Below are 115,343 nucleotides of genomic sequence, written 5' to 3' on the forward strand. Positions count from 1 at the left end.
CGGGTGCTGCGGGCGGCGACCGAAATCGACATTCCTGTTGATACCGGCGATTTCCGCCTTATTGACCGGAAAGTGCGCGATCAGTTAGTCTATATGAGAGAGCGGAGCCGCTTTGTCCGTGGGCTCGTAAGCTGGGTCGGATTCAAGCAGACAGCCGTGGAATATGAGCGGGAGGAGCGGTTTGCCGGGGAGACGAAGTATCCGCTCAAGAAAATGATTCGCTTTTCGCTCGACGGAATCACTTCGTTTTCGTATAAACCATTGAAGTTCGCCAGTTTGTTAGGCTTTTTCCTTTCTGCCTCAAGCGTGCTTGGCATCATCATCACTTTATATTTAAAGCTATTTACGCATTCGACGGTGGCGGGATGGGCGTCGCTTTTCATGGCGACCTTATTGTGCAACGGCGTTATGTTTATGATGCTTGGCGTGATGGGGGAATATATCGGCCGTATCTATGATGAAGTAAAGCAGCGCCCGCTATATATCGTCAAAGATACATGGGGAGTCGGAACAAAATATGAAAAAGTACCGTTTTATATGGAATGAACGAGAAAACATGCGAACGTTATGGCGCTTTTGCCTTGTCGGGGTCGGAAATACGTTCGTGGACTTTATTGTCTTTTTTCTTTTTACCTCGTTTGGTGTTTCCGCGCTATTGGCGCAAGTATGCTCTTATACCGCCGGCGTGGTCAACAGCTATGTATGGAACCGGATGTGGACGTTTCAAGTGAAACAAAAAGCAAACATCGGAGAGTTTTTGCGTTTTATGATCGTCAATGTGCTGTCGCTGGCGGTGACGCTTCTTCTGCTCTTTCTCTGCCGGGACGTTGGGCACTGGCCGCTGTTTGCCGGAAAACTGATCGCGACGTTGGGAGGCATTGCCGTCAATTTTGCCGGCAGCCGCTTTTGGGTGTTTGCCTCGAAACCGTCCCATTCCTAACATGGGTGTACAGAGTTTCTCGTACATCTATGTTCTATTAGTTAGGCGTTTGATATTCCGAATCGGATGAACAAAGAACAAAAAGGAAAAGCACCATGCAAATGTATTTTTTTTTTGGGAAAAATATATGTGGTTACTTGTCCGGATACCATTAGCGGTGCATTCGTGATCAAGAAAAACTGGCGGGAATGATGGGGAAATATAATATGATCGTTGGCATTGCCGCAGCGGCTGGAAGTATGATTGATCATCCTGATACGATGGTTATTTTCCCGCTTGCCGTCATTGGGCATGTGGCCTTGCGGCTTATGCGAACGTCAAAATGGCAGAGTCAAAGCCGAATCCATCGCGTTGGATTCGGCTTTTTCCGTGTTAAGAGCGGATTTGCCCCGTGCCGTAGACGAGCGATTTGGTCGTCGTGATCGCGCGCAATCCCATCGGGCCGCGGGCGTGGAGCTTCTGTGTGCTAATGCCGATTTCCGCTCCGTAGCCAAACTGTTCGCCGTCGGTGAAGCGGGTTGAGGCGTTATGGTAAAGCACGGCGGCGTCAATCGCTTGGAAAAAGAAGCGGACGTTGTCGTTTTGTTCGGAAATAATCGCTTCCGAATGCTTCGTGCCGTAACGGTTAATATGGTCGACCGCTTCTTTGACGTCTTGCACGAGTTTAACGGCTAAAATCGGCGCCAAATATTCGGTGCTCCAGTCGGCTTTGGTAGCCTGCTGGATAAAGGAATACGATGAAGCAAGTCGCGAATCGCCGCGCAGCTCGACGCCGCGCGCATGAAGCGTTTCGATGAGTTCGCTGATATACGGCCAGTTTTGATGGATTAACACCGTTTCCACCGCATTACAAACGGATGGACGCTGCAATTTCGCGTTCAATACAATATCGATTGCCATTTGTTTTTGCGCCGATTCATCGATAAAAATATGGCAGTTGCCGACACCGGTCTCCAGCACCGGAACGGTGGCGTTTTCGATGACGGAGCGAATCAGCCCTGCCCCGCCGCGCGGAATTAATACGTCTAAGTAGCCGTTTAAACGAAACATTTGCTGGGCCACCTCCCGGCTGGTGTCTTCGAGAAGCTGGATGGCATCGGCAGGGACGGCAGTATCGCGAAGCGCCTCTTTCATGACGTAAACGAGCGCTTTATTCGAATGAAGCGCGGAGGAGCTGCCGCGCAATAAGACGGCGTTTCCCGTTTTTAAGCAAAGGCTGGCGGCATCGACGGTGACGTTTGGCCGCGCTTCGTACACCATGCCGATGACGCCAAGCGGCACGCGCACCGTTTGAATGCGCAGTCCATTTGGCCGCGTCCATTCTTCGACGATTTCGCCGATTGGGTCAGGAAGCCCCGCAACTTGGCGGACGCCGTCGACGATTTGGTCGATTCGTTCGCTGGTTAGTTGCAACCGGTCGATTAAGGCAGGAGAAAGTCCTTGTTCTTTTCCGAGCGCAACGTCTTTTTCGTTTTCTTGCAAAATCCATTCTTTTTGTTTTATCAGCGCTTCGGCGATGCGTGCTAACGCTTCGTTTTTTTCTTCCGCTGACAAGAGGGCTAACGTTTTCGCTGCTTGTTGCAGCCGCTTGGCTTTGGTAAGCAATTCGTTCATTTGATAACACTCTCCTTTCGTAATGATACCCAATTATCGCGGTGGATCACTTCAGGGCGATGGTTAATCGAATATTTTCTTGCCTCATTGCTGGCAAGGCCTTTGACTTGTTCTAAATCGCCAGAGGAGTAATACACTTGGCCGCGGCCGATGACGGCTCCTTTTCGGTTGACGACTTCAACGACATCCATGGCGGAAAACGTGCCATACACGGCGGTAACACCGGCGGGCAGCAAGCTTTTTCCACGCTGCAATAGGGCGGTTTCCGCTCCTTCGTCAATTTCGATTTTCCCAGCCACAGGTGCGTGATAAGCAATCCATTGCTTGCGCATTTGCATATGTCCGTGGAACGGTGAGCCGATATACGTCCCGTCTCCTTTTCCTTCCAAAATGTCGAAAAGTTTTTCTTTCCCTGTACCCGTTCCGACAAACACGCTTACCCCAAACGATAACGCTTTTTGCGCGGCGAGAAGCTTTGATTTCATGCCGCCGGTTCCGACCGCAGAGCCGCTGCCGCCCGCCGCTTCAATCATTTCATCGGTAATATTCGGAAGAAACGCGTATTTTTTCGCCTTTGGATTTGTTCTCGGATTATCATCATACAACCCGTTAATATCGGTTAAGATAATGAGCGCATCCGCGTGCAAAAAGCCGCTGACAAGGGCGGAAAGCATATCGTTGTCGCCAAATGTCAATTCCTCGACGGACACGGAGTCGTTTTCGTTAATGATCGGCAAAACTCCGCATTCCAGCAATGTGGTGATGGTGGAAAATAAATTATGAAACCGTTCGCGGCTATAAAAGTCTTCTCTTGTTAATAAAATTTGTCCGGTCGTAATACCGAACTGTTTAAACGCGGAAATATAGCCTTGCATCAGCAGCCCTTGCCCGACCGCCGCCGCTGCTTGTTTTCCCGCGGTGGTCGTTGGCCGGGACGGATAGCCGAGCGGTCCAAATCCGGCAGCGACCGCACCCGATGTAATCAAAATGACTTCGTGGCCTAATTGTTTCATATAGGCGATCGCTTCGACATGGTCGAAAAGTTTTTCATGGCAAAGAACGCCTTTCGCGTCCGTTAATGAACTGCTTCCGATTTTCACGACGACTCGCTGCTTTTTCATACGTATCCTCCTTTCTGCCTGCTAATAAAAAACGCTTTTTCCTTCCTTGCAAAAGGACGGAAAAAGCGTTCCGCGGTACCACCTTTTTTGGCGCGACATGCGCCCACTCTTGGCCCGTAACGAGGGCGGACGGCTTATGTTTGCATAAGCGGCCTTTGTAGGGCAGGTTCAATCGACTTCCCGTGAGGAACCTTCCAGCCTACGAGTTCCACTCTCTTGCACGTTCCATCGATTTACTAGTCCCGTACCGTTTTCCGTATCAACGATTTGTTAGAAATTATCCATACAAATCAGCAGATTGTCAAGGGGTTTTTCTTCACTTTGTTATTTGCTAGAGTAATTGCTTTGTTTAGCGCGTGACGGCTTTGCCATCAGCTGGTCTAATAGACGAAACAATAACACTCCGATTGCTGTTCCGAACGTGTTTAAAAGAATATCATCGATATCAAACGAGCGAAACGGAACGAAAAACAATTGGACGATCTCAATACATAAGGAAAGAAGAAATCCAACGATAACGATGGTTTTCGGCCGAAGGGTAGAAGAATAGCAAGAAGCAAAAAAACCAAACGGTATAAACAACGCAATATTGCCGCCAATGTTTCGCACGGGAACGAGCCAATAAAAATGGTGAAGCGACTGCCGGATGCTCGCAAATGGAATGAGATTGATGCCGACATACGTTTCCCCTTGCAAGTGCGGATACGCATAAAACGGAAATGGGAAAATCGTTACACTATATATAAATGCGAGGGAAAAAGCGAATAATCCATGGATGATTTCGTGTTTGATAGAAAAAGTCCGTTTCCATATGTACACAATACCGCGAAATAACGCCCAAATGACCACAAACCCAATCAATGGCACAGCAAAATCGAACATAATAAACTCTCCTTCTATTTCCATTATACTGGAATTGTAATATATGATCTTGCAAGAATTCAAGCAGTTTCCAATTTTGATAAAATGATAGATGAAAGCGATGATTGCTTTTATCGAAATAAATGTAATTGTCATTTTATTTAAAAAAATGGTACAATACTAAAAACATCGAGCCTACAAAACTGCTAATGGAGGGATTCAGATTGAGAGAACTTCGCAGCAATATGATCAAAAAAGGATTTGACCGGGCGCCGCACCGCAGTTTGCTGCGCGCGGCAGGAGTAAAGGAAGAAGATTTTGACAAGCCGTTTATCGCCGTGGTGAACTCGTATATTGATATTATTCCGGGACACGTTCATTTACAGGAGTTCGGGAAACTTGTCAAAGAAGCGATTCGCGAAGCGGGCGGGGTTCCGTTTGAAATGAATACGATCGGCGTGGATGACGGAATCGCGATGGGGCATATCGGCATGCGCTATTCGCTGCCAAGCCGCGAACTTATCGCCGATTCGATCGAAACGGTCATTTCTGCCCATTGGTTTGATGGAATGGTATGCATCCCAAACTGTGACAAAATTACGCCGGGCATGATGATGGCAGCGATGCGGCTAAACATCCCGACGATTTTCGTCAGCGGCGGGCCGATGAAGGCGGGCGTGACGAGCGATGGGCGCAAAATTTCGCTTTCTTCCGTATTTGAAGGGGTCGGCGCCTATCAGGCAGGGAAAATTGATGAAAAAGGATTGCTGGAATTAGAAAAATACGGCTGTCCGACGTGCGGCTCCTGTTCGGGAATGTTTACGGCGAACTCGATGAACTGCTTGGCGGAAGCGTTAGGGCTTGCGTTGCCAGGAAACGGCACGATTTTAGCGGTAGATCCGGCCCGGAAAGAATTGGTCCGCCAATCGGCCAAACAATTGATGTATTTGATCGAGCATGACATTAAACCGCGTGATATTGTCACAGAAAAAGCGATTGACAACGCGTTTGCGCTTGATATGGCGCTTGGCGGCTCGACGAACACCGTATTACATACGCTGGCGATTGCGAACGAAGCAGGCATCAACTATTCGCTCGAACGAATTAACGAAATCGCCGCGCGCGTGCCGCATCTTGCCAAACTGGCGCCAGCTTCCGATGTGCATATTGAAGATTTGCACGAAGCAGGCGGCGTATCGGCCGTATTACATGAATTAGCGAAAAAAGAAGGAACACTGCATCTCGATACGTTGACCGTGACCGGAAAGACGCTTGGGGAAAACATCGCCGGCTGTGAAGTCAAAGACTATAACGTCATCCGCCCAATTGACAATCCGTATTCCGAAACAGGCGGACTTGCCGTATTGTTCGGCAATCTCGCTCCGGATGGCGCGATCATTAAAACAGGCGGCGTACAAGACGGCATTACGCGTCACGAAGGGCCGGCGATCGTATTTGATTCGCAAGAAGAGGCGCTCGAAGGGATCGCAAGCGGGAAAGTAAAACCAGGCCATGTCGTCGTCATCCGCTATGAAGGGCCAAAAGGCGGACCGGGAATGCCGGAAATGCTCGCGCCAACTTCGCAAATCGTCGGCATGGGGCTTGGCACGAAAGTCGCGCTCGTGACGGACGGACGGTTCTCGGGGGCCTCGCGCGGTTTATCCGTTGGCCACGTTTCTCCGGAAGCGGCGGAAGGCGGCCCGATTGCCTTTATCGAAGACGGGGACATCATTGAAATCGACATTACGAACAGAACGATTAACGTGAAGCTTTCGGACGAAGAATGGGAAAAACGGAAAGCGAACTGGAAAGGGTTTGAACCAAAAGTGAAAACCGGTTATCTCGCGCGCTACTCGAAGCTCGTTACTTCCGCAAGCACGGGCGGGATTATGAAAATTTAATAGTCTTGTCCAAAGACCTGTTCAACGGTTTTGCGACCGAGGTGAACAGGTCTTTTTATTGGAAAATAAAAAGACAGTGCCTAAAACTATACGTGATAGAAGTATAGCAGGGATATTAGATTAATAATCCCAATAAAAAAGATATTTGCATGTTCTTCAATATTAGAAAAAGATAATTATTTTTCTTTTTCACGTAAAGGCAAAAAATAATTGACGATTTTGAATATTAATGCTATTTTTAGTTTGTATATAATGATAAATACATATAACGTTTTATAAACGTAATAGATATTTATGATTTTTTGATTAAGGATTATGTGTTATAGAAACAAGAAGGAGGAAAAATGATTTTACATTACATTGATACATCTGCAAGAAATGAAGGTATTGAGCTGTAAATTAAATACTATTTGTTAATTTTATCAATTGCAATATGTTGTTGCTAATATGGTAGGATTCCATGTTGATATAAATATATATTTACATGGTATATCTTTTGAATTTTTAAATAAAAGGAGGCGAAATTTTTAGAATTATGTAATTTTAATACATTATGGATCTTAATGATGGAATACTATTTGCGAATAAAAGAACAAGAAACATTAAAGGAGGTTTTTATATGCAATTTCAATTTGGAATCCCAAGCCAAGCAATATTTGGGGAGGGAAGTATTCAAAAACTTCCAGAAGTTTTAGCGCAATTTGACGCGAAAAAGATCCTATTAGTGTATGATAGCGGTGTGAAAGCAGCAGGTATTATAGATCATGTTCATCATCTATTAAGTAATGTGGAAGCGGATGTTGTTGTTTTTGATAAAGTACTTCCAAATCCACCAGATACCATCGTGGAAGAAGGGGCGAAATTAGCGAAAAATGAACAGGTGGATGCTATCGTTGCAGTTGGTGGCGGGAGCACAATTGATTGCGCCAAAGCTATCAATATTTTGCTAACAAACCCAAGGCCTATTCATCAATATGATGGATTAAACCTTGTAAAAAATCCGACAAAACCTCTCATTGCAGTTCCAACTACAGCAGGCACGGGCAGTGAAGTGACAGCATTTACTGTGATTACCGATACGACAGGTCTAAAAAAGATGGTTATTGGCGGGCAACATTGTGGGGCAACTATTGCTTTGCTAGATCCTGAACTAACTATTGGGCTTCCGCCTGCGGTTACAGCTGCCACTGGGATGGATGCTTTGACTCATGCTATTGAAGCGTACGTTTCAAAAGCCGCCTCCATTCCAAGTGATATTAATGCGTTAAAAGCGGTTGAACTTATTTTCCATAACCTTGAAGAAGCTTATAAAAATGGAACAAATAAAGAAGCCCGAACAAATATGCTTCTCGGAAGCATGTTGGCTGGATACGCTTTTAATTCTGCGGTGCTCGGATTAGTTCATGCGATTGCCCACCCGCTTAGCGTTCATTGCGGGTTAGCTCACGGTGTGGCGAACGCTTGCTGTTTGCCTTATGTAATGGAGTTTAATGCGGAATGCGAAAATGTTGCGAAAAAATACAAAGACATTGCTATTGCTATGGGGCTTAATGTACAAGGTTTATCTATTAAAGAATCTGCTCAATGTGCAATTGATGCGGTTAAAGAATTGTCTAAAAGAATCGATATTCCTACTTTACGGGAATTAGGTGTTAGAAAAGAACAATTTGATAGACTCGTAGAAGATACGTTAAAAGAAATTGCGATTTTATTTAATCCGCGAGAGGCAACAAAGGAAGATGTTTTACGTATTCTTGAAATCGCTTACTAAATCTATGGGTAAAGGGGGAAGAGGATGAAAAAGTATCAGTTGTTTATTGACGGAAAATGGGTAGATTCTGTTTCTGGAAAAACGTTTACGTCCATTAATCCGGCAACGAAAGAAATTAACGGAATCATCGCAGAAGGGGATGCAGCGGATGTTGATTTGGCGGTAAAAGCGGCCCGCAAAGCATTTGAATCGGGTCCATGGGCTTCGATGTCTCCAAGCGAACGCGGCCGGTTATTATATCGAGCTGCCCAAAAACTATGGGAGAATGTTGATTATTTAGCAGAAGTGGAATCAAATGACAACGGACTCACGATTAATGAAACAAAGCGGATCGCCATTCCAGCTGCCATTGATGTACTTGAATTTTACGCGGGAATGGCAAACAAAATTCAGGGGGATACGCTTGCGTCTCCGGCAAATCGTTTTAATTATACGCTCCGTGAGCCAGTTGGAGTAGTCGGTGCCATTGTTCCGTGGAATTTCCCGATCATGCTGACAATGTGGAAATTGGCGCCGGCACTGGCAGCAGGGAATACGATTGTGATCAAACCGGCAGAACAAACACCGATTAGTGTACTAGAATTAGCAAGATTGTTGCAGGAAGCCGGTATTCCAGACGGTGTCATTAATGTGGTGAACGGTTACGGCCCTACGGCAGGGGCTGCACTTGCTTCTCATCCAGATGTGGACAAAATCGCATTTACCGGTTCAACGGCAACAGGAAGGCTTATTATGCAGGCAGCAAGTAAACATTTAAAGCCGATTTCTCTGGAATTAGGAGGAAAATCCCCAAATATCGTGTTTGATGATGCTGATATTGATGCGGCAATTAGCGGGTCATTATTTGGCATTTACTTCGCGCAAGGGCAAGTGTGTGCGGCAGGTTCAAGGCTGTTTGTACAAGAAACTATTTACGACCGTTTCGTCGAAGAGTTTGCCCGCAAAGCAGAGTCAATCCGCGTCGGCCATCCGCTTGACCCGAATACACAGATGGGTCCGCAAGTATCCGAAGAGCAGTTAAATATCATTGAAAGGTATGTTCAAATTGGCAAGCAAGAAGGTGCCACACTTGTAACAGGAGGTAAGCGAAATGAAGAGTGTGGCAATGGATTCTATTATACTCCGACCGTATTTGCGGACGTTGACAACAATATGACGATAGCAAGGGAAGAAATCTTTGGTCCTGTTGTATCCATTATTCGTTTTAAAGACGAAGAAGATGTATTAAAAAAGGCAAACGAAAGTATTTACGGATTAGCATCAGGTGTATGGACAACAAATTTAGTCCGCGCCCATCGAATGGCACGCGGATTGAAAGCGGGAACAGTGTATGTGAATACGTTTAGTATGCTAGACAGCGCCGCCCCATTTGGCGGAATGAAACAAAGCGGATTTGGACGTGAGCTTGGTATAGAAGCAATGAACATGTATACACAAACAAAACATGTGTGGGTGGATCTAAGTCAAGAGAAATTCAATTGGTATGGCCTATAAAATAGCCATTACTCGCTTAAGGTCTTTCCATGTTCTTCGATTTAGGAAAGACCATTATTTTTGAGATTCTTCTTTTTCACGTACAAGCAATAAAATAACAGTTGACAATTTGTAATATTCTAGATATTTTTGATCTAAATATAATAAATAATATCCTCTGCGCTATAGAAACGTTATATCATATAACTGAATGTAATGACACTATTGCGTGCTGTCCAGAAGCAGAAAAGCAGATGTCGAGGCAGTTATCCTTTCAGAAATAGGAGAAAGTGAAGCAGCACATTATCCCAAAGCTATTAATAAAAAAGTAATTAGGGGTGGGAAGATGGGCGGTTTGATGGAAAAAATGAAGGAAGATCCTTTTGCTAATTATTTAGGGATCACTATTGAAGATGTCGAAGAAGGATATGCCAAAGTATCAATGGAAGTAAAGGAACATTTGCTGAACTTTCACGGCAGTACCAATGGAGGAGCTATTTTTTCTTTGGCTGACGTGGCTTTTGCTTGTGCTAGCAACTCTCATAATCAAGCGGCGGTTGGCATCGCGATGACCATGTATTATATGCAAGCCAGCGAAATAGGTGATAGGTTGGTGGCGATCGCGCGCGAGGAAACAAAACCGAACCGTCTCGGGGTATATCGAATCGAGGTGTTGAATGACAAAGGAGAGTTAATTGCTTTGGCCGAAGGAATGGTATATCGGAAGAAAGACAAACTCGTTCCATAAACGCCAAGGAAGGGAAAATGAAACCCAGTTCCGCAAAATGTTTAAAAGAAGCCAAGGTTTTGCCTGGAGCAGACAAGATGTCCAAATGATGGCAGGAAATACTAGGAAAGCGAACAGAGGTCGCTTCTAATTTCGCATCTTGGATACGATAAGCAGACGTGCTCCAGCAGCCTGGTGCAGCACGGAATGTCACTCCATTTGGGGAGCAGGCAGAATCAGACGTTCCAATGAGATTGCTAAGTTGCGGTCTTTTCACGATATTTAATCGGGAAAAGGCCGTTTCGTTTTTCTTGAGAGCGACGGTGATTGTAAAAATGGATATGCTCTACCTCCTACAACAGGGTTCGCCATTTTTAGGATTGGCCATAAAAAATCTCCTCCCAAGCAGATTCCTAGTAACATCCTATCCAAGGGCCTCTTTTTTGCATAAAAGCAATAAAATAATAGTTGACAATTTAGAATATTAGCGATATTTTTAACTTAAGTATGATGATAAATATGTATTACGTTATATAAACGTGATATATATTTACTTTTTTAAAATATTAATGAAAGCGATTTAAAAAGGAGATGGGAGCATGATTTTGCATCGCATTGAAACGGCTTCGAGAGCGGAAATGGAAGCGTTGCAGCTTGAGAGGCTGCAACAAACGGTCAAGCGGGTATACGAGCATGTGCCATTTTATCGCCAAAAGCTGGACGAAAATGGCGTAAAACCGGAGCATATTCGCACGCTGGATGATGTGAAGAAGCTGCCGTTTACAACGAAAAAAGATTTGCGGGACCATTATCCGTTTGGGCTGCTTGCCGTCAGAATCCAAGATTGTGTCCGCGTTCACGCCTCGAGCGGAACGAGCGGAAAGCCGACGGTAGTGGCGTATACGAAAAACGACATTGACCATTGGGCAGATGTGGTGGCGCGCGCGGTTACCATTGCTGGCGGAGAGCCGGGGCATATTGTGCATAACGCCTACGGATACGGGCTGTTTACCGGCGGGCTTGGACTTCATTACGGAAGCGAACGGTTAGGCGCGGTAACCGTCCCGGTGTCGGGAGGAAATACGGACCGGCAAATCATGATCATTGAAGACTTCCAGCCGGATATTATTTGCGGTACTCCTTCCTATGTGCTAAACATCGCTGAACGGATGAAAGAGCTCGGCAAAGATCCACGCAAAACATCGCTAAAATACGGGATTTTCGGAGCGGAACCATGGTCGGAGGAAATGCGGAGAACGTTGGAGGAGGAGTTTGCGATTAAAGCGTGCGATATTTATGGATTGAGCGAAGTCATTGGACCTGGCGTCGCCATGGAGTGCCATGAAGCGCAAAACGGACTGCATGTGGCGGAAGATCATTTCTTCGTCGAGGTGATCAATCCGGAAACGCTGGAACCGGTCGAAGAAGGGAAAGAAGGAGAACTTGTCTTTACGAGTCTGACAAAAGAAGCGTTTCCAGTCATCCGCTATCGCACGGGTGACGTCGCTTCGATTACAAAAGAACGATGTATCTGTGGCCGGACGACAATCAGAATGTCAAGAATAAAAGGCCGTGTCGACGATATGCTCATCATCCGCGGCGTCAACGTCTTCCCGTCGGAAATTGAGCATCATCTATTGACGGTACCGGAACTTGCCCCTCATTATCAGTTGCATCTTTTCCGCAAAGGAACACTGGATGTCGTGGAGTTGCAAGTCGAAGTTTGTGACCGCTTCTACCAGGAAGTCGGCGGAAATCTTCACGATGAACGCGTTCATTCCTTAGTAAAGGAAATACAGTATCTGTTGAAAACGAATCTCCTTGTATCGATAGATGTTCATGTGCATCCGCCTAGATCGCTTCCTCGTTCGGAAGGAAAAGCGGTCCGTGTCGTAGACCGTCGCAAAGAAAAGGCATTATTATGAGAAAATTAATAATTTTATAGTTGCAATATTTATAACGTTATTTTATAATCACGTTAGAAAAACGTTATATAAAAATGGGAGGCAAAGAAAAATGCCTGTTGTCACATCGTTTAGGCGGTTATCGGAAGAGGAAAAGTATGAGCGGTTTATGCAAAGAATTGAAGCGGGGGAAAAAATTGAAGCAGACGATTGGATGCCGGAAGACTATCGCATGACGTTAATTAAGCTTATTGCGATGCATGCTATTAGCGAAATTATGGGAGCGCTTCCGGAGAAGGAATGGGTTCCGAAAGCTCCTTCGCTAAGAAGAAAGCTTGGCATTATGGCGAAAGTGCAGGATGAAATGGGGCACGGCCAGCTTCTGCTTCGCGTTGCCGAAGACTTAATGGCCCCGCTTGGAAAAACGCGCGAGGAAATTATGCAAGATTTGTTCAAAGGAGATTTAAAGTTTCATAACGTGTTCCATATGCCTGCGCCGACCTGGGCGGACGCCGGTTTAATTGGCTGGCTCGTCGACGGGGCAGCGATCATTACACAGACCAATATGCTTGATGCGTCTTACGGACCGTATGCGCGGGCGCTAAAGCGGATTTGTGCCGAAGAAGTGTTTCACGCCCAGCACGGCGAATCGATCATTTTGGCGCTTGCCGAAGGAACGAAGGAGCAGAAAGAGATGCTACAAGACGCATTAAATCGCTGGTGGGAAGCGCTGCTGATGTTCTTCGGTCCGGCAAGCTCGGAGACGACAGGTGCGTCCAAACAAGACATTACGATTAAATACCGCATTCGTACGAAAACAAATGAACAATTGCGCCAAGATTTCTTTACAAAATATGTGCCGCGCATTTTGGCGCTTGGGCTAAAGCTTCCAGATGAAACAATGCATTTTGATGAAAAGCAAGGAAAGTGGATTTACAAACAGCCGGATTGGAACAAATTTAAAGAAATCATCCGCAACAACGGGCCAAAATCAAAGGAGCGGCTTCGCCTTCGCGAATTATCTTACTACCATAATGCTTGGGTTCGTGAAGCGTTAAGCGGCCAATCAGCAGCAGTGTGAAAAGTGGAGGGATTTAGCAATGAGTGATGGCGCAAAAGGCTTTTATCAAGTGTTTGAGGTATTTAGCAGGAAAAATGACACGGCACCGCTCCAGCATCAATTTAGCCTGCTTGCCCCAAACCACGAAATCGCGCTGGTGATGGCGCAGGAAAATTTTATGCGGCGTGAGCCGGTGTCCGATATATGGGTCGTGAAACGCTCCGATATCCGCATGATGACGGAAGAAGAAAAAACATCGTTGCAGCGGCTCGATAATAAAGACTATCGTACTACAAAAGGGTACGGGTACTTGAAAAAGAAATGGCGTCAATACGAACAGCAAATGCTCGATGAAAAAGAGATTTTTTCATGGAAAGGCGAGATCAGGCGATGAAAATCACGAAACCAGAGGAACTTCATCAACATCCTGAATATAAAGAAGCGCTTGTCGAGCTGTTGTTCCAGCTTGCGGATGACGATTTTATCCTTTCTTACCGCGGTTCGGAATGGCTTGGACTTGCGCCGCATATTGAAGAAGATATCGCGTTTTCTTCCATCAATCAAGATACGATGGGACATGCGGCGATGTATTATCAACTGCTAGAAGACATTGGTATTGGAAAGGCGGATGATTTGGCGCACCAACGTCCATCGTCCGAACGCCGAAACGCAGTTTTGCTCGAGGAGGTAAACGGACCTGGTCATTATTTGCACGAGCCCCGCTATGATTGGGCGTTTGCGGTTGTTCGCCATTATTTTTACACGCAGGCGAAAAAAGTGCGCATCGACTCGTTGAAGCATAGTTCGTATGAACCACTCGCTCAAGTTGCTGTCAAAATCAACATGGAACTTTATTACCATCTCATGCATTGGAGAACATGGTTCATTCAGCTTACGAATGCTCAAGGAGAGGCCCGCGAACGTATGAAAAATGCGGTTGTGAAAGTATTTGAAGATTTTGGCGGCGTGCTGACGCTCGGAGAGAAAGGAGATAGAATGGTAGAATTTGGACTTATTGAAAGCGAAGAGACGCTAAAACAACGTTGGGCTCAAGCGATGAAACCGATTTTTGAAGAGGTAAACCTCGATTTGCCAAGCGAGTTTGGCATGAAACGAGGCAATGGACGAAATGGGGAACATACGGCAGATTTAGACGAAGCGATTATGACATTGTCGGAAGTATATCGCATCGACCCTCTGGCAGCGTGGTAATCTACAAGTTTCTCAGAAAGAAGGGGTAACATGACCTTCAATCTTGCGGTAGAAAGAATTATAGAAACATTAGATTCCGTCAAAGATCCTGAAATTGATTCGGTCAGTGTCATAGATTTGGGGATGGTCGAAGACGTTCAGGTGCATCACGGCAAAGTTACAGTCAAACTGCTTCCGACATTTATTGGCTGCCCGGCACTCGATATTATTCGACAACGTGTCGAACAGACTCTTTTGCGGTTAGAAGGAATCGAGCGCGTTAATGTAGAATTTATCCGCCATCCACCATGGACATCTGACCGAATTACAGAGAAGGGACGGGAAAAGTTAAAAGAATTTGGCATCGCGCCGCCGCCTCGGCAAATCGGCCCAAACGGCGAGTGGCATGTGGAGTGCCCATATTGCGGATCCGCCTTGACGGTGATGGAAAACTTATTCGGTCCGACCGCCTGCCGCAGCATTTTTTACTGCAAGCAATGCAAAAATCCATTCGAAACGATGAAACCGGTTTCGACATGGATGTGAAAAAATTTAAATAGAAAAGGAGAAGAGGACAATGGTAAAAATGATTGCCCTTTACAAACAACCGCAAGATAAAGAAAAATTTGACGAGCATTATTTTCAGACGCATGTGCCGATTACGGCGAAGATCCCAGGGCTTCGCAACATGAAAGTGACGAAAATTACCGGAACGCCGATGGGAGGGGAGAGCGAATATTACTTATTATGCGAAATGTACTATGACAGCTATGAGGCGTTTAAGGAAGCAATGAAGACGAGCGAAGCGAAAGCGTCCGCCAAAGACTTAATGTCCTTTGCCGGCGATATCGTCACATTGATGGTTGGCGAGGAAGTGGAAAATGACTGAGTTTGCCTATATCCGCACGCGTGTCGAAGACGAAATTGCCGTTGTCGAGCTCTATCGTCCCGATGTATTGAACGCATTAAACCGGCAGATGGTTACCGAAATTGTTTCCGCGCTCGAGGCGTATGACCGCAATGACGGGGTGCGCGTCATTGTCCTTACGGGAAGCGGGCGCGCGTTTGCGGCCGGAGCGGACATTGACGAGATGGCGGGCGATGAACCGATTAAACTCGAATTATTGAATCAATTTGCCGAATGGGACCGCCTCGCTCTCATTAAAAAGCCGATGATTGCCGCCGTCAACGGGTTTGCGTTAGGGGGAGGATTTGAGCTTGCCCTTAGCTGCGATTTGATTGTTGCTGCAGAGACGGCGGAATTTGGATTTCCGGAAGTCAATATCGGCGTGATGCCAGGCGCGGGAGGAACGCAGCGCCTGACAAAACTCATCGGCAAAACAAAAGCGCTCGAGTGGCTGTGGACCGGAGAGCGCATGTCGGCAAAGGAAGCGCATGCGCTAGGGATTGTCAATCGCGTCGTTGCCCCTGAGTTATTGCTTGAAGAAACGATGCGGTTGGCGCGAAAATTGGCCGCAAAACCTCCTTTATCGCTTCGCCTTATTAAGGAAGCCGTGAATAAGGCGGTCGATTACCCGCTCTATGAAGGCATGCAGTTTGAGCGGAAAAATTTCTATCTTCTTTTTGCCACCGAAGACCAAAAAGAGGGAATGGCGGCGTTTATCGAAAAGCGGAAGCCGCGTTTTCAAGGAAGATAAAGGAGGTGCTGTCGATTGTACGAAACGATTCATTATGAAGTGCGCGACCATATAGCATGGCTTACGCTAAACCGCCCTGATAAACTGAATGCGTTTACAGAACAAATGAACAAGGAAATTACGAAAGCACTGAAGCAAGCTGCTAATGATGAAAACGTTCGCTGCCTTGTGATTACTGGGGCAGGGCGAGCGTTTTGCTCGGGGGAAGATCTCGGCGGTGTGACAGAAGAGATGAACCACGGGGAAGTGTTAAGAACGCGTTATGCGCCGATGCTGAAAGCGCTCTACCATTTAGAAAAACCGGTTATTGCGGCGGTGAACGGCGTTGCCGCCGGCGCAGGAATGAGCTTGGCGCTCGCCTGCGATTTCCGGCTTGTCTCGGAAAAAGCGAGCTTTGTTGAAGCGTTTATTCACGTTGGCCTCATTCCAGATGCGGGGAATTTGTACTATCTGCCGCGCCTCATCGGCCACGCCAAAGCGCTTGAATTAGCCGTTTTGGGTGAAAAAATTTCCGCGCAAAAAGCGGCGGAGCTCGGGCTGGCGACCTCGGTCGTTTCGGAGGCAGCGTGGGAAGAAGAAGTGCAGCGCTTTGCTGAGCGGCTGGCCGCCATGCCGACGAAAGCGATCGGGTTGATCAAACGTTTGTTACGCGAGAGCTGGCATTGCACCTTTGAAGATTACTTGGAAAAAGAAGCATACGGCCAGCGTATTGCCGGACTGACCCAAGACCACCGAGAAGGCATTCGCGCTTTCTTCGAAAAACGCAAAGCCGTCTTTCAAGGAAAATAAGAAAGAAGGAGTGGAAGGAAAATGGCAACCGTAAAAGAAACAAAAATGGAAACACTCGCAACGAAACGGGATATGTATCATCTTATTATTAACGGGGAACGAGTTGAAAGCGCTTCGGGCGAAACGTTCATCACCTACAACCCAGCGACAGGCGAGCCGGTCGCAAAGGTAGCGAAAGGGACGAAAGAAGACGCGGAACGCGCGATCCAAGCGGCGCGCCAAGCGTTTGACCATGGCAAATGGCGCCATTTTCCTGTCAACAAACGGGCGCGTATTTTAAACAAAATTGCTTCGATTATGCGTTCTCGTTTTAACGAGCTGGTAGAATTAGAGATTTTAGATACAGGAAAAGCACTTTCCGCCGCACAGGGGCAAGTGATGCAGGCAATTGAAGACTTTGAATTTTACGCCAGCGCCATTGTCGGCCATCGTGGTACGGTCAACAACATGCCAGGTTCGTTCCATAACTTTACGGAAAAAGAGCCGGTCGGGGTATGTGCGCAAATTATCCCATGGAACTATCCGCTCATGATGGCGGCGTGGAAAATCGCTCCGGCGATTGCGGCAGGCTGCTCCGTTGTCGTCAAACCAGCTTCGCTGACGCCGCTCACTTGTATTGTGCTGGCGGAAATTTGCCACGAAGCCGGCGTTCCGGAAGGTGTCGTCAACGTGGTTACCGGGTCTGGCTCGGAAGTCGGCAATTATTTAGTGGAACATCCGCTTGTCGACAAAGTCGCATTTACCGGTTCGACGCCGGTCGGGAAGGATATTATGGAAAAAGCGTCGAAAACATTAAAACGGGTCACTTTGGAACTTGGCGGCAAATCGCCGAACATCATCTTTGAGGATGCAGACATTGATGCAGCTGTTAACGGTTCATTATTCGGAATTTTCTATAATACCGGACAATCTTGTGAAGCGCGCTCCCGTTTGTACGTACATGAGAGCATTTACGATCAATTCATGGAAAAGTTTGTAGAAAAAACGAAAAAATTAAAGCTCGGCAACCCGTTTGATCAAGATACGCATGTCGGTGCTATCATTAGCCGCGAACAACTAGAAGTTATTGACAGCTATGTTAAATCTGCTATCGAAGAGGGAGCTACGATTGTCACTGGCGGGAAAGAAGCGAAAGTGGAAGGATTTGAAAACGGATTCTGGTACGAGCCGACGATTATTACGAATGTCAACCATGAAATGAAGGCGGTCAGAGAGGAAATTTTCGGCCCGGTTGTCGTTGTGATGAAATTTAACGATGAAAAAGAAGTCATTAAATTGGCTAATGACAGTGAATATGGTTTGGGATCGGCCATCTGGACGAAAGATCATGCACGCGCGATTCGCGTGGCGAAACAAATTCAAGCCGGCATTGTCATGATCAACAGCCCGTTCTCCGCGTTCCCAGGCACGCCGTTTGGCGGATATAAACAGTCCGGATTCGGGCGCGAGCTTTGCATCGAAACACTCGATTTATATACGGAAACGAAAAGCATTCTTTCTTATTACGGAAGCCGTCCGCTCAATCCGTTTGGCGTGTAAACAAAAAAATATGGCAGCATAGCACTCTATCCGGCAGGGTGGAGTGCTTATTTTCCATTGTCCAACATACATATAGAACGATTAAGGAGGGATTTTTATGATTCATCGCATTGTTGTTGTGGGATCTGGTGTCATGGGGAGAGGAATTGCCTATGTCAGTGCGGTAGGAGGTTTTGAAACGATTCTTGTCGATGTGAAGGAAGAACAGCTAGAAAGCGCGAAACAAGAAATAGCTGCGATTTTTGTACAAGCCGTCTCCCGCGGCAAATTGACAGAAGCCGAGCAGCAGGAAGCGGAAGCGCGCCTGCGTTACTTCTTGGATTTAGCCGAGGCGGTGCGGGAAGCGGACTTAGTGATTGAAGCCGTCCCGGAAAAATTAGAGGTGAAAAAACAAGTGTTTGAGACGATCGACAAGCATGCGCCGGCGTCTTGCTATTTTGCGACGAATACATCGACGATGAGCCCGACGGAAATCGGCTCGTTTACGAAGCGGCCGGAAAAAGTGATTGCGATGCACTTTTTTAATCCGGTCCACAAAATGAAGCTCGTCGAAATCATCCGCGGTTTAGAAACGAGCGATGATACAGTCAACGTTATTCAGCACGTCGCGGAAAAAATGGGCAAAGAAACAGTCGTCGTGAACGAGTTTCCGGGCTTTGTGACAAGCCGCATCAGCGCGTTAATCGGCAATGAAGCGTTTTACATGCTTCAAGAAGGAGTCGGAACGCCGGAACAGATTGACAAAGCGATTAAACTCGGCCTTAACTTTCCGATGGGTCCGTTTGAGCTCGCCGATTTGGTCGGGCTGGATACAAGGCTGAACAACTTAAAATATTTGCATGAAAAATTGGGAGAAAAATACCGCCCGGCTCCGCTCCTCGAGCAATACGTGAAAGCGGGACGGCTTGGCCGCAAAACAGGAAAAGGGGTATATGATTACACAAAGCAGGGAAACAAGGGGGATGAATCATGTTAAGAGAAGTCGTGATTGTCGATGCGGTGCGCACGCCAATAGGGAGATATAAAGGAGCGCTCAAAGACGTCCGTCCCGATGATTTGGCGGCAACGGTCATCCGCGCGCTCGTGGAGCGCAATCCGAGTCTTCCGGTCGAACAAATTGAAGATGTGGTGTTTGGCAACGCCAATCAGGCTGGAGAAGATAATCGCAACGTCGCGCGCATGGCGGCGCTGTTGGCTGGCTTGCCGATCGAAGTGGCGGGAACGACGGTAAACCGCTTATGCGGTTCCGGGCTCGATGCTGTCAATTATGCGGCGCGCGCGATTATGACAGGAGAGGCGGAAATCATGATCGCCGGCGGAACGGAAAGCATGACGCGAGCGCCGTTTGTCATGGCAAAGCCAAGCTCCGATTTTCCGCGCGGCAATATCGAAATGTTTGATACGACGATCGGATGGCGCTTTATCAATCCAAAAATAGAGGAAATGTATGGAACTGACAGCATGCCGCAGACGGCGGAAAATGTCGCGAAACGGTTCGGCATCACTCGGAAGGAGCAGGATGAATTTGCTTATGAAAGCCAAATGAAAGCGAAAAAGGCCATCGAAACGAACCGCTTTGCCGATGAATTAGTGCCGGTCGTCTACTATGACCGAAAAGGCAATCGCGTCGTCGTCGACAAAGATGAACATCCACGTCCGGATACGACACTTGAAAAGCTGGCCAAACTGCCGCCGCTGTTTGAAAACGGCACGGTGACAGCGGGAAATGCTTCCGGCGTCAACGACGGGGCAGCGGCGCTGCTACTAGTGAGCGCGGAAAAAGCAAAAGAGCTCGGGCTGAAACCACTCGTCAAATACGTCACGTCCGCCGTGGCGGGCGTAGAGCCGGCCGTGATGGGAATTGGTCCGGTTTTCGCGACGAGAAAAGCGCTTCGCCGCGCCGGACTGACAATCGATGACATTGGCCTTGTCGAATTGAACGAAGCGTTTGCCTCGCAATCGATCGAATGCATCCGCCAGCTGGAATTAGACCGCGCGAAAGTCAATGTCAACGGCGGCGCGATCGCCCTTGGACATCCGCTTGGTGCCAGCGGCGCCCGCATTTTGACGACGCTTATTTATGAAATGAAAAAACGAGGCGTGAAATATGGGCTGGCGACGATGTGCATCGGCGTCGGACAAGGAATTGCCACGATCGTGGAAAATACGGAGGAATAAAGAGGGGAACGAGATGAAAATGACAATGGCCAACGTATTGCTGGAAAAGAAAAACCATATCGGCTACGTGACATTGCACCGCCCGGAAGTGATGAACTGTTTCGATTACGCCACGCTATGCCAGCTTGGAGAAGCGGTTGAGCGCATTCATCTTGACCGCGACATTCGCGTTGTGATTTTTACTGGCGCGGGAGACAAAGCGTTCAGCGCTGGTGCGGATTTAAAAGAACGAAAGATGCTAAACGAAATGGAAGTGCGTCGCAACGTGAAAAAAATTCGCGATGTTTTCGATGCGGTGGCCAACTTGCCGCAGCCGACGATTGCCGCGGTAAATGGCTATGCTCTTGGTGGCGGATTTGAACTAATGCTTGCCTGTGATTTCAGAATCGCGGTGAAAGGAGCGGTCATGGGTTTAACGGAAGTGAGCTGGGCGATCATCCCGGGAGCTGGCGGAACGCAACGGCTTCCTAGGTTAATTGGCGAAGCGAGGGCGAAAGAGTTAATTTTAACAGCCCGTAAAATTACCGCCGAACAAGCTTATGAATACGGTCTGTTAACAAAAGTAGTAGAAAAAGAAAATTTAATGCCAAGCTGTGAAGCGTTGGCACACGAGATGATGCAAAATGGTCCGATTGCTTTGCAGCAAGCGAAGTACGCAATTCAACAAGGCATGAATGTCGATTTGCAGACAGGCCTTGCCATTGAAGCGAAAGCGTACGAATTAACGATTCCGACGAAAGATCGTTTAGAAGCGTTAGCTGCATTTAGTGAAAAGCGCAAACCACAATTTACAGGGGAGTGACTCATCGCCGAGCCTCCCTTTTTTTATCCAAAATAACAATTTAACGTTATTTTTTCGTTCGTCTTGCCAACGTTATAAAAATTTGCTACGATTATGTCTTGAAAACAAGATAAAGGGTGTCCACAATGAGCATGAATACGCGATCGATGATTTTTACGATTTATGGCGATTACATCCGCCATTACGGCAATGAAATTTGGATCGGCAGTTTAATCCGGCTGCTGAAAGAGTTTGGCCATAACGACCAAGCGGTGCGCGCGGCGATTTCGCGCATGAGCAAACAAGGATGGGTCAAAGCGGAAAAACGCGGCAATAAAAGCTACTATTCGCTCACCGAACGTGGAGTGAAGCGAATGGAAGAAGCGGCAAAACGCATTTATAAAATCCGCCCCGAAAAATGGGACGGAAAGTGGCGCATTTTAGTGTATACGATTCCAGAAGAAAAGCGGAGCGTGCGCGATGAATTGCGAAAAGAGCTCGTGTGGAGCGGATTTGGCACGATCTCAAACAGCTGCTGGATTTCGCCGAACAACTTAGAAAAACAAGTGTACGACCTGATCGATAAATATGAGATTGAACCGTACGTCGACTTTTTTATTGCCCAATATGACGGGCCGCATACGAACAAACTGTTAGTCGAGAAATGTTGGAATTTAGAAGAAATCAATCAAAAATATGAGGAGTTTATTTCCGTCTACAGCCAAAAATACATTATCGACAAACATAAAATCCAGCGCGGGGAAATGTCCGATGCTGAATGTTTTGTCGAGCGGACGAAGCTCGTGCATGAATACCGCAAGTTTCTTTTTATCGACCCGGGCCTGCCGGAGGAGCTGCTGCCGAACGAATGGATGGGCAGCCATGCAGCGGCGCTGTTCAGCGACTATTACAAGGAATTGGCGGTGCCGGCGAGCCGCTTCTTCGAATCGGTATTTATGGAAGGAAATGAACTAAAGAAAAAAGATGAGGAGTACGACGTGTACGACCATCCTTTTATTGTGGATTGATGCTTTTTTGCAGAAAAGCAGAAACGCGCTGCCTCGTAAAAGCAGCGCGTTTGCTTTCCTTTCATTTGTGCTGGTTGGCTAGCAATTGACGGTACTCTTTTCCTTTTTGCACATACGTGTCAATCGATAGTTGAATCAAAGCCAAGTCTTTTTCCGTAATTTCGCGCACGACTTTGCCCGGTGACCCAACGACTAGAGAGCGCGGCGGGATTTTTTTGCCGGAAGGAATAAGCGTGTTGGCGCCAATGATGCATTCCTCGCCGATTTCCGCCCCGTCTAAAATCGTCGATCCCATACCGATAATCGACCGTTTGCGAATCGTGCAGCCGTGCAAAATCACATTATGCCCCACCGTCACTTCATCTTCGACAACAAGCGGCGACCCTTCGTATAAATGGCAGGTCGAGTTGTCCTGAATGCTGCAGCGCGCGCCAATGATAATCGGCGCTTCGTCCCCCCGTAAGACCGCGTTAAACCAAATCGTTGATTCTTTGCCAATCGTGACGTCCCCAATAATATGCGCCCCTGGGGCGATAAATACGGTTTCATCTACGGTTGGCATTTTGCCTTTGTATGGATAAAGCATTCCCATCCTCCTCAAAGTATGATAAGTTTATGATAAGTATAACACAATTTTAACGGGGTGGGAATTTTATGAATGATATTTGTCGACTTTTACAAATTCGTTATCCGATCATTCAAGGGGGAATGGGAAACATCAGCAACGCAAAACTGGCCAGCGCCGTGTCGGAGGCAGGCGGGCTGGGGACGATCGGCGTTGGCACAATGCCGCCTGACGAAGTGGAAGAAATCATTGTTGAAACGAAGCGGCGCACCAACCGCCCGTTTGCTGTCAACATTCCGCTTCAAGTCACGCCATATTTGGAAGAAATGGTGTCGCTCGTGTTGAAACATCGCGTTCCGGTCGTCTCGCTATCGGCGGGAAATCCGGCGCCATGGATCCCCCGCTTTGCCGCGCAGGGGATAAAAGTCATTGTTGTCACCGCATCGGTCAAACAGGCGAAAAAAGCGGAAGCGGCAGGAGCGGACATCGTCGTTGCCGAAGGGTATGAAGCAGCGGGCATCAACTCTTCGCTGGAACTGACGACCATGACATTGATTCCGCAAATCGCCAGCACGGTGAACATTCCCGTCGTCGCCGCCGGCGGAATTGGCGACGGAAGAGGACTGCTCGCCGCCCTCGCTCTCGGCGCGCAAGGGGTGCAGTTAGGAACGCGTTTGATTGCAACGAAGGACGCTCCATTTCATGAAGCGTACAAACAGCTGATTACGAATGCCGAAGATAACGAAACGGTGATTGTCGGCCGCACGGTCGGGCGTGTGCGGCGTATCATGCGCACGCCGTACGCCGAGAAATTACTCGAATATGAAAAACAAGGAATGCCACCGGAACAGTTTCAAGAATATACGTCGGAGGACCGCCATCGCCGCGGGGCGCTTCATGGCGACTTCCACGAAGGGTTTGTCAACGCCGGGCAAATTGCCGGCTTGATCGACGATATGCCGACAGTGGCGGAACTGTTCGAGCAAATGATGGCGGAAGCGAAGCAGCAGCTTGGAAAGCTTCGCGTTATTTTAGGAGAATGATATCGAGAGGGTGTCTGCGATAAGACGCCCTCCATTTTTTTGCGATTATTATTTTTTTGAAAATTATTGACTTTATTCGCCGGCTATTGATAATATTTATTTAGTATAACGTTATTTTAACGTTATTAATGTTTTTTATAATAAAAAATGTAATCGCTCCCAAAATGCTTGCCAAACCAATTTTGAAGAAAACGAGGGGGATTAAGGATGAAAAAAGCAGTGAAACGCCTCGCTGTACCTGTGCTTGCAGGCATGTTAGCGCTTACAGGATGCGGAAAGGAGGAAGCGACCGGCGGCAAAGGAGATGGGAAGGAAGGCAAGACAGTAACGGTCGGTGTCACGCAAATTATTGAGCATCCGTCGCTGGATGCCGCTTTTAGCGGCTTTAAAAAGGCATTAGAGGACAATGGATTCAAAGAGGGGAAAAACGTCAAATACGACGTGCAAAATGCGCAAGGCGACCAAAGCAATAATCAGACGATCGCCAATAATTTTGTAGCGGAAGGTGTGGACCTCATTTTCGCCAATTCGACTCCTAGCGCGCAAAGCGCCTTAAATGCGACGAAAGACATACCGATTGTGTTTACATCTGTTACCGACCCGGTCGGCGCCGGCTTAGTCCCGTCCATGGATCAGGCGGGAGAAAACATTACCGGAACAACGGACAGCCATCCGGATGCGATTCGCAAAACCATTCAGTTTATTGACGAACAAATGGATGCCAAAACAGTCGGCTTGATTTATAACGCCGGGGAGCAAAACTCGGTGGCGCAAATTAAGAAAGTGAAAGAGGCAGCGAAAAATACCGATTTGAAATTTGTTGAAGCGTCCGTGTCGACGACGGCGGAAGTGAAACAGGCCGCGGAGTCGCTGGCCGGGAAAGCGGATGTGTTTTATATCGTGACCGACAACACGGTCGTATCGGCGATCGAATCGGTCGTCAACGTGGCAAACGAACACAAAATCCCTGTTTTGGCTGGCGAACTGGATTCGTTAAAGCGCGGATGCTTTGCAGCATATGGATTTGACTACTATGACATCGGCTATCAGGCGGGAAAAATGGCGGCAGCGATTTTAAAGGGCGAGAAAAAGCCGTCGGAACTAAAGCCGGAATATCCGGATAAACTGAAGCTCGTCATTAACAAAACAGCGGCGGAAAAGCAAGGAGTCAAGCTGAAACCAGAGTGGGATAAGATGGCGGAGTATATCGAATAAACGGAGAAAGGATGAAGACCGTTGTTCATGTCGATGATCGGTGCGGTGGAAGCGGGAATTATTTATGCGATTATGGCGCTAGGCGTGTATTTGTCTTTTCGTATTTTAGATTTTCCGGATTTAACTGTGGACGGCAGCTTCGTTACCGGAGCGGCCGTAGCGGCAACGCTCATTGTCAGCGGCGTCAATCCGTTTGCGGCGACAGCCCTGGCCCTTGTTGTCGGCTTTCTTGCTGGATGCATTACCGGGCTGCTCCATACGGCGGGAAAAATTAACGCGCTTTTGTCGGGAATTTTAATGATGATCGCCTTATATTCGATCAATCTCCGCATCATGGGACGCTCCAATGTTCCGCTTCTCAATCAAAAAACAATTTTTACGACCATTCAGGAATGGGGGATGAAGGCGGGGCTCGATCCTGCCGCGGCGAAAACGTGGGGGGTTTTCCTCTTGATGACGCTGCTTACGCTGCTATTCAAATGGTTTACGGATTGGTTTTTGCAGACGGAGATCGGGCTTGCGATCCGTGCTACCGGCGACAATCCGCGCATGATTCGCAGTTTGTCGGCCAATACGAATTTATTAATTATCATCGGCCTCGGCCTTTCCAACGCGATGGTCGCCTTTTCCGGGGCGCTGATCGCCCAATACGGTTCGTTTGCCGATGTCGGCATGGGAATTGGCATGATTATCATCGGGCTTGCTTCCGTCATTATCGGCGAGGCGGTGTTTGGCACCAAAACGATTGCCAGAACAACGCTTGCGGTAATCGGCGGCTCGATTATTTACCGCATTGTCGTCAGCCTGGCGCTGCAGGCGCAGTTTTTAGAAACCGGTGATGTCAAATTGATTACCGCCTGCATCGTGATCATCGCGCTCGTTGCGCCGCAAATCGTCCGCCAGCGCCAGGAGAAAAAGCGGAAAGAACAGCGGCGGCTGGAGCGAGCGCAGCTTGCCGCCGTTTCGGCAGGCGGAAAGGGGGAGAGCGATGTTACGGTTAAATCGGATTTATAAAGTGTTTAACGAAGGGACACCCGATGAAAAAATCGCCCTGCAGCATGTGAATTTGACGCTGAAAAAGGGAGATTTTGTCACGATTATCGGCAGCAACGGCGCCGGCAAGTCGACGCTTATGAACTTGATTTCCGGCGTGCTGTTTCCCGATGAAGGGACGATTTACATCGACGGCCAAGACGTCACGTCCATGCCGGAATACGTCCGCTCCCGCTATATCGGACGCGTCTTTCAAGACCCGATGGCCGGAACGGCGCCAAGCATGACGATTGAAGAAAATTTGGCGATGGCGTACGCCCGCAGTCAAAAGCGCACTCTAAGACGCGGGGTGACGAAAAAACGGCGCGATTATTTCCGAGAAATATTATCGACGCTTCACCTTGGGTTGGAAAATCGCCTGCAGGCGAAAGTCGGACTGCTTTCCGGCGGGGAGCGGCAGGCGCTGTCATTGCTCATGGCGACGTTTACCGAACCAGCGATTTTGCTTTTAGATGAGCATACCGCCGCGCTCGACCCGGCGCGGGCGGAGCTGATTACGAATTTAACGAAAGAAATTGTCAAGAAGCACGGCTTGACGACATTGATGGTCACCCATAATATGCAGCAGGCGATCGATTTAGGAAACCGTCTCATTATGATGGATAAAGGACAAATCATTCTTGAAGTCGACGAAAACGAAAAGAAAGGATTGACCGTCGAGAAGCTGCTGGCGGAATTCCAACGCATCCGCGGCACGCAGCTCGCAAGCGACCGCGCGGTATTAAGCTAAACATGGAAAGCAAGATAAGTGATCCGGAAGTTTATCTCTTTTTTAAAAAGTAAAACGAATTAAATATATAACGTTTTTTAAACGTATATATAGTTTATAGGAATAAAATGATTATCTCTTTCGATTTTCCGTGTTCGGCTTTTGGGCTTTGCCCGCCGTCATCAGGGAAAAAGTCCTTTTCCCCGCCGCTGGCAACAAAACGGTTTAGGGAGGAGAAATGATATGAGCACCGTCATTAAGCAAATGAGCCAGGTGGATATATTTGCGCAAATGCGTGAGCATGAGCAAGTAGTGTTTTGCAATGATGAGCAAACAGGATTAAAAGCGATTATTGCTATTCATAATACGACGCTCGGCCCGGCGCTTGGCGGATGCCGCATGTATCCGTACGCGACGGTCGAGGACGCTTTGTTCGACGTGCTTCGTTTATCGAAAGGAATGACGTATAAATGTTTGGCGGCCGATGTCGATTTTGGCGGGGGCAAAGCGGTCATTATCGGCGATCCCCGCAAAGACAAAACGCCGGAATTGTTTCGCGCCTTCGGCCAGTTTGTCGAATCGTTAAACGGCCGCTTCTATACGGGAACCGATATGGGAACGGCGCCGGACGATTTCGTTCACGCATTGAAAGAAACGAATTGCATCGTCGGCGTTCCCGAAGCATACGGCGGCAGCGGTGATTCCTCGGTGCCAACGGCCTTAGGCGTCATTTACGGCATTCAAGCAACGAACAAAGTCATTTGGGGCAGTGATGCTCTGTACGGAAAAACATACGCCATTCAAGGATTAGGCAAAGTAGGCAAGAAAGTCGCCTTGCAGCTGTTGGAAGAAGGAGCGGATTTATACGTTTGCGACATTAACGAAGCAGCGGTCGAAGAAGTGGTGGCGTATGGCAAAAAACTCGGCGCGAGCGTAAAAGCAGTAAAAGGGTCAGAAATTTACAGCACCGATGCCGATGTGTTTGTTCCATGCGCTTTTGGCAATGTCGTGAACGATGACACGATCCATCTATTCAAAGTAAAGGCGATCGTCGGCTCGGCGAACAACCAGCTTCTCGACGTGCGCCACGGGCAGCTTTTAAAGGAAAGAGGAATCGTATACGCACCCGATTATATTGTGAATGCCGGCGGGCTGATTCAAGTGGCTGACGAGCTTTACGGACCGAATAAAGAGAGAGTGCTCGAGAAAACGAAAACGATTTATTCGACGCTTCTTCATATTTACGCCCAGGCCGAAGCCGAGCAAATCACCACGGTCGAAGCGGCCAACCGTTTTTGCGAGGAACGGCTGCGGCAGCGAAGCCGCCGCAATAACTTTTTTACCCATCATAAGCGGCCGAAATGGGATATTCGCCGCTGACAACAAGGAGGGATTCGATGGAACGGCAATTCCCAATCAGGCAAATCATGGATGAACAAGGGCGGATCGTAGAGCACGAGTATCGGGAGCAAATAACGGAAGAACTCGTAATGGCGATGTACCGCCATCTCATCCGGACAAGAACGTTTGACCGCAAATGCGTCAGCCTGCAGCGGCAAGGGCGGATCGGCACGTACGTTCCGTTTGAAGGGCAGGAGGCGTGCCAAGTCGGCAGCGCCCTCGCTTTAGAGGACGAAGATTGGATGTTTCCGACGTATCGCGACCACGGGGCGATGATGACGTTCGGCCGCACATTGACACAGACGCTTTTGTATTGGAAAGGGCGGACGGAAGGATGCATCCCGCCGCAAGGGAAAAAAATCGTGCCGCCGTACGTTCCGATCGCCACACAGCTGCCGCAAGCTGCCGGAGCGGCATACGCGGAAAAACGGAAGGGAACAAAAAACGCGGTGATCGTTTATTTTGGAGACGGCGCGACATCGGAAGGCGATTTTCATGAGGGGTTGAATTTTGCAAGCGTTTTCAATGCTCCAGTCGTCTTTTTCAATCAAAACAATCAGTATGCGATTTCCGTGCCGATCACCCGGCAAATGAAATCAAAAACGATCGCGCAAAAAGCGCTCGCCTATGACATCCCTGGCATTCGCATCGACGGAAACGATATTTTCGCCGTCTATTTTCACACCAAACAAGCGTTAGAGCGGGCGCGAAACGGGGAAGGACCGACGCTGATTGAGGCGGTCACCTGGCGCTACGGCGCCCATACGACTTCCGATGATCCATCGAAGTACCGCGATCAAGAAGAAAGCAAACGGAGACGGGAAACGACCGATCCGATCATGCGGCTTGAGCGTTTTATGCAGCGGGAAGGCTTTTGGGATGAAAACTGGGCCAACGATGTACAAGAAAGGGTAAATGCGGAAGTGGAGCAGGCGGTGGCGGAAATGGATCGCTATCCAAGCGCCAATCCGGAAGATATGTTTGATTATGTGTTTGCCGAGCCGACGTGGACGATTGCCGAGCAAAAACAAGCGTATATGGAGTGGAAACGGGGGATGGAAGGATGACAACAGCGGTGAATACAAAAACGTTGACGCTCGTGCAGGCGGTAAACGACGCGTTGCGCACGATGTTAAAAGAACGCGACGACGTCATTTTGCTTGGCGAGGATATCGGGAAAAACGGCGGGGTGTTCCGCGCGACCGAAGGCTTGCAGGCGGAGTTTGGCGAGGACCGGGTCATCGATACGCCGCTTAGCGAAGCAGGGTTTACCGGAGCGGCGATCGGGATGGCGTTAAACGGCTTTCGTCCGGTCGTCGAGATTCAATTTTTAGGATTTATTTATCCGGCGTACGAACAAATTATGACCCATGCGGCGCGGATGCGGGCGCGGACGATGGGGCATTTCACCGTCCCGATGGTGATCCGTGCCCCGTACGGCGCGGGGGTGCGCGCTCCGGAAATCCATTCCGACAGCACGGAGGCATTGTTTACCCATATGCCCGGCATGAAAGTCATCTGCCCGGCCTCGCCATATGACGCGAAAGGACTGCTGATTGCCGCGATTGAAGATCCGGACCCGGTGCTGTTTTTGGAGCCGATGCGCAGCTACCGTGCGTTTCGCGAAGAAGTGCCGGAAGGAAAATATACGGTGGAAATCGGCAAAGCGAAAAAATTGCGCGAAGGCGATGACGTGACCGTGATCGCCTGGGGAGCGATGGTGCCGGTGGCGCTGAAAGCGGCGGAAAGCGCCGCGAAAAAAGGGATTCACGCCGATGTGATCGACTTGCGCACGCTCTATCCGCTCGATAAAGATATGATCGCCGCGTCGGTGCAAAAAACGGGACGAACGGTGATTGTCCAGGAAGCGCACGCCACTGGAGGACTTGCAAGCGATATTGTCGCGCTGATTAACGATACATCGTTTTTGTACCAAAAAGCGCCTGTGGCGCGCGTCACTGGATTCGATGTCCCGGTGCCGTTTTTTGCCTACGAAGACGATTATTTGCCGACGCCGGCGCGCGTCTTGCACGCGATTGAAAAAACAGTCAACTTCTAGCGGAAGGGGTAGAAACGATGGAAGTAAAGCTTCACGATATCGGCGAAGGGATGACGGAAGCGGTTGTATTAACGTATCTCGTGCAAAAAGGTGACTATGTCAAGGCCGATCAGCCGCTCGTCGAAGTCCAAACAGATAAAATGGTGGCGGAAATCCCCGCTCCGGCGGAAGGAATCGTGCAAGACATTCTTGTACGCGAAGGGGAAACGATTGCGGTCGGCACGACGATTTTGACGTTGCAGACAAGCGCAGTGGTTCAGCCCAATCCCGCTTCTTCCTCCAATGCAGCAGAATCTTTCCGTTTGCCAAGCGCCAACGAGGAAACAGGCGGTTCCGTCCTGACGAAGAATATCCGCCGCGTGCTTGCCACGCCGTATACGCGCAAGATCGCCCGCGAACATGGCGTCAATTTGGAACAAATTGCAGGCACTGGTCCAGGCGGGCGCATTACGGATGAAGATGTATACCGCTTTATTGAGGCAAAGCAAACAAAAAGCGCAAGCAGTGCAGCGGCTCTTGAAGCGGCGCCGAAAAAAGAAAATTCGTCCGCGTCCGCCACATCGGTCCTTCCGTTTTGCGGACGCCGCAAACAAATCGCGAAAAAAATGGCGCAGTCGCTATATACGATTCCGCATTGCACCCATTTTGAAGAAGTCGATGTCACAGAACTCATTCGTTTCCGCGAAGAGCTGAAGCAGCATGACATCCACATTTCGGCAACGGCGTTTTTCATTAAAGCGCTGTCACTGTCATTAAAGCAGTTTCCGATTTTTAACGCGCGCCTTGACGAAGAGCGGGAAGAAATTCACTTATACGCCGAGCATCATATCGGCATTGCCGTCGACACCGAAGACGGCTTAATCGTACCAGTGATAAGGCATGTAGAAAGAAAATCGCTGCGGGAAATTCACGAAGAGGCGAAACAGCTTACGAAACGGGCTCAGGAAAACAAGCTGTCCGTTTCTGAAATCACGGGAAGCACCTTTACCATCAGCAACGTCGGCCCGCTTGGCGGAAGCATCGGCGCGACGCCGATCATCAACTATCCGGAAGTGGCGCTGATGGCGTTTCATAAAACGAAAAAACGGCCAATGGTGATGGAAAACGACGAGATCGCCGTCCGTTCGATGATGAACATCTCGATGTCGTTTGACCACCGTGTGGCTGACGGAGCGACAGCGGTCGCGTTTACGAACTATTTTGTGAGACTCATTGAAAATCCGAAACGAATGCTTATGGAGTTGGTGTAAATGGTCGTTGGAGAACTGGCACAGGAACGGGATGTCGTCATTATCGGCGGCGGGCCGGGCGGATATAGCGCGGCGATCCGCGCCGCCCAGCTCGGTTTGTCGGTCACATTGATAGAAGAAGGGGAACTTGGCGGCGTCTGTTTAAACAAAGGATGCATTCCGTCGAAAGTATTTGCCCATGCGGCGCAAAAGATGGCAGACATCCCGCATCTAAAAGACATCGGAATAGATTTAGAGAACACTGGCTTCCAGCTTGGCAAGCTGCAAAACTATAAAGCGAAAATCATCACTCAGCTCCGCCAGGGCGTCGAAGCGCTTTGCAAGGCCAACCGCATCGAGATCCTCCGCGGCCATGCCTCGTTTTTGGCGGAAGACCGCATCGGTGTTGAAGCGGGCGATGCTTTTGAAGTCTACCGTTTCCGGCATGCGATCATCGCTGTCGGCGCGTCGCACGTTTCGCCGCCGACCGTTTCCGTTGACCATGAACGGATATTAAACGTCGATTCCATCTATAGTTTAGAAACATTGCCCGGCCATTTGCTTGTATATGGGAACGACTATATCGCGCTCGAAGCAGCAATGAGCTTCCACGCGTTTGGTTCGCAAGTGTCAGTCATCAGCGATGACGGTACGTTTGGCTTGGACGACACCATTGCGAAAGAACTACAGCGCATATGGAAAAAACGAAAAATCAAACTGTATACACGATGCCAGATCGAACGGGCCGAATCCTCCCTCGACTGCGTTGCGGTCACGATCCGGACAGCAGAAGGAGAAACGGCCACCCTTGAAGGCTCCCATTTATTTGTTTCGTGCGAGAAAAAAGCAAATACCAATGGATTAGGCATTGAGCGGCTTGGCATGAAAACGGATGAAAACGGGTTTATCCAGGTCAACCGTCAGGCGCAAACATCCCTTTCCCATATTTATGCCATTGGCGATGTCACGGGCGCGCCATTTTTGGCCGTCAAAGCGATCAAGCAGGGAAAAGCGGCGGCGGAAGCGATCGCCGGGCAATTGGTGGAAGTCGATCTCGCCTTTCTTCCGACCGTCGTCCATTCGATTCCGCCAATCGCCAGCGCCGGCCTGACGGAAACAGAAGCGCGCCGTCAGTACGAGGCGGTCCGCATCGGCGAATTTCCGCTCGCCGGAAACGGATATGCAAGCATCCTTGGGCAAAAGGACGGGGTGATCAAAGTGATCAGCGACGCCGCCACCGATGTCCTTCTCGGCGTGCATATGATCGGCGCCGGGGCGGTAGAGCTGATTTCCAACGGAGTGCTCGGCTTGGAAATGGCCGCCCGCGAAGAAGACTTCCGCTTCCCGCTCTACCCGCACCCAAGCGGAAACGAAGCGCTGCTCGAGGCGATCGAAGCGCTCCGCGTGCAAGCGATCCACCTCGCGCCGGCAAAGCAAGGAAAAAAGGAAGGTCACGTAAAAGGCGTTACTATCTAGCAGTGGCACAAAAGGATGTCTCGAAAAAGGTTTCGGGGCATCTTTTTTATTGGATTGGAAGGCACAACGTTCGGGGATTCGGATTTTGGGATGGTTGAGGGATTTTACATATTTTAGAGATTGGCTATTTTGCTTTTAGCTTATCTACGACTTTGAATTTTGCAGTTTTCCCTCCCTTTTTAGGATTTGAAGATACTTTTTTAAAATTTCATTCTCCGTGTCTAGCTCTCGTATGATTGCATTCTTGTCCATTTAAGGATGATTCCTAAGCCTACTTCCCCGTACACTTCATATGATCCATCCATTTGTAAATATAGTCGGTATCGGTAATACCGAAGTGATATGCAATGGCTTTTACACTTTCTCCTGACAAGGCTCTTTTTACCACTTCGAGCTTTAATTCCGTATAGGTTCTTCTTTTCGTAGACATGGTGATCGGCTTCTTTCTACTTCCTGTATGGGCATCTTCGATTTATACATGTCTACTTTCGATGGCTCACTCCACCTATCACCACTCCAAATTATCGATGGTAAAGATAATTAATTACATAATTATTGGCAGTGCTTTTAGCATTTTGGTTCTGGTGCAAAAAACCATGTTAGATAAACTGACATAAAGATTGTTTCCATTTTTTAAATATACTTTAATAACCCGTGGTGCTAGATAAAATCAGACAAGCATAAAAATAGCCCTTGCATGAGGATCTCCTTAAAATGAAAGTGCGACCAAACATTTAAAAGGAGAATTCACATGCAAGAGCACTTTCATTTTACAACAGATCGAGCCAAACTTCAAAAACAATATGAAGCGATTTTGTTCTTTGTATCGGCTCAACTATCGAGTATCCAGATTCCTCTTCAACGTCGAAATCGTCATTTGTTGAAACAGAAAGACGAAGTCATCATCGCCATCCATGTCCTTGGAAAGTTGTTGGGCTTCACTTCCGAACGGGCTTGGCACCGGTTTGTGATTGGGAATTTGTTTCCCAAGGCCTTGTTCCCTGAGCGTTCTCGGTACAACCGTCGCTGCCGGGCGCTTGGCTTTGCGATCAAGTGGATGCGGCACCAGCTGGCCAAGCGCGGGCAGCACCATGCGTATGCGGTTGTGGACAGCTTGCCGATCGAGTTGTGTCATTCATCCCGAATGTATCGCGTCAAACGGTTTCGTGGAATCGCCGATATTGGCTATTGTGCTTCCAAAAGGATTGCTTTCTATGGGTTAAAACTTCATCTGCAGGTCACCGATCAAGGGCTTCCGATGGGATATGTCGTCACCGAAGCGTCTTGTCATGACCGGGTGGCCGCTGAAACCGTCATGACACAAATTCCACATTCGTATAACCTAGGTGACAAAGGGTACATCAGCCAAAAACTGCAAAAGAAGCTGTACGAAGAGCATCGAGTTGCTTTTTGGACGCCTGTTCGAAAAAATCAGCGAATTCGCCAATCAGACGCATGGAAACAGTGGATGAAACGAAAACGCAAAGTGATTGAAACCGTGTTTTCGATTTTAGTCGATTCATATCGGATCACCGAGATTCGAGCGAACTCAATTTCTGGATTTGAAACGGCACTGGATGGTATTTTACTGGCTTACTCGCTTGTTGTTCTTAGGCTAGTTGAGCGTTAAGACTCAACTAGCACCACGGGTACTTTAATAGTCTATGTAAATTTCTTTAAAAATAACGTGACTTCCGAGAATAAGTACTCTTTTAAGTGTATTGCAAATAACAAACAAACATCCAAATTACTTTTAATTTAGGAGGGAAACGAATGGCTGTTAAAAAACCAACGATTGAACAATTAAAAAGAATTGCAGAGGAGTTTAATCTTACTCTCACGACTGATGAACTATCTTTATATCAAGAATTAATGGAAGGTCCGCTTGAATCCTACAATCGTTTAAATCAGCTTGTAGAACCTAGTCTCCTAGTAAAATATCCACGCACTCCAGGGTATCGTCCCAGCGCTGAAGAAAACCCATATAATGCATGGTATTGGAAAACTAGCATAAAAGGAAATAGTACTGGAAAATTAGCGGGAAAAACAATTGTTCTAAAAGATAATATAAGTCTAGCAGGTGTTCCTATGATGAATGGTTCAGCTATTCTAGAAGGTTTTGTACCTGACGAAGACGCTACCATTGTAACTAGGATACTTGATGCTGGTGGAGAAATTGTAGGCAAAGCGGTTTGCGAAGATTTGTGCCTATCTGGAGGCAGTCATACTTCTGCAACAGGACCCGTCTTAAATCCACACGACACTACTAGATCATCAGGTGGTTCTTCTAGTGGATGTGCAGCATTGGTCGCTGCGGGTGAAGTTGACATGGCAATAGGCGGTGACCAAGGTGGCTCTATTCGGATTCCTAGCTCTTGGTGTGGTGTGTATGGTCTAAAACCTTCATACGGACTTGTTCCTTATACAGGAATTTTTCCAATTGAACAAACATTAGATCACACTGGCCCTATTGCTAGAACGGTTGAGGATGTCGCCTTATTACTTGAAGTGATAGCTGGTGCAGATGGATTAGATCCGAGACAATCAGGTTTAGAGGTGAAACCATACACAGAATCGCTTGTCGGTAATGCTCAGGGACTTAAAGTTGGAATCGTTAAGGAAGGCTTTGGATGGGAGAGACTTTCCGAGGAGGACGTAGACAAATTAGTCAAAGAAGCTGCACAGTCTTTAGAAGATACTGGAGCAGTAATAGAGGAAGTATCTATTCCAATGCACCGTGATGGCATTCACATATGGAACGCAATTGCTACAGAGGGTCTTACTTCCTTAATGGTTAGAGACAATGGCATGGGAACCAACTGGAAGGGTCACTATAGCACTAGACTTCTAGATGCCTATGGCAAAGCACGCAAAATAAGAGCTAATGATTATTCAGAAACAGTTAAAATGACAATATTACTTGGACAATACATGCGAGATCAATATAATGGAAAATATTATGCTATCGCACAAAATTTGGCTCGAAAATTAAAACAAGCTTATGATGATGCCCTCAAAAAATATGACGTGCTAATTATGCCTACTACACCAATGAAGGCAACAAAGATCCCTTCTTTAGATGCTTCAAGGGAAGAAATTATTTCCAGATCTTTAGAGATGATTCACAATACTTCACCATTCAATATTACGGGACACCCAGCAATGAACGTCCCTTGTGGAAAATCTGAGGGTCTGCCTGTCGGGATGATGATTGTGGGAAGGATTGGCGAAGATGACACTGTCTTGCGTGTTGCCCATGCCTTTCAGTCTATACATGAACGTGTTGCCACAATATAAAGTTAACTTGTGGTGCTAGATAAAAGATCACAGGATATAAAAAAGCCCTTGCATGGAAAACTCCTTTAAAATGAAAGTGCCACCTAACATTTGAAAGGAGAAGTTCCATGCAAGAGCACTTTCATTTTACAACAGACAAAGCCAAAATTTAAAGACAATACGCCGTCATTTTATCCATTGTAACCACACATCTGTCTTATATCCAAGCACAGTTGAAACGACGCAATCAGCACTTGTTGAAGCAAACAGATGATGTCATCATCGCGATCCCTGTGCTTGAAAAACTGTTAGGATTTACATCGGAGCGAGCATGGCATCGTTTTGTTATTGGAAACTTATTTACAGAAGAGTCATTCCCGGAACGTTCGCGATACAACCGTCGCTACCGTTCGTTGCGTTGGACAATCAAATGGATTCGACATCAACTTGCCAACGTGGACAACATCACGCTTATGCGGTAGTGGATAGCTTACCAATCGAGCTCTGCCACCACGCACGAATATATCGCGTCAAACGGTTTCAAGGTATAGCTGATATCGGATACTGTGAAAAAGATGTACTACTACGGGTTTAAGTTGCACATCCAGATCACCGATCAGTCGCTTCCGATGGAATATGTAGTAACGAAGGCTTCTTGTCATGATCGAAGGGCAGTTGAAGATGTGATGGCTCAACTGCCCCATCCGTACATACTCGGGGATAAAGGATATGTCAGTCAAGCCCTACAAGAGAAACTGTATCGTGATATGGGATTGCGTTCTGGACACCATCTCGCAAAAATCAACGCACGGTTTCATCGAAAAAGTGGGCACAGTGGATGCGTCGAAAACGTAAAATCGTGGAAACCACTTTTTCTGTTCTTGTCGATCCATTTCGTCTCACTGCCACCCGTGCTAATAACGTCATGGGTTTGAAACGGCACTAGATGGCATTTTATTGGCTTACACGCTTGTTGTCCTTGAGCTAGTTGAACAATAGAGTTCAACTAGCACGGTACATTAATTACGGGGAGTTGTAGAAACTTGTTGCCTGAGGTATCTGCGTTGGCTTCTTTCTTAAGAAAAAAGATATATATAATGCCGAAGATGGATGGTATAAAAGTGACTATAATCATCAGAAATTTCGAACAATCAGCTGTTATCTTGCTGACAGCATATAGTCAACGTGAGCTTGTGAATGATGCGAAAGAAGCAGGAGTAACAGGTTATTTAGTAAAACCTGTTTCGGAAGAGGATTTAATTCCAGCCATTGAAATTGCTAAAAGCCAACAGGAGCAATTTCAATTGTTAGAAAGAGACATTCAGCTATTAAAAAAGTCAATAGAAGAACGAAAAATCATTGAAAAGGCAAAAGGAAAACTAATGAAAAGATTTTCTTGTACAGAAGAAAAAGCCTATGAGTGGATGAGAAAAAAGAGTATGGAACACCGTATTTCTATGTTTAAATTGGCTGAAAAAATTCTTGAAAAATACGAGAAATCGGTTGCAAATAACTGAAACGCAGGATTTTTAGGATGTGAGTAGAGTGGACGGTCAATCGATTATTAGCGTGGGAATTGATATCGGAACAAGTACGACAAAATTTATTGTCAGTCATTTAAAATATGCAAAAGTATCCAGTCATTTTTCATTGCCTCGCTACGAAATTGTGGAGAGAAAAATTGTGTATGAAAGCCCTATGTACTCAACGCCGTTAAAAGAGAAACGGGATGAAATTGATTTGAAAACTCTCGCGGGATGGCTTGAAGAGCAATATAAAAAGGCAGGAGTGAATGTATCAGAAGTAAAATCTGGCGCTGTGATCATAACCGGCGAAACGGCGACGAAAAAAAACGCGGAGAGCATCCTGCATTATTTAGCTGAAAAATCGGGTGATTTTGTAGTTGCCATTGCTGGTGCTAGTTTGGAAGCGTTGCTTGCCGGCAAAGGATCTGGCGCTTTTTTGCGCTCTAAAGAAGTGAAAGGAACGGTTGCTAACATTGATATTGGTGGGGGAACGGCGAATGTTGCACTTTTTCGGAGGGGGAAAGTATTAGGTACCATTACCTATCATGTTGGTGGAAGATTAATCGAATTAGATCAGAATGGTGAAATTACGTTTATATCCTCATCTATTCAACCATGGTTGCATTCAAAAAATTATCAACTGCAGGTAAAGAAAAAAATTGGTTTTAAAGAAATACAGCAGATTGTCCAAGAAATGTGCAAAGATATGCTGAATTCGTTAACCGGTCAGAAACCGATTCGGTTGGATGATTCGCTAATTCACAGCACGAGTTTTCAAGTGATTCCTCCTATCGATGAGGTGATGATTTCCGGGGGAATTGGTCAGTTGCTTGAGAAAGAAGCCCCTAAAACGATCTATGATACGGCTGTTTATGGAGATATCGGTCCGCTTCTTGCACACGAAGTAGTAAAGGCGATTGAAAATTGTTCATTAAAAATAATTAAAGCAACGCAAACATCTCGAGCAACCGTAATCGGGGCTGGGATGCAAAGCACAGAAATTAGTGGGGCTACTATACATGTTACCGCGTCACGTCTACCAATCCGCAATTTACCAATCATGGTGATTGAGCTAAACGATGAACAAATAAAGAGCGGAGATTATGTGTATGAGCAAATCGAACAGGCGATGATCGAGTGGAAGCAATACTTTCAAGGAGAACAAGAAATTCCTTTTGCCATTCATATTCGGGGAATTTCTTATTGTTCCTATGCAGCATTAAAAGAAGTAGCAAAGGTATTATTTTCACTTTATGAAAAATACTTTCCGAGGAATCCTGTTTTGGTAGTCATCTGTGAAAACGATATTGCGAAAGCACTCGGACAATTGCTAGTGCTTCAATCTAAAAATAAAGTAGATATTATTTCGATTGATCAAGTTGTAGTCGAACAAGGTGACTACATTGATATAGGTGAAACCATCAATCAAAGTATGGTTCCTGTAGTCATCAAAACATTAGCTTTTATGAAAAATTAGGAGGTGATTCCATTTGAAAACAACGATCACATTAATGGGAAAAACCTATCAATTTAAAAGCTTGAAAGAAATTATGGCAAAAGCGAATGAAGAAAAGTCAGGTGACCAGCTAGCAGGGATTCATGCGCAAGATGCACAAGAACGTATTGCAGCAAGACATGTTTTATCAGAGTTAACTCTTGCTGATATTCGAAATAACCCTCTTTTGCCGCCAGAAGAAGATGAGGTGTCACGTGTCATCGAGGAAGGGGTTAACGAAAAAATTTACGCATCAATTCGAAACTGGACGGTCGCAGAACTTCGCGAATACCTTTTATCACCGAATGTAACGAACAATGAAATCGCTCATATCCGCCGAGGATTAACAAGCGAGATGATCGCCGCAGTAACGAAGATTATGACAAATTTAGATTTGATCCAAGCAGCATCAAAAATCACAGTAGAAACACGTTGTAACACAACTATTGGTCAAAAGGGACGATTAGCAGGGAGAGCACAGCCTAATCACCCTAATGATAATCTGCAAGGAATCAAGGCAGCAATTTTTGAAGCATTAAGTTACGGTGTTGGGGATGCGGTTATTGGAATTAATCCGGTTATTGATACGGCAGACAGTGTGAAGGCGATTTTAAATATGACAAAGGAGTTAATTGAGAAGTGGAATATTCCGACGCAAAATTGTGTTTTAGCACATGTAACAACGCAAATGAGGGCGATTAAGCAGGGAGGGGCAGCAGATTTATTATTCCAAAGTTTGGCAGGTACTGAACTAGGAAACAAAGCATTTGGCATTAGTGTCGAATTGCTAGACGAAGCAAATGAACTGATTTTAAAAGAAGGAACAGCCGCTGGTCCGAATGTATGGTATTTCGAAACAGGACAGGGATCAGAATTGTCAGCAGATGCTCATCATGGTATTGACCAATTAACGTTAGAAGCTAGATGCTATGGGCTGGCTAAGCGATATAAGCCGTTTATAGTGAATACAGTAGTGGGCTTTATTGGACCCGAGTATTTATATAACAGTAAACAAGTGATTCGTGCGGGACTTGAGGATCATTTTATGGGAAAACTTCATGGTTTGCCGATGGGAGTAGATGTTTGTTACACCAATCATATGAAAGCGGACCAAAATGATATGGAAAACTTAGCAGTCCTGCTGGCTGCAGCGGGTGTCAACTTCTTAATCGGTGTGGCTATGGCAGATGATTGTATGCTAAATTATCAATCTCTTAGCTTCCATGACATTGCCACACTAAGAGAATTACTTCACATGCGACCGGCTCCGGAGTTTGAGCGCTGGCTAGAAAAGATGGGAATTATGGAGAACGGAAGGTTAACATCGATAGCTGGTGATCCTACTTTATTTTTATAAATCTGTAGAGGTGGTATGTGAAATGAATCAAGCGGATATTCAACAAGAGAAAGTGATGATGGAATTACAGACCAGAATATCTCAGCAATCAAAAGACAAAATCGATAAAGACGAAGCGGAAAAAAGTTTTCATTACACTGCGGTTGATTGGTTAACCAATGTCCCAAATCCAAAATTTCCTGAAGGAATTGACGAATTGCGAAAAGTAACTCCTGCACGTATAGGAGTATGGAGGACAGGAACACGTCCACTGACGAAAACAATTTTAAAATTACAGCTTGATCATGCTGCAGCTGTTGATGCGGTTAACGGAGAAGTCCCTGATAGTTTACTTAAAGAATTTAATTTATTTACAGTAGAGACTTGTTATGAAAATAAAGAGGTTTATTTAAAGAGACCGGATAAAGGTCGGGTTCTTACCGAAGAGGCAGTCAAAACGATCCAAGAAAAATGTGTGAAAAATCCTCAAGTACAAATCGTTGTTTCTGATGGGTTAAGTGCGAGTGCGATTAAGGCAAATCTCAGGGACATTTATCCAGCATTGTTGGATTCATTAGAAGTAAATGGGTTAACGCAAGGAACTCCTTTTTTTGTCAAAGGTGGAAGAGTGGCATGTATGGATCATATTGGTGAGGTCTTGCAGCCAGAAGTTCTTGTCCTTTTAATTGGAGAGAGACCAGGTCTTGTTTCTGCCAATTCTATGAGCGCCTATATGTGCTATAGACCGAGAAAAGGAATGATAGAGTCGGAGCGAACGGTGATTTCTAATATTCATTCAGGAGGCACTCATCCCGTTGAAGCAGGAGCCTACATTGGTACCGTTTTACGGAAAATGATTGATCAGAAAGCTAGTGGAGTTCGTCTAGAACTATAGTGGTAATTTGAAGGGGAAGGAAGGATAGAATGACAAATAATACGAATAACCATTTACACAAAGAGTTAAAACCGATTCATTTGTGGGGAATCGCGGTAGGAATGGTGATTTCAGGCCAGTATTTCGGATGGAATTATGGATTTGAGCAAGGTGGAACGATAGGATTAGCGATTGCTTCGATTATTGTCACTATTTTTTATACGACTTTCATATTTAGTTATTCAGAACTCTCTACATCCATTCCACACGCTGGAGGTCCATCCGCCTATGCAAGGAAAGCGATGGGCCCTTACATGGGGTTTATGACGGGCTTAGCCTGTTTACTTGAATTTGTTTTTGCTCCGCCTGCTATTGCTGTTGCGACAGGAGCCTACATTAACTTTTTAATTCCAAGTATTAACGCTGTGTATGCTACAGTGGCTGTTTTTTCATTTTTTATTTTAATTAATCTAATAGGGGTAAAAGGAGCTGCAATCATTGAGCTTGTTGCTACTATTTTAGCTTTGATCGGTTTAATTATTTACTACGTTGCTGGACTTCCTCATGTAAAGAGCTCGATGATATTTAATGACATGTCATTTTTTAACGGCTGGACTGGAGTATTTGCCTCTATTCCTTTTGCCATTTGGTTTTTCCTCGCTATTGAGGGAGGAGCGATGGCAGCAGAAGAAGTTCGTAATCCTAAAAGGGATATACCAAAAGGATTTATTTCTGGAATTTTGACATTAGCGATTGCAACAGTTTTCACATTACTTGTTACGGCGGGACTTGGCGGAGGACAAGGAAAGCCTGCTGATTATCCGCTTCCGCAAGCATTAGCTGGCGTTTATGGTGAAAACAATATGTTACCAATAACTGTCGCCGTTATTGGGTTGTTTGGATTAATAGCAAGCCTACATGGTATAATCATTGGTTACTCCCGACAAACATTTGCATTAGCCAGAGCGGGATATCTGCCTAGATTTCTCTCTAATTTATCAAAAAGAGGAGTTCCACATTGGGGATTAATTGTACCTGGTATCATAGGAGTAGTTAGTGCTGGTTCAGCTAGTTTTGCCAATGCTTTGATTATCTTATCTGTATTTGGTGCGATTACCATGTATTGTTTGAGTCTCATATCACTGTTTGTATTGCGGAAAAAAGAGCCTCATATGGAACGACCTTTCAAGGTAAGCTACCCAGTTGTTCCAGGAATAGCACTCTTTTTAGGTATTATTTCGTTCTTTTGCGTATTAAAGTATAGTGTGTTAACAACAAATCTACCTCTCTTCGGAATCGAAATTCCATTAATCGCTGTAATTTTGTTTGTATTTGGCGCGGGAAGTGTTTACTACTTCTTAGTAGGTGTAAAGAAAATTCGTCCAATATCTGAGGAATTTGTGTCTATCGAAGACGTCGCATCTAGTCAGCAGAATGTATCGTTATAAGTCTTTATAAAAAGCAGTTCATTGTTACTCCAGCTTGTCGACAAGGCCGACAAGCTTTTTTATTATTATTGTTGGTTTTGAAAAATTACCCAAGCATTTTTTAATTAATAATTTCGATTAAATCAACGAACTCTGACTTGTTTAATTCTCATATCTAATCCATAAAAAATTGAATTCATAAAAAACTCCCCTATCTTCAGCATCGTTTCTCCACTCCATCCAAGATGTTGTTTCGAAACAATTATCTGTTTGGGGATTTTAAACCGGCAATCCTGAGGAAAAATAGGTTCTTACGTTCTTTTGATGAAAAGTCGAGATAATTGAGAATGAGCAGCTAAAAAATTCTAATTTGCACACTAATTTTCTCAATTAGCCTCTCCCTATCATCAAGATTACGTAAGAACCAAAAACTAATCGCCCTTGACAAATAAAGCTAATCTAGAAAATCACTAGTTGCTTTTTTGCGATTGATATGATTGATATATTTGTTCCAACTCACTTAATGTAAGCTGGTACAGACGAGGATCAGATTTTTTGTAAATTCCCGCTTTCCAAATTCTTTTCATATAAAATTGTTTTTTCTTTTCAATAGCTTCTCTCAGGAATTTAGACATCGGACTTCCTCCTTTCTCATGAAATTTCACCTAAGTTTCACTGGTGTATTTTGCAAAGTTCTTAACAGATCAAAGTCCAAAATTTCGAGCTAAAACTCTCCATTCTCCAACAGTTCATCATGAAGCAAACCCGATTCAATCAACTTTTTTGCCAAATGTGCCGATCCAAACTCATACTTTCTCCTTTTATCACACACATATTTCAACATCTCACGAAATCACCAGCGATAGGATTGGAATAAAAAGTGACACAAGAACTGCAGACATAGTCATCCCTACACTTCCCATCGCTCCAGCCTCTTCCCCCCATTGAAATGATTTGCCCACACCGAGCGCCTGTGCGCATGCACCCATGGCCAAACCTTTTGCAATTTTACTTTTGATACTTAACCACTCTAAACATCTAGGGCCGAAAATGAGCGAAATAAGCGCGGAGGTTAATACAAATAAAATCGTTAAAGAAGGTATTCCCCCAAGCGCCTCTGCAGCAGACAAAGCAACTGGTATGGTAACGGATTTCGGAATTAGTGACGCAATGACTTCTGTCTTTAACTCCAAAACTTTAGCAGACAGCCAAACAAAAAATATTCCAAGAAAGCTTCCAAACATGATACTTACAAATATTTTATGGAAATGTTTTTTGAGGAACGGCCATTGCGAGTACAATGGGACAGCCATTGAAACTACTACTGTTCCTTGAAGAAGTGAAAACAGTCCGGTGCCATTGGAGTACATCTCATAATCCACCTGTAGTAAAAACAACAGTATGACAAGTAGAATTGTTGCTGTATATAAAGGATTTAGCCATGGTTTGTTAAACTTTTTAAATAGTTTTAAAGCAAGAAGATAGACTATCCATGTAATTAACACACTGAACAATGTATGCCCGACATAAGACATTAACATTCATCTTCCCCCTTTTTAAACTTTTCATATAATTCGGCTGCATATCCGGTTCCTAGCAGACCAAGCAAACTGCTGATGATCAAAACGACGATAAGTTTCCAAATCTGCCCTTGAAGTATGTTTAGTTTAAAGAAAATTCCCGTAATTGGTGGGATAAACAACAAAATCATATGCTTGAAATGGAGATCAGCAGCAGCGGAAACCCAATTTATCTTCACAAGTCCGGTACCAAGTGCAACTAGAAGAAGAATCATCCCCATAATACTTCCTGAAAAAGGAATGTGAAAAAATCTGACAATCACATTTCCAACAAGAAGCGCGGTTAGAATGATGAAAAACTGAAATATTAACCGGAACAGCGCGCATCACCTCCGTGTTTAGCCCGTTGTATGACTTTATTATATAAAAAACAAGTGCGATAATATCGATTTATGTAAATAAATCTAACATAAATTTTCTTTTTAATAAGAATTTAATGTTAGATAATCTTACAAAAGTATGGCCGATCAAGACGGATTGACATATATTAAGGAGTAAGAGTAAGGAGTTATAAAGGAGTAGATGCCCATGTCAATAAAAGATGAAACCTACAAAGATAAAAAAGTCATTTCGATTGGTATTGTTAGTGAGATTACAGGATTATCGGAACGGCAAATCCGTTATTATGAGGAACGGAAATTGATTTTTCCGCATCGTACAAAGAAAGGAACAAGGAAATACTCTTTCAGTGACGTGGAACGATTAATGGAGATCGCTGAAAAGATTGAAGAAGGAGTTCAAACATTTGAAATTAGAAAAGAGATGTTAAAGAAAGAAAAGGCGGTAGTCCGGGAAAAAATGATTCGCGGGCAATTAAATGCAAGATTCGGTATTCCAAAATCATCATAACTCGATGATAAGTTACTATGTCCATAGTGGTATTACATCCAAACCAATAGTCGACTTACCGTTGACTGTGTTCAAGGCAGCGATCGCCCCCGTTGCTCAGCAGCGGCCCTTTATAAACGTCATGTCAAACGCCTCCCATTTCGAATAGCGAAATAGGAGGCGTTTTTTGTTATGTCTATTTTAGAAAACAATGGGGTATGCGAAGAGGAAAGCGGATGAAAACGGTGCGGCCAACAGCTAATAGTAAAGTAGATGTCTATCATATTAGGTTTTCAAAAGGTGGACAAAACATAGTCAATAATCTCAATAGTTAATAATCTCATTTTACTTTGTACTAGTTATCAAGCGGAAGAATATAAAGGAGAACATGCTTATTATATGTTATAGAAAAAATATCGAAGGGGGATGAAAATAGCGGTGGCAGCGAAGCTTAAAAAAGCTGCGTTCAAACATGTCGAAGCAAAATGGTATTGCTATCATGATACATCGAAAGAGATACAAATGATTAGAAACAATATCATGTTTTGTCGAGAGGGAGTCGATGAAAACATAGGTGGCGTCCGTGATTCTCTTCCAGGGAAGCCGATGGAATCCATCGCTGCACGATTGGCGGCACATAAGCGATTGGCACAGTCAGAGGAAATTGCAAACGCGGTATATACACAATTTCCGGAAAGGCATCACAGGCTGATTCGATTATGGGATTGGACAAGACGGCATACAAGGGATGGACTAGCTGATAAATTAAGCAAACGCCAAGCCGTGCGGCGGCGGATGAAATTATTTATGCGATTGGGGTGGGACCGGGATGCAGATGAGTGCAGTATTTATGAAAGAGTTAGCTGATATACTCTTCAAATACAATTTAGCTTGCATAAAGTCGGATAACGGTATTATAGGCTATAAAGATGGCAAATTCAAAATGTTGAATAATACGTTTGTTAGCGCGATACCAGAAGGAATTGAAATGAGTGGTTATGGAGTAAAGCATAAAAAAGAACTTTTAGAGAAAAAAATAGTAGAAGAAATAAAAGATTGTTTTAAGAAAAACAAGATGGGTGCAATTGAGGGCAATTATTTTATTGGTTTTGATGATGGCAACAAATTCAAAATAAGAATAATGTAAAGCGAGCGATAAGCTCTTTTATTTTCGGGCAGCGGGCAGCGAAAATTTGACTCCGTTTATAAAATATCGGAATTTTACAAAAAAATAATTCTCTTTTAACACGCTATTTATAAAAATCACCTATGATGGAAGTAAAAGTGAATGGGTAGGTTGAGAGGATGAGAAACCATGAATCCAAAAAGGAAGCGATCTTACGAAACGCTCCTATATGTTTTCATGGTTTCTTTTTCTTTTACTTTGTGAAAGGGGGATTGTTTTGAGCGAACGATGGTTGGAATGTATGCGAAACGATCGGCTCATTGCTGCAATTAAAAGCCCAAAGTATCTAGAAATGTTTCTCCAAACCGAATTGCGAGTCGCCTTTTTGCAAACGGGAAACATTAGTGTGATTAAACGATATGTCGATTTATTAAAAGAACATCAACGATTTGTTTTTCTTCATGTCGAAAAGATTCCAGGAATTAGTTACGATCGGGAGGGATTGAAGTTTTTGGCAAAATTTATAAAGCCGCATGGGGTTGTAACAACAAAAAGCTCTCTCGTTCAATTAGCGAAAAAAGAAGGGCTGATGACCGTTCAGCGTTTGTTTTTAGTGGATACCGATGCGGTGGAAAATGGAATAAAAAGCATTCATGATGTTCAGCCAGATGCATTAGAGATTATGCCCGGGCTGATTCCTGAAATGATTGAGATGGTCCGGAAACAGACGCACGTTCCCATTATTACCGGCGGGCTGATTCAACATGAGAAACATATTGAAGCTGCGTTGCAAAGCGGGGCGGTGTCTGTTTCGACGGGACGTCCATGGTTGTGGAAAAAATGGGGAAGCATAAGCAGGGAAGAGGTGCATGCGCATGGCGCAAATTGAATTAGTTCATGTGTGCAAGTCTTACAACGGAAAAGAGAATGTCATTCACGATTTAAGTGTTTCCATTGAACCGGGGGAATTTTTCGTTCTTGTCGGTCCGTCTGGTTGCGGCAAAAGCACGATTTTACGGATGATAGCCGGGTTAGAAACGATTACATCCGGGACTTTGCTCATCGGCGGAATAGAGGCCAATGATCTGCCGCCGAGCAAACGCAACTTGTCGATGGTATTTCAAAACTACGCGCTGTATCCACATTTAACCGTTGAGCAAAACATTACTTTTGGTCTACATACAAAGAAAATTTCGAAACAAGAACAAAAGAAACGCTGTTTAGAGGCAGCAGAGATGCTTGGTTTGACCGATTTTCTCAAACATAAACCGCGCGAATTATCCGGTGGGCAGCGCCAGCGTGTAGCGCTGGCAAGAGCGATTGTCACTCATGCGCCTATTTGCTTAATGGATGAGCCTTTATCGAATTTAGATGCAAAATTACGGGCGAAAATGCGCTCCGAAATTCGCCAGCTGCAAAGACATCTAGGGATCACCATGGTTTATGTGACGCATGATCAAGTAGAAGCGATGACGATGGCGGATCGAATGATGATTTTATACGAAGGGCGGCCGCAGCAAATCGGGGCTCCGCTTGACATTTATAACCATCCTTCCAATACATTTGTTGCTTCTTTCATCGGCGCGCCGCCAATGAATTTGGCGGAAGCAAAGGTGTTGGAAAGTTTGCTGCTTTTTGACAGCGGACGGGCGATGCGGCTTCACCATCACTTGCCTTCTTCCATACAACAAATCATTGTTGGCGTCCGTCCGGAACATATCCGCCTTGCCCAGCCAGACGATGACCATTTTGTAGCGAAAGTTGTCAATGTCGAAGTTTTAGGTACGGAAACGCTCGTCACATTTGAACTAACGAAAAACGAGCATTGGATTGCGCGATGGAACGGGCAATGGAACGTTCATGCCGGTGAACGAGTGCCTTTAACCATTGATGAAACAGATTTCCTTTTCTTTCATGAAAATGGCCAGCGGTTGAATCGCTCGATGCCTTCTTATTCGGCCGGCAAGGAGGAGTGCCAATGAATACATCGCTTTCCGTGAAATCATCTCCATCTGTTTCGATTCGCCGCAAACGAGCGATACGGGCAACGTTGGAAGGAATAGCGTACTTGCTTCCATCTCTTATTTTGTTTTCTATTTTTCTTTTTTACCCGATGCTGCGAACCATGTATTTAAGTCTCTATGTAACAGATCATCAAGGAAATCCAGTTCAATTTGTCGGGATCGAGAATTTTATTTATTTGTTAAAAGATGTAAACTTTCTGCAAAGCGCAAAAGCGACATTGCTGTTCGTTTGCTACACCGTTCCGGCCAGTGTTTTTCTAGCGTTGTGTTTAGCGCTCTTGGCCAATGAAAAGCTGAAAGGAATCGGTTTGTTTCGCACGTTTTTTTCTTCCACGATGGGCATGAGTGTAGCGGCCTCTTCTGTGATTTGGATGTTTATGTACAATCCTTCCATCGGGGTTATCAATAAAGTGCTATCTTTATTTGGAATTTCAGACGTTCAGTGGCTGCTTGACCCTAAGATAGCGCTCATTTCTGTCGCCATTTCCGCGATTTGGATGAATACAGGATTTACCTTTCTGATTTTGCTTGGAGGATTGCAAAATATCGACTCCTCTTTATATGAAAGTGCGCGTATTGCGGGGGTGAGCTACTGGTATCAGCTTCGCAAAGTGACATTGCCATTGCTGTCGCCAACGCTCTTTTTTGTAACGACGGTTTCGCTCATTCATTCGTTCCAAACGTTTGGCCAAATCGATATGTTAACGAAGGGCGGACCGATGGACGCAACGAATGTCATTGTTTACTCCATTTATAAAGATGCTTTCATTAATTACAACTTCGGTTCGGCTAGTGCCCAAGCGGTTCTTCTCTTTTTCGCGGTTTTAGTGGTTACCTTTTTGCAATTTAAATTCGGGGAGAGGAAGGTTCATTATCAATGAACGTTTTACGGACGTTTCTGTTGTATGCCCTTCTCATCATTTGTTCTGTTGTGGTGCTGTTTCCGATTGTTTACGCGTTTCTCATCAGTTTTATGAACGGAGCGGAAGTGCTTCAGGGACATATATGGCCGCAGAAGTTTACAATGGCGAACTATGTTGCCGCGTTTCAGAAAGTTCCGTTGCTAGAGTATTTGTTAAACAGCTTTATTGTTTCGTTGATTGTCATGTCCGGACAGTTGATCGTGTCAAGCTTAGCGGCATTTGCTTTCGTATTTCTCAACTTCAAAGGGAGAGATGTCCTCTTTTTTCTATGTATCGCAACGATGCTGATCCCTTGGGAGGCAACGATGATTCCGAATTTTTTAACCGTTCAAAAACTAGGCTGGCTGAACAGCTACTTAGGATTGACAGTTCCATTTTTTGCTTTAGCCTTTGGCATATTTCTTTTGCGTCAGCACTTTAAAACGATTCCATTGGAATTATATGAGGCGGCGCAAGTATCAGGGGTTGGCCGCTTTCGCTTCTTTTGGAATATTGTTCTTCCGTTATCGAAAACGAGCTTAGTTACATTAGGAGTTTATAGCTTTTTAACGACTTGGAATATGTATTTATGGCCTTTGCTCGTTACAAATAATGACCGTGTTCGCACCGTCCAAATTGGATTAAAGCAAATGCAATCGCAAGAAATTTCGACAGAATGGGGGATGGTGATGGCGGCAGTTGTCGTGGTCATTTTGCCAACATTATTGCTGTTGTTTGTCGGGCAAAAGCATCTCCAAAAAGGACTTATGCAGGGAGCCATTAAATAAGGGGGAGAAAAATGATCATGAAAAAAGGAATTTTCATTTTGTTCGCGTTCATTTTAATGACACTGACCGCTTGTTCAAGCCAAAACAACGAAGCAACAGCCGCTCCATCTGAAAACAAAGACGGGAAAACAGAGGTCATTTTTTGGCACGCGATGAGCGGCGATTTGGAAACGGTATTAAAGGAGATTGTTGCGGAATTTAATCAGTCCCATCCTTCTATTGAGGTAAAGCCGATTTTTCAAGGCACATACGAAGAAGCGTTGGCGAAATTCAATACGGTGGCTGGAACGAAAGACGCGCCAACGATTATGCAAACATTTGAAGTTGGAACAAAGTATATGATTGATAGCGGCAAAATTCAACCTGTACAGAAATTTATTGATGAAGAAAATTATGACACATCGCAATGGGAAAAAAATATCGTCAATTATTATACGGTGAATGGAAAAATCTACTCCATGCCGTTCAACTCCTCCACGCCTGTGTTGATTTATAACAAAGATGCGTTCAAAGAAGCAGGATTGGACCCTGAAAAGCCGCCGATGACGTATAGCGAGTTAAATGAAGCGGCGAAAAAATTGACAAAAAAACAAGGAGGACAAACGACTCAATATGGTTTTTCCATTTTAAATTACGGCTGGTTTTTTGAAGAAATGCTTGCGGTGCAAGGCGGGCTGTACGTCAATAATGAAAACGGACGCAAGGGGAACGCCACGAAATCGGTTTTTAATAATGAAGAAGGATTGCGTGTGTTTGATTTGATTCGTGACATGTATAAAGAAGGAACGTTCTACAACGTAGGACAAAACTGGGATGATATGCGTGCGGCGTTTCTATCAAAAAAAATCGCGATGTATTTAGACTCTTCTGCAGGAGTGAAAACGATTATCGACAATGCACCATTTGAGGTAGGAGTTTCTTACCTGCCAGTTCCAGACGGTGTTGAACGTCAAGGAGTGATCATTGGCGGAGCGTCGCTATGGATGACTAAAGATATTAGTGAAAAGCAACAAAAAGCGGCATGGGAGTTCATGAAATATTTAGCAACGCCTGAAGTTCAAGCGAAATGGCATGTAAAAACAGGTTATTTTGCGATTAACCCAGCTGCTTATGATGAAGAGATAGTGAAAGCAGAGTGGAAAAAATACCCTCAATTAAAAGTAACCGTCGATCAATTGAAACAAACAAAATCAACACCTGCGACACAAGGAGCACTCATATCTGTTTTTCCAGAATCACGTCAAAAAGTAGTGGAAGCAATGGAAAGCTTATACCAAGGCGCTGATCTGAAAAAAGCGTTGGATCGTGCAGCGGAGGAAACAGATTGGGCTCTTGAAGTAGCGAATAAGAAATAAGTTGGAAATCAACGGGGCTGATCTGAAAGCAAAGCGTCAGACCCCACAACCATCATATGCAGGGCATAACTATATGAGGTCAGACGCTTATGGGTCAGCTCCTTTGATTTACGCATAAATGGAGGGGTGAGAGGAATGGAAGTTTATGCTCATCGAGGATTTAGCGGGAAATATCCAGAAAACACCATGCTGGCGTTTCAAAAAGCGTATGATGTAGGTGCTGACGGGATTGAATTAGATGTGCAAATGACAAAAGATGGGGAAATTGTCGTTATTCATGATGAACGAGTCGACCGAACAACCAATGGGATTGGTTATGTAAAAGACTTTCCCTATAAACAACTTCGTTTGCTTGATGCGGGAAGCTGGTTTCATGACCGCTTTGCCCGACAACGCATTCCCGCCTTGATGGAGGTGTTGGAGTGGGTTCAAGATTTGGATAAGGAAATAATGATTAATATTGAGCTGAAAAATAACGCAATTGATTATCCTTATTTAGAAGAAAAAGTGCTCAAAATGATTGGACAATTTCAGTTGGAAAAACAGGTGATATTATCTTCTTTCAACATATCTAGTATGTTAAAGGCACGGCAGCTTCATCCGACGATTGAAATCGGCACATTGTTTGAAGGAGTTCATGAAAGCGCAGTTACAAGTGCAAAGTTGGTGAATGCGCAAGCTATACATGGAGATTTGCCGTTTGTTTTGTCTTCAGAAGGAAAAAAAGCGGTGGACCAAGGGATGAAACTGCGTGTTTATACGGTGAATGATGCAAAGGTAGCATCGATGTTGCGGAATGCGCAAATTTCGGCGCTAATGACAGACTTTCCGAATGAATTTCTGACGGAGAAGTGTGAGTCTTGAAAGTCGTGGGATGTTTCTTGCGTTGGAGATTTTGTTCGAAGCAGCAGGCACGGCGATGGTGAAACGGTCAAATAGATGAACCAAGCCCCCACTATAGAGCGATATCCTCTTTTGAAATGGCTCCATGGCGAACAGTGCTCGGCACTGTTCGCCAAATGCGTTTTGAGAATGTGATTGTTCGTCAGTTTGCTTTTTTCGCCGTTTTATTTTTTTGTTTGGTTGTAAGACTCCAATAAACAGGAATTCCGGATAATGTGATTAACACGGAAAGAAAAGCATCGAGCGGCTGATGGATAACGGTGCTTCCAATAATGTAAAGCGCTCCTGCAATCGCAACGATAGGCGTTACAGGATATAAAGGCACTTTATGAGAGGTTCATTCTCCTTCTTGCCAGTAAAAAAAGTTGGCCACAACAACGGATCAGGAACGGAAAATAGCCAGAAAATCATGAGGAAATAGCGAGAGGTTCTGAAGGTTTTTTACCTAATTTATATTTATTAATAATAGAAGAAAAGACTGACTTCAAAAGGTCCATTCAACGACTTTTGAAGCCAGCCTCTTCATCCATTTAGTTTGTAAAAATGGCGTTTGACAGAAGACGGAAAAGATAATCGGTATGATCACGGAATCCGGCTTCTAAGCCGATAAGAGTGACGCCTTTATTTTTTTCTCGTACAATGACTGCCTGCCCTTGGGCAGCATCACGATTTCGCCAATGTCCCGCAATGAAAAAGTCCGGCTGATCCAAGTATGTTGCTTCAACGATATCATTTTCTGTACCGGTATACCAAGCTGGTCGGTAGACGAAGCCGATATCGTTTTGACCATATCCAGCGGTTACTTCAGTTCCTTTATAATTCACTTTAACAATACCATTGCTGTTAGAACCACCTACATTGATGATGTCATCTGTTAATCCAAGCGTTTTAGTTGCTAGGGACGCTCCTGCCCCTATGGCGATATATTTACCGCCACTTTCGACAAATTTGGTAACATTAGCTTTAAACGCGTTGTATTGTTCACTATTTTGTAAACCGAATTCCTTATTGGCATCACTTAAGTTCAAGGAAATAAGATTTTCTGTTCCGCTGTAAATAAATACATCAAAGCCATCAAGCCCTTTTGTCGCAACATCGACCGGTGTGAGTTCTGTTACCTGGAAGCCAAGTCGATTAAGGGCGAGTTTCGTTCCGGCATGGGATTGTTGTTTTCCCATTCCTCCGTCTTTTAAGATCGCGATTTTGACATTTGATAATGCAACAGCATCTGCCGGCACTGTCGCTGTTTGCAAATGTAGTCCAGACTCTTTTACTGCTTCAAAAATATCGTTAGCTGCCGCCTCTGTATAGAAATTTCCTTTTGAATCCCGTTTAACTGGTACCCCTTGTTGAAGAAGGGTATTAACGAGATTTACCGCCTGAACAGAGCTGTTTAGGATGATATACGGTCCTTTGCCGGAAATAGAACCTTGGTTATTGACTTGGTGCACTTTGGTAGCTGTCACTTCGATGTCGCTATCGGTCGCGACTGCCTCAAATCCCCATAGCTCAGGCAAGCTCCATGCAGAAATATCATACATAGCCGGCGTGTCGTTTGTAATATCCTCCCCATCCCAAAGCATTGTGTTCGCTAAACCGGCTTTCGCCTGATCCATTTTTACAATATAAGTACCTTTTGCATACGTTTTGCCATCGACGGAAAAAGGCTTGGATGCTTGTAAAACTTCAATGTCGTTGCGTAGCAAGTGACGGACCGCTTTTTCCGTGACCGTTGGATCTTCTGCATCGACCGGCAAAATATACGCTTTCGGGAAGAATCCGTCTGGGTGATACGAATGATTAAACGTAATGCCGCGTTTAAATATTTCGATTTGGTCTTTCATCATTTCTTGTTTATGTTCCGTAGCAAACTTCAGCGCGCCCATAATCGCGTCGTAATGCCAACGGACCCCGTCCCAATCGTTTGTCGGCGCCTCTAATGTATGGCCGTAGGCACCGTGATACATGGCGTACATTGGTGTAAAAATTGGCGGATAATCGTCCCAGCCAGCAGTGTCATCCCGCTGCGGAATATAGGTTCCTTCCATCGTCTGGTATAGAGCTCCTTTATATTTGTCCTTGTTGGCCATAATCTCTTTTTCCATTGCTTCTGCCTGTTGAAACGCCCATTTGTTGTACAGGTCGTATTCATAGTTTGGATTATGCGGCGGCGTACAAGGTTCGATGAGACCTTGTTTGTTCGGTGCGTAATTTTTTACATAACCGTGAGTGTCTAAAAAGACCATTGGGTTCCATTCTTTGATCAGCTCTACGGTCTCCCGTGTTTCTGGCTGGGATTGCGTAATAAAATCGCGGTTTAGATCGATTCCCGCCCCGTTAAAACGGGTTGCGTTGATACGCCCATCCGGATTTTGTACCACGTTAAAAATTAAGATAGTGTTCGCTAAAATCTTTTTTGTTACTTCATCGTTCTGCGTTGCAAACCGCTCAATCAATTGAAGAATGGCATCGCTGCCAACAAACTCATTGCCATGGATGGAACCGTTAATCATAATGGGCACTTTAAAGTCTTCGTTATTGGTCACCCAATCTTGCGCTTTTCCAGGGTTTTTAAACATCTGCTTTCTTAGCGCTTTAAACTTTCCAAATTTCCCTTGTGCAGATGGATCCGCAATTGTTACGACATAGAGAGGATAACCGTTCGCGGATGTTCCTCTTATTTCTAACTTCACTCGGTTCGATTGTTTTTCGATCTCTTTAAGCTTTGCGCCAATTTGCGAGAATTTCACAAAATCATAGTTTTCGCTATTAAACTTGCTTCCATCTTGTTCTTCAAATGTATTAACATTCGTCCATTTCGTAGACTTAGCAAGCGTGGTTGACCACGGGGCAGAGGCAAGTACTCCTATCGCCAGAAGACCACTAAGTATCTTTTTTCTCTTCATTCGTTTCTCCTCCCTCCTTGAAAATACATTGATTTTGAATATTTATGAAAAAATTTCGATTTTAATATATTTCAATAAACATTTTAACGCAAGATAGAAACTGGTATTTGATACTGATTTCCTAGTTAAAATAACAAGATGGATTAGTTTGGTGTGTATTAATATTTATACATTATAAAGATTGGGAAAGGGTGTATTGCAATGAGGGTTCAATACTCTGTATCAAAGAGATTAGATAGTAAAACCGTAGGAAACCAATTGTCATAGATGATTAATCTTTGACTTTACTTGATACTTGGCGAACAGTGCTTGTCACTGTTCGCCAAGAAGTACGCCTAGTTCTTTTATAGTAGACAGCAAAGAGGAAAGGCTTACAGGTAAAGTCCCGTTGTGTAAACAGTTGTAATAGTTTGGGCAATGTCTTCTACGGATGCCTGGTGTTCATTGCGAACAATTTCCCAAAGATACATTTCGTTGGTGAAAAACCAGCCGCGGGCAACCAGTTCGGGATTTAACTGCGCTTTGGCTAGTCCTTTTTTTTGTGAATAGGCAATATCTTGTGAAATTCGCTGGATGAATTTTTCCCTGATTTCTTTCCATTTAGCGGACACAACCGGTGAAACTCCAATAGCCTGTGCAAACACTCGCATCATGCTTCGTTCTGCTTCTGCCATCTTTAAAAATGAATATGCCTGTTTTTTGATGATTTGTTGAGCTTCTTCTTTTGACGTTGGAAAGAAGGGCGTTTCTGCAATTTGATAAAATTGTTCCATCACATCTTCCATTAGCACTATCAAAATTTCGTCTTTTCCTCCAAAATGTACGTAGGCTGTACCGTATCCCACATTTGCCTTTTTGATAATTTGAGTAATCGTTGCTTTTTGAAACCCTTCCTCCATGAATACTTCTTTTGCTGCTTGTAATAGTTTTTGGCGTGTCATGATGGAACGCATATGACGTTTATCGGCTACTTTGCTAGTATTCACGACATTCCCTCCATTCGTTTCCTTTTTAATAGCATAAATAGAATTGGATGAAAACGAAAGGGTTATTTACGAATAATTTTAATATTTAAATTAATATTTAGAAATTTTTTTATTTTTAATTGACATTATGTCAACTTCCTTGATACAATTTCCCTACACATTTGTAAAAACAATGTGAAGGAGGGATAAAATGTTTTCTTCTTTTGAACCCACACTAGCATTTGCCAGAAAGCTTGACCAGGAAGATAAATTACGGCATTTCCGCCATGAGTTTTACTTAAAGCCTGACTCTATTTATATGGACGGCAACTCATTAGGGCTTCTTTCTAAGAGAGCTGAAAAAACGCTATTAGAGTCTTTGGCTGATTGGAAAGAATTTGGGATTGACGGATGGACGAAAGGGAGACATCCATGGTTTTACCTGTCTGAGAGGCTTGGTGAAATGATGGCTCCATTAGTGGGAGCTTCACCTGAAGAAGTCATTGTAACCGGTTCCACGACGGTGAACTTGCATCAACTTGTTGCGACCTTTTACAAACCTGAGGGAACACGTACAAAAATCTTAGCTGATGAATTGACATTCCCTTCTGATATTTACGCGCTTCAAAGTCAGCTCCGTATCCACGGCTATGATCCAGATACGCATCTTATCCGTGTAAAAAGCCGCGATGGCCGTTTTTTAGAAGAGGATGACATTATCGCTGCCATGACCGACGATATTGCGTTAATTATTTTACCAACTGTTCTTTATCGAAGCGGTCAAATATTGGATATGAAACGTTTAACAGAGGAAGCGCATGCTCGCGGCATTTTCATTGGATTTGATGCATGTCATTCTATCGGTGCCATTCCTCATTCATTCAGTGAGTGGGAAGTGGATTTTGCGTTTTGGTGCAACTACAAGTATTTAAATGGCGGACCTGGATGCGTCGGGGGGCTATATGTGAATCGGAAACATTTCGGGAGGCTTCCTGGCCTGGCCGGATGGTTCGGTTCCAAAAAAGATAAACAATTTGACATGGAGCATACATTCACACCGGCTGAAACGGCAGGGGCTTATCAAATCGGAACGCCTCACGTGTTGAGCCTTGCGCCTTTAATCGGATCTTTAGAAATTTTTGCAGAAGCCGGAATTGAAAATATTCGCCAAAAGTCGCTGCAACTCACTCAATATTTCATGTACTTAATTGAACAGGAGCTGAAAGGTTTTGGTTTTACCATTGGCAATCCTAGAGACGATGCACGGCGAGGGGGACATGTAAGTCTTGAACATGAGGAAGCCGCTCGTATTTGTAAATCATTGAAAGAAAACGGAGTGATCCCGGACTTCCGTGCACCGAACATCATTCGTTTGGCACCGAGTGCATTGTACACTTCTTATGAAGAAGTGTGGAAAGTCGTACAAATCCTTAAAAAAATTATGAAGGAAAAACAATATGAAAAGTTTACAAATGAGCGCGAAGTAGTGGCATAAAGATGTCGCGTTTTACGATGAGAAAGGGGGAGGGAAAATGGGAAACCCAAATAATCATTTCCATGATCTTCATGAGCGGGAGAGAGGATTAAATCGCGATTTAAAAACCAATCAGCTTACCATGATTGCCATGGGGTGTGCAATCGGCACCGGATTGTTCCTTGGGAGCGGGCTTGCCATTGGAACTGCCGGGCCAAGTGTGTTGATTAGTTATGTGATAGGCGCATTGATCGTATTGCTTCTAATGGGGTGTTTATCCGAAATGACGGTTGCCCATCCGACTTCCGGGTCTTTTGGGACGATTGCTGAAAAATATATCCATCCTTATGCAGGTTTTATTGTTCGGTATTCGTACTGGATAGCGAATGTACTTGCTGTTGGAGTAGAAGTAAGTGCCATTGCCGTCTATATGAAATACTGGTTTCCGAATGTTCCAGGAATCGTATGGATCCTGTTGTTTGGCGGTGTGTTGATATATGTTAACGCTACGAGTGTCCATACGTTTGCTACTTTTGAGTATTGGTTCTCCATGATAAAGGTTAGTGCGATTGTGCTTTTCATTCTCCTTGGTGCATATGTTCTATTTGGAGCGTCCGAACAGCCGGGAATAGGAAGCGAAAATCTTGTAAACGATGGCGGGTTTCTGCCGTTTGGCTGGTGGGGAATGTGGATAGCCATCTTTATCTCTCTATTCAGCTTTTTAGGGACAGAAATGATAGCGGTTACAGCAGGTGAAGCGAAAGACCCGGATGTAGCCGTACCAAAAGCATTAAAAGCAACCGTATTCCGTTTATCGACTTTCTATGTTTTGACAATGGCCATCATGTTAATGATCGTTCCCTGGAAATCGGCTGAGGTCGATAAAAGTCCTTTTGTCAAAGTAATGGAAATCTTGAACATCCCTGGGGCTTCGGGTGTTGTAAACTTTATTGTCTTAACGGCTGCATTATCATCGATGAATAGCCAGTTATATGCATCAACGCGGATGATCTTTTCCTTATCACGAGGAAAATATGCGCCCGCTTTCTTTGGAAAAGTAAGTAAAAAAGGGGTTCCAACAAACGCTCTTACGGTTTCTACACTTGGGATTGTCGTCGCTGCAGTCGTTTCGGCGCTGGTTCCTGGGACATCTTATGCGGTCATGATGGGGATTTCCATGTTTGGTGCCATCTTCACATGGCTGATGGTTTTCGTTTCTCATTTATTTTTCCGCCGCAAGTGGAAACAAATGGGGGGACGCAAATTACCAGTAAGAATGATCGGTTTCCCTTATTTGACGATTTTAGGGGGCGTTCTATTGCTCAGCTTGATGATTACGACATGGTTTACGCAATTTAAAATCATGCTTCAATTTGGAGTTCCTTGGTTAATTTTTCTTTCGGTTGCTTATTTTATTTGGAAAAAAACAAATGCAATCCATCATACAACAAACGACGCCCTCCAACTTTCTGAAAGTGATGTCAACATAGATAAATAGCGTCATAGCAAATTTCATGTCTCCTATATAGAAGGCAGCTATGCATGTGAATGAAAAAAGGAGGATGACAGTAGGTGAACGTCAATAATAATGAAACAAACGCTAATGCTGGATTAGAGAAAGAGATTCATACAGATTTCCGAAAAGAAATGTCGTATGCAAGTTACCTTCAACTCAACAAAATTTTATCCAGCCAACAACGATTGTCCGATCATCATGATGAAATGCTTTTTATTATTATTCATCAGGCAAGCGAACTTTGGATGAAGCTCATTATACACGAAGTGAACGCAGCGATTCAATGTATTCTCCGCAACGATTTGGAACCGTCTTTTAAAATGCTTTCACGTGTATCAAGAATTCAGCAGCAATTGATCCAATCTTGGAGTGTCCTTTCCACGTTGACTCCTGCTGAATATATGGAATTTCGGGATAAATTGGGGCATGCATCCGGATTCCAGTCCTACCAAAACCGTTTAATCGAATTTGCGTTTGGAAATAAAAATGCTCATACTTTATTAGTCTTCCAACATGATCCTGAGATTTATGAAAAGCTGAGAAGAGCGCTTCATGAGCCAAGTATCTATGACGCGGCGATTAAAGCTCTCGCAGCCCGAGGATTACCAATTGACCAAGAAGTTCTTGACAGAGACTGGTCCCAAAACTATCAACCCAATGCCAGTGTAGAGGAAGCATGGCTGACTGTTTACCGGAACGTGGATCAATATTGGGATTTATATGAGCTGGCCGAGAAGTTGGTGGACATTGGCAGCCAACAACAGTTATGGCGTTATAACCATATAAGTACGGTTGAACGAATTATTGGCCATAAAAAAGGAACAGGCGGTTCATCAGGTGTCACTTATTTAAAAAGAGCGCTTGATCAACATTTCTTCCCTGAATTATGGACTTTAAGAACGAAGCTTTAATATGTATGCATGGCAGGGGGCTGGGGAAAAGTCCCCTTTCCTGTTTAGGAAATGAATAAGGAGGAAAGAATGATGAATTCATGGATTGATATATCTCAACGTCTGGATGAAAAAGTTGCTGTATGGCCGGGGGATACTCCTTTTTCTTACCGTGTAAATTGGAGCAAAGAGGAAAGTGGGTCGGTCAATGTAGGACAAATCACGATGAGCACCCACACAGGTACACATATTGATGCCCCTTTCCATTTTGATAATGAAGGAAAGCGGGTGATTGATTTGGATTTGGATATATACATTGGCCCTGCCCGTGTCATCCATCTGCCAAACAAGACAAAGATTGGAGTAGACGAATTGCAAGGTGTAAACTTAGAAGGAGTAACACGCCTGTTAATTTATACAGGCGCATGGAAAAACCGTACTGTCTTTCCAGAAGCCATTCCCCATATGGAACCTGAATTAGCGCCATATCTTTCGGAACGCGGCATTCGACTCATTGGCGTGGATCTGCCGTCCGTGGATCCTTTGGATAGCAAAGAGTTATCTGCCCATCATGAATTGACTCGTTATGGTATCCATATTTTAGAAGGTATTGTCCTGGATCATGTGGCCCCAGGGGACTATGAACTATTAGCCCTTCCGCTTCCGCTTGCAGAAGCTGATGGAAGCCCGGTAAGAGCTGTATTAAAAAAGAGGGGGTAACATCCATATTCCATTAATTACACTCAAATCATGGGAACCTGTATAATAAGGATCCTGAAATGATTCTGTGTTAATGCTATACTTCCAAAGCCTTAAAAGCAGACAATGGAGAGAGTAATTATTAAGCAGATAAAAAGTTGACGAACAGTGACAGGTACTGCTCGTCAATTCCAAGCGTGTTTAACAGCAAAGTAGTGGAACGAGTAAGACAAGCAGTAATTGAAGCGGCAACCGCACCGGCGTGGCGCGAAAAGATAACATTCCTTTAAGGAGATATCCTGGGTTACAAAAATAAGGCTTTCGTTTGGACAAGGCTGTTGAAAAATAGGTTTCAGACGTTCGTCTGAAACCTATTTTTTCTTTAAATCCAGTGTATTTTGAAAAAAATAAGCGAAATTTGTTTCCGTAAGGCAAACGTACGCTACCTCTCATTTTTCACAAACAGACCTCAAGAAACTGACGATTGTTCGCTCCAACCATGTAAAAAAGCATTTTCAAGGGGAAACCGCCTTCTCGATGTTGCTTTCTCATCCGTTAGCTAGTTAATAGGCTCAATGGTTACCTATTTCGAAGGAACTTTGACACGTTTAGCATGACAGAATAATAGATAGGGAAAAAGTACTGGTTGTCATCTGGAAAAACAGGAATATATCATGATTTATCCTTATTTTCCTTGTGTTACCATTTAGATAGTGTGTGAATGGGGGAGAGGAAATCAAGGTGTTGCCTTTCTTGGAATCGATCGAAAAAGAAGTGAAACGCAGGGCCTACGAGACGATGAGCCATTGTCTCCAGTCTTATCAGGGGCAGGTCGAAGAAACGATCGAGGAATTTGATCATGGCTTACATTCCTTTTACCACGTGAATGATGAATATGTCTCACATTGTCAGGGAGAGCCGAGGGAAGCGTCTGAGTCGATATACGGGGACTTGCGGCCAATCGAATCACATATTGATGCGGCCGCAGACGATCTTCTTCATGAAATAAGCAGGGGAATCGCCCGAATACAGCGAAAGATAGAGGAGTTATCATGACAACCATTCAAATCAAACCAGACGAGCTGGAAACGGTAGCAAAACATGTCCCCGATGCGGAAGACGCCTGTCAGCGCGCGCGAACCTCGCTTTCCTGGGAACTTCCCTCTTTAGTGATGGAGATTCCAGGAATCGGCTCTGATGCCATCCATGAGTTCAAAGACGAGCTTGTTTATTGGCTCCAGATCTATGAAGAAAAGCTGAATGAAGCGGAGGAACTGCTGTATCGAACAGCCGCGGCAATAAGACAGGCAGACCAAACGCTTGCCGATAACATGACAGAATTCGGTCTGGAGCTTCTTGGCTGGTATGACTTGCAGCGATTGCTTGGAGAATACGATCCAATCACCGGGGAACGGATTTCAGCAGGAGACCGCTGGCTGGCGGGAGGAATGCTATTGTTGTCCGTCATTCCTCCAGCCAAAGGAGCAGGCGTCGCCGGCAAAGTGGGGATCAAAGGAGCGAAAGCGGCAGAAACAGCAGCGGATGTTTCCGAATTAGTCTCGCAAACGAAACATGTTCTCCGCTATGATAAAATCATGCCTACCCTTCAAGCGGTATACCACCAAGTCGTAAAAGCTCCGATCAGCAATACGATCCGCTCATTTAAGAAGCAATGGGACGACTTTTTCGCCAGCGTTCGATCTGCCCAATGGCAGCCAGCATTTGCCGGGATAGGACCAGTGTCAAGAGCAGGGATACAGGAGACCGCGGAAGAAGTCACCAGCTTCGTGCGCTTTTCAATGAGTCAAGTCGAAGGAGAAGTGGGGAAACGAACGGATGACGCCTTATATGCATATAAGGGTACTGAAAATGTTAAAGTATATGATGTAGTACCTTATCGTCCTAGCAATTCCCCACTAGAAAATCATCATGGTGTATTAGATGTTTGGGCTAAGCATAACATACCGAATTATGTAAGTAGAGGTGCTGATACTCCTACGATTGCCTTGACAAAAGAACAGCATGATGCTACAAAAAGGGTATACAGAGAATGGTTATATGAGAAAACAGGTAAAAAAGTTGGGGGAAAAGTAGATTGGAAATCGGTTTCACCTCAAGAAGTGCAACAATTAACAGAAAGAATGTTTGATGCTGCGAATGTGCCACAATCTGCGAGACGAGATTATTATCGTGCATTTCATCAGTATATATATCGGGAGTAGTGAAAAACCATGAATATAGAGAATTTAATAAATAAAATAAAAACTTTACCAGATTGCGTGGTTTATCCACCATCTGGTATTCCCAAAGTTAATAAATCACATACTTTACCTGATGATGTGCTTAAATTTTATGAGCTATGTGGGGGAGTTGTTTTATACGAAAAAGCAGATTATCCAGTTTTAATAGTTCCTCCTCAAGATTTTGTGCTAGCCAATCCTGTTATTGTGGGGAGTTATGTGAAGAAGATATTTCATCAGATTGGTATATATGTGCAACAGACAGAAACGGTGAATATATTACAATCGATTTGAACCCAAAAAGACTCGGAAGGTGCTATGATAGTTTTTATGATAGACATGGGGTAGTGGGGGAGTGTTCTATTATAGCTACTTCTTTTACTGACTTATTAGAGCGGTTTATAGAAAATAAGGGAGACTATTGGTACTGGTTAAAAAAAGATTTTATACCTTTAGGTGATGCTTACGATGATATTTAAATATATTCCTGGGAGATTGAATATCTCTCAGTTTTTTAATCTAAAAATAACATATATGATTTTTATTTTCTAATTGATTTTCTCTACAGAGCATTGAAAAGTAATAGTTATTTTCAGAAGGATTTTTTGGGATTCGAAATGCAAAATAAACTGATAACGATAACATACGGACTTCAGACATTGAAATAGAAAGTATTTAAGTCCCTTTGCGGCTTATGCTTGTTTTGATAGTTGTGATCCTTGATCAGAGTGATAAATCAACCTAGGTGGAGGTTGACGCTTCCAAACAGCTCTCTCTAATGCTTGTATCGCGAATTGATGATTCATCCGTTCACTGATGGCCTACCCGACAATTCTTCGAGAAAACAAATCCATTATGGCGAACAGTGCTAGGCACTGTTCGCCAAGTATGATTCTGCTACGGTTGGCCAAGTTTTACAAAGCATTTTCATGAAGAAAAATATTAAGACCGAATTAGATTTAAGCCACGATATGGTTCGCGTAGAAGCTCGTAGCTGAAAAGCCGATTCGCACTTAGGACATGTTTTTAATGACGGATCAGCACCGACAGGGCTTCGCTATTGTATCCATTCAGCAGCGTTGAGAAGATCTTGAAAAAGAAGGATACGGGTAGTCTTTTACATTGTTTGAAAAAGAAAACCGCTAAACGGCGTCCGTTTAGCGGTTTTACATTTTTTTCGATCGTTGTCAATACTATTTAGGTGAACAAACGCATTTTGATGGTGTTGGTGTTCGTTTAACTTGCTTGTTTCGCCGTTTTATCTTTTTGTTTGGTTGTAAGACTCCAATAAACAGGAATTCCGGATAATGTGATTAACACGGAAAGAAAAGCATCGAGCGGTTGATGGATGACGGTGCTTCCAATAATGTAAAGCGCTCCTGCGATCGCGACAATTGGCGTTACAGGATATAAAGGAACTTTATATAACGAATGATCGGGCTTTTGATTTTTCCGAAGCAAAAACACAGCGTAAAACGCTAAGCCGTAAAATGAGAAAACGCTAAAAATGGCGATATCGGTCAAGCGATCTGGGCTGGTCATTAGCATCATCGCCACAGCGATCGTTGCTTGTAAAACGGTTGCTTGAACAGGAGTGTGAAAAGTCGGATGAACGCGCGAGAAGAAACGGGCGCCAGGGAACAGCCCGTCTTCTGCCATCGCAAACGGCATGCGTGGGAATGTTAAAATTTTTCCATTCAAACAACCGAAAATAGAAATTAAAATACCGATCGCAACCATTTTTCCGCCTACACCGCCAAATAGTAGCGCCGCGGCTTCTTTTGCGGCGTTCGGGCCAAGCTCGACAATTTTACTCGCGGGAAGAACGTGAAGGAGCGCGATATTGACGGCTAAGTAGCAAAGCATGACAATGACAATTCCAGTAATAATGGCTTTTGGCAACGTTTTTGCTGGATTTTTCATTTCGCCTGCCACAAACCCGACATTCATCCAGCCGTCGTACGCCCAAAGCGTCGCTAACACAGCAGCCCCCATGCTGATCGCTTGGCTGCTTTCGCTTTTCATTCCGAATACAGGCACATCTCCTTGAAACATTCCAAACACAATAATAAGGAAGATTGGAAGCAGTTTTGCTAATGTTAACAAGCTTTGAACTGCACCGCCGTATTGTGTTCCTAGCATGTTAATGAGCGCAAGAAAAAGAACGGCTAAAATTCCGATCCATGTTTCCGTCTGCTTTGAAAAACCAAACACCCCTGCAAATAGCGAACCGAAGTATAATCCGAGCGCTCCGATCACCGCTGGGCCGTAGATAATCGTTTGCACCCATCCGCATAAAAAGCCCCAAAACTTTCCGTACACCTTTTCTACATAAACATACAGTCCTCCGGTTTTCGGAATTTTTACGCTCACTTCTGCGATCGTCAACCCGCTCGCTAATGTAATAATGCCGCCGATGGCCCATGCCCATAGGGCCATTGTCGAGTCGCCGGAGGCGGCGATGACAACGCCTGGTTTCACGAAAATGCCGGAACCGATGACCGTGCCGATGACTAAAGATGTTGCGGCGATAAAGCCGATGCTTTTTCTTAATTCAGCATGCCTCATGGTGTTCACCTCAAAAGGACAAATGTTTTTCTTGTGAGTACTGGATCATTATAACATAGGATTTAAGTAAATTTCTATTTTTTGAAAATTAAAATATTATAGATTTCACTTCATTTCTTGACATGAACGGGTTTTTTTGTACACGATGAAACATGTGACAATTTTCATGATATAAGTAGTATAATAAAAATCTACAACGAATGATGTAGGGAGTCGCGGGAAATGAATTGGATACGGTCACGTATTTTTTGGAAAATTTATATCATTAATTTAGCCGTTATTTTTGCTTTGCTAGCTTTAATGTTTATGATTGCTCGGATGTATTTGCCTGAAATCACCAAAGAGCAATATCGGCACATGACGGATAAAACTGTTTTGAGAATGAAAGAACAAATTGTTCAAATTGGCGAGGATTTAAATAAGTTTGAGCAATACGTGCAAAACGATCCACATTTTCGGGTGAATGATGCCAAGCAATGGTCAGAAGGGCTTGAACGTATTATTGAAATTTCTCCTTATATTGATGGCGCTACAGTATTAGATTCGCACGGATATGTGAAAGGTTTTTATCCGAATGACCTGAGCCGTCTATTAAACTATAACTTAAGTAAGCGTGAATATTTCCAACAAGCGTTGCGAACGAAAAGAGCTTACTTCAGCGATGTTGTTTCCGCGGATACGGGACGTTATTTGCTTGTCATTTCTGTACCTGTTTTAAATGAACGGAATGAAGTGGAGAGAGTCGTCAACTTATCGATGCGAATTAAACAAAATAAGCTATTTCGATCCATTGTTCAAAGTTTTCGAATTGGGGAGCACGGCTATACGTTCATCGTCGATCGCAATGGGAACATTATTTCTCATCCATCGAAAAAACGAATTGGCGATCATGTCGCTGAAAACGCTATTGTGCAAAAATTGCTCCGAGGACAATCGGGTTATGAAGAAGTCGTCAATACGGAAGGGGCAAAGATGCTTGCTTCCTATGCGTACATTCCGATTTTGCAATGGGGGGTTGTTGCGCAAGTCCCTGCTTCGGAAATTTATAAACCTTATGCGCTGTTTGAAAAGGCGCTTTGGCTTGCTTCTATTGCGGCATTTTTCATTTTATCGCTTTTAACGGCGCTCTATGCCCGGCAAATTGTCCATCCGATTCGCCGGTTGTGTGATGTGGCGGAAGCGGTCGCCGAAGGGAAAAAACATGTTCGCGCAGATGAAACCGATCCGACGGAAATTGGCTTGCTCGCAAAACGCTTCAATTACATGATTGATTCTATTCAACAATCGGAAGAACTGTTGCGAAAATCGGAAAAATTAGCGGTTGTCGGTGAATTGGCGGCGGGGGTTGCCCACGAAATCCGCAACCCATTAACATCCCTGAAAGGGTTTATCCAGCTTTTAAAAGAGGGAGAACGCAATCAGATGTATTTCGATATTATTGAAGCGGAATTAGAGCGATTGAACGAAATTGTCGACGAGTTTTTATTGCTTGGAAAGCCGAATCCAGTAAAAAAGGCATACCATCATGTATCGGACATGCTGCAACATGTGATGAAGCTGCTTGAAGGGCAAGCGCTATTGCATCATGTGACCGTTCAATATTCCATTGATGAACAACTTCCGCCGCTTTATTGTGATGAAAACCAATTGAAACAAGTGTTCATCAACATCATCAAAAACGCCATCGAAGCGATGCCAAATGGCGGAATATTACGGATCGAAGCGAAGCAGCGACTAGATTCGATTCTCATTTGCATCACAGACGAAGGCTGCGGCATTCCGAAAGAGCGAATGGCTACGCTCGGTGAACCGTTCTACAGTACAAAAGAAAAAGGGACAGGATTAGGATTAATGGTGAGTTTTAAAATCGTGGAAGCGCATGGTGGCAAAATGGAAATTCATAGTGAAGAAGGAAAAGGAACGACCGTGTGTTTGCTTTTTCCCATTTCCTCAAAGCAGGAGGGCTGAGTGAAAAGATCAGTCCTCTTGCTTTTTTAACATTTTTCCCGAGAAGTCTCCCTTCCTCTAAACGGAGTGAAGAGTGAAGGAGGGAGAGGAATCAGAAAGTTTTTGATTCCCAAAAACGAACATATGTGCTATAATCAAACTATCCCATCAGACAAAGAAAGAAGGGATTCTCATGCTTTGGAGCCAAAAAGTGTTCTTTCGGGCATCGAAAGCGGATTTAGATCGATTGTACGCCTGCAATCGGGAATCCGTCCGTGTTTGGAATGAATGTCTTCGATTGGCGAAAGAACATTTTCTCCAATACGGCCGTTGGATTACCAAAAGCGAACTGCAAAAACAAACGAAAAGAAAGTTCCATCTTCACAGCCAATCCATTCAAACCGTCTGCCACCAATATCTCTTCGCAAGACAAGCTGCACACCACGCGCTCCAACAAGGACATCCTGCCCGCTACCCCTACAAGAAAAAGAAGTACTTCCTTACGAAATAGGCAAAAGACGTAAGGTTTACGAAAACGGAAAAGAACTTCAAATTCAAGAAAGTCATTCTCGAAAAGGAAACTGTTATGATAATTCCTGTATAGAAAGCTTCTCCTCCCATCTCAAGACAGAGAAATTGTGATTCTTACCCAAAACAATGGAACCGGTGTATCAGGCTATTCAAGACTAGAAGCCGCTGAAAATGTCGTCTATTTGACCATTCAAGATTCTAACGAGAAATGGGCAGGACGAAAGTTAAGAGGATTCCCTATCTATCTTACATTACACAAAATTCTTGACGGTACCTATTATGATAAACTATCAATGAATATAGTAGAATTTTACATTGGAGATTATTATGAAGGTTGAATTAAGTAAATTTCGTGTCAAAGAAGGCAAATCAAAGCGAGTTGATGAGCATATTGGTACGAGTGTATTGATGAAGATTATCCAACATCACCTATAACAACTGAGGTTGTTATGATACCTGATAATATTAGAAATGCGATGAAGTAAAAGGTGCTGAATAGAACCTTTAAACAGTTCTTCTAATACCTTCAACAGTAGTAAAGTTCACTTTTTTTGACAAGAGCCAAGAAGCATTGCCTTTACACGTTCTTGAAACGGCATCTTCTTATTTATTTAGTTTGAGAAAACGATGCCAGAAAAGGTAATTATTAAGATATTTGGTTGCTACACCTTGAAACCTATTTATCCATTTTTTCAAACGAGTATGATACCCGTTGATGTGCTGAATATGGTAAATTCCTTTCTTTGTATAGACACCTTGCGAACATTGATGGCTTCGTGTTGTAATCCCTTCATCGTAGCGAATTTTTTATAGTTGGTCGCTGTATCTGTGCATAGTAAAGCAGAGGTGTCAATATATTTCCTAACACCCCATCAATTTCCATAGCCGTAATACGACCTTTTCCTGCCGTTTGGGAAAGGATTTGACCATTTCTATCGTGAGCGACCACCACACAAATTTGTTCTTTGGAAATACCACGTTTTTTGGCTACACCGCCACCGTTTACGAGCCTTTCTATGAGCGATGAACTTCTTGCCTTTTTCATTCTCTAAAAAGTATGTCTCATCACTTTCCACTATCCCTTTTAGTGTTGAATAACCAAGTGAACGAATAGCGTTAAGGATTTTATGTCTCCAATAAAACGCCGTCGAAATGTGAATATCAAGTTCTTCGGCTATCTTCGATAATGTATAACCTTTCACCATCATCTCAAAGTATTTCAACCACTTATGAGGTTATCTCGTTCCTGACAATGGGCTACCTGTCATATCGTTGAATGACTTTCCACAGGCTTTACATAGATAGCGTTGACGAGAACGATATTTGCCATTACGTTTCACAGGCATTACAGTGTGATGGGGGCGTTAGCAACCATCACAAGCATAGCTAAGTGCATATTAGCTGGGCTTATTATGTTTCATATAAATGCGTTATACGTTATGATCCTTTACTGTTGTGCATTGTAACGTTGCCGATGTCTACAGAGGAGTCATTGTGATGGAATGGCAACCGATTTTTGAAGTAGTTCGTAATGAACCTCTCCCACCTACACTCCGTTAAGAGGTGGAGACTTCTCGGTAAATATATTAAACAGCCAAGACAAAGGGGCTTTGCCCCTTTGCGTTAAAATTCTGCCACTCCGGTAATGTGCTATGAACTGGCTTTTCCTTGCTTACGTACTCTTGAAACCTAGGATAAAATAATAAAAAAGAGCCAACTGTATTGTTGACTCTTTCTTGTAAATGTACCGCATCCGGTTTGTACATCAACTTTATAAATATAGGAATTTCCATTGTGGCTACGATTTTGGATTGGAAAGTCCGCCGAGATAAAAATTGATGAGGTGTTCAAAAGTTTCATATATATTATATGTCACACAGGCTTTGCCGTTTCCTTCCGGGTTACTTCGTCAATTTTATCTACAAACATTTGGAAAACACGTCTTTTCTCTTCTAAATCACGAATAGCTTCTTTCAGTTTTTCATATTTCTCTTCAAATGGTATATGGTAACGCTGGCGAATCGTTTTAATGATTTCTTCGTTCACTGTCGACTGAATCACTTGCTTTGTAATGCTGTATTTATACGCGTAAACTCTTAACTCTTGTTTGACTTCCTCATATTCTTGATTAATCTGGCTCAATACTTCAGATATATCTTCCTTCCATTCTTCAAGGGATTTCTGTATGTATGATTGTTTCGTCATTTCATCCATGAAAACACCTTCCCGCCTTCTATATATAGTTTGTCCCTTCCTCATTTTAACGCAACTTTTTTACACCCCGTTTACTGAAAAATTACATTGTCATTTCATTTATGATTTATTTTAGGTGGGAACTATCAATAAAAACCACAAACAGTTGCAAAATATTGATTTATTTTTTTGTAAAAGCTTAATGATTTAGTAAACGTTTGGATAATGTATCCTACGATGGAGAATCGATAGAAGGCTCGACGATGAAGAAACGCTTGTTGCTGATTGACAGAAAACGTCATTTCCGAAAACCTATACATTCTGGTCGAAGAAAAAGAGAAAGGCCGCTTCTGTCAGGCCTTTCTCTTTTCTGAAACTTCGTATTATTGATAAATTATTGATAAACCACTTGTTGCACAATATCTTCCGCAGTTCTGTTGTTGGCTCTGCCTTCTTTAAAGACCACTTTTCCTGGTGTGATGCAATCATAAACCGGACAGACATTCAGGCACAGATGACAGCCTACACAATGGTCTTCGAGGATTCTTGGCTTTCTCGTTTCACTGTCCCATACGATTGCCTGATGTGCGCCGTCGAAGCAGGATACGTAACATCTTCCACATCCTACGCACTTATCTTCATCAATTTTTGGTATGATCTTAAAGGATCGATCCAGTTCTTCAGCAGGAACGATGTTGTTCAATGCAAGACCAACCAGATCATCCAGCTTATTCACGCCACGCTCATCCATGAAATGGCTGATTCCACTGATTAAGTCTTCCACAATACGGTAACCATACTGCATGACAGCGGTGGTCACTTGGACATTTCGGCAGCCAAGAAGGATGAATTCCAGCGCATCCTGCCATGTCTCAATACCGCCAATGCCGCTAAGATGCACCGATTTCAATTCTTCGCACTTTGCCAGCTCTGCGATAAAACGCAGGGCAATGGGTTTAACCGCCTTACCGGAATAACCCGAAATGGATGACTTGCCATTGACGACAGGCCGTCCCGTAAGATTGTCCAAATCAATGTTCGTAATGCTTTTGATCGTATTAATGGCGGAGATGCCATGGGCACCGCCCTGAACCGCTGCAATTGCCGGCTCTTCCATTCGGGTAATATTTGGTGTCATTTTCGCGACAACAGGAAGATGGGTGTTTTCGACTACAGCTTTACAGTACTTACGTACAAGTTCCGGATTTTGACCAACGTCTGAACCCATGGCATGGCTTGTCATTTGCGGGCATGAAAAATTCAGTTCGAGGATATCCGCTCCAGCTTCGGTAACAGCCTTGGCAAGTGTAATCCATTCCTCTTCGTTGGATCCCATGATGCTGACTCCGACCACTTTGTTTGGATAATTCTTTTTAAGCTTCCTGATTTCTTCTATGTTCTGTTCCATTGTCATTTCCGAAATCTGCTCCATATTTTTAAAGCCAGCCCACGGCGTAGACTCTTTAGTTAAAATATCGAATCTCGGAGAGCACTCGTCCATCGCTTTGATGCCAACGGTTTTATAAAAGATGCCGCCCCATCCTGCATCAAATGCCTTGGCAACCATCTCTGCGTTGTTGCACACGGGAGAGGATGACAAAAAGAATGGATTTTCGCAATGTACACCTACGAAATCAATCGATAAATCTTTTTTCATCATCATTCCTACCTCCTATTTGAAAGATTCCATAATTTTTGCGGCCGCTTCTTTGCCTTCTTTGACAGCCCGAACAACAGTGTCTCCGCCATTTACCATATCTCCGCCGGTGAAGATGTCCTCTGATTCTTTCCAGGATGCTGCATCTTCCCGCGTTGTTTGCCCAACCGCCAAAATGACGGTATCTGCAACTAATTCCATGGTCGATCCATTGGTCATGTGCTCAAACTTCACGCGTTCCACTTTTCCATTGCCGATAAATTCTATCGGTTTAAATTCAGAAATCAATGGAATGCCTATTTTAAAAACATAGTCTTTTTCTCTCTGAACGGCAGGCGCACCCTCCAAGGTTTCAATGAAAACATCGTATATGGAAGCGGTACCAAGATATTTGCAGGTTGCCGCGCAGTCCATGGCAACGTCTCCGCCGCCAATAATGACAACATGACCAAGGGGTGCCATCTCTCCATGGTTTTCTCTTGCTCGAGCCAAAAATTCTAGGGCAGTAACAACTCCCTGAAGATCGGATCCCGGAATAGGCAGCTTCTTCGGCTTCCACAATCCCGCACCGACAAAGACGGAGTCGTATTCTTTCTTTAGTTGCTCCAGTTCTTCAGGCGTGACTTTGTGATTGAGTTCAAACTTGACCCCGAGTTTTTCCAGCTGACTAATATCCTGATCAATCACCGCATCCGGCAGACGAAATGGAGGAATTCCATAGCGGAGCATGCCGCCTGGTTTTTTATGCTCATCAAAAATGGTTACTTCGACACCCTTCTTGGCAAGCTCTGCAGCACACGAAAGACTTGCCGGGCCTGCTCCGATGCAGGCAACACGTTTTCCGGTATAGGTATCTTCTTTTGTCAGATAGGTCTTATTGTATTTTCTTTCATGTTCCATAGCGAACTGTTGCAGCTTTCCAATCTGAATCGGCCGATCGATTCCACAGCGGCTGCATGCCTGTTCGCAAAGCCTTTCATAAGGACAAATGAGGGCACAGCTGGCACCGAGAATATTATTTTCACGGATGGTTTCGGCAGCTCCATTTATATTTCGAAAACGGATGCTGCGGATGAATTTTGCCGGATCCGTACCGGCCGGACAACCTTTACTGCATGGCGCGTCTTCACAAAGTAAACACCGTGAAGCTTCCTCCATTGCTCTGCGGACATCAAAAGCTTCGATTTGTTCTGGTTCGTATTCTATAGCCAGATTTTGATTCATGATGATACCCCTCCCATTTTTATATGTAATTTTTATTAATGACCTCATTTGTACAAACGGCTTGAGTGACCTCCATTGTTTTTATGAATCTACTTTTCTTAAGTCAAACTGCGTTGTTTCGCTGACAGCTTCTGATACCAGTGCGAAAATTCTTCTGAAAGCTTGGCGCATAGGAATCCGAGCACTGCCCCACTTAACAGTGAAAGCAACAGAACTTGCCAATTGCCATTGGCAGCGAATGTCGAAAAACAACCAATAAAGATTCCGGGTGTGTAATTGATAAGCGGCAGTTTTCCCGCCAAACACATGACAACGGTGATGATCCCGCTAAAAATCGCTGCACTGTAGGGAATTTCCAGCGCAGCCGACAGCCAGAGTATCAGCATGCCGCAGCCGACGCCCGTGATGTTGCAAAGCATCGCTTTTACCATTCCCTTGCTACCACCCGTGCCGACTGCAAAAAAAGTGGTGCATCCGGCAAACCCAGCCCAGGTCATCAACCCAAGAGATGGAGCTAACAGGGCCCACAATCCGCACAACAATCCGGTGGTGAGTACGCTAGACATTTCATTTTTTAACTCCTTTCCTGTTAAGTATTTATGGCATCATGTTAAAAAATGTTGCTCGCCGCTTAGACGAAATTCGCCCGATGGATATCCAAGAACGAATTGAATATCTCTAAGAAAAAGGTAGAAATCGTTTTACAAGTGATGAAAATGTGCTGTGAAATCCATTCGAAAGGAAAATTTTTACTAATTCACACGAATCATTATAGCATAAATTTTTTCTTTTGTGAGACATTTCACATTTTATTCATAAAAAATGTGAAATATTTCACGTTTTTTATAAAAAATTTCACTGTCGGGAATACAAAAATGGGTGTGAAAATGGGGTGAATTTTGATAAAAAAAGCTCAAATGAAATAAAACCTTAATCCATCTAAAGCTACTATTCAATCAGATCGGGCAAAAAGGTACTCGCCATCGAGTTCGAAGTTGTAAACAATGGGGAAGAGCAATGGTATTTCGGTTCCGAGGAATTGTCCATCGCTGCGGCGGACGGCACACAATATTCGGAGTACTTGGGGATGACGATGCCTTCATGAACGAAAACATCAACGCGGGAACAAAATCAACGGCAAAGTGTATTTTGACGTTGCAGAGGATACCAAGTACACATTGACTTGACGTACACCCCGACGTTTACGTTTGAGGATTTGTCGGCGACTTATGAAATCACGCTGGGATAATAGTTTTTTCGGTCCGTGCCTTGACAGGGGGAGGCCGCTGGTTCGAGCCTAGTCGGAATCATCTCTAAGGGAAGCTTGAAATCCTTGTCTATCAAGGGTTTCAAGCTTTTTGTTGTTTATAGCAGGCACTCCAAATAGCGCTCAAGTGATGGTTGGTGCCATTTTGGTACCGAAACGGTGCGATTCGATAAATTCGGTATAACCTAACGAATATTGAAATTTTTTTCAGATAGACTAATTACTCTGTTGCGATCGTTAATTTTTCTGATATACAAATGTTTGTTTGAATCTAATGTGTTCGCATCAACAATCGCTTGAATAGTTGTTCCATATTTTTGCGCAATTTTCCATCATGTATCATCGGTTTGTACAACATGATTGATCGAGTTGTATTAAACTAAGACAATTTTCGAAGGTACTTTGACATGTTTCACATAGCGGAATCATCAATAAGGAAAAAGTCCTGATTGTCATTTGGCAAAACAGGAATATATCATGATTTATCCTCATTTTCCTTGTTTTACCATTTAAATAGTGTGTAAATGGGGGAGAGGAAATCAAGATGGCGTCTTTATGGGAATTGAAACACAAGGCCTACGAGACGATGGTCGATTGCCTGAAGTCCTATCAGGGACAGAGTGGTAAAAGCGCCGATTACCCAAACGATCCGCTCGATCAAGAAGCAATGGGAGGATCTTCTTGATAACGTTCTCTCTGTCCAACTGCAGCCGTCATTTGTCGGGATAGGACCAGTATCAAGAGCAGGAATACAGGAGACCGCGGAAGAAGCCACCAGCTCTGTGCGCTTTTCGATGAGTAAAGCGGCGGATGGAGTGGTGAATAACGGGAATGCTATAGGTGATAGATTAGTAAAAAATGAGGCTGATATCATAGCAGAAAGAGCAAAAAATCTTGATTTAACCCCAAGGGAAACACCGTATAAGATTATGGGTAGTAAGAAAATGAAGATATTAAATGAAAAGGTCAAAAATAGAACAATAACACGAGAGGAATGGAAACAATTAGAATGGAATAAGAGGTTTAAACGAAGAAGGGATAGGGGTGTAGATAATTTTTGAGAACAAGAAAAAGTTCGGGTAATGAACGGTAATTCAACTAGAAATTGGACACCCGAACAAATCAAAGACATTTTGAATGGAAATATACCAAAACACAATGGTAAGCCTATAATTGGTCATCATACATATAGTGCTTCTAAGTATCCACAAGTAGCTGACAAAGGGGAAATTATTTATCCAGTTACTTTTAGAGAACACTTGTATCGTTGGCATGGTGGTAATTATCGAGATAGTCTTCCTGGGAGACCAATAAACGATTCAATTCTAAATGATTTTTAATCGTTGATATTGAAAGGAGGTTAATTAATTGTCAAAAATACTAGTATTACTAGACAAAAATACTGTTCAAACAAAGCATTTAGCAATGGTAAAAAAATATACTAACTTAGGTCTTGGTGATATAAAAAATAGAATAGAGAATAGTAGTCCCATTTTTGAATGTGACTTATTCAAAAATGAGGATGATGACGCTAAACTTGAGAAACTTATTACTGATTTAACAAATAATGGAGTGAAGATAAAAATTTACGAAGAGGAAATGTCGAGTGATAAGGAAGTTTCTATAAAGTATTTAATGAACAGGTTAAACAGATTTAAAGAAATTCAAGCTCAAAATGAGTTGTTAGATGACCTTATGTACGGCGATGATTGATACTCCTATAGCCCACCCCAAACGAGTAATTACTCGTCTGGGGTTTTTATTTGCTTAACCGCTTTACTAAGATAATGTAAGTTTCCTCATCTTAAAACGATGTTCCGTTTGTGCAGAATTTTTCGCGGCGATTATTTGGGAATAGGAATGTTACAAGTATTGTAACAAACTTTTCATGCGAAAAAAGCGAACAAGATTATAATGAACTTGTAAAAACATTATGGCAAGAAAATAAAGTTTGGTGATGAAAATGCATGGAAATGGACATCCACATCAAATCGGGAATTCCTGCAGGCAAGAGATGGGGGATATAGATTATAATGTGAACCCATTTATCGTCATTTGGGAAGTAACAAGAGCATGCCAGCTTAAATGCGTTCACTGCCGCGCCGATGCGCAGCCTGTTCCGGATCCAAGGGAATTAACTCATGAAGAAGGCATCAAGCTGATTGATGACATTTACGAAATGAATAATCCGATGCTTGTTTTCACTGGCGGCGATTGCATGATGCGGGAAGACCTTTTTGAACTGGCGGATTATGCCATTAAAAAAGGCATGCGCGTCTCCATCACACCAAGCGCCACCCCGAATGTGACGAAAGAAAAAATGGAGAAGGCTAAACAAGTGGGACTTTCGCGCTGGGCTTTTAGCCTTGATGGGCCAATACCGGAAATTCATGACCGTTTCCGCAGAACACCTGGCTCATTTGAACTTACAATCGAAAAAATAAAATACTTAAACGAATTGAACATGCCGCTGCAAATTAACACGGTCATTTCACGTTACAATTATGGCCATTTAGAGGAAATGGCGAAATTGGTTGCTGATTTGAAAGCGGTCATGTGGTACATCTTTCTGCTTGTTCCGACTGGAAGAGGGCAGATCAATGACTGCATTACCCCCGCCGAGCACGAAAAAGTGTTTCGCTGGCTATATGAACTAAGCAAAACAGCGCCATATGATATTAAAACAACCGCAGCACAGCATTATAGACGTGTAGTTCTACAGCAAAAAATGCGCGAGCATAAAATTGAAAACGGTGAAATTCGTTATGAGGATACGATTACAACTGATAAAGCCTCAACGATCGATGGCTTGAAGCGCGCTCCTAAAGGAGTTAACGATGGGAATGGATTCGTATTCGTTTCCCACATTGGCGATGTCATGCCAAGCGGCCTGCTTCCGATTGTATGCGGAAACGTTCGCGAAACCCCGCTTTCGAAAATTTATCGAGAGTCAAAGGTATTTAAAGACTTGCGCCAGCCTGAAAACTACAAAGGAAAATGCGGCGTTTGCGAGTTTCGTTATATTTGCGGCGGTTCCCGCTCCAGAGCGTACGCGGTTACAGGAGATTATATGGAAAGCGAACCATTCTGTGTGTATATCCCGATGGCAATGAGGAAGAAGGAAAATGCGCCCCTGAGCTAACCGTTTTTCCCTAGAACAGTGCCTGGCACGCTTTGAAGTATGTCGAAAAGGAGAGCCCGTAATACTCCAAAAAATCACTCGGCTCTCTTTCTATTTTTATCGGAAAATTCTGTTTAAGTATCTTAATATTCACTTTAATAAAAGTAAATTCTCTATATTTCCTCAAAAAAATCCCCAAAAGGATGAATCCTCATGACAAACTCGATTTGAAAATGGATTTTATGTTTAAGCAGTTGTTTAGCCATCTGGATCGAAAACGAATTACGATTGCGTGTTTGAACGGGGTGTTGTCGCGACTGCATCGTTGATATGCAATACGAAAACACCAAACTTCCTTTAAAAAGCCCCCTCTACATGATGCCAATATAGGCGAGAGGGGGATTCGAGCACGACTCTTATCGACTTCGGGGGTTTTATTCTATTTTTTTAATGGCGCCAGCGACATCATAGTCAAGAGGGTCTAATTCTGTTGGTTTTCCGAGCACGAGCTTGGCCAGTTCAGAACCTAAGTAAGGACCAGCTGTCAGTCCGGATGCGCCTAATCCGTTGGCCACATAGATGCCTTTAAAACCTGGAAGCGCTCCAAAGACCGGAAGAAACCTAGGAGTGTATGGACGAAAACCAACTCTTGTTTCAAGATGAGTACAATTTGCCAGCCCTGGAGCTACGGTTAAGGCTTTGTCTAATACTTCGTGCAAACCGCCAGCCGTTATTCTGCAATCGAAGCCAGCCTCATCCTCATGAGTTGCGCCGACAACGATACGGCCATTTTGAAAGGCAAGGAGATATTGATTACTTGGCGGCATGACAACGGGCCAGTTGTCTGTATCCTGTTCTGGTCTTTCAAGATGGACGATTTGTGCTTTTTGCGGCACCACTAAAAATTCAATGCCTAACGGTAGAAGCAGCTCTTTTGACCACGCGCCAGCCGTTGCAATGACTGCATCTCCTGCATATTGTCTTCCTTCGACTTCAACACCGATGACCCGAGCACCTTCATGGATAAGTGTTGCGTTTCCTCTGATATAAGTAGCCCCAAGCTTTTGAGCTGCCTTAACTAAAGAGTCGCGAAGTGCTCTTCCATTGACGCGGGCGGCGCCGCTGACATGAATGGAGCTATACCCCTTTGCTAATGGCGGAAATAGCGCTTTTGTTTCCTTCGGAGACAGCCGCGTAATTTCGCCCATTTCCGGTGCGTCTTCACGACGTTGTAATGCTCTTTCCTCTATCTTTTGCAGCTTTTCTTCATCTGTATGGAGACAGATTGCTCCTACACGCTCATATCCCGTTTCCGTTTCACCATAGGATCTAAGTTCTTCTATTAAAGCAGGATAAAATCTCGCTCCGCCTTTCGCTAAACGATACCAAAGCTTATTTCGGCGCTGGGAAACCCATGGACAAACAATTCCAGCCGCGGCATCCGTTGCTTGGCCTTTGTCACCTCTATCTACTAATGTTACCTTCGCTCCTTCTTTTGCTAAGTGATAAGCGGTAGACGCTCCTAAAATTCCGCCTCCAACGACTATGTATGATTTCATAAAAAACACCTTTTCTGTTTTTTCTTTTTCCATCATTAAGAATAGCACATAATGAAGCATTTGCGAAAAGAAACGAGAGTTCATTTCTAAGGGGGACACCTTAGCGAACAGTGCCTATCAATGTTCGATGAAAGAAGTTCGGGTATCTTCTTGCCAAGAAAAAACAAGAAATTTGAAGAATAACCTAAAAAATGGAATGTGTTCAAAATGAGGGAGTTCATCCGCTCTTACAGAAAAGCCAAAGGACATCCCTATATAAAAATTAACAAAACAATCATAATTAATTAAAAAATATTATTTTAATAAAGTTAGTTGAATAATTATTCTTATGTATGTATTATAATTATATCTTTCCATATTAATCCATTATTAGGGGGATAAACAGTAATGGAATCTACAGAGAAAAAGAAGCTCGGTGTATTCGGATTAACTATCATTAGTATCAATACAATATTAGGTTTAAAAAATATTCCTTTTGCTGCGACAGTTGGACCATCTGCTATTCTTTTTTGGATTTTAGCTGCATTGCTATTTTTTATTCCGATTAGCTTGATCGTTGCGGAGTTATCGACGACTTATCCTCAACAGGGAGGAGTAAGTGCGTGGGTAAACCGCGCTTTTGGAAAAAAAGCAAGCTTTTTAAGCAGCTGGTTTTATTGGATTGCGAATTTCACTTATTATCCATCCCTCTTGCTCGGAATAACGGTCAATATTGCTTATGCAATTAATCAACAGCAAATTATCCAAAACACATGGTTAACGACGATGATATCACTTACTATTTTCTGGGTTATTACGTTGTTAACATTGCGTGGTACGCAAATGAGCGAGAAGCTGGCGGCACTCGGAACCCCGCTTGGAGTAGTTGTGCCAGTCATCTTAATTTTCGGATTTGGGTTTGCCAGTATTCTAAGTGGACATCATTCAGCAACCGAATTTACAGCACGGACGGTTACACCTAATAATGTTTCATTGGATACGGTGATGTTTTTGTCCACCTTGATGTTTGCCTTTGCAGGTATGGAAACGCTTGGAACTATAGCAGGAGATGTAAAAAATCCGCAAAAAACATTTCCCAAAGCTATTTGGATTAGTTCAGTGATTATTGGAGCCATTTATATTCTTGGTACAATCGCTTTTCAATTTGTTATTCATATCAAACCAGATCAAACGGCAACGGCTTTATACTTATTTGCTGATCAGATCACTAAACAGTTCCATTTACCGTTTCAATTATCGCAGATTCTTGGCATATGTTTTGTCGTTTCAACGGTGGGTGCATTGTCATTTTTAATTTTGAATCCAAGTGTCATGTTCTATGAAAGTGGAAAGACGGTTCTACCTAGAGTTCTAACAAAAACGAATAAACAAGATATGCCCGCAAACCTTATTCTTTGGCAAGCCGCAGGCGTATCCATTATATTACTGCTTTCTGGGTTTGTTCCGACTGTATCTAAAGCATTGAATATGCTGGTCCTTATGGCCACTCTTGCCTTTTTTATTCCTTATATCTTTTTAATTTGTGCTTATATCAAGCTGCGTAGGACAGACCATGCAACAGTCAGACCGTTCCAAGTAAAGAATAATAAATTAGCCTATTTGATGGCAAGTATTGGATTAATATCTGTTATAGGGACAATCGTATTAACCTTGATCCCTGCTCCTGATACGACCGTTTCACAATATGCACCACTTGTTGTTGGACCTATATTTTTTACTATTTTAGGCGTTTGGTTTTATCGAATAGGGACCAAAGAAAAAAAGGTAACCTTGGAAAAAGTGAGTTAATATCCGTTTCATTGTCAAAAAATTTATCGGGATGATATTGTATATTCATGCTCCATTATGAATGGCGAACAGTGCCTGCCACTGTTCGCCTTTTTTTGTTTGATTGTAAATTTATATTTAGTGCATTTGCTCAAGTATAGTTAGGATTTTGCTATAGCATTATGTTCCCTTGTTTTTTCAGGCGCCCTCCACAAATACAGCTTGAAATTAATCGTACAAAATTTGTCACGTAATTATCGTTATGACAATTTATGTAAAATATTTTTGCTATTTTCGTATTATTCAAAAAATATATTGACAAGATGAGGATATGTAAATAACATTAATTATGAGAAAAATATGATCAAACAAAATGAGTATTTTTACAAGTTCATAATCACAGGCAAAGGTGCCTAAATGTGTAGAGCTTTTTTCTCTGCACAGGGCACCTTTTTGTTTTGGGGAGGTGAAAATATTGTGATAGGAGAGCCAATTCGGGCAAAAGTGCTAGCGAGTCGAATCATCTCCAATGTTGATCCTGGTTTAGCAAACAAATTAAATTTAGCAACCCATATAAGAAGTCTTGCCTTAGTTACATTAACGATTGATGATGTTGGCTATACTGCCCTAGATGAAGCGACCAAAAAGGCAGCGGTAGAAGTAGTGTATGCGAAATCCTTCTATGCAGGTTCTGCTCACGCATCGGGTCCGCTCTCTGGTGAGTTTATTGGAATTTTGGGGGGAGAAAATCCTTCTGATGTAAAGAGTGGATTAGAAGCAGTATTTGAAATGATTGAAAATGGACCATGTTTTTATTCATTAAATGAGGAAGGAAGTCACGCGTATTATGCGTACACAATATCGAGAACGGGCAGTTACTTATCCAAAATTGCAGGGATTCAACCGGGTGAGCCATTAGCTTACTTAATAGCGCCCCCTCTTGAAGCGATGTATGGGTTAGATGCAGCATTAAAGGCATCTGACGTGAAAATTTGCGAATTGTATGCGCCCCCGACTGAAACAAATTTTGGAGGCGGATTATTAACTGGAAGCCAATCTGCATGTACAGCAGCTGCACAAGCTTTTGCGGAGGCAGTGCAAAATGTTGCTCGGCACCCTCATAAATCTTTTTAGAAAAGAGGGATCGTTACAATGAAAAATTCTTATTATGCACTTGGTATGATTGAAACAATAGGGTTGACTTCGCTAATTGCTGCGGCTGATGAAGCTGTAAAAGCAGCTGATATTCGGATTGTTACATACCAGAAACCTGATGCAGGGATTGTAACGGTCTATTTTATCGGTGATGTAGCATCTGTAAAGGAAGCTGTTTCAGCAGGGGTGCAGAAAGCGAAGGAGATTGGAGAGTACCGTGCTTCTTATGTGATCCCTCGTCCTGATGAAAATGTTATTCGTCATTTGATTGGAAACCCAATAAAAAAACGGGAAAGAAAGAAAAAAATGAAAAGCGAGAATATAGAAAACAGTCGATTATCAGAAGAATCAAGTATTAATGTCGATCAAGGAGGTGATTGTTAAACGATGATGGCAGATTTTGATTTACTATCGGTTCAGGAAGCACGCAATCTTCTCCAAAGAGCTAGAGAAGCACAGAAAAAACTAGCAGAATTGTCGCAGGAACAGATTGATCGAATTGTGGAAAATATGGCTTTAGAGGCGGAAAAACATGCGAGCTTTTTAGCACGAATGGCTACAGAAGAAACTGGATTTGGTAATGAAACAGATAAAACGACAAAAAATCTTTTTGCAGCGAAAGAAGTATATGCGGCTATTAAAGATATGAAAACCGTTGGAATTATAGGTACTGATGAAAATAAACAAGTTTGGGAAATAGCGGAGCCAGTCGGTGTTATCGCTGGAGTCGTTCCTTCCACCAATCCGACGTCTACCATCATCTTTAAATCTCTTATTGCGGTAAAAGCACGAAATGCAATTGTTTTCAGTCCTCATCCTTCAGCGCTGAAGTGTTCATTAGAAGCTGCGAAGATCATGGCAAAAGCTGCACAAGATGCTGGAGCACCAAAAAATATTATTCAGTGTATGGAATATCCATCTTTGCCGGGAACGAGAGAACTAATGTCACATAAATTAACAGATGTAATTCTTGCAACTGGTGGGCCCGGAATGGTGAAGGCAGCTTATAGTTCTGGGAAGCCTGCCTACGGAGTGGGGCCAGGAAATGTTCCTGTGTATGTCCATACAAGCGCTGATTTAGACCAAGCGGCACGGCATATCATTGAAAGCAAAGCATTTGATTACGGTACCATTTGTGCTTCAGAACAGGCGGTTGTCGTAGAAAGAGAGATAAAACAAGCTTTTATGGATAAACTCAAAAAATACGGTGCGTATCTATTGTCGGAAACGGAAAAAGAGAGAGTAGAATCTATAATACTCACAGAAGGAAGTTTAAATCCAAAAATTGTTGGGAAATCACCTCAAGCAATCGGTAAGATGGCAGGTTTATCTATTCCTACAGAGGTAAAAGTTTTAGTTGGAGAAGAAAAAGAAATTGGAAAAAATATCCCTTTTGCAATTGAAAAACTATCCCCTATCTTAGCTTTGTATACAGTAGATGGCTGGGAGGAAGGATGCGATGTCTGTATTAGATTATTAGAGACAGGCGGATTGGGGCATACATTAGGGATTCATTGTCAAGATCATGCAGTAATCAAAGCATTTGCGTTAAAGCAACCGGCTTCAAGAATTGTGGTAAACTCTGGAACGACATTTGGCGGAATAGGAGCAACAACAGGAATTTTTCCATCTCTGACTCTTGGATGTGGCTCTTACGGAAACAATATTACGTCTGATAATATTGGACCGCAGCATTTGATGAATGTAAAACGAGTGGCATTTGGCATAAGGGAAATGAACAACACTACAAAGAGCGAAACTTTGCAGTCAGTAAAAATAACAGATGTTTCCGAAACGGGAAAGAACGTTTCTATAGATCAAGGTGGGAATTTAACAATCAGCAGGGAAGAGATTACGGAGATTGTTAAGAGAATCCTTGCAGAAATGAAATAAAATTGATAATCTTATAAAATTTTAAGGAGGTTATTTAACATGGCAAGAGAATATTCGGCACTTGGGATGATTGAAACAAAAGGGTTAGTTGGAGCAATTGAAGCGGCGGATGCAATGGTAAAAGCTGCAGACGTAAAGTTAATCGGAAAAGTGCAAGTGGGCGGCGGACTGGTAACAGTTTTAGTAAGAGGAGATGTTGGAGCAGTAAAGGCAGCAACGGACGCTGGTGCTGCAGCAGCTGAAAAGGTAGGGGAATTAATCTCTGTTCATGTAATCCCACGTCCTCACGCAGATATTGAACTTCTTCTTCCAAAAGCAGGGGAGTAGGTTAGAAGTAAATGACGGTGATTACGGAAACACATTTAAGAGCAGAAATGTTAAAAGGAACGTTATCAAATCCTTATTTCATTTCACATCAACATCGGTTGACGCCCGCTGCCCGAGACTTTTTGCGTGACCGTGGAATAAAAATTGAAGTGATGGGCAGTAACTCAATTCAAAATATCGTTCAAACAAAGGAATGGAGAATTCCGGTAGGGGTTTCTAATCGGCATGTTCATCTTTCGCCTCATGATGTGGAAGTTCTATTTGGAAAAGGATATGAATTAACACCGTACCGCCCACTCTCACAGCCTGGACAATTTGCCGCAGAGGAAACAGTGACACTTGTTGGTCCTAAAGGTATCCTGTCGAGAGTAAGGGTTTTAGGTCCTGCAAGAGAGTTAACCCAAGTAGAAATTTCGCGTACTGATGGGTTTACTCTTGGGATTCATCCACCTGTCCGGCTTTCCGGTTCCATTGAAGGGACACCTGGTATTACAATCGTTGGAAAAGTTGGCTCTATCACGATTTCACAAGGTGTTATTGTTGCAAAAAACCATGTTCATATGTCTCCAGATGATGCAAAGGAATTCAAAGTGAAAGACGGCGATCGACTTATGGTTCAAGCTATATCTGATCGGCCGGTTGTTTTTCCAGAAGTCGTTGTTCGAGTAAATGAGAGATTTACTCTTGATTTCCATATTGATACCGACGAGGCAAATGCCGCAAACTTAAGGACGGGTGATTTTGTCAAAGTAATCGGAAAAAACGGGGAACTTTTTAGCGCAAGGGCTTAGAGGTGATGAAATGGGTCACGACATGAATTTAGAGTTAAAGACATTAGTGGAGACGATTGTGCGCGACCTTTTAGAAAAAGCAAAAACCAGTAAAAAAGAACGTAAAAAGGTGTTGTTCGTTTTTTGTGATAGTTCCGCTCACGAACTATTTACAGATCAGTTTATACAACTAAATAATGAAGAAATTGACTATGATTTCTTATTCTTAGATGGAGAGACGTCTGCTTGGCTTGGTCTTCATCAAATTGAGTCGACAGGATCCACGAAGGTGATCGCAGCAGACGAATTTGCCCCTGCTCCTTTAGAACTTCCTAAAGAATATGATGCGGTAGTGATTCCGGAAATTGATTTAGATAATGCAGCAAGAATAGCTCTTGGACTAAAAGGCTCGGTTAAAGCGGAAATCGTGTTTTCCGCATTAACTTTAGGAAAGCCGGTTATCATCGGTGAAGATGTTCCAGGGATTAAGCGCTCCGATCGAAGAACATTAAAAAAATTATCACTGCCGCCCGCTTATCAAAAACTCTTCATTCAATATAAAGAAGATTTAAAGAACATGGGAATTATCCTTACAAAGCAAAGGGAAATATATAGGACAATTTTAGAAAAATTGAAAGGTTATGAAACAATTTCATCAGATGTGAACAAAGGAAAAAGCTTTCAAGGAAACGTAGTAACAGCAGACTGGGTAGAGTACCATTTGAAGGAAAATGATTCACTGATAGTCGATAAGAAGGTATTAATTACACCAAAAGCAAAAGACATATTAAATGAAAAGAAGATTGATGTCAAATTTGTGCAGGGGTGATCCTCTTGTTTCTTGGAAGGGTGGTCGGAAGTGTTTGGGCGACGCAAAAGGAGGCAGGAATGGACAATTTAAAACTTTTACTAGTTCAGCCCATTCATGCCGATGGAACAGATGTAGGCACACAAGTGATATGTGCGGACCGCATAGGGGCAGGGCATGGAGAAACAGTCATTGTTTCAAGAGGAAGCTCCGCTAGAATATTAATCAGTAAGGACTCTCCTGTTGATGCAGTTGTTGTAGGGATTGTAGATTCTTTTGAATACCGCAAATAATAAGGAGAGATGGCATGGAGAAAAAAGAGCGCGTTATTCAAGAATATGTACCCGGCAAGCAATTAAACTTAGCTCATATTATTGCTAATCCTGATGAATCATTATATACACGCCTTGGTATAAACGAAGCCGGAGCCATTGGAATTTTAACGGTTACTCCGACAGAGACTGCCATTATCGCTGCGGATATTGCTACAAAATCGGCAGATGTAGAGATTGGCTACTTAGACCGTTTTACAGGTTCTTTGGTGATTGTTGGAAGTGTTTCTAATGTAGAGACAGCAATACAAAATATAAATGAGTTTTTTGTTAAAACTTTAAAATTTTCAACTGCGGAGATCACAAGGTCATGAAAAGAGGAAAAGTGCTTATTATTGGACCGGTTGGTTCGGGAAAGTCTACATTGGCGAAAAGGTTACTTGGTGAGGAACATTCCTCTGCTAAAAAAACACAGTCTCTTGAATATGCAAATTGGATTATCGATTCCCCAGGGGAATACAGCCAGAATCCAATGTATTATCGAACATTAATGGCGACAGCCCTAGAGGCAAAAGTTTTATTAATTATTCAAGATGCTACACGAAAAGATTCTACTTTACCTCCGAATTTTGCATCTGGATTTCCTCTAACACCTATTGGAGTAATAACAAAAATCGATCATCCTAACGCAGATATCGAGACAGCAACCCGACTTTTAAGAACTGTATTACCTATAGGAGACATCTATTTTACTTCTTCTGTTACTCTCGCAGGAATAATGGAATTAAAAGAACGAATTTTATCGTATCTTTCGTAAATTCTGTTTAGAAAGCTTTCTTTACTGCTTGTTCAAAAAATGAAAGAATAAAAATACTAACTTAAAAGAAGGGGAGTTGTAGAAACTTGATGCTGGAGGTATCTGCGTTGGTCAAGTCCAAATTATTGTGTAAATTCCCCTTTGATAGACAACATGGACCTGATGACTTGACGTATAGTAGGTAAGTCCGGCAAGTCTCCCTGCCAGTCGCCTTCCGGACAAAACATCATGTTGTCAAGGAACAGGCGTGTCAAGGAGCTTTCGCGGCATATCCTCGCTTCGCTCCGGTATTCCACGTTCTCCTTGACACGGCGTAGAGGTTATCCCACTCTCTTGATCGCCGGAGCCTCCTGATTCACCGATCGAGCTTCTTGCTCTTTCGTTTTCCGCCACTGCCAATATTCGGACATATCTAAGTATTTACGTCCCGACATCCATTTTTCATCGATTTCGATCAACACGGCACCAACGAGGCGATACACCGATTCCCGGTTCGGAAAGATGCGGATGACCCGTTCTCTGCGGCGAATTTCTTCGTTCAGCCGTTCCACTCCGTTTGTCGTACGCAGACGCCGACGATAACGGTCCGGATAGTCCAATACGGCGGTGGCGTCTTCGAATCCCTCTTCGAGGATTTGCATGGCTTTTGGGGCTTTTTCTTCCCATTTGGCCAGCACTTGTTCCAATAACAGCCGGGCCGTTTGCTTATTTGGAGCATGAAGAATCCCACGAATCTCCTCGAGCAAGGCATCCTGCATATACTTTGGTGCGGCATCGAGGATATTGCGAATAAAATGTGTCTGGCATCGTTGCCATGTAGCGCCTTGGAAATGCTTTTCAATGGCTTGCACCAGCCCACCGTGCTGATCCGAGATGATCAAGTCCACTCCCCGGAGTCCTCGGTCTTTCAGCCATCCGAAGAACTCGCTCCAGCTGGACTCCGATTCACTGTTTCCGATTTGCAGGCCAAGAATTTCCCGATATCCTTCCTCATTCACTCCTGTAGCGATCAACACGGCTCTGGAGCGTACTCGTCCATCCTCCCGGACTTTCGTATAAATAGCATCTACTAGCACAAACGGATACACGTGTTCATGAAGGGAACGGTAATTCCAGTCTTGGACAATCGGATCCAGTCCCTTGCACAGCGAGGAGACCGTGGACTTGGAAAACGAAGTGCCGCATAATTCCTCCGTGATTTGAGTGATTTTTCGGGTAGACACCCCGTTTACCACCATTTCCATTAGTGCCAGTACCAGTGCTTGTTCGCTCCGTTGATACCGTTGGAACAGTTCCGTAGAGAACTCCCCATCTCTTGTCCGTGGAACGCGCAAGGTCAACCGTCCCACCCGGGTCGTCAGCTGGCGTGGATACGAACCGTTTCGATAGCCTTTTCGTTCTTCCGTTCGTTCATAACGGCGAGCTCCCAGCTGTTCTTCTACTTGTGCCTCGAGGATTTGATTGAGGACTTGTTCCAATAGCTTAGCTAATCCTTCATCTCTGGTGAATAACCCGTGCAAAAGTTCATCATTTAGGGTAATATGATATTGAGCCATGGTTGCATTCCCCCTTATGTTTGGTGTTTTTGGTCCACTGTTTATTCTACCAAAGGGGAAGCAACATGGCTCTTTTTCTATTTCCCTTTTTACACAATTATATGGACTTAACTAACAAACCCCCCTTGGCACCCAAGGGGGTTCAACTAACCAAAACTTTCTCCACATTCACCCTCCCTGAAAAGAAAGTCGCTCCATTGCCCATATCGGCAACTCGGTCGGGGGGTAAGTGAGTTTACCAGATGTTTCGTGCCCGGGGAATCGGCCCAGAGCCCTTGAGTGACAACGACGCCTGAAAGTACGTTTTCTCCAACAGAAACTTTCAATATACATTCTCCTCGATTGTTCCACACTCGGACTTGATCTCCATCCTTAATACCTTTCGATAAAGCATCTTTAATATTCATATGCAAACGTGGTTCCTTTCCAAAAGAAATGTGTTTTTCATTATTAGAAAAGGTTGTGTTTAAAAAATGATGGTTAGGACCAGGCACAAACAAAAACGGGAAGTCTCCATCGTTAACAAGTGGTGTATAGGTTGGCAAAGGAGGATAGCCATCTTGTTCCATCTTCTTTAGCTCCTGTACGTTTCATTGGATATTTCAAGCGCTTTGGATCGTAAATTCGTTCAATTATATTCCGTACACTTTATTGCATATATTTCCCTTTGTCACAGGATGATTAGGATCTCCCTGTATTTTTACAATTTTTCCATCTTGTTTATGCACCAGTAACTGATGTTAGTCTAAAAATTGGACACGGAGAACAGGGAGATTATAATAAACTTAATTACAATAGGTTCGAGGTGTCCGATCATGAAAAAGAGAACATTTGATAAGGAATACAAAATTCAGGCTGTTGAATGATGCTTGGAGGGGGACAAGTCCATCGCACAAGCGGCAAAAGAGTTAGGTTTGGCTTACAACACTCTTCACCGTTGGGTCAAAGAATACAAAGAAAGCAATGGAACGAGTTTTGTAGGTTCAGGCAACATCAAGCCACAAAATCAAGAAATCATCGAATTACGCCATTGCAATCAAGAGTGGGAGGAGGAATTAGCGATCCTAAAAAAGGCGTTAGGCATCTTCACCAGAAACCAGAAGTAATTTACGCCTTCATTTTTCAACATCGAAATGAATTTCGTGTGGTGAAAATGTGTCAAGTGCTCGATGTTTCCAAAAGTGGGTATTACGACTGGCTCAAGCGCGCGAAAAGTAAACAGAAAGAACGAAAAGAACAACTCACTCAACAGATTCGAAATGAGCATCTAAAGTCCCGTAAGATTTACGGAAGCCCAAAAATTACGCAAGAACTGCGCAAACAAGGGATTCGTGTGTCTTAAAAGACGGTCGCTCGCATCATGAGCAAAGAAGGCTTGAGATCCATTACCGTCCGTAAATTCAAAGCCACTACGAACAGTAACCATCCTTACAACGTATATGACAATCTATTGAAACAAAACTTCCAAGCAACGGCTCCGAATGAAGTATGGATGGCGGATATTACGTACATTCCTACTGATGAAGGCTGGTTGTATTTAGCGAGTATCATGGATTTATATACTCGTAAGATGGTAGGATGGTATATCGATACACGAATGACAAAAGAGTTAGTCATCAAAGCGTTACAACGGGCTCTAAACAGCGAAAAACCAACGGAACGAGTGATTCATCATTCGGATCGTGGAAGTCAATATGCTTCGAATGACTATCAGCAACTCTTACAGGAACATCATTTTCAAATGAGCATGTCGAGACGTGGAAACTGTTACGACAACGCTTGTATAGAGTCATTTCATAGCCTCATCAAGAAAGAGTGCATTTATCTGAATCGATTCCGCACGCGAAAAGAAGCGAAATAAGACATTTTTGAGTACATCGAATGCTTCTACAACCGCAAAAGAAGTCATTCCGCCCTTGGCTATGTATCGCCATGTGAATTTGAGGCTTCATACTACGCTCACCAGAGAAAAGTAGCTGCATAAATTCAGCTATTCTCTCTGTTTAACGTATCTGTTTTCTTGACATACCACCAGTTTTTATCCCAAAAAAACTATAATATTTCTATAACAAGAACAATGTAAGGAGGAACCACTATGCTCCGTGGACAAAAGGTGTTTTTCCATGCATCAAAAGCAGATCACAAGCGGCTGTACGCTTGCGACCGTGAGTCAGATCTTGTCTGGAAAGAGTACCTTTGATTAACGAAGGAACACTCCTTCTTCAGTACGGAAGGTGAATTTCGAAAAGCGCGCTACAAAAGCAAACGAAAGGAAAGTTCCATCTTCATAGTCATTCGATTCAAGCCATAAGTATATGTTCGTCAGATAATCCTCTCATCAAGACCTCTAAAAAGGACTTTCCACCGCTCATTATCCCGATAAGAAACTTGAAAAACTGATGTTGCTTACTATTCCGCCGAAAAGGCTTCCGATGGGTTCATCCGAGTAGGGGAAGGAGTCCTTCTTCTTCGTCGAAGCTTCTTTGATGAATTTAGTAAAAACTCCCACCTTCAAACGGAGTGTAGGTGGGAGAGGTTCATGAATAACCTTAAATCAGATAGGGTGTTCTCAAAATCAGGGGGTAATCCGGTAAAAGAGGGGCAGTTTCGCTAGGCATTACACGTTTAATAACAAAATTGGAAATCATGTTCACCGTTTGGAAGTGTGTTTTTTAGTCACTGCATATGGTTTCCAAGACGGGCGGATTTGTTGGCGTACATTTGCATTTTGGCGTACATTTGCGTTTATGAATGGATTATGCGTTTTGCAACATGTTCGGCGTACGGAGCATACTTTCAAGTTATCAATGCCCGTTTGGTTACTATTACCAGTTATTCTGATTCTTGTAATTCTATTGGAGCCCACGTTAACGCCTAAAGGGTCCCAATTATCAAAAAGAGGAGGAACAAAATTGGCTGGACCTACTACACTTGCAATCAAATTGTTATTTGCATCAAATGCTTCTAGAGTAACATTTACAGCGGAAGCATAAAAGAAGCTAACAGAAGCGACTGCGGGCTGAAACGTAATCTCACGAGTGGTACCACCTATCCAAAATGCTACTGTATCGGGAGAAGGCCAATTTCCAACATTCCCTCCCTCTAGAAAAAGCCAACCGGGAAACGATGCCAATGTTACACACAAAGGGATTGGGGGAATTGGAGTTGAACTTTCTCCACCTTCAAACGTAGTAAGACCACATCTATTGTTACAACTACACCCCCCATTGTCACAAATGACTTCTACAGGGGTGTTCGGAGGATTTTGCTTCACGGTGACTAGGGAAGAATCCCCTCCTGTAAGAGTAAATTCCATAAAATACCCTCCTTTTTGATGCTTTCCATTTAGCCAAGCTACTACATATTAAACGTTTTTTTACTGAAAGGTGCCTTTTTATCAATAATTAGGCTCGAAAACCTGGGGATGGACATGAGGTTCAATTTGAACAATGAATATGCATGGTCTCACGAAACAGAAGTCTTATTCCGATTTTTAGGTTATATTCTCGTTTTTTCTCGGCAAGTAATCTATGATGGTGGTCTACTGGCAGATACAGTAGACCATTTTTTATTTAGTTTTAAATAAGCGTACTTAGGTCCCAAAAATCGAATGTTCAGAACATTGTGGCAGACGTTGTGTTTCATTCATTTTCAGATGGGAAATGGCACAAACCTTTCTCATCTGATTGCCGTATCATATCTTAAAATTTGTTTAATGCCGGGTCGTATAAATAGGCTCCCGCCCAATATACAGTAACCACATCGCAATCACATGTATACAATATTACACACTGAGAAAATGAAGAAGAGAGGAAACATATATGAAATGGCTTTATCTAAACGAGCTTGTTCCTCATATTGGTGGATCATTGGTGCAAGGAGAGGGAAATCCACTTATTAAAAATGTAGTAACGAAACGTTACAAGGTAGATAATCATACACTGCTCATTGATTTATATACAAAAAGAAAAATAAATTCCAAACTGTTCAAAAAATTTAAGCCTATTGTCGTTGTAACGGAAAAACCACAAGACTTTAACCATCTTGGCGATGACGTGATTGTCATAAAAGTAGAAGATGTAGATGAGGCCTATTGGAAGTTTATTGATTATTACCGCAGTCTTTTTGATATCCCCATTATAGGGGTAACAGGAACCTGCGGTAAAACAACAACAAAAGAAATGATTAAACATATTCTTGAAAAACGTTATAAAGTCCAAGCTACTTATAAGAGTTTCAACGGCGGTCATCGAAATCATCGTTATCTTCTTGGAATTGACGAGACAACAGGAGCAGCCGTGATTGAAATGGGCGTAGACTCCCCAGGGGATATCACTTTTTATATAAAATATTTTCGTCCTCAGATAAGGGTTTTGTTAAACATTGACGTGTATCATCTGGTGGGATGCAAAACTCCGGAACGTTATCTGGAGGCAAAAGCGGAAATCCTGCATGATTTAGATCCGGTGAACGGAACTCTCATCTTAAATGCAGATGACGAGAACATTAAAAAAATTGATGTGAGTAAATTCCGCAACATCATTCTCTATTTCGGCTTCAGCGACGGATGCGACTTTCAAGCAACGGATGTCGCCTATGACCGAGGAGGTATGAGGTTTACGCTCCGTCATCAAAATCAAACCTATCCCGTCTTTGTGCCAGGGTATGGCAAACATAACGTGTATAATGCTCTTGCCGCTATCGCAGCGACGTGGAGTGCAGGGGTGGATATAAAGGAAGCATGCGAGCGATTGGCGTCGTTTAACCAAGTGATCGAACATTTGGAGTTCCATTCCGGGCTGGGTGGTTGCACCGTCATTGACGATACGTGGAATGTAACTCCTCTTTCGATGGCAAACGCTCTTCAAGTAATGAAAGAAGTTGCCGGTTCCAAAACCAAAATCGCTATTTTAGGATATATGCCCCAGTTAGGGGACGGAGAGTATGCACAGCAAGAGTATGCCAAGATGGGAGAGAAAGTAATCGAAACACAAGTGGATTTTCTCATTGTGGTGGGGGATGAAGCGAAGGAAATTGGAAGAAAAGCCCTGGAACTCGGAATGGATCCAAGTAAAGTTTATTTTTCCAACAGCGGAACGGAAATCTATGAGATCCTTCACCCTCTTTTAAACGAGGAAGCGATCGTGCTTTTCAAGATCCCTCACCGTGTCATGGTTCAGGACTCATTTAAAGAACTGAAGGCGAAAATTATCGTTTCGTGAATGGAGGACCCGCATGAAAAGTTTATATCTCCAAGATATTCTTGCAGCGATAGGTGGTACTGTCATACAGGGATCCGGCAATCCCTTGATACAAGATGTTACCTATCGACCCAAAAAAATTAAAGACCAAACGATGCTGTTTTACCGTTACAACGATATGAAAATTGACAGGAAATTATTTCGAAAGTACAAATCGGTCGTTGTTGTTACAGATAATCCTGATTATTTCCAAGATGTAGGCAAGGATGTCATTCTTATTAAAGTCCCAAATATAGAGGAGGCCTATTGGAAGTTTGTTAACTATTATCGTCACCTTTTTGACATCCCGATTATCGGCATCACTGGTACCTGTGGCAAGACAACAACCAAAGAAATGGTAAAACATATCTTAAGAAAATATTATAAAGTCCACTCCACCTTTCTCAGCAATAATCAACGGTCCCTTAATTTAAAGTATTTGCTCGGAATTGATGATGAGACACAAGCAGCTGTCTTTGAAATGCCTGTTGTTGCCCCAGGTTATCTGACCAATACTATCCAATATTTCCAACCCCAAATCAGAATCTTGCTAAATATTGATGTCTACCATTTAAAGGATTGCAAAACACCGGAAGCCTATATGAAGGCGAAAGCCGAAATCATAAACGGATTAGATCCGAAGACAGGGGTTCTCATCTTAAACGCTGATGACAGCAACATAAAAAAGGTTCTCGATGTAAGCGGATTTCAACGGGTCATCTATTTTGGCTTCAGTGACGGATGCCATTTTCAAGCGAAAAATGTCCGCTACGTGGATGGAGGAATGCAGTTTACTCTAAAGCATCAAGATCAAACTTACGAGGTTTTTGTGCCGGGTTACGGCAAGCCTAATGTATACAACGCCCTTGCCGCTATCGCAGCAGCATCCAGTGCGGGCATGAGTGTACAGGAATGTTGTGAACGATTAGCATCGTTTGCACAGATGGAAGAACATCTGCAATTCCGTCACGGAGCGGGCGGCTGCACCATCATTGACGATACATGGGATGCGGCTCCTCTTTCCATGGCATCCGCACTTGAAGTACTTCAAGAAACTTCCGGCTCGAAAACGAAGATCGCGATTTTGGGATATATGCCTCAGCTTGGGGAGAGCGAATTTGCAAGGCAACAATATGCGAGAATAGGAGAAAAAGTGGTGGGAACACAGGTTGACTACCTGTTTGTCGTAGGGGATGAAGCCCGGGAAATCGGAAGAAAGGCAATCGAGCTTGGAATGGATCCGAGCAACGTTCATTTTTGCAGCAGCGGAACGGAAATCTATGAGATTCTTCATCCCCTTTTAAACGAGGAAGCGATCGTGCTTCTCAAGATCCCTCACCGTGTTATGGTTCAGGACTCATTTAAAGAACTGAAGGCGAAAATTATCGTTTCGTGAATGGAGGACCCGCATGAAAAGTTTATATCTACAAGATATTCTTGCAGCGATAGGTGGTACTGTCATACAGGGATCCGGCAATCCCTTGATACAAGATGTTACCTATCGACCCAAAAAAATTAAAGACCAAACGATGCTGTTTTACCGCTACAACGATATGAAAATTGACAAAAAACTGTTTCAAAAGTACAAATCGGTCGTTGTTGTTACAGATAATCCTGATTATTTCCAAGATATAGGCAAGGATGTCATTCTTATTAAAGTCCCAAATATAGAGGAAGCCTATTGGAAGTTTGTTAACTATTATCGCCATCTTTTTCAGATCCCGATTATCGGCATCACTGGTACCTGTGGCAAGACAACGACCAAAGAAATGGTAAAACATATCTTAAGAAAATATTATAAAGTCCACTCCACCTTTCTCAGCAATAATCAACGGTCCCTTAATTTAAAGTATTTGCTCGGAATTGATGATGAGACACAAGCAGCTGTCTTTGAAATGCCTGTTGCTTCCCCAGGTTATCTAGCTAATACCATTCAATATTTCCAACCCCAAATCAGAATCTTGCTAAATATTGATGTCTACCATTTAAAGGATTGCAAAACACCGGAAGCCTATATGAAGGCGAAAGCCGAAATCATAAACGGATTAGATCCGAAGACAGGGGTTCTCATCTTAAACGCTGATGACAGCAACATAAAAAAGGTTCTCGATGTAAGCGGGTTTCAACAGGTCATCTATTTTGGCTTCAGTGACGGATGCCATTTTCAAGCGAAAAATGTCCGCTACGTGGATGGAGGAATGCAGTTTACTCTAAAGCATCAAGATCAAACTTACGAGGTTTTTGTGCCGGGTTACGGCAAGCCTAATGTATACAACGCCCTTGCCGCTATCGCAGCCGCATCCAGTGCGGGCATGAGTGTACAGGAATGTTGTGAACGATTAGCATCGTTTGCACAGATGAAAGAACATCTGCAATTCCGTCACGGAGCGGGCGGCTGCACCATCATTGACGATACATGGAATGCGGCTCCTCTTTCCATGGCGTCCGCACTTGAAGTGCTTCAAGAAACCTCCGGATCGAAAACGAAGATCGCGATTTTGGGATATATGCCTCAGCTTGGGGAGAGCGAATTTGCAAGGCAACAATACGCGAGAATAGGCGAAAAAGTGGTGGAAACACAGGTTGACTACCTGTTTGTCGTAGGGGATGAAGCCCGGGAAATCGGAAGAAAAGCCCTAGAACTCGGAATGGATCCAAGTAAAGTTTATTTTTCCAACAGCGGAACGGAAATCTATCAAATCCTTAAGCCTTTTTTAAACCAGGACTCTGTCGTGCTTCTTAAAATCCCTCATCGCGTCATGGTTCAGGACTCCTTCCAAAAGTTAAAACGGGCAATAATGCCTTAACTCAAATTTCATGCGATATCAAAAAATGAAATTTTATAAATGAAAGGGATCGGCGATGAAAAAGACAACTCAGTTAAGAAATCTAATCAATTCTAATTCATTGGAATTTATCATGGAGGCTCACAATGGATTGTCGGCGAAAATTGTGGAAGAGGCCGGATTTAAAGGAATTTGGGCGAGTGGACTATCTATTTCCGCTTCCATGGGAGTAAGAGACAACAACGAAGCTTCATGGACACAGGTGCTGGAAGTTTTGGAGTTTATGAGCGATGCTACGTCCATACCGATTTTGCTGGACGGGGATACCGGCTACGGAAACTTCAATAATGCCCGACGTCTTGTAAAAAAATTAGAATCAAGGCAAATTGCCGGTGTTTGTATAGAAGACAAATTATTTCCGAAAACCAATTCTTTTATCAGCGGAGAAGCACAACCGCTTGCGGATATCGAAGAGTTTTGCGGTAAAATCAAAGCGATGAAGGATAGCCAGGCTGACGATGACTTTGTTGTCGTTGCGAGAGTGGAAGCTTTTATCGCAGGCTGGGGGCTCAGAGAGGCGCTTCGCCGCGCCGAGGCTTATCGTCAGGCGGGGGCCGACGCGATTTTGATACACAGCAAGAGAAACGATGCTGCTGAGATCGAAGCATTTATGAAAGAATGGGGCAACAGACTTCCAGTCGTGATTGTACCGACAAAGTATTATTCCGTTCCAACGCAGAAGTTTAGAGAATTGGGTGTTAGCCTCGTGATTTGGGCCAATCATAATCTAAGGGCAGCGATCAAGGCGATGCAGGAAACGAGCCGGCAAATTTGTCAAGAACAAAGCCTTGTGAATATAGAGCCTAACGTTGTTTCTGTAGACGAAGTGTTCAGGCTTCAGGGAGTAGATGAATTGAAACAAGCTGAAAAAATATATCTTCCGGCTTCTGGAAAGAACGTGAATGCCATTATATTGGCGGCGAGCAGAGGCGATATGGATGAGCTTACTGCAGAGATTCCAAAGACTCTGCTTGAGGTTGGAGGAAAATCCCTACTAGCGACGCAAATTGATGAATTTAATAAGGTTGGCATCAAAGATATTTGCGTGGTTAGAGGCTTTGCCAAAGATAAGGTTGCCGCAGCGAATTTTTCGGTTATTGACAATGACTTGTTTGCAGAAACGAAAGAACTTTACTCCTTATATCTGGCTAAGGACAAAATTAAAGAGAATACTGTGATCAGCTATGGAGATATTATTTTCAAAAACTATATCCTCAACGATCTTCTGAACGATATGAACGACATTACCCTCATTGTTGACGCTGATGTAGAAACCATCAGTCATGATAAAGACTTCGTATCCACCGACACACCTTATTCTAAGAAACTTTACTCCAGCACTGTCCGGTTTATCAAAATGTCAGGGGACTTGAAAGAAGAAGAAATCCATGGTGAATTTATCGGTCTCTGGAAGGTGACAAAAAACGGTTCTAAAATTGTAAAAAAAGCTTTAGAAGAACTATCAAAAAGAGAAGACTTCAAACAGCTGACAATGGCAGACCTTTTTAATTACATTAGTTCGTTCCACCCTATTGCGGTGAAATATATCAAAGGTTCATGGCTTGATATCGATACCATCCGTGACCTCCAAAAGGCAGGTGATTTATTTGATAAACACTAAAATGTTCGGCGAAGAATTAAAAAAGATGGGCTTTCGTTTCTTCAGTGGAGTACCGTGCTCTTTTCTAAAGAACTTAATCAATTATGCGATTAATGATTGTGACTACGTTGCGGCAACAAATGAGGGTGAAGCGGTAGCGATTGCCGCTGGGGCTTATCTGGCAGGCGAGAAGCCGGTTGTTCTCATGCAAAATTCAGGGTTAACCAATGCCGTATCGCCATTGGTTTCCCTGAATTATCCTTTCCACATTCCTGTGCTCGGATTTGTAAGCTTGAGAGGCGAACCAGGTATTCCCGATGAACCGCAGCATGAATTGATGGGACGTATCACAACGCAAATGCTCGATCTTATGGAAATTAAATGGGGATATTTATCGACTGACTTCGAGCAGGCAAAAAATCAACTCGTGCGAGCTCATTCATATATCGAAAGGGACCAAACCTTCTTTTTTGTCGTGAAAAAAAACACGTTTGAGAAAGAGCCGTTAAAGGATCAAAAACAACGATCCAACTTAAACGTGTTAAAGGTCGGGAAAACGAAAGATGATCAACTTCCAACCCGAATCGAAGCATTAAAACTGATCAACTCATTAAAGGATGACAAAACCGTTCAGTTGGCTACAACCGGAAAAACAGGACGGGAGCTCTACGAGATTGAAGATGCTCCGAATAATCTATACATGGTGGGGTCCATGGGCTGTGTCAGTTCTCTGGGGCTTGGGCTTGCACTGGCCAAAAAAGATAAAGATATCGTCGTTATTGAAGGAGACGGGGCCTTGCTGATGCGCATGGGAAGCCTGGCTACAAATGGATGCTACGCTCCAAAAAATATGCTGCATATTCTGTTGGATAATAACACCCATGATTCGACAGGCGGCCAGAGCACGGTATCGCACAACGTAAATTTCGTGGATATTGCGGCAGCTTGCGGCTACTCGAAATCGATTTACGTTCATAACCTTGAGGAATTGGAATCTTGTATCAAAGATTGGAAGAGAGAGAAAAATCTTACGTTTCTATATATGAAAATAGCCAAAGGATCGATAGAAGGCCTTGGACGGCCGAAAATGAAGCCATATGAAGTGAAAGAGAGATTGAAGGTGTTTCTTCATGATTAAAACCGCAGTCATTTTAGCGGCAGGAATGGGCACTAGACTGGGAGAAAGAACGAAAAGTCATCCTAAAGGCTTCTTAATGCTTAATGAAAAGCCGATTGTAGAACAGTCTATTTGCAAATTGCTTGAGATGGGAATCGAAAAGATCGTGATTGGAACAGGCTATTTGGCGGAAGCTTACGAGTGTCTGGCTACGCGATACCCGCAAATTACATGCGTACGTAATGACGAATATGAAAAAACAGGCAGTATGTATACCCTTTACAATTTAAAGGATCATATTTCGGATGACTTTCTTCTTCTTGAGAGTGACTTAATTTATGAAAAAAAAGCGTTAGATATATTAATCAACAATAAAAGGCCGGATGTTATTTTGGCGAGTGAGTTGACAGGTTCGGATGATGCAGTATTTATCGAGACCGATGAATATCGTTTTTTGCGAAATATGGCAAAAAAAGAAAATGAACTCAACCATATCTATGCGGAGTTAGTAGGCATTACGAAAATCTCCTATCCTACCTTTCAAGCCATGTGCAACTTTGCGGAAGCGAGCTTTGATGATGACCTTAAACTCGATTATGAATACGCTCTTGTCGGCATTTCCAATCAAGTGAATCTATACGTTCACAAGTTGAATAATCTTGCCTGGTGCGAAATTGACAACGAACACCATTTGCTTCGCGCGGAACGTTATATCTATCCCATGATTAAAGCGAAAGAAAAGAATGTTCCGCCGGTAAAAAGAAACATCTTGCTCAATCCGGGGCCTGCGACAACGACGGATACCGTTAAATACGCGCAAGTAGTCCCTGACATCTGTCCGAGAGAAGAAGAATTCGGCAATGTCATGCAATTTATTTCCGATGAACTTACAAAATTTGTTGCAGACCCCGAGCATTACACCACTGTTTTGTTCGGGGGGTCGGGCACCGCAGCCGTTGAAGCAATATTGAGCTCGGTAATTGGTGAGGAGGCTGTGTTTATTGTCAATAATGGCGCGTATGGCAAGAGGATGTGCCAGATTGCGGAGGCATATGGATTGAATTATATCGAATATCGAAGCAGACCAGACGAACCTTTGGACCTTGCTGCGATAGAAGCGATGATTCAAAACTCTGCACGTAAAATTTCCCATCTGGCCGTCGTCCATAATGAAACAACGACAGGCCTCCTGAATGATATTGAATCCATTGGACGTCTATGCAAAAAATATCAAATCCAAATGATTGTCGATGCCATGAGTTCCTTCGGGGCGATCCCGATCGATATGGAAGCCATGAATATTAGTTATCTTGCCGCGTCCTCCAATAAAAATCTTCAAGGAATGGCCGGTGTCGCATTTGTAGTTGCTAAAAAGGATCATTTAGAAATGACGAAACACCTTCGCCCGCGAAATTTTTATCTTCATCTTTATTCACAGTACAAATATTTTTTAGAAACGAAGCAGATGCGATTCACCCCTCCGGTGCAGGCACTTTATGCACTAAAGCAGGCTATCATTGAGACACGTCTGGAAGGGATTGAGAAGAGGTATGAGAGATATACCAAATCATGGGAAGTTCTGATCAATGGCATTACCCGCTTGGGTTTAACCCATCTGGTCAAGAAAGAACATCATTCCCGGATCATAACCGCCATTATGGAACCGAATATCCCTGGCTACGATTTTCAGGAGATGCATGATTATTTTTATCGCCACGGATATACCATTTACCCCGGCAAGCTTGACGGACAGAATACTTTCAGGGTAGCAAATATCGGGGATATTACCTATAAGGACATGGAATTATTTGTAAGTCTGCTTGAACAATATCTAATAAGCATAGGTTACTGCACGGAAAGGAAGGAGATTCATGGCGATTCCAAAACATAGATTAGCGGCTTCCGTAGCTGTTGTAAATAGTGAGAACAAAATCCTTTTGGTTAAGAACTGGAAAAGGGGGTGGGAATTCCCTGGCGGTTATGTAGAAAACGGCGAATCCATCAAGGCGGCGGCCATCAGGGAAGTCAGGGAAGAGGCAGGCATTGAAGTCCGATTGACCAAATTTTGCGGAATCATTCAAGACATCGAAAACAGCAGATGTACGGTACTTTTTCTTGGGACGCCGGTAAGCGGTGAATTAGCGGGAGGGGACGATGCTTTAGATGCTGGGTATTTTACCATCGATGAGGCCTTGCAGAAGGTGAAGTGGAAAACTTATAAAGAAAGAATTTTGAAATGTTTGAATGAAGAAGAACATCCTTTTTTCATCGAATCCTAATTTAAAGGAGATGAATGTTTTCATGGAATCCTAATTTAAGGGAGGATGAATGAATGTCTGCTTCCTATATATCATTGACAACAGAAGAAGCGATCGCTAAATACAAAAAGAACTATGATGAGTATGTCAAAAAGGAATTAGTGAGAGTGGCTCAGTATAGAGAAGCATATAAACATATCAAGGGAAGCCTGGCCGATCAAATCGTAGAACGCGCGATATGGTATATGGAGCATGGCTATACCGTATATGGCCATGGCTTCAACTCATACCATTCCGACGGAGTTGTCGATTGTTCGGGGTTTACGAAATTAGTCTATGGCGATTTTGGTTTTGAATTAACTGGCGTCGCTAAAAAATATGACAATATCGGTACAAGAGTGGAAGGTGTATATAAGAAAATAGTTGATGGGTATTGGAGCCTCGAAGGGTTAGAAAACCTTCGTCCCGGAGATATACTCACTTGGTGGAAACAGCGGCCCGACGGTACTTTTTACATCGGCCATGTTGGGATTTACATGGGGCAACTCGACGGAAACCCAGCGGTAATCTGCACAGCAAGTGGAGCTCCTACAGCCATTGGGATTATCACCGGCTTTAAACGCTGGTATGGACTGCATTTCTATAATGCTCAACGAATTCTGCCGGAAGGCTCATGGACACCGGGAAAAGTGATTCCCGGCCATGAAGACAGAGGACCGGTTATTCCAGAGCGGTATGTACTCCCGCCGCAAAAGCCTATTGTTATGCCTAAGACCCAGAATTTCCAGGATTAATGGCGACAAGCCTTTTTCATCTCCTTAAACAACGCTTTCTATGTCTGATGACAATAGAGGAGGTGAAGCTTTTTTATATCTTCATTTTTTAACTTCTGCTTTCCCCCTTGAATCGGCTTACAAAGGTTCATCATTTCACATAAATGATTTTTATTTACGCCAACTGATTGAGGTGGATTTATTGCAGTCATACACCAATACATGGCGCAGTCATAAGATAGAGTATCGAAAGCTGCAATCTGATCGGAAGCAAAGAGGTGAAGCTGGTGCAAACCGAAACCGTTGATTTTGGTTTTATATATAATGCAAAAAAACAGCAGCAGATTTTTCAAAAAATGATTGACCAGTTTAGCAAACGCTCGAAAGAATACAACATAAGAACCGTCTTGTTTACATTAGAAAATCTGGATTTGGAGGAGCAGGTTGTTAGCGGCACGATCATCGAAGGGGATCGGGTAAGCCAAGGATTTTGCGAATTACCTCCTCTTATTTATAATTTTGCCCTGCATTCGATTGAGAGTAAAATCGAAAAAATGAGAAAATTGAGAAAAATGGAAAATATAATGGTCATCAATCCTATTAATCGTTTTGTTCAGGATATCATTTTTGAAATGTTAGCCTCTTTAACAGGCTCTGAACAATTTCTTTTGCCGTCAGCAACATTAAATGCCGCTACTTTAACGGAGTATCTCCACAAGTACGACACGCTATTTCTTCTGCCGGAAAAAACGTTTCACCCACCAAAAGCTGTGGTCATCAAAAAAACCCGGAACAACAATTACATGATTTGTATCGGCCAAAACGGACAGATATGCGAAAAGAACGATATTGTTAACTATATCGAAAAGATGACTAGCAACAAAAAACATATTCTAATGAAGGGAATCGAATGCTTTAAATGGGAGAGCGATCCTTTGGAAGCCAGAGTGTATCTCCAAAAGGATGCAAACGGAGAGTGGTCCGTTACAACCATAACGGCCAAGCACGGCATTTTTTCAAGAAATGCATTTTATCATGCCACAATAAGCAGTATACTCCGCGATCTTTATCATAACAAAAACGTGGAGGAAACATTAGCCGATATTTCTTTACGAATAGCAGGATTTTTAGATTTTTACATTCCCTTCATGGGGAGTTGTACACTTGATTATATATTTGATGAGAACGGTTGTCCCTACCTCATTTACGTTGCTGGTTTTGAACAAGATTCATACTTGTATCATCACATGGATTCGGAGGCGCAATCGAACCTTCTGAATAATGCTTTTCATTATCTGTTATTTCTAATGCATAACCATGTAATGGAAAGGGGGCAACAGAATGAAGTGGATAAAAGTGGAGAGAGGGGATGTTGAATGTACGGATGATTCCAAAAATACAATATATGTTTCAACGAATCTGGCAGACAAGTTGAACACTCAGACCAAACTGGTATTTGGCCAAAACGAAATCCCCATCACAGTGCAAGCTTTATCCTCTATCGATGAATGTACGGGAGATCATTTTCATGATCCTGCTCTGATCCGGCTTTCCCAAAATGTGTTTGACCAGCTTTTGATTCAGAAATCTGCCACGTATCAGATACGCTATACTGACACAACGATTTATATAGGCCCAGTGATTGGTTTTCTGCTTGGCGACCAGCATTATTATTATCACCATCGCAGATTGAAGGAATTAACGGATGCGATGGGGGTTTATGAAAAAGTAGGAGGTCTTTTTATCGCGTTCAGGCACTGCTCCATAAGCTGGCCGGAAAAGTGTATTTATGGTCTGTACTTCAATTATGAGAACAAAAGGTGGGTATATGGCAAATTGCCGCTGCCGTCAGTCGTTTATCGTAGAGGATTTAATTCCAGGAATAATTTCGTCACTGAATGCAGAGATGTTTCCAATTGGAAAGTATTTAATGATGTAAGGTTTGATAAATGGCAGTTGTATACTCTATTAAGGGAAAATGATCAGCTGAAACCATATTTGCCAGAAACGGCATTATTAAACGTTGACAGTTTATCAGCGTTCCTCGGTAAATATTCAAAAGTCATTCTGAAACCTAATAAGCTTTCTAGAGGAAGAGGGATATCGATTATCACATCCAAGCCTGACGGGACACTGGAAATTCATGATTATCGACAGTTTACCAACTTTACGATTCCTGCATCACAATTGGAGGATTATCTGCATGAAGGAAAATATTTAAAACGCGATTATATCATTCAGCCTTTTTTGGATTTAGCACGAATTGACGGCAGTCCCTGGGATATAAGAGTAGTGATGCAGAAAAACAGATGGAAGCAGTGGGTTTGTAATGGAATAGAGTGCAGACTTGCAGGAACGGGTAAGATGATTACAAACATTTCCAATGGGGGCAGAGCGCTTGAGTTGAGTGAAGCGTTAACATTAGCCTTCGGTACCGAAGTGGATCCCATTCAAGTAAGCAAAGATATTCACTCCATTTCTATGGAGTTTTGCAAAATGATGGATCAAACAGGCTTCCATTTTGCTGAATTTGGATTGGATCTTGCTCTTGATCAACAACAACATTACTGGTTTATAGAAGCTAATGTTCGTCCAACCTTTAAAGGATTTAAAACATTGGATGATCGCATCTACCGACGGATATGTTACGAACCTATTCTTTATTCAGCTTCTATTGCCGGTTTTGGCTGGGAGGATAGCGATGAATCCGAAATATAAAATCATTCCGGACCTGCAGGCTCAAGACTGCTTGACGATCCACCCGAACACTGCGAAACAAAAAAATATTTCCGCTTCGAAAAAATGGTTTCTTCGTTTTGGCATCCAAGCGTTAGAAATCAAACTGAAAATATCTTCTAAGTTAAGCGAAAACGAAATGAAATTATCGATTGGAATGATTGAGTCCTTAAGGATTCCTCTCAGTGGCCGTTACGAAATCCGGCGGGAGGGAAATGAAATTCTGATCGGGCCTTATATAGGTATTCTGACCGCATCAAAGAAGAGTATTTTGGACGATACCGTGCAATATTTATCCAACTACTTATACGATTATGACCGCATTGGCGGAGCGATTGTTGCTTTTTCACTGGAAGGCATGGATCCTTTCAAATATACAATAGAAGGATATATGTTTAACCCGGACACGAAAGAATGGGAACCAGGCGTTTATTCGTATCCAGCCGCCGTGTTTAAAACGATTTATCTTAACAAAAGCTGGAGAAATCATTTTCAAACGATTTTCGGCAACCGGCTATTTAACAGTTATGTATTTAATAAGTGGGAAATGTATCAATGGTTAAGTCAAGCATCTCACTTAAAGCAGTATTTGCCTGAGACGATTCTCTACAAAAAGCCGCAGGATCTTGAATCCTTTTTGAACCTTCACCGGCAAATTTATGTAAAACCGCTTCATGGTAGCATGGGTGAGAGAATTTTCAAGGTCTCCAAAAGCGAGGAACATGGTCTGAAATTGGAGTATCATCAGGACGGTATCCCTTATGAGATGACTTTTTCTAATCTCTTTAGCTTGGCTGATTTCTTCAAAAGCCAATTCAAGGGGAAAAAGTATATCTTGCAGCAAGCTCTTGACCTGATATCTTTTGAAGGAAAGAAAATCGATTTCCGCATCGTGATGGTAAAAGACCAGGCAGGTGTGTGGAATGACATGTGCATGGTGGCCAAATATGGACAGCAAGGCAGTATTGTGACAAATATTTTAGCGGGCGGCACTGCCGAAGTTGGAGAAATTACGCTGCAAAAAATATTTGGTCTTTCCCCTGAAGAGGTCTTTAAGTGGCGGAAAGAAATATCGCGTATCGTACATGAAGCCGCACAAAGGATTGAACAATGTGGTGTGCATTGCGGAAATTTAGGCGTTGATATCGGCATAGACACCCAGAGAAGGATGTGGATCATTGAAATGAACAATCTAAACCCTAGTCCGTTGTTTGCTCTTGATATCAATGATCGTCCGCTGTTTTATCGAATAAAGCTTCTGAATATGCTTTATGCCAAAAGACTTGCTGGGTTTCCGGAGGAGTCATCATGAAGTGGTATATGAAATGGATGCCAGAGAAAAAAGACAACATGATCTTTCTTCCCGAATCAATCATAGAAGAAAGGGAAGTGATACCTCGGCGGATGATCTTACAAGTTGGCATATGGAAACAGGAAGTCGAAGTGGAGATTCATAGCGGCATACCTGAAAATACGATTGGCTTATCAAGCACAATAAAACTGCCTTTCCAATTGCCGGAGCACCTTCCATATGAAATAGAAATGAAAGGAAGAAAACTGCATCTCGGCCCGGTGATTGCCTTTATGACCTTCAAGGAAGAACGGGATATCACGCCTGAGTCATTAAATGCGTATAAAGACTACTTAAGCAGCTACTCAGACATACGGGGACTCATTTATATTTGCGCAGCCAATAAAACCTATTCATCCGCCCAAACAATTGAAGGTTATTACTATGACCCGGCTGCGAAAGAAGATGAAACTCCATGGAAGTATGGTTTTTTTCCGTATCCGGACGTCATCTACCGGAAAATAGATGTAAAAAAGCCAGTGTATAATCGAATTATCTCTAAAATTGGCGAAAATATGTTTAACTCCTATTTATTTAATAAGTGGGAATTATGGCAATGGCTCTCCCCATATCCTTATCTGCGCGAACACTTGCCATATACCCAGCAGTTGAAAAACGTTCAAAGCTTGGATCATATGTTATCTTTATATGGGGCCGTCTATTTAAAACCGATAGAAACAAGAAATGAAAAGAGACTTTTTAAAGTGGATCAAACATGCGGCGGATATTGTTTCGTTGACGAATCTGCGGGGGGAAAGATGTTTTCCTTCTCAAGAAGAAGCGGCGGAATTTCTTAACGGCTTAATAACGCATGAGGACTATCTTATACAACAGGCAGTTTCGGCCAAGAGATATGGAGATCACCGCCTTGATTTCCGGGTCATTCTGCAAAAAAATAGTTCCAAACATTGGAACTGTTCGGGCATCATTGCCCGTTTGGGGGACATAACTGGAATTACTGCCAACTTTGACCGGTCAGGAATCTTTTTAACCGGAAAGGAAGCGTTGAGGAAAGTTTTTCAAATGAACGAAAGGGAAGTATTTTTAAAGGAACAGGAAATGATGGATCTTTGCATCTCGGCCTGTAAAACCCTTGATAAATGTGGAGGAAATTATGCGGATTTGGCCATTGATATGATCATAGATGAAAGCTTAAAAGTGTGGCTAATGGACATCCATCAGCTGCATGACCACAAACTGCCTCTCTATTCGATCCAAGATAGGCAAATGTATTTAAAAGTAGTCACCACTCCCTTCGAATATGCGAAATCTCTGGCTGGTTTCAGTTCATGAGGAACGCTCCCTTGCATGCTGGATGGTGTGCGGAAACATACATTGTTAAACTGGGGGAAGGTTGGCGGTAAAATTTTATACTCAGTTTCATCATGATCCTTTTTTTGTCAAAGACAAAGAAGCCCATACTTACTTTGGGCTTCCTTATTTTCTCATCCCTGACATTATAGGCCATGCTGTATAACACTAATTGACTGTCGATTTCTTCTTCTCCCTCACGGCGATCCACATAATGGTGATTGCTATGCTCGTCTTGTTTCTGCGCTTTTACGTTGTCAGAAAGCATAATTGATAATATTTTTTTGATTTGCTTTTTCAAATGTTCTGCGAAAATGGGAACAAAATTTCCCCGCGCTTTTCCATATTCCGCGTCATCATGTCTGCTGACGATAAAAATATTTTGTCTTCTCCGTTGTGATGGAAATAATAAATCCGGCTATGTTCAAGAAATCGACCGACAATGCTGCGCACTCGTATATTTTCGCTTACACCCGGAATGCGCGGGCGCAGGCAACAAATTCCGCGAACGATTAAATCAATTTTTACATCCGCTTGTGATGCTTCATACAACTTCATAATGAGCTCTTTATCTGTCAACGCATTCATTTTCGCGATAATTCTTCCATTTCCATGATGTTTATGGAAGCGAAATTCATCTTCGATTAACTTAATCAAATCACGGCGAAGGTCAAACGGCGCTACAGATAAATGATGAAATTCTGGTTTTTCCATATACCCGCTTAAATAATTAAAAAAGTTTGTCGTATCGTTTATGGTCTTCAAGTAAAATCGCCAAATTCACGAATATTAGTTGTATACCATATTCACCTTTATTGACATAATTCATCTTAAAGGAAGTTCCCATAACCCCCCTTGGCACCCAGGGGGGTTCAACTAAGCCGCTGAAGAAGGGTGGTTATTAATCTGTCTACTTGACAGGGATATGTTCAAAATACTCTGTCCTTTTTATTTTCCTTTTTCTTCAATCCAAAATTTTCTCCACATTCACCCTCCCAGAAAAGAAAGTCGCTCCATTGCCCATATCGGCAACTCGGTCGGGAGTAAGTGAGTTTACCAGCTGTTTCGTACCTGGGGAATCGGCCCAGAGCCCTTGAGTGACAACGACACCTGGAAGTACATTTTCTCCAACAGAAACTTTCAATATACATTCTCCTCGATTGTTCCACACTCGGACTTGATCTCCATCCTTAATACCTTTCGATAAAGCATCTTTAATATTCATATGCAAACGTGGTTCCTTTTCAAAAGAAATGTGTTTTTCATTATTAGAAAAGGTTGTGTTTAAAAAATGATGGTTAGGGCCAGGCACAAACAAAAACGGGAAGTCTCCATCGTTAACAAGTGGTGTATAGGTTGGCAAAGGAGGGTAGCCATCTTGTTCCATCTTCCTTGAATAAAGTTCAATTTTTCCGCTAGGTGTTGGCAGTTTTCCTGGCAACAATGGTTTTACATTTGCTTTTACATACTGCTTTTTAACCAATGTTTCATAATCGATTCCTTCAAGGTAAGGATTGTTCGGGTTATCCAGGGCTTGCGAAATCATTTCAGCTTCTGTCTCATATAAACATGGATCCTCGAAACCCATTTTTTTCGCAAGCAATTGGAACACTTCGACATTCGATTTGGACTCTCCATATCGTTCAATAACTGGCTGCTGAATTTGAACATAATGGTGCCAGTATGATGTATAAAGATCCGTATTTTCGAATGAAGATGTTGCAGGAAGTACAATATCTGCGTATTTTGCTGTTTCTGTCAAAAATAAGTCATGCACGACGACAAAGAGATCTTCCCTTGCCAGACCTTTTCTTACTTTATTGCTATCCGGTGCGACAACCGCAGGGTTTGTGCCGTACACGAATAAGGATTTTATCGGTGGGTCTAATTCCAATAATGCCTGGCCAAGCAGATTCATGTTTATGATGCGTGTATGTTTATTTTTCAATAAATCCGGGCGTTGCAAGTTTTCTGTATTAAGGGCCAAATAACCGCTATTTGACTTGATGGCTCCGCCGCCTTTTACAAGCCATTGTCCGGTTAGGGCAGGAAGACAAGCAATGGTACGAATACACATGCCCCCATTGTCATGATGCTGAAGACCATTGCCGATTCGAATAAAGGAAGGCGTGATTTGACCATACATCCTGGACAGTTTATAAATATCTTCAACGGGAACACCTGTTATTCCGGAAACAGTGATGGGGTCGTACTGGACAACATGCTCACGCAACTCTTCATGTCCGACTGTATATTTCTTTAAGAAATCGTTGTCTACCATGTTTTCGGCAAATAAAATATGCATCATGCCTAGGGCAAGAGCAGCATCGGTACCAGGCAATATTGGAATGAACCAATCCGCGAATTGGCCGGTTTGATTTTTATGTACATCAATGACAATGACCTTTGCTCCATTTTTTCGAGCTTTTTGCGCAAGTACAACCTGATGCATGTTTGTGCTTACAGCATTGATTCCCCAGAAGATGATTAATTTTGAATGAATAGTATCTTCAGGGTCTATTCCAAAGCCGCCTCCCATTGTATATTTAAGACCTTCCGAGCCGGCCGACGAACAAATTGACCGATCGAGCAGGGAGGCACCCAATCGATGAAAAAACCGCCGGTCCATTCCTTCGGCGCTGAGTCTTCCCATGTTGCCATAAAAGCTATACGGAAGAATGCTTTCAGGTCCCTCTGTTTGGATCAGCTCTTTCCATTTGGCAGTAATTGTCTCAATCGCTTCGTCCCAGCTTATCCGCTCAAATCTCCCTTCTCCTTTAGCTCCCGTACGTTTCATTGGATATTTCAAGCGCTTTGGATCGTAAATTCGTTCAATTATATTCCGTACTTTATTGCATATATTTCCCTTTGTCACAGGATGATTCGGATCTCCCTGTATTTTTACAATTTTTCCATCTTGTTTATGTACCAGTAACCCACATTGATCGGGGCAATCCAGAGAACAAACGGATGGAAATACACCTGTTGGCTGCTTTACAAATGAGAGCATATATAGGCTCCTTTCATCATCAGGTTATATCATAATACTATTTTGTTAATTTAAAACATTAATAAAATGACTTTATCGATTTAGATAGTTAATATAATAAAATGATTTAAAAAGTGAGATAACTCATTGGAATAGTTAGATTGACAATTATCCATTTAGATAAATCCTAAAATTAAATATTTTTAACTTTTACATCTAGAGAGGTAGAGGAACTGGCCCAATTGATCCCCTCTGGATAATGAACTCTTGTCCCCATAAAGACAAACACCTCCATCAATCGAATAAAGTTATACTTCGATTCAGGAGGTGTTTTTTCCTTGTCCCATTTTACTAGGGCACTTTACTATTCAATCCGAGTTTTTTAATGCTAATAACAAGATATTGTCAACCATCAATAATAACTAAGAATGGCTGCATTTTCTAGAAATACAACCCACGTTCGGCCGACAAATCTTTAATGTCGAAATTTAGAGATTTTGCACGAGGCCCTTTGTTCCCTTGTTATATTCACCGTTTTTTTCTCTTCTGTTTTTATTCATGAAAGAAAATGTGGTGAGCAGCAATAATATAACAAGGCAGACGGTAGAACCGATGATATTATTTTTATTAAATATAAAAGAGATGAAGATAATCAATAAAGATACGATTGCTAATATAGTGGTGTATGGGAACCATTTTACCTGAAAAAACGGTTTCTCCTTATAATGGGAACGGAGCTTTAGTTGGGCTAAACAAATACTCATCCATACTAAAAGAACCGTAAAACCAGGTATCGTCATGAAATAGCTGATGACTTGATCTGGAGTCATATAAGCGAAAAATACACCAACCAATATACATATGGTGACGACAATAATACCGTTTATCGGTATTCCGTGTTTGGAAATCTTTAATAACCTTTTTGGAGCTTCACCGTTTTGCGCCATGGAATACAACATTCTGGAAGTTGCATATATTCCCGTGTTTGCCGCTGATAAAACGGCTGTTAAAAGAACAAAATTCATGATATGGGCTGCTCCAGGCAGTCCTGTGATGCTTAATACCTGAACAAATGGGCTTTCTTCCCCCGAAACTTTATTCCATGGCATCAAACCGCATATAATAAGAATAGGAAGAATATAAAAAAGAATGACTCTCCATACGGTTCCCTTAATTACTTTTGGCAATACCTTCTCTGCATCTTTTGTTTCTGTAACAGCGACACCAATTAGCTCTGCCCCGCCATATGAAAACATGACGACTAAAAGGGCACTCAACATTCCTCCGATTCCATGAGGAAAGAATCCGCCGTGTTCCGTGTAGTGAGACAAAGGATCATCGATAGCGCTTGGAATGATTCCTGATAAAATACAAAAACCTAAAATAATAAAAACGGTTAATGCGATAATCTTAATTCCCGCGAACCAAAACTCAATTTCCCCATAGTACTTTACATGAAACAAGTTAATTCCGATGATCAAAACGGTACAAAGAAAACTTAAAAGCCATAACGGTACGGATGGGAACCAATATTTTAAGAAGCTTCCTGCCGCTAAAATTTCGACAATGGTGACAATAGTCCAATTGATCCAATAAAGCCATCCTACGATAAAGGATATATGAAATCCAAACGCTTTATATACAAGATGCTGAACGTTTAAGTTGGGATAGACAATGGCCATTTCCGCCAACGCCGCCATCACAATAAATAATAATAGGCCGCCTAATAAGTAAGCGAAAACGACGCTTGGCCCCGCTATATTTAGCGTATCTGCACTTCCTTTAAAAATGCCCGTTCCAATCATGCCTGCTAGAGCGATAAACTGAACGTGTCTAGGTAACAAACCTTTCTTTAAATCTTGATGATTGTTTTTCATGTTGGTCCTGCCTTCCTGTCGCAATATTAAATATTTACAGATAATGATAGAGTTATAAAACTAAAATAAAGAAAAGGTAAAAAATGACCAAAGATGGTTAAGACGAAAGCTGCTTTCTCATTAATAAATTCCCTTTCGAAACTTTTTTGCTTAAACGCTTTTATGCTTTTGCGCTTTTATGTAGTTAAGCATAAAATTTGTTTTTAGAATATAATAGTATCCTTCTGTTTGTCAAGAGTGTGCTGCAAAACACATGGTTATAAAAAAATTGTGTATACCTTATACGATTCAAAAAGAAAAGAGGGTTTGGAGTAAAAATGATATAAGTTCTGCTCTATCGATGAAAAAATGATGTTGCTTGCTGATCCAACAAGAAGGCATTTGATGGTTCATCGAGTAGGAGAAGACGTCCTTCTTCTTTAGGTGGAGCGGGTGAGAAGCTTCTGCCTCTAAGTGGAGTGTAGGTGGGAGAGGTTCGCGAGATTCAAAACAAAAAGAGGTGAAAATCACCTCTTTTTGTTTAATAAAGAAAGGCTTATTTCTAATTAGTTGTTAGAAGCACCTTTGGTCGGTGTCGAATCCATCGTAGTAGACCAGCTTCCTCCGTCCGGCATACGTACCCAAGACTTATCTGCACTGGAAGAGGAGTAGTGATACTGATCAATGATTGTTCCATCCGGGGATTTTAAAGTTACATCGTCTCCAGAGTTGTTGTAATAGTTACTTGTTTCCCATACAAAGTATCCTTTTGCAGGGATGGTTGTTCCATTTGGAATGGTATAAGGAGAAGAACCGCCATTGACAATATCATCAATGATATAGCCAGATAAATCAACGGGATAATCTGTCGAGTTGTAGATTTCTACAAACTCTTTCTGGTAGTTTGTCCCGGAGGCGGGAAGAACCTCATTAATCACAAGGCCACTAGCGCCGCCACCTGTAGAGCCTTCTTTTGTATATCCAGCAGAAAGAGCATCTGATTCAGTAAAGAAAAACACACGCTTTTCAATCGGGATTTGTTTATAGTCATTTGGTACAACATACGTATGTGTAAAAAAATCCCCTACATACTTGTCTTGAGATTGTCCTGAGACACGGTCACGAAACTCAAAAGGAAGTTCCGGAATGGGATTGGATGGATTCCACATTCCCCGACCGTTCTGTTTTGCCTCCAGATAAGCTTGTTGATATTCTTCGAAATGAAGCATATTTGGCCAGATATAATAAGTCACGGCGTGTCCCTGGCGAACCATTTCTTTATTGATATCTAATGAGCCTTTATAGATATGAGCGAGTAAACGGCCATAAGCATCTGTTTCCTCTACGTCCGTCTCAATTGTTACACGGGTTCCAGATGGAAGGAGTTGTTGGAGATAGTTCTTTGCTGCTGTTCCCCAAGGTTCTTGAGCTTGGCCTTGATAATTGGTTTCAGGAGTATCGATGGAAAGCATTCTTACCTTGTTTGTCCCTTGGATGGTTTCTTTGAGATAAACCGTGTCGCCATCTACTACACGATCAACAGTAGCAGTGTAAGTAGCAGCAGATGAAGTGTGCGGAAAAAGCCCACAAAACGCACTAAGAGTAACCATGACAGGGAAAGCTAGAGAAAAAAGTCGTTTCTTCACCACAAATCCTCCTTTAATAAAAAATCTACTTTCATTAGACCATAATATTGTTTGAGTATTATGAATTTTATATTTATATATTGTAAATTTTTGTAATAGGCAGCTATTACCTTAGACATAAGGTAATAATTGAAAAGTTTTTTTATTTTATTACGGTAGGTTGAAAGTACTTTTAAAAATAGGTAAATATTGGATTTATAAACAAATTTTTAAGAAAAGCTATTATATAATGGCTTTAGATTTGAAAGAAAGGAGTTGAAAATCCCCTGTAATTAAAATGCCTAGGATGATGACTTAAAAAAATAAAATAATATAGATTAGAAACGGCAGCTAGGAAGGAGAAAAGGAAATGAATTATGATATCAGCCTTCTTGATGAAAAGGAGAGAAAATTAGCCCGTTATTTGGAAGAGCATACAACAGATGAAGTTTTGAAAGAAGCCCAGGAATACATTCCATCCCTCCGTTCTCATTCAGATATTTTCCGTAAGTTGAGCGAAATGAATATACCACAACCCGTCATAAACACTATCATTTATTATGTTCTTGCCACGAATAACCAACAACTCGTGGCTTATCAACTATTGATGTTAGCTGATTTATGCAGAAAGTGCAAAATAAAGAATGCTCAAGCAGCTATTACATTCTGTAAACAGTACTATTCATATCATTACTCAAATAAGTCAAGAAGTTTAAAATCGATTTTCCCTTAAGAAAAAAGGTAAACTGAATCTATTTGGTGATTGAAGGGTGATGACTTTCCATGAAAAATC

102 protein-coding genes and 10 pseudogenes (1 of these 112 only partly in view) are annotated in these 115,343 nt (G+C 43.2%); 85 read left to right on the forward strand and 27 right to left on the reverse strand.

The features are described from left to right. From BV455_RS16545 to BV455_RS16555, 3 genes are all read left to right on the forward strand, one after another. Positions 1–546, forward strand: the 3' portion of a protein-coding gene (locus BV455_RS16545; protein ID WP_218687424.1) for a glycosyltransferase family 2 protein. It extends 417 nt beyond the left edge of the window; the window shows 546 of its 963 coding nt (coding positions 418–963); its start codon lies beyond the left edge, outside the window; its stop codon occupies positions 544–546. Then, a complete protein-coding gene (locus BV455_RS16550) occupies positions 518–940 on the forward strand; it encodes a GtrA family protein (protein WP_081160577.1) in 423 nt (140 codons plus the stop codon). Before BV455_RS16545 ends, BV455_RS16550 begins: the two co-directional genes overlap by 29 nt. Positions 941–1,146: 206 nt before the next feature. Then, the gene (locus BV455_RS16555; protein ID WP_143420798.1) at positions 1,147–1,362 is read left to right on the forward strand and encodes a hypothetical protein; all 216 of its coding nucleotides are present in this window, start codon (positions 1,147–1,149) and stop codon (positions 1,360–1,362) included. Here the strand turns inward: BV455_RS16555 and BV455_RS16560 are convergent. The 3 genes from BV455_RS16560 to BV455_RS16570 form a co-directional block, all read right to left on the reverse strand. Next, positions 1,313–2,554: a glutamate-5-semialdehyde dehydrogenase gene (locus BV455_RS16560; RefSeq protein WP_081160575.1), complete on the reverse strand. Its 1,242-nt coding sequence runs from the start codon at positions 2,552–2,554 to the stop codon at positions 1,313–1,315. The two genes, BV455_RS16555 and BV455_RS16560, sit on opposite strands and share 50 nt — an antisense overlap. Beyond that, positions 2,551–3,675, reverse strand: a complete 1,125-nt coding sequence (proB, locus tag BV455_RS16565) for a glutamate 5-kinase (RefSeq protein ID WP_017436007.1) — start codon at positions 3,673–3,675, stop codon at positions 2,551–2,553. The genes BV455_RS16560 and proB overlap by 4 nt, the downstream gene beginning before the upstream one ends. A 324-nt stretch (positions 3,676–3,999) precedes the next feature. Then, positions 4,000–4,557: a VanZ family protein gene (locus BV455_RS16570; protein ID WP_017436005.1), complete on the reverse strand. Its 558-nt coding sequence runs from the start codon at positions 4,555–4,557 to the stop codon at positions 4,000–4,002. A 188-nt stretch (positions 4,558–4,745) separates the two neighbouring features. Here BV455_RS16570 and ilvD point away from each other — a divergent pair, with 188 nt between their 5' ends. The 4 genes from ilvD to paaI all read left to right on the forward strand — a co-directional run bounded on the left by ilvD (position 4,746) and on the right by paaI (position 10,429). After that, positions 4,746–6,437, forward strand: a complete 1,692-nt coding sequence (gene ilvD / locus BV455_RS16575) for a dihydroxy-acid dehydratase (protein WP_375781804.1) — start codon at positions 4,746–4,748, stop codon at positions 6,435–6,437. A gap of 619 nt (positions 6,438–7,056) precedes the next feature. Next, complete coding sequence (locus tag BV455_RS16580; protein ID WP_218687425.1) at positions 7,057–8,208, forward strand: iron-containing alcohol dehydrogenase; 1,152 nt, start codon at positions 7,057–7,059, stop codon at positions 8,206–8,208. Between the two features lie 24 nt (positions 8,209–8,232). Next, positions 8,233–9,702 carry an aldehyde dehydrogenase family protein gene (locus BV455_RS16585; RefSeq protein ID WP_218687426.1) on the forward strand — a complete coding sequence of 490 codons (1,470 nt, stop codon included), beginning with the start codon at positions 8,233–8,235 and terminating at the stop codon, positions 9,700–9,702. A 325-nt stretch (positions 9,703–10,027) separates the two neighbouring features. Continuing rightward, entirely contained in the window at positions 10,028–10,429 is a 402-nt protein-coding gene (gene paaI, locus BV455_RS16590; RefSeq protein ID WP_017436001.1) for a hydroxyphenylacetyl-CoA thioesterase PaaI, read from the forward strand. A 236-nt stretch (positions 10,430–10,665) separates the two neighbouring features. Here the strand turns inward: paaI and BV455_RS20990 are convergent, their stop codons facing one another. Continuing rightward, complete coding sequence (locus BV455_RS20990) at positions 10,666–10,749, reverse strand: hypothetical protein (RefSeq protein ID WP_369492342.1); 84 nt, start codon at positions 10,747–10,749, stop codon at positions 10,666–10,668. A 258-nt stretch (positions 10,750–11,007) separates the two neighbouring features. On the opposite strand from BV455_RS20990, the gene paaK reads away from it, so the two are divergent. The 13 genes from paaK to paaX all read left to right on the forward strand — a co-directional run bounded on the left by paaK (position 11,008) and on the right by paaX (position 22,536). Next, a complete protein-coding gene (gene paaK, locus BV455_RS16595) occupies positions 11,008–12,333 on the forward strand; it encodes a phenylacetate--CoA ligase PaaK (RefSeq protein WP_218687427.1) in 1,326 nt (441 codons plus the stop codon). Positions 12,334–12,424: 91 nt separating this feature from the next. After that, positions 12,425–13,393, forward strand: a complete 969-nt coding sequence (gene paaA, locus BV455_RS16600; protein WP_042409893.1) for a 1,2-phenylacetyl-CoA epoxidase subunit PaaA — start codon at positions 12,425–12,427, stop codon at positions 13,391–13,393. A 19-nt stretch (positions 13,394–13,412) separates the two neighbouring features. Beyond that, the gene (gene paaB, locus BV455_RS16605; RefSeq protein WP_017435998.1) at positions 13,413–13,766 is read left to right on the forward strand and encodes a 1,2-phenylacetyl-CoA epoxidase subunit PaaB; all 354 of its coding nucleotides are present in this window, start codon (positions 13,413–13,415) and stop codon (positions 13,764–13,766) included. After that, positions 13,742–14,584, forward strand: coding sequence for a 1,2-phenylacetyl-CoA epoxidase subunit PaaC (gene paaC / locus BV455_RS16610; protein ID WP_218687428.1), 843 nt, complete (start codon positions 13,742–13,744; stop codon positions 14,582–14,584). Before paaB ends, paaC begins: the two co-directional genes overlap by 25 nt. Before the next feature lie 30 nt (positions 14,585–14,614). Further along, the gene (gene paaD / locus BV455_RS16615; RefSeq protein ID WP_081160562.1) at positions 14,615–15,109 is read left to right on the forward strand and encodes a 1,2-phenylacetyl-CoA epoxidase subunit PaaD; all 495 of its coding nucleotides are present in this window, start codon (positions 14,615–14,617) and stop codon (positions 15,107–15,109) included. A gap of 31 nt (positions 15,110–15,140) precedes the next feature. Then, the gene (locus BV455_RS16620; protein ID WP_017435995.1) at positions 15,141–15,452 is read left to right on the forward strand and encodes an EthD family reductase; all 312 of its coding nucleotides are present in this window, start codon (positions 15,141–15,143) and stop codon (positions 15,450–15,452) included. After that, positions 15,445–16,221: an enoyl-CoA hydratase/isomerase family protein gene (locus tag BV455_RS16625; RefSeq protein ID WP_218687429.1), complete on the forward strand. Its 777-nt coding sequence runs from the start codon at positions 15,445–15,447 to the stop codon at positions 16,219–16,221. Before BV455_RS16620 ends, BV455_RS16625 begins: the two co-directional genes overlap by 8 nt. A gap of 15 nt (positions 16,222–16,236) precedes the next feature. Next, positions 16,237–17,010 (forward strand): enoyl-CoA hydratase-related protein, encoded by a 774-nt coding sequence (locus BV455_RS16630; protein ID WP_081160558.1) that lies wholly within the window; start codon positions 16,237–16,239, stop codon positions 17,008–17,010. Positions 17,011–17,031: 21 nt separating this feature from the next. Beyond that, entirely contained in the window at positions 17,032–18,549 is a 1,518-nt protein-coding gene (locus tag BV455_RS16635; RefSeq protein WP_042409883.1) for an aldehyde dehydrogenase family protein, read from the forward strand. Between the two features lie 97 nt (positions 18,550–18,646). After that, the gene (locus BV455_RS16640) at positions 18,647–19,525 is read left to right on the forward strand and encodes a 3-hydroxyacyl-CoA dehydrogenase (RefSeq protein ID WP_061579425.1); all 879 of its coding nucleotides are present in this window, start codon (positions 18,647–18,649) and stop codon (positions 19,523–19,525) included. After that, entirely contained in the window at positions 19,519–20,727 is a 1,209-nt protein-coding gene (locus BV455_RS16645; protein ID WP_042409878.1) for a thiolase family protein, read from the forward strand. The genes BV455_RS16640 and BV455_RS16645 overlap by 7 nt, the downstream gene beginning before the upstream one ends. A gap of 13 nt (positions 20,728–20,740) precedes the next feature. Beyond that, positions 20,741–21,529 (forward strand): enoyl-CoA hydratase-related protein, encoded by a 789-nt coding sequence (locus tag BV455_RS16650; protein ID WP_017435989.1) that lies wholly within the window; start codon positions 20,741–20,743, stop codon positions 21,527–21,529. Positions 21,530–21,660: 131 nt separating this feature from the next. Then, positions 21,661–22,536, forward strand: coding sequence for a phenylacetic acid degradation operon negative regulatory protein PaaX (gene paaX / locus BV455_RS16655; RefSeq protein ID WP_042409918.1), 876 nt, complete (start codon positions 21,661–21,663; stop codon positions 22,534–22,536). 61 nt (positions 22,537–22,597) lie between these two features. Here paaX and BV455_RS16660 read toward each other — a convergent pair whose 3' ends face one another. After that, positions 22,598–23,122, reverse strand: a complete 525-nt coding sequence (locus tag BV455_RS16660; protein ID WP_042409875.1) for a gamma carbonic anhydrase family protein — start codon at positions 23,120–23,122, stop codon at positions 22,598–22,600. Positions 23,123–23,190: 68 nt separating this feature from the next. Here BV455_RS16660 and BV455_RS16665 point away from each other — a divergent pair, with 68 nt between their 5' ends. The 9 genes from BV455_RS16665 (at position 23,191) to lpdA (ending at position 33,286) form a co-directional block, all read left to right on the forward strand. Then, a complete protein-coding gene (locus BV455_RS16665) occupies positions 23,191–24,144 on the forward strand; it encodes an NAD(P)H-dependent flavin oxidoreductase (protein WP_061579424.1) in 954 nt (317 codons plus the stop codon). 207 nt (positions 24,145–24,351) lie between these two features. Beyond that, positions 24,352–25,359, forward strand: coding sequence for an ABC transporter substrate-binding protein (locus BV455_RS16670; RefSeq protein ID WP_061579423.1), 1,008 nt, complete (start codon positions 24,352–24,354; stop codon positions 25,357–25,359). A gap of 27 nt (positions 25,360–25,386) precedes the next feature. Then, positions 25,387–26,373 carry an ABC transporter permease gene (locus tag BV455_RS16675; protein ID WP_409993901.1) on the forward strand — a complete coding sequence of 329 codons (987 nt, stop codon included), beginning with the start codon at positions 25,387–25,389 and terminating at the stop codon, positions 26,371–26,373. Further along, complete coding sequence (locus BV455_RS16680) at positions 26,348–27,142, forward strand: ABC transporter ATP-binding protein (RefSeq protein ID WP_017435983.1); 795 nt, start codon at positions 26,348–26,350, stop codon at positions 27,140–27,142. The genes BV455_RS16675 and BV455_RS16680 overlap by 26 nt, the downstream gene beginning before the upstream one ends. A gap of 222 nt (positions 27,143–27,364) precedes the next feature. Continuing rightward, positions 27,365–28,501 (forward strand): Leu/Phe/Val dehydrogenase, encoded by a 1,137-nt coding sequence (locus BV455_RS16685; protein WP_042409867.1) that lies wholly within the window; start codon positions 27,365–27,367, stop codon positions 28,499–28,501. Positions 28,502–28,518: 17 nt separating this feature from the next. Continuing rightward, positions 28,519–29,589 carry a pyruvate dehydrogenase (acetyl-transferring) E1 component subunit alpha gene (gene pdhA / locus BV455_RS16690; protein WP_218687431.1) on the forward strand — a complete coding sequence of 357 codons (1,071 nt, stop codon included), beginning with the start codon at positions 28,519–28,521 and terminating at the stop codon, positions 29,587–29,589. Next, the gene (locus BV455_RS16695; protein WP_042409862.1) at positions 29,586–30,581 is read left to right on the forward strand and encodes an alpha-ketoacid dehydrogenase subunit beta; all 996 of its coding nucleotides are present in this window, start codon (positions 29,586–29,588) and stop codon (positions 30,579–30,581) included. Before pdhA ends, BV455_RS16695 begins: the two co-directional genes overlap by 4 nt. 17 nt (positions 30,582–30,598) lie before the next feature. Then, a complete protein-coding gene (locus tag BV455_RS16700) occupies positions 30,599–31,831 on the forward strand; it encodes a dihydrolipoamide acetyltransferase family protein (RefSeq protein WP_042409859.1) in 1,233 nt (410 codons plus the stop codon). After that, the gene (gene lpdA, locus BV455_RS16705; protein WP_218687432.1) at positions 31,832–33,286 is read left to right on the forward strand and encodes a dihydrolipoyl dehydrogenase; all 1,455 of its coding nucleotides are present in this window, start codon (positions 31,832–31,834) and stop codon (positions 33,284–33,286) included. 271 nt (positions 33,287–33,557) lie between these two features. Here lpdA and BV455_RS16710 read toward each other — a convergent pair whose 3' ends face one another. Continuing rightward, on the reverse strand, positions 33,558–33,716 hold the full coding sequence (locus BV455_RS16710) for a helix-turn-helix domain-containing protein (RefSeq protein WP_082791615.1): 159 nt from the start codon (positions 33,714–33,716) through the stop codon (positions 33,558–33,560). Positions 33,717–34,037: 321 nt separating this feature from the next. Here BV455_RS16710 and BV455_RS16715 point away from each other — a divergent pair, with 321 nt between their 5' ends. From BV455_RS16715 to eat, 8 genes and pseudogenes are all read left to right on the forward strand, one after another. Beyond that, positions 34,038–34,916 (forward strand): IS982 family transposase, encoded by an 879-nt coding sequence (locus tag BV455_RS16715; protein ID WP_183363814.1) that lies wholly within the window; start codon positions 34,038–34,040, stop codon positions 34,914–34,916. Between the two features lie 143 nt (positions 34,917–35,059). Beyond that, on the forward strand, positions 35,060–36,583 hold the full coding sequence (locus BV455_RS16720; RefSeq protein ID WP_061579417.1) for an amidase: 1,524 nt from the start codon (positions 35,060–35,062) through the stop codon (positions 36,581–36,583). Positions 36,584–36,750: 167 nt separating this feature from the next. Further along, a pseudogene (locus tag BV455_RS16725) lies at positions 36,751–37,561 on the forward strand (IS982 family transposase). 47 nt (positions 37,562–37,608) lie between these two features. Further along, positions 37,609–38,079, forward strand: coding sequence for an ANTAR domain-containing response regulator (locus BV455_RS16730; protein WP_245005290.1), 471 nt, complete (start codon positions 37,609–37,611; stop codon positions 38,077–38,079). A 28-nt stretch (positions 38,080–38,107) separates the two neighbouring features. After that, a complete protein-coding gene (locus BV455_RS16735) occupies positions 38,108–39,565 on the forward strand; it encodes an ethanolamine ammonia-lyase reactivating factor EutA (RefSeq protein ID WP_017435937.1) in 1,458 nt (485 codons plus the stop codon). Positions 39,566–39,578: 13 nt separating this feature from the next. After that, positions 39,579–40,940 carry an ethanolamine ammonia-lyase subunit EutB gene (locus BV455_RS16740; protein ID WP_042411164.1) on the forward strand — a complete coding sequence of 454 codons (1,362 nt, stop codon included), beginning with the start codon at positions 39,579–39,581 and terminating at the stop codon, positions 40,938–40,940. 22 nt (positions 40,941–40,962) lie between these two features. Further along, the gene (gene eutC, locus BV455_RS16745; protein WP_061579415.1) at positions 40,963–41,814 is read left to right on the forward strand and encodes an ethanolamine ammonia-lyase subunit EutC; all 852 of its coding nucleotides are present in this window, start codon (positions 40,963–40,965) and stop codon (positions 41,812–41,814) included. Between the two features lie 29 nt (positions 41,815–41,843). Continuing rightward, complete coding sequence (gene eat, locus BV455_RS16750) at positions 41,844–43,241, forward strand: ethanolamine permease (RefSeq protein ID WP_043905117.1); 1,398 nt, start codon at positions 41,844–41,846, stop codon at positions 43,239–43,241. 449 nt (positions 43,242–43,690) lie between these two features. On the opposite strand, the gene BV455_RS16755 is transcribed toward eat, so the two are convergent. The 3 genes from BV455_RS16755 to BV455_RS16765 form a co-directional block, all read right to left on the reverse strand. Beyond that, positions 43,691–43,855 (reverse strand): Fur-regulated basic protein FbpA, encoded by a 165-nt coding sequence (locus tag BV455_RS16755; protein ID WP_082791614.1) that lies wholly within the window; start codon positions 43,853–43,855, stop codon positions 43,691–43,693. Between the two features lie 210 nt (positions 43,856–44,065). Then, positions 44,066–44,761 (reverse strand): LrgB family protein, encoded by a 696-nt coding sequence (locus BV455_RS16760; RefSeq protein WP_061579414.1) that lies wholly within the window; start codon positions 44,759–44,761, stop codon positions 44,066–44,068. After that, positions 44,755–45,021 (reverse strand): CidA/LrgA family protein, encoded by a 267-nt coding sequence (locus tag BV455_RS16765; RefSeq protein ID WP_235605562.1) that lies wholly within the window; start codon positions 45,019–45,021, stop codon positions 44,755–44,757. The genes BV455_RS16760 and BV455_RS16765 overlap by 7 nt, the downstream gene beginning before the upstream one ends. Positions 45,022–45,328: 307 nt before the next feature. Between BV455_RS16765 and BV455_RS16770 the strand changes: the two genes are divergently transcribed. From BV455_RS16770 to BV455_RS16810, 9 genes are all read left to right on the forward strand, one after another. Continuing rightward, positions 45,329–45,649 (forward strand): MerR family transcriptional regulator, encoded by a 321-nt coding sequence (locus BV455_RS16770; protein ID WP_043903899.1) that lies wholly within the window; start codon positions 45,329–45,331, stop codon positions 45,647–45,649. A gap of 417 nt (positions 45,650–46,066) precedes the next feature. Further along, positions 46,067–46,495 (forward strand): transcriptional regulator, encoded by a 429-nt coding sequence (locus tag BV455_RS16775; protein ID WP_161939240.1) that lies wholly within the window; start codon positions 46,067–46,069, stop codon positions 46,493–46,495. Beyond that, a complete protein-coding gene (locus BV455_RS16780) occupies positions 46,458–46,775 on the forward strand; it encodes a hypothetical protein (protein ID WP_061579411.1) in 318 nt (105 codons plus the stop codon). Before BV455_RS16775 ends, BV455_RS16780 begins: the two co-directional genes overlap by 38 nt. Before the next feature lie 280 nt (positions 46,776–47,055). Next, the gene (locus tag BV455_RS16785; protein WP_061579439.1) at positions 47,056–47,643 is read left to right on the forward strand and encodes a glycerol-3-phosphate responsive antiterminator; all 588 of its coding nucleotides are present in this window, start codon (positions 47,056–47,058) and stop codon (positions 47,641–47,643) included. Beyond that, a complete protein-coding gene (locus BV455_RS16790) occupies positions 47,630–48,736 on the forward strand; it encodes an ABC transporter ATP-binding protein (protein ID WP_061579410.1) in 1,107 nt (368 codons plus the stop codon). Before BV455_RS16785 ends, BV455_RS16790 begins: the two co-directional genes overlap by 14 nt. Continuing rightward, a complete protein-coding gene (locus BV455_RS16795; RefSeq protein WP_061579409.1) occupies positions 48,733–49,659 on the forward strand; it encodes a carbohydrate ABC transporter permease in 927 nt (308 codons plus the stop codon). Before BV455_RS16790 ends, BV455_RS16795 begins: the two co-directional genes overlap by 4 nt. Beyond that, the gene (locus tag BV455_RS16800) at positions 49,656–50,468 is read left to right on the forward strand and encodes a carbohydrate ABC transporter permease (RefSeq protein ID WP_061579408.1); all 813 of its coding nucleotides are present in this window, start codon (positions 49,656–49,658) and stop codon (positions 50,466–50,468) included. Before BV455_RS16795 ends, BV455_RS16800 begins: the two co-directional genes overlap by 4 nt. A 17-nt stretch (positions 50,469–50,485) precedes the next feature. Continuing rightward, a complete protein-coding gene (locus BV455_RS16805; RefSeq protein WP_218688061.1) occupies positions 50,486–51,823 on the forward strand; it encodes an ABC transporter substrate-binding protein in 1,338 nt (445 codons plus the stop codon). A 135-nt stretch (positions 51,824–51,958) separates the two neighbouring features. Continuing rightward, the gene (locus BV455_RS16810) at positions 51,959–52,687 is read left to right on the forward strand and encodes a glycerophosphodiester phosphodiesterase (protein ID WP_061579407.1); all 729 of its coding nucleotides are present in this window, start codon (positions 51,959–51,961) and stop codon (positions 52,685–52,687) included. Between the two features lie 181 nt (positions 52,688–52,868). Here BV455_RS16810 and BV455_RS16815 read toward each other — a convergent pair. From BV455_RS16815 to BV455_RS16825, 3 genes and pseudogenes are all read right to left on the reverse strand, one after another. Then, a pseudogene (locus BV455_RS16815) lies at positions 52,869–53,057 on the reverse strand (serine/threonine protein kinase); the annotation flags it as partial. A gap of 199 nt (positions 53,058–53,256) precedes the next feature. Beyond that, the gene (locus BV455_RS16820) at positions 53,257–55,632 is read right to left on the reverse strand and encodes a M14 family zinc carboxypeptidase (protein WP_218687433.1); all 2,376 of its coding nucleotides are present in this window, start codon (positions 55,630–55,632) and stop codon (positions 53,257–53,259) included. 371 nt (positions 55,633–56,003) lie between these two features. Beyond that, positions 56,004–56,618, reverse strand: a complete 615-nt coding sequence (locus BV455_RS16825) for a TetR/AcrR family transcriptional regulator (RefSeq protein WP_061579404.1) — start codon at positions 56,616–56,618, stop codon at positions 56,004–56,006. A 190-nt stretch (positions 56,619–56,808) separates the two neighbouring features. Here BV455_RS16825 and kynU point away from each other — a divergent pair, with 190 nt between their 5' ends. The 8 genes and pseudogenes from kynU to BV455_RS16865 form a co-directional block, all read left to right on the forward strand. Beyond that, positions 56,809–58,092, forward strand: coding sequence for a kynureninase (gene kynU, locus BV455_RS16830; protein ID WP_061579403.1), 1,284 nt, complete (start codon positions 56,809–56,811; stop codon positions 58,090–58,092). A 37-nt stretch (positions 58,093–58,129) separates the two neighbouring features. Further along, positions 58,130–59,569 (forward strand): amino acid permease, encoded by a 1,440-nt coding sequence (locus tag BV455_RS16835; RefSeq protein WP_061579402.1) that lies wholly within the window; start codon positions 58,130–58,132, stop codon positions 59,567–59,569. Positions 59,570–59,718: 149 nt separating this feature from the next. Next, on the forward strand, positions 59,719–60,498 hold the full coding sequence (gene kynA / locus BV455_RS16840) for a tryptophan 2,3-dioxygenase (RefSeq protein ID WP_235605564.1): 780 nt from the start codon (positions 59,719–59,721) through the stop codon (positions 60,496–60,498). Positions 60,499–60,570: 72 nt separating this feature from the next. Next, positions 60,571–61,197, forward strand: coding sequence for an arylformamidase (gene kynB, locus BV455_RS16845; protein WP_061579400.1), 627 nt, complete (start codon positions 60,571–60,573; stop codon positions 61,195–61,197). Positions 61,198–61,974: 777 nt separating this feature from the next. Then, positions 61,975–62,232, forward strand: a complete 258-nt coding sequence (locus BV455_RS16850; RefSeq protein WP_081161959.1) for a DUF5082 domain-containing protein — start codon at positions 61,975–61,977, stop codon at positions 62,230–62,232. Next, a complete protein-coding gene (locus tag BV455_RS16855) occupies positions 62,229–63,398 on the forward strand; it encodes a pre-toxin TG domain-containing protein (RefSeq protein ID WP_061579399.1) in 1,170 nt (389 codons plus the stop codon). The genes BV455_RS16850 and BV455_RS16855 overlap by 4 nt, the downstream gene beginning before the upstream one ends. Positions 63,399–63,407: 9 nt before the next feature. Next, positions 63,408–63,895, forward strand: a pseudogene (locus BV455_RS16860) (SMI1/KNR4 family protein). Between the two features lie 422 nt (positions 63,896–64,317). Further along, a pseudogene (locus tag BV455_RS16865) lies at positions 64,318–64,501 on the forward strand (peptide-methionine (R)-S-oxide reductase); the annotation flags it as partial. A 151-nt stretch (positions 64,502–64,652) separates the two neighbouring features. On the opposite strand, the gene BV455_RS16870 reads toward BV455_RS16865, so the two are convergent. Continuing rightward, positions 64,653–65,984, reverse strand: a complete 1,332-nt coding sequence (locus BV455_RS16870) for an APC family permease (protein WP_218687434.1) — start codon at positions 65,982–65,984, stop codon at positions 64,653–64,655. A 222-nt stretch (positions 65,985–66,206) separates the two neighbouring features. Here BV455_RS16870 and BV455_RS16875 point away from each other — a divergent pair, with 222 nt between their 5' ends. The 3 genes and pseudogenes from BV455_RS16875 to BV455_RS20995 all read left to right on the forward strand — a co-directional run. Then, entirely contained in the window at positions 66,207–67,952 is a 1,746-nt protein-coding gene (locus BV455_RS16875; RefSeq protein WP_218687435.1) for an ATP-binding protein, read from the forward strand. Positions 67,953–68,124: 172 nt separating this feature from the next. Further along, a complete protein-coding gene (locus BV455_RS16880) occupies positions 68,125–68,442 on the forward strand; it encodes a hypothetical protein (RefSeq protein WP_082791612.1) in 318 nt (105 codons plus the stop codon). A 169-nt stretch (positions 68,443–68,611) separates the two neighbouring features. Beyond that, a pseudogene (locus tag BV455_RS20995) lies at positions 68,612–68,800 on the forward strand (hypothetical protein); the annotation flags it as partial. A gap of 166 nt (positions 68,801–68,966) precedes the next feature. Here BV455_RS20995 and BV455_RS16885 read toward each other — a convergent pair. The 5 genes and pseudogenes from BV455_RS16885 to BV455_RS16905 form a co-directional block, all read right to left on the reverse strand. Further along, positions 68,967–69,820: pseudogene (locus tag BV455_RS16885) on the reverse strand (IS1595 family transposase); the annotation flags it as partial. Between the two features lie 514 nt (positions 69,821–70,334). Next, complete coding sequence (locus BV455_RS16890) at positions 70,335–70,676, reverse strand: hypothetical protein (RefSeq protein ID WP_042411184.1); 342 nt, start codon at positions 70,674–70,676, stop codon at positions 70,335–70,337. Positions 70,677–71,049: 373 nt separating this feature from the next. After that, complete coding sequence (gene preA, locus BV455_RS16895) at positions 71,050–72,318, reverse strand: NAD-dependent dihydropyrimidine dehydrogenase subunit PreA (protein WP_245005291.1); 1,269 nt, start codon at positions 72,316–72,318, stop codon at positions 71,050–71,052. 9 nt (positions 72,319–72,327) lie between these two features. Beyond that, on the reverse strand, positions 72,328–73,536 hold the full coding sequence (locus BV455_RS16900) for an FAD-dependent oxidoreductase (RefSeq protein WP_218687436.1): 1,209 nt from the start codon (positions 73,534–73,536) through the stop codon (positions 72,328–72,330). Between the two features lie 98 nt (positions 73,537–73,634). Beyond that, positions 73,635–74,033 carry a DUF1097 domain-containing protein gene (locus BV455_RS16905; protein ID WP_245005292.1) on the reverse strand — a complete coding sequence of 133 codons (399 nt, stop codon included), beginning with the start codon at positions 74,031–74,033 and terminating at the stop codon, positions 73,635–73,637. Positions 74,034–75,423: 1,390 nt separating this feature from the next. On the opposite strand from BV455_RS16905, the gene BV455_RS16915 reads away from it, so the two are divergent. From BV455_RS16915 to BV455_RS16930, 4 genes are all read left to right on the forward strand, one after another. Beyond that, positions 75,424–75,864 carry a hypothetical protein gene (locus BV455_RS16915; protein WP_218687437.1) on the forward strand — a complete coding sequence of 147 codons (441 nt, stop codon included), beginning with the start codon at positions 75,424–75,426 and terminating at the stop codon, positions 75,862–75,864. Between the two features lie 21 nt (positions 75,865–75,885). Then, positions 75,886–76,143, forward strand: coding sequence for a hypothetical protein (locus tag BV455_RS16920; RefSeq protein WP_218687438.1), 258 nt, complete (start codon positions 75,886–75,888; stop codon positions 76,141–76,143). A 28-nt stretch (positions 76,144–76,171) separates the two neighbouring features. Further along, positions 76,172–76,516 (forward strand): hypothetical protein, encoded by a 345-nt coding sequence (locus tag BV455_RS16925; RefSeq protein ID WP_017435952.1) that lies wholly within the window; start codon positions 76,172–76,174, stop codon positions 76,514–76,516. A 250-nt stretch (positions 76,517–76,766) separates the two neighbouring features. Continuing rightward, positions 76,767–77,945 (forward strand): TIGR04053 family radical SAM/SPASM domain-containing protein, encoded by a 1,179-nt coding sequence (locus tag BV455_RS16930; RefSeq protein WP_218688064.1) that lies wholly within the window; start codon positions 76,767–76,769, stop codon positions 77,943–77,945. Between the two features lie 413 nt (positions 77,946–78,358). Here the strand turns inward: BV455_RS16930 and BV455_RS16935 are convergent, their stop codons facing one another. Next, positions 78,359–79,483 (reverse strand): NAD(P)/FAD-dependent oxidoreductase, encoded by a 1,125-nt coding sequence (locus tag BV455_RS16935; protein ID WP_218688065.1) that lies wholly within the window; start codon positions 79,481–79,483, stop codon positions 78,359–78,361. A 387-nt stretch (positions 79,484–79,870) separates the two neighbouring features. Here BV455_RS16935 and BV455_RS16940 point away from each other — a divergent pair, with 387 nt between their 5' ends. The 10 genes from BV455_RS16940 to BV455_RS16985 all read left to right on the forward strand — a co-directional run bounded on the left by BV455_RS16940 (position 79,871) and on the right by BV455_RS16985 (position 87,292). Beyond that, positions 79,871–81,271, forward strand: coding sequence for an APC family permease (locus BV455_RS16940; RefSeq protein WP_218687439.1), 1,401 nt, complete (start codon positions 79,871–79,873; stop codon positions 81,269–81,271). A gap of 459 nt (positions 81,272–81,730) precedes the next feature. Continuing rightward, entirely contained in the window at positions 81,731–82,384 is a 654-nt protein-coding gene (eutL, locus tag BV455_RS16945) for an ethanolamine utilization microcompartment protein EutL (protein WP_026078524.1), read from the forward strand. An 18-nt stretch (positions 82,385–82,402) separates the two neighbouring features. After that, complete coding sequence (locus BV455_RS16950) at positions 82,403–82,789, forward strand: BMC domain-containing protein (RefSeq protein ID WP_061579887.1); 387 nt, start codon at positions 82,403–82,405, stop codon at positions 82,787–82,789. Positions 82,790–82,792: 3 nt separating this feature from the next. Beyond that, positions 82,793–84,298: an acetaldehyde dehydrogenase (acetylating) gene (locus BV455_RS16955; protein ID WP_218687440.1), complete on the forward strand. Its 1,506-nt coding sequence runs from the start codon at positions 82,793–82,795 to the stop codon at positions 84,296–84,298. A 39-nt stretch (positions 84,299–84,337) separates the two neighbouring features. Further along, positions 84,338–84,625 carry a BMC domain-containing protein gene (locus BV455_RS16960; RefSeq protein ID WP_017435945.1) on the forward strand — a complete coding sequence of 96 codons (288 nt, stop codon included), beginning with the start codon at positions 84,338–84,340 and terminating at the stop codon, positions 84,623–84,625. An 11-nt stretch (positions 84,626–84,636) separates the two neighbouring features. Next, the gene (pduL, locus tag BV455_RS16965; RefSeq protein ID WP_061579888.1) at positions 84,637–85,416 is read left to right on the forward strand and encodes a phosphate propanoyltransferase; all 780 of its coding nucleotides are present in this window, start codon (positions 84,637–84,639) and stop codon (positions 85,414–85,416) included. Between the two features lie 10 nt (positions 85,417–85,426). Beyond that, the gene (locus tag BV455_RS16970; protein ID WP_061579889.1) at positions 85,427–86,224 is read left to right on the forward strand and encodes a hypothetical protein; all 798 of its coding nucleotides are present in this window, start codon (positions 85,427–85,429) and stop codon (positions 86,222–86,224) included. A 5-nt stretch (positions 86,225–86,229) separates the two neighbouring features. After that, positions 86,230–86,496: a EutN/CcmL family microcompartment protein gene (locus tag BV455_RS16975; protein WP_042411174.1), complete on the forward strand. Its 267-nt coding sequence runs from the start codon at positions 86,230–86,232 to the stop codon at positions 86,494–86,496. 14 nt (positions 86,497–86,510) lie between these two features. Beyond that, positions 86,511–86,849: an ethanolamine utilization microcompartment protein EutS gene (eutS, locus tag BV455_RS16980; protein ID WP_017435941.1), complete on the forward strand. Its 339-nt coding sequence runs from the start codon at positions 86,511–86,513 to the stop codon at positions 86,847–86,849. Then, on the forward strand, positions 86,846–87,292 hold the full coding sequence (locus BV455_RS16985; RefSeq protein WP_042411171.1) for a EutP/PduV family microcompartment system protein: 447 nt from the start codon (positions 86,846–86,848) through the stop codon (positions 87,290–87,292). Before eutS ends, BV455_RS16985 begins: the two co-directional genes overlap by 4 nt. A 320-nt stretch (positions 87,293–87,612) precedes the next feature. On the opposite strand, the gene BV455_RS16990 is transcribed toward BV455_RS16985, so the two are convergent. From BV455_RS16990 to BV455_RS21000, 3 genes and pseudogenes are all read right to left on the reverse strand, one after another. Next, positions 87,613–88,848: an IS256 family transposase gene (locus BV455_RS16990; protein ID WP_218687240.1), complete on the reverse strand. Its 1,236-nt coding sequence runs from the start codon at positions 88,846–88,848 to the stop codon at positions 87,613–87,615. A 142-nt stretch (positions 88,849–88,990) separates the two neighbouring features. After that, positions 88,991–89,423 (reverse strand): annotated as a pseudogene (locus tag BV455_RS16995) (molybdopterin dinucleotide binding domain-containing protein); the annotation flags it as partial. 57 nt (positions 89,424–89,480) lie between these two features. Continuing rightward, positions 89,481–89,576 carry a hypothetical protein gene (locus tag BV455_RS21000; protein ID WP_161939246.1) on the reverse strand — a complete coding sequence of 32 codons (96 nt, stop codon included), beginning with the start codon at positions 89,574–89,576 and terminating at the stop codon, positions 89,481–89,483. A gap of 141 nt (positions 89,577–89,717) precedes the next feature. On the opposite strand from BV455_RS21000, the pseudogene BV455_RS17005 reads away from it, so the two are divergent. After that, a pseudogene (locus BV455_RS17005) lies at positions 89,718–90,832 on the forward strand (IS3 family transposase). 666 nt (positions 90,833–91,498) lie between these two features. Here BV455_RS17005 and BV455_RS17010 read toward each other — a convergent pair. Next, positions 91,499–92,164, reverse strand: coding sequence for a hypothetical protein (locus tag BV455_RS17010; RefSeq protein WP_061579743.1), 666 nt, complete (start codon positions 92,162–92,164; stop codon positions 91,499–91,501). 505 nt (positions 92,165–92,669) lie between these two features. On the opposite strand from BV455_RS17010, the gene BV455_RS17015 reads away from it, so the two are divergent. The 12 genes and pseudogenes from BV455_RS17015 (at position 92,670) to BV455_RS17075 (ending at position 108,062) form a co-directional block, all read left to right on the forward strand. Beyond that, entirely contained in the window at positions 92,670–94,070 is a 1,401-nt protein-coding gene (locus BV455_RS17015; RefSeq protein WP_061579744.1) for a UDP-N-acetylmuramoyl-tripeptide--D-alanyl-D-alanine ligase, read from the forward strand. A gap of 13 nt (positions 94,071–94,083) precedes the next feature. Continuing rightward, a complete protein-coding gene (locus BV455_RS17020) occupies positions 94,084–95,484 on the forward strand; it encodes a Mur ligase family protein (RefSeq protein ID WP_218687441.1) in 1,401 nt (466 codons plus the stop codon). A 13-nt stretch (positions 95,485–95,497) separates the two neighbouring features. After that, a complete protein-coding gene (locus tag BV455_RS17025) occupies positions 95,498–96,895 on the forward strand; it encodes a Mur ligase family protein (RefSeq protein WP_081161748.1) in 1,398 nt (465 codons plus the stop codon). Between the two features lie 55 nt (positions 96,896–96,950). Then, entirely contained in the window at positions 96,951–98,555 is a 1,605-nt protein-coding gene (gene aepX / locus BV455_RS17030) for a phosphoenolpyruvate mutase (protein ID WP_081161752.1), read from the forward strand. Further along, positions 98,545–99,672: a phosphonopyruvate decarboxylase gene (aepY, locus tag BV455_RS17035; protein WP_218688066.1), complete on the forward strand. Its 1,128-nt coding sequence runs from the start codon at positions 98,545–98,547 to the stop codon at positions 99,670–99,672. The genes aepX and aepY overlap by 11 nt, the downstream gene beginning before the upstream one ends. Then, positions 99,665–101,542, forward strand: a complete 1,878-nt coding sequence (locus tag BV455_RS17040) for a 2-aminoethylphosphonate aminotransferase (protein WP_218687442.1) — start codon at positions 99,665–99,667, stop codon at positions 101,540–101,542. Before aepY ends, BV455_RS17040 begins: the two co-directional genes overlap by 8 nt. Then, positions 101,523–101,930 carry an NUDIX hydrolase gene (locus tag BV455_RS17045; RefSeq protein WP_017437750.1) on the forward strand — a complete coding sequence of 136 codons (408 nt, stop codon included), beginning with the start codon at positions 101,523–101,525 and terminating at the stop codon, positions 101,928–101,930. The genes BV455_RS17040 and BV455_RS17045 overlap by 20 nt, the downstream gene beginning before the upstream one ends. 53 nt (positions 101,931–101,983) lie before the next feature. Next, on the forward strand, positions 101,984–102,703 hold the full coding sequence (locus tag BV455_RS17050) for an NlpC/P60 family protein (RefSeq protein ID WP_218687443.1): 720 nt from the start codon (positions 101,984–101,986) through the stop codon (positions 102,701–102,703). A 257-nt stretch (positions 102,704–102,960) separates the two neighbouring features. Further along, complete coding sequence (locus BV455_RS17055; RefSeq protein ID WP_218687444.1) at positions 102,961–104,058, forward strand: YheC/YheD family protein; 1,098 nt, start codon at positions 102,961–102,963, stop codon at positions 104,056–104,058. Next, positions 104,024–105,400, forward strand: a complete 1,377-nt coding sequence (locus BV455_RS17060) for a YheC/YheD family endospore coat-associated protein (protein ID WP_061579009.1) — start codon at positions 104,024–104,026, stop codon at positions 105,398–105,400. Before BV455_RS17055 ends, BV455_RS17060 begins: the two co-directional genes overlap by 35 nt. Then, positions 105,384–106,730 carry a YheC/YheD family endospore coat-associated protein gene (locus BV455_RS17065; RefSeq protein ID WP_218687445.1) on the forward strand — a complete coding sequence of 449 codons (1,347 nt, stop codon included), beginning with the start codon at positions 105,384–105,386 and terminating at the stop codon, positions 106,728–106,730. The genes BV455_RS17060 and BV455_RS17065 overlap by 17 nt, the downstream gene beginning before the upstream one ends. 554 nt (positions 106,731–107,284) lie before the next feature. Next, a pseudogene (locus BV455_RS17075) lies at positions 107,285–108,062 on the forward strand (YheC/YheD family protein). A gap of 148 nt (positions 108,063–108,210) precedes the next feature. Here the strand turns inward: BV455_RS17075 and BV455_RS17080 are convergent. The 4 genes and pseudogenes from BV455_RS17080 to BV455_RS17095 form a co-directional block, all read right to left on the reverse strand. After that, positions 108,211–108,830 (reverse strand): annotated as a pseudogene (locus BV455_RS17080) (RNA degradosome polyphosphate kinase); the annotation flags it as partial. A gap of 214 nt (positions 108,831–109,044) precedes the next feature. After that, on the reverse strand, positions 109,045–111,090 hold the full coding sequence (locus BV455_RS17085; RefSeq protein WP_218687448.1) for a molybdopterin oxidoreductase family protein: 2,046 nt from the start codon (positions 111,088–111,090) through the stop codon (positions 109,045–109,047). Between the two features lie 467 nt (positions 111,091–111,557). Beyond that, positions 111,558–112,946: an amino acid permease gene (locus BV455_RS17090; protein WP_081162431.1), complete on the reverse strand. Its 1,389-nt coding sequence runs from the start codon at positions 112,944–112,946 to the stop codon at positions 111,558–111,560. 545 nt (positions 112,947–113,491) lie between these two features. Beyond that, complete coding sequence (locus BV455_RS17095) at positions 113,492–114,571, reverse strand: thermonuclease family protein (protein ID WP_081162429.1); 1,080 nt, start codon at positions 114,569–114,571, stop codon at positions 113,492–113,494. Between the two features lie 349 nt (positions 114,572–114,920). Between BV455_RS17095 and BV455_RS17100 the strand changes: the two genes are divergently transcribed. Continuing rightward, on the forward strand, positions 114,921–115,283 hold the full coding sequence (locus BV455_RS17100) for a hypothetical protein (RefSeq protein WP_218687449.1): 363 nt from the start codon (positions 114,921–114,923) through the stop codon (positions 115,281–115,283). The last annotated feature ends 60 nt before the right edge of the window (positions 115,284–115,343 follow it).

The sequence above is a fragment of the Parageobacillus caldoxylosilyticus genome (genome assembly GCF_019272935.1).
GTDB classification, from domain to species: Bacteria; Bacillota; Bacilli; order Bacillales; family Anoxybacillaceae; genus Saccharococcus; species Saccharococcus caldoxylosilyticus.

Bases quoted from the DNA above. Each gene is read 5' to 3' on its own strand.
- kynB (WP_061579400.1), top strand. From the start codon at position 60,571: ATGAATTCATGGATTGATATATCTCAACGTCTGGATGAAAAAGTTGCT.
- BV455_RS16555 (WP_143420798.1), top strand. From the start codon at position 1,147: ATGATCGTTGGCATTGCCGCAGCGGCTGGAAGTATGATTGATCATCCT.
- BV455_RS16785 (WP_061579439.1), top strand. From the start codon at position 47,056: ATGCGAAACGATCGGCTCATTGCTGCAATTAAAAGCCCAAAGTATCTA.
- BV455_RS16570 (WP_017436005.1), bottom strand. From the start codon at position 4,557: ATGTTCGATTTTGCTGTGCCATTGATTGGGTTTGTGGTCATTTGGGCG.
- paaD (WP_081160562.1), top strand. From the start codon at position 14,615: ATGACCTTCAATCTTGCGGTAGAAAGAATTATAGAAACATTAGATTCC.
- BV455_RS16855 (WP_061579399.1), top strand. From the start codon at position 62,229: ATGACAACCATTCAAATCAAACCAGACGAGCTGGAAACGGTAGCAAAA.
- paaX (WP_042409918.1), top strand. From the start codon at position 21,661: ATGAATACGCGATCGATGATTTTTACGATTTATGGCGATTACATCCGC.
- BV455_RS16880 (WP_082791612.1), top strand. From the start codon at position 68,125: ATGCTTTGGAGCCAAAAAGTGTTCTTTCGGGCATCGAAAGCGGATTTA.
- BV455_RS16780 (WP_061579411.1), top strand. From the start codon at position 46,458: ATGCAGATGAGTGCAGTATTTATGAAAGAGTTAGCTGATATACTCTTC.
- BV455_RS16765 (WP_235605562.1), bottom strand. From the start codon at position 45,021: ATGGGGATGATTCTTCTTCTAGTTGCACTTGGTACCGGACTTGTGAAG.
- BV455_RS17065 (WP_218687445.1), top strand. From the start codon at position 105,384: ATGAATCCGAAATATAAAATCATTCCGGACCTGCAGGCTCAAGACTGC.
- paaB (WP_017435998.1), top strand. From the start codon at position 13,413: ATGAGTGATGGCGCAAAAGGCTTTTATCAAGTGTTTGAGGTATTTAGC.
- preA (WP_245005291.1), bottom strand. From the start codon at position 72,318: ATGATGATGAAAAAAGATTTATCGATTGATTTCGTAGGTGTACATTGC.
- BV455_RS16835 (WP_061579402.1), top strand. From the start codon at position 58,130: ATGGGAAACCCAAATAATCATTTCCATGATCTTCATGAGCGGGAGAGA.
- BV455_RS16660 (WP_042409875.1), bottom strand. From the start codon at position 23,122: ATGCTTTATCCATACAAAGGCAAAATGCCAACCGTAGATGAAACCGTA.
- BV455_RS16640 (WP_061579425.1), top strand. From the start codon at position 18,647: ATGATTCATCGCATTGTTGTTGTGGGATCTGGTGTCATGGGGAGAGGA.
- BV455_RS16650 (WP_017435989.1), top strand. From the start codon at position 20,741: ATGAAAATGACAATGGCCAACGTATTGCTGGAAAAGAAAAACCATATC.
- aepX (WP_081161752.1), top strand. From the start codon at position 96,951: ATGAAAAAGACAACTCAGTTAAGAAATCTAATCAATTCTAATTCATTG.
- BV455_RS17020 (WP_218687441.1), top strand. From the start codon at position 94,084: ATGAAAAGTTTATATCTCCAAGATATTCTTGCAGCGATAGGTGGTACT.
- BV455_RS17040 (WP_218687442.1), top strand. From the start codon at position 99,665: ATGATTAAAACCGCAGTCATTTTAGCGGCAGGAATGGGCACTAGACTG.
- BV455_RS16710 (WP_082791615.1), bottom strand. From the start codon at position 33,716: ATGTCTACGAAAAGAAGAACCTATACGGAATTAAAGCTCGAAGTGGTA.
- paaK (WP_218687427.1), top strand. From the start codon at position 11,008: ATGATTTTGCATCGCATTGAAACGGCTTCGAGAGCGGAAATGGAAGCG.
- BV455_RS16920 (WP_218687438.1), top strand. From the start codon at position 75,886: ATGAACGGTAATTCAACTAGAAATTGGACACCCGAACAAATCAAAGAC.
- BV455_RS17025 (WP_081161748.1), top strand. From the start codon at position 95,498: ATGAAAAGTTTATATCTACAAGATATTCTTGCAGCGATAGGTGGTACT.
- BV455_RS16560 (WP_081160575.1), bottom strand. From the start codon at position 2,554: ATGAACGAATTGCTTACCAAAGCCAAGCGGCTGCAACAAGCAGCGAAA.
- BV455_RS16675 (WP_409993901.1), top strand. From the start codon at position 25,387: ATGTCGATGATCGGTGCGGTGGAAGCGGGAATTATTTATGCGATTATG.
- BV455_RS17010 (WP_061579743.1), bottom strand. From the start codon at position 92,164: ATGGAATTTACTCTTACAGGAGGGGATTCTTCCCTAGTCACCGTGAAG.
- BV455_RS16950 (WP_061579887.1), top strand. From the start codon at position 82,403: ATGAAAAATTCTTATTATGCACTTGGTATGATTGAAACAATAGGGTTG.
- BV455_RS16930 (WP_218688064.1), top strand. From the start codon at position 76,767: ATGCATGGAAATGGACATCCACATCAAATCGGGAATTCCTGCAGGCAA.
- BV455_RS16805 (WP_218688061.1), top strand. From the start codon at position 50,486: ATGAAAAAAGGAATTTTCATTTTGTTCGCGTTCATTTTAATGACACTG.
- BV455_RS16875 (WP_218687435.1), top strand. From the start codon at position 66,207: ATGAATTGGATACGGTCACGTATTTTTTGGAAAATTTATATCATTAAT.
- BV455_RS16550 (WP_081160577.1), top strand. From the start codon at position 518: ATGAAAAAGTACCGTTTTATATGGAATGAACGAGAAAACATGCGAACG.
- BV455_RS16850 (WP_081161959.1), top strand. From the start codon at position 61,975: ATGAGCCATTGTCTCCAGTCTTATCAGGGGCAGGTCGAAGAAACGATC.
- BV455_RS16585 (WP_218687426.1), top strand. From the start codon at position 8,233: ATGAAAAAGTATCAGTTGTTTATTGACGGAAAATGGGTAGATTCTGTT.
- BV455_RS16770 (WP_043903899.1), top strand. From the start codon at position 45,329: ATGTCAATAAAAGATGAAACCTACAAAGATAAAAAAGTCATTTCGATT.
- BV455_RS17050 (WP_218687443.1), top strand. From the start codon at position 101,984: ATGTCTGCTTCCTATATATCATTGACAACAGAAGAAGCGATCGCTAAA.
- BV455_RS16905 (WP_245005292.1), bottom strand. From the start codon at position 74,033: ATGACCTGGGCTGGGTTTGCCGGATGCACCACTTTTTTTGCAGTCGGC.
- ilvD (WP_375781804.1), top strand. From the start codon at position 4,746: ATGGAGGGATTCAGATTGAGAGAACTTCGCAGCAATATGATCAAAAAA.
- BV455_RS16670 (WP_061579423.1), top strand. From the start codon at position 24,352: ATGAAAAAAGCAGTGAAACGCCTCGCTGTACCTGTGCTTGCAGGCATG.
- BV455_RS16620 (WP_017435995.1), top strand. From the start codon at position 15,141: ATGGTAAAAATGATTGCCCTTTACAAACAACCGCAAGATAAAGAAAAA.
- BV455_RS16685 (WP_042409867.1), top strand. From the start codon at position 27,365: ATGAGCACCGTCATTAAGCAAATGAGCCAGGTGGATATATTTGCGCAA.
- BV455_RS16800 (WP_061579408.1), top strand. From the start codon at position 49,656: ATGAACGTTTTACGGACGTTTCTGTTGTATGCCCTTCTCATCATTTGT.
- BV455_RS16695 (WP_042409862.1), top strand. From the start codon at position 29,586: ATGACAACAGCGGTGAATACAAAAACGTTGACGCTCGTGCAGGCGGTA.
- BV455_RS16955 (WP_218687440.1), top strand. From the start codon at position 82,793: ATGATGGCAGATTTTGATTTACTATCGGTTCAGGAAGCACGCAATCTT.
- BV455_RS16970 (WP_061579889.1), top strand. From the start codon at position 85,427: ATGGGTCACGACATGAATTTAGAGTTAAAGACATTAGTGGAGACGATT.
- BV455_RS17090 (WP_081162431.1), bottom strand. From the start codon at position 112,946: ATGAAAAACAATCATCAAGATTTAAAGAAAGGTTTGTTACCTAGACAC.
- BV455_RS16645 (WP_042409878.1), top strand. From the start codon at position 19,519: ATGTTAAGAGAAGTCGTGATTGTCGATGCGGTGCGCACGCCAATAGGG.
- BV455_RS16720 (WP_061579417.1), top strand. From the start codon at position 35,060: ATGGCTGTTAAAAAACCAACGATTGAACAATTAAAAAGAATTGCAGAG.
- BV455_RS16680 (WP_017435983.1), top strand. From the start codon at position 26,348: ATGTTACGGTTAAATCGGATTTATAAAGTGTTTAACGAAGGGACACCC.
- BV455_RS17085 (WP_218687448.1), bottom strand. From the start codon at position 111,090: ATGCTCTCATTTGTAAAGCAGCCAACAGGTGTATTTCCATCCGTTTGT.
- BV455_RS16700 (WP_042409859.1), top strand. From the start codon at position 30,599: ATGGAAGTAAAGCTTCACGATATCGGCGAAGGGATGACGGAAGCGGTT.
- BV455_RS16890 (WP_042411184.1), bottom strand. From the start codon at position 70,676: ATGGATGAAATGACGAAACAATCATACATACAGAAATCCCTTGAAGAA.
- BV455_RS16580 (WP_218687425.1), top strand. From the start codon at position 7,057: ATGCAATTTCAATTTGGAATCCCAAGCCAAGCAATATTTGGGGAGGGA.
- paaI (WP_017436001.1), top strand. From the start codon at position 10,028: ATGGGCGGTTTGATGGAAAAAATGAAGGAAGATCCTTTTGCTAATTAT.
- lpdA (WP_218687432.1), top strand. From the start codon at position 31,832: ATGGTCGTTGGAGAACTGGCACAGGAACGGGATGTCGTCATTATCGGC.
- BV455_RS17100 (WP_218687449.1), top strand. From the start codon at position 114,921: ATGAATTATGATATCAGCCTTCTTGATGAAAAGGAGAGAAAATTAGCC.
- eat (WP_043905117.1), top strand. From the start codon at position 41,844: ATGACAAATAATACGAATAACCATTTACACAAAGAGTTAAAACCGATT.
- BV455_RS17015 (WP_061579744.1), top strand. From the start codon at position 92,670: ATGAAATGGCTTTATCTAAACGAGCTTGTTCCTCATATTGGTGGATCA.
- BV455_RS16990 (WP_218687240.1), bottom strand. From the start codon at position 88,848: ATGGCTCAATATCATATTACCCTAAATGATGAACTTTTGCACGGGTTA.
- paaA (WP_042409893.1), top strand. From the start codon at position 12,425: ATGCCTGTTGTCACATCGTTTAGGCGGTTATCGGAAGAGGAAAAGTAT.
- pduL (WP_061579888.1), top strand. From the start codon at position 84,637: ATGACGGTGATTACGGAAACACATTTAAGAGCAGAAATGTTAAAAGGA.
- BV455_RS17060 (WP_061579009.1), top strand. From the start codon at position 104,024: ATGAAGTGGATAAAAGTGGAGAGAGGGGATGTTGAATGTACGGATGAT.
- proB (WP_017436007.1), bottom strand. From the start codon at position 3,675: ATGAAAAAGCAGCGAGTCGTCGTGAAAATCGGAAGCAGTTCATTAACG.
- BV455_RS16935 (WP_218688065.1), bottom strand. From the start codon at position 79,483: ATGAAATCATACATAGTCGTTGGAGGCGGAATTTTAGGAGCGTCTACC.
- eutS (WP_017435941.1), top strand. From the start codon at position 86,511: ATGGAGAAAAAAGAGCGCGTTATTCAAGAATATGTACCCGGCAAGCAA.
- BV455_RS16760 (WP_061579414.1), bottom strand. From the start codon at position 44,761: ATGTTAATGTCTTATGTCGGGCATACATTGTTCAGTGTGTTAATTACA.
- BV455_RS16635 (WP_042409883.1), top strand. From the start codon at position 17,032: ATGGCAACCGTAAAAGAAACAAAAATGGAAACACTCGCAACGAAACGG.
- BV455_RS16810 (WP_061579407.1), top strand. From the start codon at position 51,959: ATGGAAGTTTATGCTCATCGAGGATTTAGCGGGAAATATCCAGAAAAC.
- BV455_RS16870 (WP_218687434.1), bottom strand. From the start codon at position 65,984: ATGAGGCATGCTGAATTAAGAAAAAGCATCGGCTTTATCGCCGCAACA.
- BV455_RS17045 (WP_017437750.1), top strand. From the start codon at position 101,523: ATGGCGATTCCAAAACATAGATTAGCGGCTTCCGTAGCTGTTGTAAAT.
- BV455_RS16900 (WP_218687436.1), bottom strand. From the start codon at position 73,536: ATGAATCAAAATCTGGCTATAGAATACGAACCAGAACAAATCGAAGCT.
- BV455_RS16715 (WP_183363814.1), top strand. From the start codon at position 34,038: ATGCAAGAGCACTTTCATTTTACAACAGATCGAGCCAAACTTCAAAAA.
- BV455_RS16790 (WP_061579410.1), top strand. From the start codon at position 47,630: ATGGCGCAAATTGAATTAGTTCATGTGTGCAAGTCTTACAACGGAAAA.
- eutC (WP_061579415.1), top strand. From the start codon at position 40,963: ATGAATCAAGCGGATATTCAACAAGAGAAAGTGATGATGGAATTACAG.
- BV455_RS16985 (WP_042411171.1), top strand. From the start codon at position 86,846: ATGAAAAGAGGAAAAGTGCTTATTATTGGACCGGTTGGTTCGGGAAAG.
- kynU (WP_061579403.1), top strand. From the start codon at position 56,809: ATGTTTTCTTCTTTTGAACCCACACTAGCATTTGCCAGAAAGCTTGAC.
- BV455_RS16625 (WP_218687429.1), top strand. From the start codon at position 15,445: ATGACTGAGTTTGCCTATATCCGCACGCGTGTCGAAGACGAAATTGCC.
- BV455_RS16665 (WP_061579424.1), top strand. From the start codon at position 23,191: ATGAATGATATTTGTCGACTTTTACAAATTCGTTATCCGATCATTCAA.
- BV455_RS16820 (WP_218687433.1), bottom strand. From the start codon at position 55,632: ATGAAGAGAAAAAAGATACTTAGTGGTCTTCTGGCGATAGGAGTACTT.
- BV455_RS16755 (WP_082791614.1), bottom strand. From the start codon at position 43,855: ATGTCTAAATTCCTGAGAGAAGCTATTGAAAAGAAAAAACAATTTTAT.
- BV455_RS16960 (WP_017435945.1), top strand. From the start codon at position 84,338: ATGGCAAGAGAATATTCGGCACTTGGGATGATTGAAACAAAAGGGTTA.
- paaC (WP_218687428.1), top strand. From the start codon at position 13,742: ATGGAAAGGCGAGATCAGGCGATGAAAATCACGAAACCAGAGGAACTT.
- BV455_RS16795 (WP_061579409.1), top strand. From the start codon at position 48,733: ATGAATACATCGCTTTCCGTGAAATCATCTCCATCTGTTTCGATTCGC.
- pdhA (WP_218687431.1), top strand. From the start codon at position 28,519: ATGGAACGGCAATTCCCAATCAGGCAAATCATGGATGAACAAGGGCGG.
- BV455_RS16940 (WP_218687439.1), top strand. From the start codon at position 79,871: ATGGAATCTACAGAGAAAAAGAAGCTCGGTGTATTCGGATTAACTATC.
- kynA (WP_235605564.1), top strand. From the start codon at position 59,719: ATGTCGTATGCAAGTTACCTTCAACTCAACAAAATTTTATCCAGCCAA.